At 33.8% G+C, this 115,343-nt stretch carries 84 protein-coding genes and 1 tRNA gene (2 of these 85 running past the window's edge); 22 read left to right on the top strand and 63 right to left on the bottom strand.

The features are described from left to right. The 13 genes from wecB to Q0910_RS04330 all read right to left on the bottom strand — a co-directional run. On the bottom strand, positions 1 to 1,041 hold the 5' portion of the coding sequence (gene wecB, locus Q0910_RS04390) for a UDP-N-acetylglucosamine 2-epimerase (non-hydrolyzing) (RefSeq protein WP_299212983.1). It extends 96 nt beyond the left edge of the window; 1,041 of the gene's 1,137 nt are visible here — the first part of the coding sequence; the start codon lies at positions 1,039 to 1,041; its stop codon lies beyond the left edge, outside the window. After that, positions 1,041 to 2,108 (bottom strand): iron-containing alcohol dehydrogenase, encoded by a 1,068-nt coding sequence (locus Q0910_RS04385; protein ID WP_299212981.1) that lies wholly within the window; start codon positions 2,106 to 2,108, stop codon positions 1,041 to 1,043. The genes wecB and Q0910_RS04385 overlap by 1 nt, the downstream gene beginning before the upstream one ends. Before the next feature lie 35 nt (positions 2,109 to 2,143). Further along, entirely contained in the window at positions 2,144 to 2,935 is a 792-nt protein-coding gene (locus tag Q0910_RS04380; protein WP_299212980.1) for an HAD-IIA family hydrolase, read from the bottom strand. Position 2,936: 1 nt separating this feature from the next. Next, positions 2,937 to 3,668: a phosphocholine cytidylyltransferase family protein gene (locus Q0910_RS04375; protein WP_299212978.1), complete on the bottom strand. Its 732-nt coding sequence runs from the start codon at positions 3,666 to 3,668 to the stop codon at positions 2,937 to 2,939. A gap of 1 nt (position 3,669) precedes the next feature. After that, the gene (rfbD, locus tag Q0910_RS04370) at positions 3,670 to 4,530 is read right to left on the bottom strand and encodes a dTDP-4-dehydrorhamnose reductase (RefSeq protein WP_299212976.1); all 861 of its coding nucleotides are present in this window, start codon (positions 4,528 to 4,530) and stop codon (positions 3,670 to 3,672) included. Next, positions 4,527 to 5,072: a dTDP-4-dehydrorhamnose 3,5-epimerase gene (gene rfbC, locus Q0910_RS04365; protein ID WP_299212974.1), complete on the bottom strand. Its 546-nt coding sequence runs from the start codon at positions 5,070 to 5,072 to the stop codon at positions 4,527 to 4,529. Before rfbC ends, rfbD begins: the two co-directional genes overlap by 4 nt. Before the next feature lie 5 nt (positions 5,073 to 5,077). After that, positions 5,078 to 5,941, bottom strand: a complete 864-nt coding sequence (gene rfbA, locus Q0910_RS04360; RefSeq protein WP_299212972.1) for a glucose-1-phosphate thymidylyltransferase RfbA — start codon at positions 5,939 to 5,941, stop codon at positions 5,078 to 5,080. Beyond that, positions 5,938 to 6,957, bottom strand: a complete 1,020-nt coding sequence (rfbB, locus tag Q0910_RS04355) for a dTDP-glucose 4,6-dehydratase (protein WP_299212970.1) — start codon at positions 6,955 to 6,957, stop codon at positions 5,938 to 5,940. The genes rfbA and rfbB overlap by 4 nt, the downstream gene beginning before the upstream one ends. A gap of 85 nt (positions 6,958 to 7,042) precedes the next feature. Continuing rightward, complete coding sequence (locus Q0910_RS04350) at positions 7,043 to 8,098, bottom strand: hypothetical protein (RefSeq protein WP_299212968.1); 1,056 nt, start codon at positions 8,096 to 8,098, stop codon at positions 7,043 to 7,045. 301 nt (positions 8,099 to 8,399) lie between these two features. Beyond that, positions 8,400 to 9,392, bottom strand: coding sequence for a hypothetical protein (locus Q0910_RS04345; RefSeq protein WP_299212965.1), 993 nt, complete (start codon positions 9,390 to 9,392; stop codon positions 8,400 to 8,402). 5 nt (positions 9,393 to 9,397) lie between these two features. Further along, positions 9,398 to 11,089, bottom strand: coding sequence for a hypothetical protein (locus tag Q0910_RS04340; RefSeq protein ID WP_299212963.1), 1,692 nt, complete (start codon positions 11,087 to 11,089; stop codon positions 9,398 to 9,400). A 26-nt stretch (positions 11,090 to 11,115) separates the two neighbouring features. Then, positions 11,116 to 12,615 carry a GH3 auxin-responsive promoter family protein gene (locus Q0910_RS04335; RefSeq protein WP_299212961.1) on the bottom strand — a complete coding sequence of 500 codons (1,500 nt, stop codon included), beginning with the start codon at positions 12,613 to 12,615 and terminating at the stop codon, positions 11,116 to 11,118. Between the two features lie 9 nt (positions 12,616 to 12,624). After that, the gene (locus Q0910_RS04330) at positions 12,625 to 13,494 is read right to left on the bottom strand and encodes a M23 family metallopeptidase (protein ID WP_118459712.1); all 870 of its coding nucleotides are present in this window, start codon (positions 13,492 to 13,494) and stop codon (positions 12,625 to 12,627) included. A 380-nt stretch (positions 13,495 to 13,874) separates the two neighbouring features. Here Q0910_RS04330 and tatA point away from each other — a divergent pair, with 380 nt between their 5' ends. Next, entirely contained in the window at positions 13,875 to 14,066 is a 192-nt protein-coding gene (tatA, locus tag Q0910_RS04325) for a twin-arginine translocase TatA/TatE family subunit (RefSeq protein WP_299212959.1), read from the top strand. Positions 14,067 to 14,143: 77 nt separating this feature from the next. Here tatA and Q0910_RS04320 read toward each other — a convergent pair whose 3' ends face one another. The 5 genes from Q0910_RS04320 to Q0910_RS04300 all read right to left on the bottom strand — a co-directional run bounded on the left by Q0910_RS04320 (position 14,144) and on the right by Q0910_RS04300 (position 21,794). Then, a complete protein-coding gene (locus tag Q0910_RS04320; RefSeq protein WP_299212957.1) occupies positions 14,144 to 15,214 on the bottom strand; it encodes a Fic family protein in 1,071 nt (356 codons plus the stop codon). A 144-nt stretch (positions 15,215 to 15,358) separates the two neighbouring features. Further along, positions 15,359 to 17,485 (bottom strand): Tex family protein, encoded by a 2,127-nt coding sequence (locus Q0910_RS04315; RefSeq protein ID WP_299212955.1) that lies wholly within the window; start codon positions 17,483 to 17,485, stop codon positions 15,359 to 15,361. Positions 17,486 to 17,575: 90 nt separating this feature from the next. Further along, complete coding sequence (locus tag Q0910_RS04310) at positions 17,576 to 18,559, bottom strand: DUF4837 family protein (protein ID WP_299212954.1); 984 nt, start codon at positions 18,557 to 18,559, stop codon at positions 17,576 to 17,578. A gap of 121 nt (positions 18,560 to 18,680) precedes the next feature. Continuing rightward, positions 18,681 to 20,315: a LysM peptidoglycan-binding domain-containing protein gene (locus tag Q0910_RS04305; protein ID WP_299212952.1), complete on the bottom strand. Its 1,635-nt coding sequence runs from the start codon at positions 20,313 to 20,315 to the stop codon at positions 18,681 to 18,683. A 291-nt stretch (positions 20,316 to 20,606) separates the two neighbouring features. Next, positions 20,607 to 21,794: a phosphoglycerate kinase gene (locus tag Q0910_RS04300; RefSeq protein ID WP_299212950.1), complete on the bottom strand. Its 1,188-nt coding sequence runs from the start codon at positions 21,792 to 21,794 to the stop codon at positions 20,607 to 20,609. 328 nt (positions 21,795 to 22,122) lie between these two features. Between Q0910_RS04300 and Q0910_RS04295 the strand changes: the two genes are divergently transcribed. Continuing rightward, the gene (locus tag Q0910_RS04295) at positions 22,123 to 23,277 is read left to right on the top strand and encodes a DNA polymerase III subunit (RefSeq protein WP_299212948.1); all 1,155 of its coding nucleotides are present in this window, start codon (positions 22,123 to 22,125) and stop codon (positions 23,275 to 23,277) included. Between the two features lie 81 nt (positions 23,278 to 23,358). Continuing rightward, positions 23,359 to 23,757, top strand: coding sequence for a DoxX family protein (locus tag Q0910_RS04290; RefSeq protein WP_299212946.1), 399 nt, complete (start codon positions 23,359 to 23,361; stop codon positions 23,755 to 23,757). 67 nt (positions 23,758 to 23,824) lie between these two features. Here the strand turns inward: Q0910_RS04290 and Q0910_RS04285 are convergent, their stop codons facing one another. The 11 genes from Q0910_RS04285 to Q0910_RS04235 form a co-directional block, all read right to left on the bottom strand. Then, the gene (locus tag Q0910_RS04285; protein WP_299212944.1) at positions 23,825 to 29,542 is read right to left on the bottom strand and encodes a PA domain-containing protein; all 5,718 of its coding nucleotides are present in this window, start codon (positions 29,540 to 29,542) and stop codon (positions 23,825 to 23,827) included. Between the two features lie 129 nt (positions 29,543 to 29,671). Beyond that, on the bottom strand, positions 29,672 to 30,649 hold the full coding sequence (locus tag Q0910_RS04280) for a type IX secretion system membrane protein PorP/SprF (RefSeq protein ID WP_299212942.1): 978 nt from the start codon (positions 30,647 to 30,649) through the stop codon (positions 29,672 to 29,674). A gap of 5 nt (positions 30,650 to 30,654) precedes the next feature. Beyond that, positions 30,655 to 45,609 carry a T9SS type B sorting domain-containing protein gene (locus tag Q0910_RS04275; RefSeq protein WP_299212940.1) on the bottom strand — a complete coding sequence of 4,985 codons (14,955 nt, stop codon included), beginning with the start codon at positions 45,607 to 45,609 and terminating at the stop codon, positions 30,655 to 30,657. Positions 45,610 to 45,663: 54 nt separating this feature from the next. Continuing rightward, positions 45,664 to 48,789, bottom strand: a complete 3,126-nt coding sequence (locus tag Q0910_RS04270; protein WP_299212938.1) for a PorP/SprF family type IX secretion system membrane protein — start codon at positions 48,787 to 48,789, stop codon at positions 45,664 to 45,666. Positions 48,790 to 48,792: 3 nt separating this feature from the next. Next, positions 48,793 to 50,838, bottom strand: coding sequence for a gliding motility-associated C-terminal domain-containing protein (locus Q0910_RS04265; RefSeq protein ID WP_299212936.1), 2,046 nt, complete (start codon positions 50,836 to 50,838; stop codon positions 48,793 to 48,795). Between the two features lie 700 nt (positions 50,839 to 51,538). After that, a complete protein-coding gene (locus Q0910_RS04260) occupies positions 51,539 to 52,066 on the bottom strand; it encodes an OmpH family outer membrane protein (RefSeq protein WP_299212934.1) in 528 nt (175 codons plus the stop codon). Positions 52,067 to 52,297: 231 nt separating this feature from the next. Then, positions 52,298 to 53,146, bottom strand: coding sequence for a class I SAM-dependent methyltransferase (locus tag Q0910_RS04255; RefSeq protein WP_299212932.1), 849 nt, complete (start codon positions 53,144 to 53,146; stop codon positions 52,298 to 52,300). 363 nt (positions 53,147 to 53,509) lie between these two features. Continuing rightward, entirely contained in the window at positions 53,510 to 53,989 is a 480-nt protein-coding gene (locus Q0910_RS04250) for a hypothetical protein (RefSeq protein ID WP_299212930.1), read from the bottom strand. Then, entirely contained in the window at positions 53,989 to 55,860 is a 1,872-nt protein-coding gene (gene mnmG, locus Q0910_RS04245) for a tRNA uridine-5-carboxymethylaminomethyl(34) synthesis enzyme MnmG (RefSeq protein WP_299212928.1), read from the bottom strand. Before mnmG ends, Q0910_RS04250 begins: the two co-directional genes overlap by 1 nt. 84 nt (positions 55,861 to 55,944) lie before the next feature. Continuing rightward, the gene (gene ybeY, locus Q0910_RS04240) at positions 55,945 to 56,367 is read right to left on the bottom strand and encodes an rRNA maturation RNase YbeY (protein ID WP_299212926.1); all 423 of its coding nucleotides are present in this window, start codon (positions 56,365 to 56,367) and stop codon (positions 55,945 to 55,947) included. Beyond that, on the bottom strand, positions 56,360 to 59,785 hold the full coding sequence (locus Q0910_RS04235) for a DUF4175 family protein (protein ID WP_299212925.1): 3,426 nt from the start codon (positions 59,783 to 59,785) through the stop codon (positions 56,360 to 56,362). Before Q0910_RS04235 ends, ybeY begins: the two co-directional genes overlap by 8 nt. 101 nt (positions 59,786 to 59,886) lie before the next feature. Between Q0910_RS04235 and Q0910_RS04230 the strand changes: the two genes are divergently transcribed. The 5 genes from Q0910_RS04230 to Q0910_RS04210 all read left to right on the top strand — a co-directional run bounded on the left by Q0910_RS04230 (position 59,887) and on the right by Q0910_RS04210 (position 64,664). Beyond that, on the top strand, positions 59,887 to 60,924 hold the full coding sequence (locus Q0910_RS04230) for an alkane 1-monooxygenase (protein ID WP_299212923.1): 1,038 nt from the start codon (positions 59,887 to 59,889) through the stop codon (positions 60,922 to 60,924). A 117-nt stretch (positions 60,925 to 61,041) separates the two neighbouring features. Beyond that, positions 61,042 to 62,553, top strand: a complete 1,512-nt coding sequence (gltX, locus tag Q0910_RS04225; RefSeq protein ID WP_299212921.1) for a glutamate--tRNA ligase — start codon at positions 61,042 to 61,044, stop codon at positions 62,551 to 62,553. A gap of 129 nt (positions 62,554 to 62,682) precedes the next feature. After that, positions 62,683 to 62,862 carry a DUF4177 domain-containing protein gene (locus Q0910_RS04220; RefSeq protein WP_299212919.1) on the top strand — a complete coding sequence of 60 codons (180 nt, stop codon included), beginning with the start codon at positions 62,683 to 62,685 and terminating at the stop codon, positions 62,860 to 62,862. A 63-nt stretch (positions 62,863 to 62,925) separates the two neighbouring features. Continuing rightward, positions 62,926 to 63,870, top strand: coding sequence for an SPFH domain-containing protein (locus Q0910_RS04215; protein ID WP_299212917.1), 945 nt, complete (start codon positions 62,926 to 62,928; stop codon positions 63,868 to 63,870). Positions 63,871 to 64,154: 284 nt separating this feature from the next. Beyond that, complete coding sequence (locus Q0910_RS04210) at positions 64,155 to 64,664, top strand: hypothetical protein (RefSeq protein ID WP_299212915.1); 510 nt, start codon at positions 64,155 to 64,157, stop codon at positions 64,662 to 64,664. A 31-nt stretch (positions 64,665 to 64,695) separates the two neighbouring features. Here Q0910_RS04210 and Q0910_RS04205 read toward each other — a convergent pair whose 3' ends face one another. From Q0910_RS04205 to Q0910_RS04195, 3 genes are read right to left on the bottom strand one after another with little or no spacing between them, the layout of a single operon-like run. Continuing rightward, complete coding sequence (locus tag Q0910_RS04205; RefSeq protein WP_299212913.1) at positions 64,696 to 66,186, bottom strand: phosphoethanolamine transferase; 1,491 nt, start codon at positions 66,184 to 66,186, stop codon at positions 64,696 to 64,698. Next, positions 66,164 to 67,147: an acyltransferase family protein gene (locus Q0910_RS04200; protein WP_299212911.1), complete on the bottom strand. Its 984-nt coding sequence runs from the start codon at positions 67,145 to 67,147 to the stop codon at positions 66,164 to 66,166. The genes Q0910_RS04205 and Q0910_RS04200 overlap by 23 nt, the downstream gene beginning before the upstream one ends. A gap of 36 nt (positions 67,148 to 67,183) precedes the next feature. Beyond that, entirely contained in the window at positions 67,184 to 69,229 is a 2,046-nt protein-coding gene (locus Q0910_RS04195) for a glutamine--tRNA ligase/YqeY domain fusion protein (RefSeq protein ID WP_299212909.1), read from the bottom strand. Positions 69,230 to 69,381: 152 nt separating this feature from the next. On the opposite strand from Q0910_RS04195, the gene folB reads away from it, so the two are divergent. Beyond that, positions 69,382 to 69,738, top strand: coding sequence for a dihydroneopterin aldolase (folB, locus tag Q0910_RS04190; RefSeq protein WP_299212907.1), 357 nt, complete (start codon positions 69,382 to 69,384; stop codon positions 69,736 to 69,738). Between the two features lie 53 nt (positions 69,739 to 69,791). Next, positions 69,792 to 69,862: transfer RNA gene (locus Q0910_RS04185), tRNA-Cys, on the top strand. 35 nt (positions 69,863 to 69,897) lie between these two features. Here Q0910_RS04185 and Q0910_RS04180 read toward each other — a convergent pair. The 3 genes from Q0910_RS04180 to rnr form a co-directional block, all read right to left on the bottom strand. Next, the gene (locus Q0910_RS04180) at positions 69,898 to 70,593 is read right to left on the bottom strand and encodes a LysE family transporter (protein WP_299212905.1); all 696 of its coding nucleotides are present in this window, start codon (positions 70,591 to 70,593) and stop codon (positions 69,898 to 69,900) included. A 40-nt stretch (positions 70,594 to 70,633) separates the two neighbouring features. Next, positions 70,634 to 71,308, bottom strand: coding sequence for a head GIN domain-containing protein (locus Q0910_RS04175; protein WP_299212903.1), 675 nt, complete (start codon positions 71,306 to 71,308; stop codon positions 70,634 to 70,636). 66 nt (positions 71,309 to 71,374) lie between these two features. Beyond that, complete coding sequence (rnr, locus tag Q0910_RS04170; protein WP_299212901.1) at positions 71,375 to 73,573, bottom strand: ribonuclease R; 2,199 nt, start codon at positions 73,571 to 73,573, stop codon at positions 71,375 to 71,377. 235 nt (positions 73,574 to 73,808) lie between these two features. Between rnr and Q0910_RS04165 the strand changes: the two genes are divergently transcribed. The 5 genes from Q0910_RS04165 (at position 73,809) to Q0910_RS04145 (ending at position 76,674) form a co-directional block, all read left to right on the top strand. Beyond that, positions 73,809 to 73,991, top strand: a complete 183-nt coding sequence (locus Q0910_RS04165) for a hypothetical protein (protein WP_118459738.1) — start codon at positions 73,809 to 73,811, stop codon at positions 73,989 to 73,991. Between the two features lie 54 nt (positions 73,992 to 74,045). After that, the gene (locus tag Q0910_RS04160; protein ID WP_299212898.1) at positions 74,046 to 74,285 is read left to right on the top strand and encodes a DUF2007 domain-containing protein; all 240 of its coding nucleotides are present in this window, start codon (positions 74,046 to 74,048) and stop codon (positions 74,283 to 74,285) included. Positions 74,286 to 74,857: 572 nt separating this feature from the next. Continuing rightward, a complete protein-coding gene (rpiB, locus tag Q0910_RS04155; RefSeq protein ID WP_299212897.1) occupies positions 74,858 to 75,289 on the top strand; it encodes a ribose 5-phosphate isomerase B in 432 nt (143 codons plus the stop codon). A 12-nt stretch (positions 75,290 to 75,301) separates the two neighbouring features. Beyond that, complete coding sequence (locus Q0910_RS04150; protein WP_299212895.1) at positions 75,302 to 76,222, top strand: cation diffusion facilitator family transporter; 921 nt, start codon at positions 75,302 to 75,304, stop codon at positions 76,220 to 76,222. A 5-nt stretch (positions 76,223 to 76,227) separates the two neighbouring features. Beyond that, the gene (locus tag Q0910_RS04145) at positions 76,228 to 76,674 is read left to right on the top strand and encodes a GNAT family N-acetyltransferase (protein ID WP_299212893.1); all 447 of its coding nucleotides are present in this window, start codon (positions 76,228 to 76,230) and stop codon (positions 76,672 to 76,674) included. A 56-nt stretch (positions 76,675 to 76,730) separates the two neighbouring features. Here the strand turns inward: Q0910_RS04145 and Q0910_RS04140 are convergent, their stop codons facing one another. From Q0910_RS04140 to Q0910_RS04110, 7 genes are all read right to left on the bottom strand, one after another. Further along, positions 76,731 to 78,353 carry a S41 family peptidase gene (locus tag Q0910_RS04140; RefSeq protein WP_299212891.1) on the bottom strand — a complete coding sequence of 541 codons (1,623 nt, stop codon included), beginning with the start codon at positions 78,351 to 78,353 and terminating at the stop codon, positions 76,731 to 76,733. A gap of 46 nt (positions 78,354 to 78,399) precedes the next feature. Next, positions 78,400 to 78,780, bottom strand: coding sequence for a ribonuclease P protein component (gene rnpA / locus Q0910_RS04135; protein WP_299212889.1), 381 nt, complete (start codon positions 78,778 to 78,780; stop codon positions 78,400 to 78,402). A 115-nt stretch (positions 78,781 to 78,895) separates the two neighbouring features. Next, on the bottom strand, positions 78,896 to 80,725 hold the full coding sequence (locus Q0910_RS04130) for a M1 family metallopeptidase (protein WP_299212887.1): 1,830 nt from the start codon (positions 80,723 to 80,725) through the stop codon (positions 78,896 to 78,898). Between the two features lie 15 nt (positions 80,726 to 80,740). Then, positions 80,741 to 82,444, bottom strand: a complete 1,704-nt coding sequence (locus Q0910_RS04125; protein ID WP_299212886.1) for a S8 family serine peptidase — start codon at positions 82,442 to 82,444, stop codon at positions 80,741 to 80,743. After that, a complete protein-coding gene (locus tag Q0910_RS04120) occupies positions 82,428 to 83,288 on the bottom strand; it encodes an MBL fold metallo-hydrolase (RefSeq protein WP_299212884.1) in 861 nt (286 codons plus the stop codon). The genes Q0910_RS04125 and Q0910_RS04120 overlap by 17 nt, the downstream gene beginning before the upstream one ends. 132 nt (positions 83,289 to 83,420) lie before the next feature. Then, a complete protein-coding gene (locus Q0910_RS04115; RefSeq protein ID WP_299212882.1) occupies positions 83,421 to 85,679 on the bottom strand; it encodes a SulP family inorganic anion transporter in 2,259 nt (752 codons plus the stop codon). Beyond that, positions 85,680 to 86,537 (bottom strand): universal stress protein, encoded by an 858-nt coding sequence (locus Q0910_RS04110; RefSeq protein WP_299212880.1) that lies wholly within the window; start codon positions 86,535 to 86,537, stop codon positions 85,680 to 85,682. A gap of 128 nt (positions 86,538 to 86,665) precedes the next feature. On the opposite strand from Q0910_RS04110, the gene Q0910_RS04105 reads away from it, so the two are divergent. Then, positions 86,666 to 88,501 carry a sodium:proton antiporter gene (locus tag Q0910_RS04105; RefSeq protein WP_299212878.1) on the top strand — a complete coding sequence of 612 codons (1,836 nt, stop codon included), beginning with the start codon at positions 86,666 to 86,668 and terminating at the stop codon, positions 88,499 to 88,501. Positions 88,502 to 88,620: 119 nt separating this feature from the next. Continuing rightward, complete coding sequence (locus Q0910_RS04100; RefSeq protein WP_299212876.1) at positions 88,621 to 89,049, top strand: hypothetical protein; 429 nt, start codon at positions 88,621 to 88,623, stop codon at positions 89,047 to 89,049. 93 nt (positions 89,050 to 89,142) lie between these two features. Here Q0910_RS04100 and Q0910_RS04095 read toward each other — a convergent pair whose 3' ends face one another. Continuing rightward, on the bottom strand, positions 89,143 to 90,198 hold the full coding sequence (locus Q0910_RS04095) for an endonuclease/exonuclease/phosphatase family protein (protein WP_299212874.1): 1,056 nt from the start codon (positions 90,196 to 90,198) through the stop codon (positions 89,143 to 89,145). A 125-nt stretch (positions 90,199 to 90,323) separates the two neighbouring features. Between Q0910_RS04095 and Q0910_RS04090 the strand changes: the two genes are divergently transcribed. Then, positions 90,324 to 93,332: a TonB-dependent receptor gene (locus Q0910_RS04090; protein ID WP_299212872.1), complete on the top strand. Its 3,009-nt coding sequence runs from the start codon at positions 90,324 to 90,326 to the stop codon at positions 93,330 to 93,332. A gap of 29 nt (positions 93,333 to 93,361) precedes the next feature. Beyond that, positions 93,362 to 94,840 (top strand): DUF5689 domain-containing protein, encoded by a 1,479-nt coding sequence (locus tag Q0910_RS04085; RefSeq protein WP_299212871.1) that lies wholly within the window; start codon positions 93,362 to 93,364, stop codon positions 94,838 to 94,840. 78 nt (positions 94,841 to 94,918) lie between these two features. Here the strand turns inward: Q0910_RS04085 and Q0910_RS04080 are convergent, their stop codons facing one another. From Q0910_RS04080 to Q0910_RS04070, 3 genes are all read right to left on the bottom strand, one after another. After that, positions 94,919 to 95,641, bottom strand: coding sequence for a hypothetical protein (locus Q0910_RS04080; protein WP_299212869.1), 723 nt, complete (start codon positions 95,639 to 95,641; stop codon positions 94,919 to 94,921). Positions 95,642 to 96,241: 600 nt separating this feature from the next. After that, on the bottom strand, positions 96,242 to 96,736 hold the full coding sequence (locus tag Q0910_RS04075) for a hypothetical protein (RefSeq protein WP_299212867.1): 495 nt from the start codon (positions 96,734 to 96,736) through the stop codon (positions 96,242 to 96,244). A gap of 522 nt (positions 96,737 to 97,258) precedes the next feature. After that, complete coding sequence (locus Q0910_RS04070) at positions 97,259 to 98,242, bottom strand: endonuclease (RefSeq protein ID WP_299212865.1); 984 nt, start codon at positions 98,240 to 98,242, stop codon at positions 97,259 to 97,261. 227 nt (positions 98,243 to 98,469) lie between these two features. Here Q0910_RS04070 and hflX point away from each other — a divergent pair, with 227 nt between their 5' ends. Beyond that, positions 98,470 to 99,678, top strand: a complete 1,209-nt coding sequence (gene hflX, locus Q0910_RS04065) for a GTPase HflX (protein WP_299212863.1) — start codon at positions 98,470 to 98,472, stop codon at positions 99,676 to 99,678. Between the two features lie 10 nt (positions 99,679 to 99,688). Here hflX and Q0910_RS04060 read toward each other — a convergent pair whose 3' ends face one another. After that, entirely contained in the window at positions 99,689 to 100,714 is a 1,026-nt protein-coding gene (locus Q0910_RS04060; RefSeq protein WP_299212861.1) for a DUF3078 domain-containing protein, read from the bottom strand. Positions 100,715 to 100,886: 172 nt separating this feature from the next. Between Q0910_RS04060 and Q0910_RS04055 the strand changes: the two genes are divergently transcribed. Next, complete coding sequence (locus Q0910_RS04055; RefSeq protein ID WP_299212859.1) at positions 100,887 to 101,327, top strand: GNAT family N-acetyltransferase; 441 nt, start codon at positions 100,887 to 100,889, stop codon at positions 101,325 to 101,327. 55 nt (positions 101,328 to 101,382) lie between these two features. Here the strand turns inward: Q0910_RS04055 and Q0910_RS04050 are convergent, their stop codons facing one another. The 6 genes from Q0910_RS04050 to Q0910_RS04025 form a co-directional block, all read right to left on the bottom strand. Beyond that, positions 101,383 to 102,330, bottom strand: coding sequence for a DUF3078 domain-containing protein (locus Q0910_RS04050; protein ID WP_299212857.1), 948 nt, complete (start codon positions 102,328 to 102,330; stop codon positions 101,383 to 101,385). A gap of 191 nt (positions 102,331 to 102,521) precedes the next feature. After that, the gene (locus tag Q0910_RS04045; protein ID WP_299212855.1) at positions 102,522 to 103,031 is read right to left on the bottom strand and encodes a DUF2480 family protein; all 510 of its coding nucleotides are present in this window, start codon (positions 103,029 to 103,031) and stop codon (positions 102,522 to 102,524) included. 4 nt (positions 103,032 to 103,035) lie between these two features. Then, complete coding sequence (locus tag Q0910_RS04040) at positions 103,036 to 103,476, bottom strand: PaaI family thioesterase (protein ID WP_299212853.1); 441 nt, start codon at positions 103,474 to 103,476, stop codon at positions 103,036 to 103,038. Between the two features lie 65 nt (positions 103,477 to 103,541). Then, positions 103,542 to 103,868, bottom strand: coding sequence for a DUF59 domain-containing protein (locus Q0910_RS04035; RefSeq protein WP_091406545.1), 327 nt, complete (start codon positions 103,866 to 103,868; stop codon positions 103,542 to 103,544). A 48-nt stretch (positions 103,869 to 103,916) separates the two neighbouring features. Next, positions 103,917 to 104,339 carry a SufE family protein gene (locus tag Q0910_RS04030; protein ID WP_118459758.1) on the bottom strand — a complete coding sequence of 141 codons (423 nt, stop codon included), beginning with the start codon at positions 104,337 to 104,339 and terminating at the stop codon, positions 103,917 to 103,919. A 95-nt stretch (positions 104,340 to 104,434) separates the two neighbouring features. Further along, positions 104,435 to 105,649: a cysteine desulfurase gene (locus tag Q0910_RS04025; protein ID WP_299213487.1), complete on the bottom strand. Its 1,215-nt coding sequence runs from the start codon at positions 105,647 to 105,649 to the stop codon at positions 104,435 to 104,437. Positions 105,650 to 105,727: 78 nt separating this feature from the next. Here Q0910_RS04025 and Q0910_RS04020 point away from each other — a divergent pair, with 78 nt between their 5' ends. Continuing rightward, complete coding sequence (locus tag Q0910_RS04020; protein ID WP_299212851.1) at positions 105,728 to 107,080, top strand: serine hydrolase; 1,353 nt, start codon at positions 105,728 to 105,730, stop codon at positions 107,078 to 107,080. 46 nt (positions 107,081 to 107,126) lie between these two features. Here Q0910_RS04020 and Q0910_RS04015 read toward each other — a convergent pair whose 3' ends face one another. The 10 genes from Q0910_RS04015 to Q0910_RS03970 form a co-directional block, all read right to left on the bottom strand. Further along, positions 107,127 to 108,023, bottom strand: a complete 897-nt coding sequence (locus Q0910_RS04015; RefSeq protein ID WP_299212849.1) for a YARHG domain-containing protein — start codon at positions 108,021 to 108,023, stop codon at positions 107,127 to 107,129. Continuing rightward, positions 108,020 to 108,646 (bottom strand): DUF2306 domain-containing protein, encoded by a 627-nt coding sequence (locus Q0910_RS04010; protein ID WP_298314975.1) that lies wholly within the window; start codon positions 108,644 to 108,646, stop codon positions 108,020 to 108,022. The genes Q0910_RS04015 and Q0910_RS04010 overlap by 4 nt, the downstream gene beginning before the upstream one ends. A 61-nt stretch (positions 108,647 to 108,707) precedes the next feature. Next, the gene (sufD, locus tag Q0910_RS04005; protein WP_299212846.1) at positions 108,708 to 110,021 is read right to left on the bottom strand and encodes a Fe-S cluster assembly protein SufD; all 1,314 of its coding nucleotides are present in this window, start codon (positions 110,019 to 110,021) and stop codon (positions 108,708 to 108,710) included. A 2-nt stretch (positions 110,022 to 110,023) separates the two neighbouring features. After that, positions 110,024 to 110,776 carry a Fe-S cluster assembly ATPase SufC gene (gene sufC / locus Q0910_RS04000; protein WP_118459762.1) on the bottom strand — a complete coding sequence of 251 codons (753 nt, stop codon included), beginning with the start codon at positions 110,774 to 110,776 and terminating at the stop codon, positions 110,024 to 110,026. A 31-nt stretch (positions 110,777 to 110,807) separates the two neighbouring features. Then, positions 110,808 to 111,227, bottom strand: coding sequence for a hypothetical protein (locus tag Q0910_RS03995; RefSeq protein ID WP_299212844.1), 420 nt, complete (start codon positions 111,225 to 111,227; stop codon positions 110,808 to 110,810). Between the two features lie 26 nt (positions 111,228 to 111,253). Next, positions 111,254 to 112,699, bottom strand: coding sequence for a Fe-S cluster assembly protein SufB (sufB, locus tag Q0910_RS03990; RefSeq protein WP_299212843.1), 1,446 nt, complete (start codon positions 112,697 to 112,699; stop codon positions 111,254 to 111,256). A gap of 44 nt (positions 112,700 to 112,743) precedes the next feature. After that, on the bottom strand, positions 112,744 to 113,073 hold the full coding sequence (locus Q0910_RS03985; RefSeq protein ID WP_118459764.1) for an iron-sulfur cluster assembly accessory protein: 330 nt from the start codon (positions 113,071 to 113,073) through the stop codon (positions 112,744 to 112,746). Between the two features lie 132 nt (positions 113,074 to 113,205). Beyond that, positions 113,206 to 114,258 carry a cytochrome c peroxidase gene (locus tag Q0910_RS03980; protein WP_299212841.1) on the bottom strand — a complete coding sequence of 351 codons (1,053 nt, stop codon included), beginning with the start codon at positions 114,256 to 114,258 and terminating at the stop codon, positions 113,206 to 113,208. After that, entirely contained in the window at positions 114,259 to 115,005 is a 747-nt protein-coding gene (locus Q0910_RS03975; RefSeq protein WP_299212839.1) for an MbnP family protein, read from the bottom strand. A 3-nt stretch (positions 115,006 to 115,008) separates the two neighbouring features. After that, positions 115,009 to 115,343: the 3' portion of a hypothetical protein gene (locus Q0910_RS03970; RefSeq protein WP_299212837.1), read on the bottom strand. 1,030 nt of this gene lie beyond the right edge of the window; only the last 335 of its 1,365 coding nucleotides appear in the window; its start codon lies off the right edge, out of view — the gene reads right to left on this strand; the stop codon is at positions 115,009 to 115,011.

The raw sequence follows: 115,343 nt of genomic DNA, 5'->3' as shown, positions 1-115,343 counted from the left end.
AGTAGTATTTTTAATTAATCTGTTTGTTTCGGAAACTATCTTTTCCCTATCTGTCCCCACCAATAAAACTGTTCCTACCTCTATGGCTTCTGGTCTTTCTGTCGTATCTCTCATAACTAATACAGGTTTCCCTAAACTCGGTGCTTCTTCCTGAACACCTCCGCTATCAGTAATGATTAAATAAGACATATCCATTAACCATACAAAAGCAGGGTATGACAACGGATTTATGAGTTTAATATTTTCAACATCATCTAGTAACTCATAAACAGGTTTTTGCACATTCGGATTTAAGTGAACAGGGTAAATAATCTGGGTCTCCGGGTTTTCTTCTGCTATTTGTTTTAAAGCACTACATATATTAAGAAATCCCTGGCCATGATTTTCTCTTCTATGTCCTGTAACTAAAATAATTTTTTTTGAAATATTTATTATATTTTCTAACTCCTTTATTTCTTTATCTTCATAAGTAATTGCTTTTACTTTTGAAACACTGAATTGTAGTGCATCAATAACTGTATTTCCAGTAACCAAAATATTTTTGTCTGGAATATTCTCATTTAATAAATTCTTTCTCGAGGTTGTTGTAGGTGAAAAATGATAATCAGCTATTCTCCCTGTCACGGATCTATTAATTTCTTCAGGGAAAGGAGATCTTTTATTAAACGTTCTTAGTCCTGCCTCTACATGACAAACTTTAGCTCCAGAATAAAAAGCAGCGATACTTGTTGCCATGGTTGTTGTTGTATCACCATGAACATAAACATAATCCGGCTTAAATTCCTCTAGTACAGGTTTTAATCCTAAAATAATGTCTGATGTTAAAGTATAAAGGTTTTGATTAGGTTTCATGATATTCATATCATAATCTGGTGAGATTTCAAAAAATGATAACACTTGATCTAACATCTCCCTATGCTGCGCAGTAATACAAACTTTTGTATCAAAAATATCACTATGCTTTTGAAACTCTATGACCAAAGGAGCCATTTTTATCGCTTCTGGTCGTGTTCCAAAAACTATTAAGTTCTTTATTTTCATTATTCTGTTTCTTTAAGAGTTTTTAATATCCCTTGATATTGATAAAATTTTTCAACAAAAACGTCTTCAGAAATAGTGTCCAAAACAGTGTATCTTCCGGGCCTCATTTCTTTTGATTTTTGGAAAATTCCCTTTATAATTTCATCATTACAAGAATCTAGTAATTCCGTGAATAATAAAGGAATTTTAGTAGCGGTTGCATAAGAGACATACTCTTTAAGTAGTTTGTCTTGTAGAAAAAGTATAAATAGACTAATTGAAGCAACCTGTATACCATGTAAAACATTTTTAGACAGATTCAAAAAGTCTATCGCATGACTTAATAGATGTTCACTTCCGCTACAAGGGCGACTACTCCCTGCAAGTGACATCGCAATTCCCGAATTTACTTGACCTTGTATTATTTGTCTTAAAAAAGGTTTAAAGTCAAGTTCTTTTTTTTCAAAATTCACTAATGAGTTTGCAGCACTTCTTGACAAATGAAACGCTATATCATTAATATGATCTCTTCCTTCATTATGGGCTAATACCCAATCATTTGTGGCCGCTAAATTAGATAATATATCTCCTGCAGCGGCTCTTATATAATTCAGTGGAGAGTTTTTGATTATTGTTAAATCGATAATAACTCCCATTGGCATCATGCCAGGAATACTTTCTGTTTTTCCAATTTGATTTTTAATCACAGCGATGGGAGATATTAATCCATCATTAGATATGATTGTAGGAAGAGAAAGGTGATTTATATTAATTAAATAACTTACCCTTTTTATAGAGTCAAGAATTTTTCCACCACCAACTGCAACAATAAGGTCATACCCTTTATTGATACATTTTTTTTTCAACTCTTCTATTTCTAAAAAGGTGTTATCATTTAGAATATAAGTATCCCAACCATACTGATTGGCAATTTTGGAAGCATAAGAGAATGAAACAGATCTACCCGATACAACTAAGATCTTATGGAATGAAAGTTTACTTCGTTGCAAAAAACCATTAACTTTTGTATAAATATCTTCATCTACCTGAAAGATAATTGGTAAGTTTGTTAATTGTGAAAATATCATTACATGTTCTCTTTTTATTGATGATAATTAGACTACTATAACGCGAATTCATTACCTTCCATGAAATCTGCTAATGTTTCCGAACAATGATCTACAAGAAAATGATGATTTTTGTGGTCATTAATGTCCTCAAAATTGCTTTCTCCTGTTAAAACCAACAATGTTTGAATACCTAGTTTATTTCCTAACGCTATATCAGTGTATAAACGATCTCCGACCATTAAAACTTTAGCTTTCGGGATATCAGAAATTAAACTAGCGATATGAGCTACCATCTCATTAGAAGGTTTTCCAAAATCAGTTCTTGGTTTTTTCTTTGTAACACTTTCTACCAGCAATGCAATAGCTCCACAATCTGGTATTGGTCCTTTTTCGGATGGACAAGCTAAATCTATATGGGTTATATAATAGGGAACTCCATTGTTAATAAGTTGGCAAGCAATTTTTAACTTTTCATAAGTAACTTCATTATCAAATGTGATTAAAACGAACTCTGGATCTTCACTGTCTTGCTCTATCTTGAAACTTTCCCTTAATTCCTTTATAAAGCTTTTAGTACCTACGGTATATCCTTTCTTGTATTTTTTATTTAAATAAGCTCCAGCTATTGTTATTGGCGTTACTACCTCACCATCGCTAACATTAAGTCCAAGTTTAGATAATTTATCATAATACACGGATCTACTAACAGTGGTATTATTAGACAAGTAAATAAGCTTATTACCTTCTTCTTTAAATTTATTCAATTTGGATACAATGTCTTTAATAGGTTTCCCATCAACATATACAGTACCATCCAAATCTAATATTAATGCCTTGTAATTCATTCTAATTAAATATCCTTTCTGCTTTTTTTAGGTCCTCATGATTATCGATTTCCATCCATCTCTTTGCTGTCATGTCGAGGTATTTTATGTTTGAATCTCTTTGTTTAGCTAACAAGTCTATTGCTACTTCTGTCCAACTATTCAATTCTCCACTATTAATGATATCTGAAGCAATTTGGAATATTTTTTTCTTGTTATTTTTATCAAAGGCGTAAATGTCTATTGAAACATATACATCACTGTTTTCTTCCAAAGCTTTTGACATACCAATAACTTTGCCTTCTCCATTTGTCCTTATTTTCATGGACTCTTCATTGTATATACCTTTATCTATAGCGATATAATTTCCTGAACAAGTAAGAATTCCTTCTACTATGTAATTGTCATAAAAGCAATCAGCATTAATAATAACAATATGATTGTCTTCTTTCAAAGCAGAGAGAGCTAAATGTAAAGAATACATATTGTTTGTGGTATCGTAATCGGGGTTTTCTATAAACTCTATATTTGTTTTTAATTTTAGCCCATCAACAAAACTCTTTAATATTTGACTTTTATATCCGGAAGCAATTTTAATATTAGCGTCTACACTATCGATTCCATCAATCTGTTTAAGGAGTCTTTCGATAATCGCTTCTCCATTTACTTCTACCATTGTTTTAGGAACGGTATCTGTCAAAGGTCTTAATCTAGAACCAACACCTGCAGCAAGAATTATTATATCTTTTTTCATTTTATATCTTATGAATTTTACTTAACGCTTTTCGTAAACTATCTCTCCAATAAGGAATTTCTATTTTAAATGTTTCTTTGATTTTCGTTTTATCCATTACACTATAACTAGGTCGCTTTGCTGGAGTAGGATACGCCTCGGTTTTTATTGGTAATACCTTAATCTTTATATCGCTTTCTTCAAAAATTGCCTTTGCAAAATCGTACCAGCTTGCTACACCTTCATTACTATAATGATAGGTGCCATACGAAGAAGAATCCTCAATAATTATTTTAGATATTATTTTCGCTAAATCTCCAGCATATGTTGGGGTTCCTATTTGATCACAAACTATACTAAGTTCTTCTCTTTCCTCTCCTAATCTTAGCATCGTTTTTAGAAAATTATTCCCGTATTCAGAATATAACCATGAAGTTCTAATTATAAAGTGTTTCTGAACAGAAGATATTGTTACATTTTCCCCATATAGTTTTGTGACACCATATACGCTAAGTGGAGTTGTTTTGTCTGTTTCAGTGTATGGAAATGATTGTTTTCCATCAAACACAAAATCCGTAGATATCTGAATGAAAACAGCATTATATTTTTCACAGGATTCCGCTAAAAATCTCGCCCCAGTTTCATTAACTTCTTTTGCAGTTTCTCCTTCTGATTCTGCATTATCTACGGCCGTATATGCCGCACAATTAATACAATATTCTATTTTTTCTTTTTCTAAAAAAAACTTTACTTCTTCTTCTTTAGTAATATCAAGCTCATCATAATCTGCGTAGATAAAATTAAAATCCGGTAAATTTTTCTCAACATCTTTAATACATAAAGCTAATTGTCCTTTACCACCTGTAACCAAAATATTTTTCATATCTCAGCATTTTCAAATGATGGTAAAACTTTATCCTTATCAGACACTTTAAGCTGGTCTTCGGGTAATTTCCAGTCGATATTAAGAGATGTATCATTAAAAATAATCCCTCCTTCAGCTTCTTTATTATAAAAGTTATCGCATTTATAAAAAAAAGTAGCTGTATCACTTAGAACCACGAAACCATGTCCAAATCCTCTAGGAATAAATAATTGTTTTTTATTTTCTTCGGATAATTCCACAGCAACATACTGTTTAAAGGTCGGCGAGTCCTTACGCAAATCAACGGCAACATCTAATACATTACCTTGTAAAACTCTTACTAATTTGGCTTGAGCATATTCTCCTAATTGATAGTGTAGTGCCCTAGTTACCCCTTTTGTAGAAAAAGACTGGTTATCCTGAACAAAATTTACATCTTGATTTATGAGTTCATTAAATTTACTTTGATTGTAACTTTCGAAAAAATAACCTCTTCCATCTTCAAAAACCGAAGGTTCCAGTATAAAGCAACCCTTTAGTTTAGTTTCCTTTGCTGTCATATTATTTAATCTTCTAAAATGCTAGTTAAATGTTTACCATAACCACTTTTGATCAATGGTTTTGCCAGTTCTCTTAATTCAGCTTTCGTAATGTAACCCATCTTATATGCTACCTCTTCTATTGCTCCTATTTTTAAGCCTTGACGTTCTTCAATTACCTGTACAAACTGAGATGCCTGCATTAAAGAATTAAAAGTACCTGTATCCAGCCATGCCGTTCCTTTATCTAAAATACTTACGCTCAATTTCTTTTTTTCCAGATATACTTTGTTTATATCGGTAATTTCCAGTTCTCCTCTATGACTAGGTTTTATGTTTTTTGCAATATCTACAACTTCATTATCGTAAAAATAAATTCCAGGAACCGCAAAGTTTGACTTAGGCTGTAAAGGTTTTTCTTCGATTGATATTGCTTTACCTTCTTCATCAAATTCAACTACTCCATATCTTTCCGGATCATGAACATGGTAGGCATATATAATTCCTCCTTGTGGATCATTATTAGCTTGCAAAAGTTTTGCTAAGCCTGTCCCATAGAAAATATTATCTCCCAAAATAAGTGCCACTTTATCATCACCGATAAAGTCTGCTCCAATTATGAATGCCTCTGCGAGACCATTTGGTTGTTCTTGAACCGCATATTCAAATCTACATCCAAAAGCTTTTCCATCTCCAAGTAATTTTTTGAATGAAGGTAAATCATGAGGCGTAGATATTATGAGAATCTCTCTTATCCCTGCCCACATTAAAGTTGATAAAGGATAATAAATCATAGGTTTATCATACACCGGCATTAACTGTTTACTAACAGCTAAAGTTAGAGGGTGTAATCTTGTTCCAGATCCTCCTGCAAGTATTATTCCTTTCATATAAAACTATATTTTTTCAGATACCAGGTGATGGTTTTTTCTATTCCTGTTTCAAAATTTTCATCTGCTTTCCAACCTAATTGATTTTCTATTTTAGATGCGTCAATAGCATATCGTAAATCGTGTCCAGGACGATCTTTTACATAAGTAATAAGTTCTGTATAAGATTTCCCTTCTTTTCGAGGAACTTTTTCATCTAATATTTGGCAAATTTTAGACGCTATATAATTGTTGTTTCTTTCGTTCAGTCCTCCGATATTGTATGTCTCACCGCTTATACCATTCTTAAAAGCAGTTTCTATTCCTTTGCAATGATCCAACACATATAACCAGTCCCTAACATTCTTACCATCTCCATATATTGGAATGTTTTCTTCTGAAGTAGCTTTTCTAATAATTGTTGGTATCAATTTTTCATCATGTTGTTTTGGTCCATAATTATTAGAACAATTAGTAGTTACAACATTTAATCCAAAAGTGTGATAATAACTTCTCACTATCATATCCGAAGACGCTTTAGACGCACTATACGGACTGTTAGGTGCATACGGAGTTGCCTCTGTAAAAAGACCTTCATCTCCCAAAGATCCATATACCTCATCTGTGGATATGTGTAAAAATCGAGACTTGTTTTTATCACTTTTAACACTAAATGGAGCATCCATCCAATACTTATAAGCAACATCCAATAATGTAAAAGTCCCTAGAACATTAGTCTTGATAAAAATGGCTGGATCCTTTATAGAGTTATCGACGTGTGATTCAGCAGCAAAATGAATAACACCTATTATTTTATTTTCCTTAAATATTTTTTCAATAAGACTTCTATCACAAATATCGCCTTCAACGAAACTATATCGCTCCTTTTCTTCCAATTCCTTTAAATTATCTAAATCTCCAGCATAAGTTAACTTGTCTACATTAATTATTTCAATATCCTTATTGCTTTCTAGAAAGTAAGGAACAAAATTAGAGCCTATAAAACCCGCTCCACCAGTAACTAATATTGTATCCATTTTTATTAAATCTGTGTTTTTGTTTTTCCTAATGATTTGATTTATAAATTAGTTTTAAACTTTATTCCCGTTAGAAGCTCTAATTTTACAAACCTTTTTTTTCGTATTTCTTTAAATATCTATTTACTGATATTAACATAAGAAAAAAGAACGTCAATAAAATCAAACTCAACGGTAACAATACTTTCTTTTGGAAAAAGAAATCATTTACCAACGCCCCCTTATCAGGAAAATCAGAAATCACATTAATAATATTCTCCGAATCTGCCTTTTGTTGATTTAATCTAATAATTTCAGTATTGAGTGTTTTAGCTTCATTTAGTAAAGCGATTTCAGAACGATCCAAATTTTGATTTTCTGAACTCAAATTAATGCTAGTTCCCCCTGAATTTTCTGGCTTTTTAATCTCTAGCAATTTCAACTTTTGATAAAATACTCTAAGGGAATCAACTTCGACTAATTGTTTTCTTGCTACAGAATCACTAATTTTTAAATTTAATTCATGTGTTTTTTTCTGAATATTAAAATAGTTATTATTTTCTATAGAACGGACTATCGCGTTTTGACACTTTTTTGCCACCTCAGGGTTCTTTGATTTTAACTCTATTTTGTGGAACCTGGAATTAATATTATTAAAATTTACTAAGTACGTTTCATAGCTCAAATTAACTCTAGAAATAGAGTCTAAAGTAGAAACAAAATCACTAAAGTACTTTAGTTTTTGATTATCATCAGTAAATGATTCGATCTCAATTTCGGTTATAGTTTCTGCTTCTTTATCCGAAATTTTTAAAGAAGATGCTAAGGTTTGGTACGCTTCTTCTTTTGCTAATTCATTATAAAATTCGATATTGTTATACAACTGCTGTGTACTATTAAAGTTAGGTTCAACAATCATTGAAGATCTATATAAATCTTCAGAAACATAATCCCAATACCAACCTATTCCTATACCAACAACCCCTGCAACTACGAATTTTAAAAAATGTTTCTGTATAAACTGAAGAAAAAGGATTAACAGATGAAAAAGACTTTTAAATATATTCCCTATGAATCTAAATAATTTATTAAACCCATCTCCTATCAACTTAAATAACTGTCCTAAATCTATTTCTTCTGAAGAGTTTTCTTGTGTACTCATGCTTTATTCAAGTAATGTATAGTTTTATTTACGTGTGCAAAGTTACTTTCTTTTAAAGAATTTATTGTATTTATTTGTATAAATCTTATTTGCGCTTTTTGGAGGAAATCTGTTACGACTATATTTATAAACACATCATACTCAAAAGATTGATGAAATCATTTCTTCTTCAAATGTTAGAAACTTCCATCTCAATTTAATACGATGTTTTTTGGGAAATCAAAAATTCAAATAATTTGAACCTATAAATCCAGCTCCTCCTGTTACTAATATGTTTTTAGACACAATAATAGAATTTAAACTAGTTGTTAATAAAATTCTCTAATTTTCCTGTAGAATTTTTAAATAAAAATATGATAGACACAAAAAAGCAAAGCAACACAGGTAATAATACAATTATTCGTTTATGAATTCCTACTGGATGCCGTACAACATTACCGTATTCTATTATATCAAACAGTTTAGTATCCAACTCTAAAAGTTTTTCCTGAAAACTAATTATTCTCATTAAAGACTCCTTCCTGTCTAAGAGAGAGGCTATTGTAGGTATCTCTGAATCACCTCCAACAACTATAATCTCCTTATTCTGATTAAAGGGTTTTTTGCTTAGCTTCTTCAAATATTCTTCAACGAAGACTAATGTCTCTTTATTCTTCTCTAAATTAGATTTTGTTTGTTTTAGCGTCAAAGAAAGTTCTTTATTGTAATATTCGTTAGAGCTTATAAAACCTAATAACTGTTTAGAAACTTTAGCATTATTTTCATTCCCTCCTTTAAATATTAATGTCAATTTATGGTTCTTGAAAAAGCTTTTATACTTCTCGCTATTTAAGGCTTCATCTTCATACCCATCCATAAATTGATTGAAAAAGTTTTGGCCTTTATAAGTCCTTTGTAATTCATCCAAAACATCTTTAGATTGGATAATAGGTTCTAAGGTAATCTTCTTTAGGTACTTTATATCTGTCGAATCTAGATCTATTTCTTTTAAAAATAACTTATCTTTAAATTTAATATTCAAGTTATCTACAAATTCATATATGTAAGATGTAGTATCATATTTAGGCTCTAAAATAATTTCTTGTTTATGTCTTTTATTTAGAGCAAAAGCTTTCTCCAAAAAATAACCACCAATAGCCCCAGCAACAAACAAAATCGAAAATAGAACCCACTTCTTCTTATAAAACAACAAAGCTTTAATTAAAAGTTTTAGCAAACTCTTGAAACCTTTTATAATAGATTTGAAAAATTGTCCTAAATCTATTTCTATGTTATTAGTTTTTTCTTCACTCATATTATCTAAGCTTCATTAAATATCTGTTCTAAAATCTTCTCAGTAATCAGGTATGTTGGTTTTACTCCTGTTGTTCCTAATCCTCCAGATGCTAACGTACTTCCTGTTTCTAATGGATTATCGGAAGCATAATATGCGTAGTTTACTTTTACGTCAGAACTAATACTACCTCGTAGTTTGGATGCAGATTGAATTGCTTTTTGATAGTGAGCACCTTCCATTTCCAATCCTATCACATTCCAGGTAGAATCGTGAAAAAACTTTAATATGTCCCTATTCTGTAAAGAAGTTCCTAATACAGTTATCATGGAACCATCATAAATATCAATTCCGTGTCCTTCTAAATCTTCTTTTTTCAATCCATTATCAAAAGGGTAGTTATCGGCTGTTCCTTCAAAAACGTGAGCAGAAGGTATCATAATATCTCCTTTTCCTCCTTCTAGAATACCTGCTTTTCCCATTAGAGAAACTGATTTAACATTAAGGTATTTTCTTTCTTCCGGTTTTACATATGGTTTAAGAAGTTCATCCATGGTCTCGTACGCTTGTTCTCCAAACGCATAATCCATTACAATAATCACTGGTTTATTTTCCTTTTTAACATCCGATATAAATGACGCGTATATCCCTTCTGAGTGTTTTGAAGTATCAAATATCTGAACATTAATATTTGTCCCACTTTGATCCTCTAAGTAGGTCATTCCTTTCTGCAGGGCTAGTTTTTCTACTTTAGCTCTTAGTTTATCGTTCTTGCTTTCACTAAGCAATTCATAAATATCAAAAGTAGTCTTATTCTTTAGTTCTGTTTTTAAAGCAATTGGGGCGTATAATGTATTCATCACACTATGCATGTTTGCACTTATGATATGTATCGGCCTTTCTAATAAATTGAGTTGTTCCAATTTATTTTTTATGCTATTTGCCCATCGTTCTCCGTGAATATGATGTCCTAGACGTTCTCTTAAAACCGGACTAAAAGTAACAATTCTCTTATTTCCATTAACAGATTCATCCATTGCCAACTTACCTAACCAGTAAATTATATGAAGAAATCTCTCTTTATTCTCGGGACAAGAAAAACTATCGTAGATAGAAGTAACTTCCTGAAAAGTTCTTCCTAATATATTAGCAGTATGTGTTAGCGCAACTTCTCGTTCTGCCTTTGTAAGTTCTTTTTTAGAGGATACTGCGTTTTCTAATTTATCCCAATCTCGTGTTACGTTTCCTTCTTCGTTAATTACCACTCGGTTCATAATCTTATGAGATTCGATAAACAAAAAGGTAAGGTGTGTAAGAATGTCATAGATCTCTGATCTTCCACGAGTAATCTCGATATTCATCTGTTCGTTATCAATCCTATAACAGTTTCTTCTTCTTTTTGGAGGAACAATTACTTTAAAATGTGAGTTTTTATATCCTTCTTCACTGGTAAGATTTATATAGCGACATTCTTCGATTCCGATTGGCAAACGATCGATTACATATAACAACCCATCTAGTTCTACTTTTTCTTCTGCTACCGAACCATAAATTTCTGGACGAAGTGTTAGTAATCCTTCTCTTAACGTATCTCCAGAAACTCCCATAGGTTTATAAAAACCTCTATTGAATAGGTGTCGCATAGTGATATACATACGTTCTATTGCACTCGAGCTTTCTTGAGATCTTGTTCTTCCTTGTAATTTCAAATTTGGCATAAAATTTTTCCTAACAAATATATAACTTATTTAACTATGCTGATTGTTAAGGAATCGGCAATCTTTCTATCATTAGAAAGCCTTGGTAATTTGTTTTGCCCTCCTAGTTTGCCAATAGATTTCATATAGGTGTTAAAGCCATCTTTAGGAACTGTTCTAACTTTGAGAGTTGTCAGCACATTTCCCACTATCAAATCATCGTAATATGTGTTTTGTTTTCGTAAAGAATTATCAATTTGCAAGGCAAATTCTTCTATGTCTTTTGGGTTTTCCTGAAACTCCACAAACCATTCGTGATACGGCAGCTCGGAGTCATCCGGATTAATTTGGGGTGCCACTGTAAATTCTTTGATCATTATTCCTGTTGCTTCTGCCGCTTCTTGTATAGCTTGTTCTACTTCTTTACCAATTACATGTTCTCCAAATGCAGAAATAAAATGCTTAATTCTACCAGAAACCACCAATCTGTAGGGTGAGGTACTCGTAAACATCACTGTATCCCCTATATTGTATGTCCATAATCCAGCATTAGAAGAAATAAGCATCACATAATTCACCCCAACCTCAACATCACCAATCGTTAATCTTTTAGGATTTTCTTCAAAAAACTCATCTGCTTTTACAAATTCATAAAACATTCCTGAATCCAGTTGCAATAACATTCCTTTTTCATTCTGCTTATCCTGAAAAGCAAAAAAACCTTCTGACGCAGGATATAATTCAATGCTGGCAACTTTTCTTCCTATTAACTTCTCGAAGGTAGCTTTATAAGGTTCATAGTTTACACCTCCGTAGATAAACAACTCGAAATTCTTGAACAGCTCTCCAATAGGTTTTCCTTTCTTCTGTTTAAGTTTTTCAAAATACATTTGCACCCAAGGTGGTATTCCACTGATGATTGTCATGTTTTCATCTACAGTTTCTTCGACTATGGCATCTACCTTTGTTTCCCAATCATCAATACAATTAGTTTCCCAGCTTGGTAATCTATTTTTCTGCAGATATTTTGGTACATAATGCGCTACAATTCCTGAAAGTCTTCCTAAATTTATTCCGTTCTTTTCTACGAGTTCCGGACTTCCTTGAAGAAATATCATTTTGCCATCTACAAAAGCAGTTTTTCCGCTTTCTGCTACATAACATAGAATGGCATTTCGCGCAGCTCTGATATGCGTTGGCATAGAATCCGAGGTTAATGGAATATATTTTACTCCACTCGTAGTTCCAGACGTTTTAGCAAAATAAACTGGTTTTCCAGGCCATAGTACATCACTTTCTCCTTTTACAACACGATCTACATATGTACGTAGCTCTTCGTAATCACGGATAGGTACTTTTTTCACAAAATCCTCGTGCGTTTTTATAGTATGGAACCCATGATCTTTACCAAAAGCTGTATTTCTAGCATTCAGTATTAACTTGTTAAAAACCTTTTCTTGGGTTTTTATAGGGTTCTTAGCCCACTTGTTTATCTTTTTACGGATATGTTTTGCAAAAATCTTTGCCCCTAATGATTTAATAGACATTATATGTTGTTATTCAAAATCAATAAATTTTGATGGATCTGTAGGGTATCCATCTCTCCACAATTCAAAATGTAAATGTGGGCCTGTAGAAAGTTCTCCTGTTGATCCAGCAGTTGCAATCACTTCTCCAGCCTTCACTAACTCTCCTTGTTGTTTTGTCAACGAAGCGTTATGCTTGTAAACTGTTAATAAACTATTTCCGTGTTCTAATATGATCACATGGCCCGTTTCTGATGTCCATTCTGCAAAAATTACAGTTCCGGCAGCGGCAGCTTTGATTGGCGTATCTTTTGGTACTGCGACATCAATTGCATAATGCTTTTCATTAACGTTATACTTGGATGTAATACTACCTTTTACTGGTGGAAATAGTGAAAAATCAGTACTTGACTTTTCGCTTTCGAACAAACTGTATTTATCTTCTCTAGAAACTTCTTCTCTAAGTTTCATGTCTTGTTCTGATGGGCTTAGGTCTACTTCTTCTGGGTTTAATTTTTGTGATTGTAGTGCAGAGTCAATATCAAACTCAACTGTCTTAACATCTCCTATCAAGACTTTCTTGATCGATTTATAATATTCCTGATTAACGGTTAATACAGTTTCCAAAGAATCTGCAGTAGAAACCAATCTAGTTGCTTTTTGATTCAGAGATGTTGAAGAATATCCGGGAATATATTCTCTTAATGGTGTAAAAGCAATTAGAATAGTTGTGCAAGAAACTAAAACGATCGAAGTAATCATAACTAATACAAAAACATTAAGTCTTGTTAGTTTAAATGATATTCGCTCCTCGAAGGTATCTTCGTTAAGAATTACTAATCGATACTTGTTTAGTAGTTTTTTGGTAATTCTTTTTTGTTCTTTTTTCTTTTTAGCCATAGATTAATCTACTATCAGGGCAATTGTTTTTGTTACGCAAATATACATATTCTGTTTAGGGATAAAAATGCTAAATTCTACAATATTACCATTTGCCATTTGCCATTTGAATTTACTGGAATAAAATGTTCTTTTTTCACCTCAGTTTCAGAATAAAAATAAACCGTAGCGCTGCTATGATTGATTTTTCTTACTCACTGAGATAAAAAAACCTTAATTTTCTTTTCAAGTAAATTCAAACAACAACTGGTATAAAACGTTATTTAGGTGTGAATAGTCTTATTTGAAGGTGTGAATATTATCACAAAAGGAGTTTTTAGCACTTCAAAAATGTCTTTTTTACCTAAATCTTGTTAACTTTGTAATCTAATTTTAAGATCATGATATCATTAAGTGTATTTTTAGGAATGTTAGGCCCTTGGCAAATCGCATTGATTGTTGCTGTGGTTTTACTTTTATTCGGAGGTAAAAAAATTCCGGAATTGATGAGAGGTTTAGGAAGCGGGATCAAAGAATTTAAAGATGCCTCTAAAGAAGAAGAAGATCCTAATAAAATAGAAGAGAAAAAATAATTTCAACTTTTATTATAATATATAAGAAACCATCCGCCTAAAACGGATGGTTTTCTGGTTTTAGGTTTAACTTGTAATTACTGTTTTTTAATCAACGTATTCATTAACAAAGGATTAATGTAATAATTACTCTTGCCTAATTTGTGTTTATGAATAATATTATCATCTGATAATTTATTTAAATAATTCGAAGCCGTTACACGGCTTATCTTTAGGTCATTTTTTAAAAATTCAATTTTAGTATAAGGCATTTTAAAAAGATGATTTAGTAACTCTTGGCTATAAAACTTATAGTTGTCTCTCAAGATATTTTTCATATACATCATATCTTGTTTTATATCTTTAATAAGATCAATGGTGTGTATAGCGGTTTCTTCCACTGCTTTTATCATAAACAAAATCCATGATTCCCAATTATTATTATCTCGTACATCTTGTAAAAATCGGTAGTAATCTCCTTTATGTTTAATAATGTATCTGCTTAAATATAGAATAGGAATATCTAGTAAATTCTGTAGTACTAAATAAAGAATATTAATAATTCTACCTGTACGCCCATTTCCGTCATAAAAAGGATGTATACTTTCAAACTGAAAATGAATAATTGCCATTTTTACAATAGGGTCATAATCTATGAGTTCATCGTTATTCATAAATTCCACCAGATTCTGCATTAACCGCTGTATCTCATCAGCACTTTGTGGAGGTTCATATACAACTTCTCCAGTTTGCTGATTTTTAAGATTTGTTCCTGGTAATTTTCTAAAACCTGAATTATTCTTTTCTAAAATTCTTTGAATTTCGATAATATTGTTGCCGCTTAATATCTTTCTTTGAGATACTATTGTAAAACCATGTTTGAGCGCCAAACTATAACTTTCAACCTCTTTTGCAGCAGGAGAAATAAACTCTTCGAAACCTAATGAACTTTTATATAATTCATCATGAGTTGTAATTATATTTTCCACCTCAGAACTATCTTTCGCTTCCTGAAATGTAAGTGTATTAATTAGTATTTCTTGTCTTGGAATTGATTGAGCAACACCTTTAAGTTCTGCAAGAGCTCGATGTGCCGTAGAAAGATTTTTTAGTACTTTTTTGGTTTCTGGATCTTCCTTGTACGGAAGATGTAAAGGTTTCCAACTCATATCAATGATTTCCGTATTTCTTTATACGTTACAGTTTTCATGTAAAGATAATCGTATTTTCTTTACATGTCATGGTTTTTATGTAAAGAAAATACGATTATCTTTATGCGTTTTCATAAAGGAAAAATAAATTCAGCCTTATTTCTAATCAATTAATGATAGTTGAATTCTCTTCCTAGGTAAATCTATACTCATTACAGTAACCATCAAGTGCTGGTTTAACTGAACTACCGCATTTACATCACTGATATATTCATTCGCTAGTTTTGAGATATGTATCAACCCGCTTTCCTTAATACCAATATCTACAAAACATCCAAAATTAGTAATGTTATTTACTATTCCGGGTAACTTCATTCCGGCTTTTAGATCATTAATTGTTTTTACATTTGGATCGAATTCAAAAACAGTTGCTTTCTTTCTAGGGTCAACACCTGGTTTTTCTAATTCCTTCACGATATCGTTCAGGGTTGGTAATCCTACATTGTCAGAAATATAATTTTGTAATTTGATGTTGGTAATTGCTGTTTTGTTTCCTATTAATTCTTTTAGCGGGACACCTACATCTTTTGCCATTTTGGATACCAATCTGTATCGTTCGGGATGCACTGCAGAATTATCTAGTGGATTGTTAGGGTCTGTAATTCTCAAAAAAGCCGCTGCTTGTTCATAGGCTTTACCTCCTAATCGCGGAACTTTTTTTAATTCTTCTCTAGATCGTAGTGCTCCATTTTCTGATCGATAGTTTACTATGTTTTCTGCTAGCTTATCTCCTATTCCGGATACATAACTTAATAAAGGTGCGCTGGCGGTATTTACATTAATTCCTACGCTATTTACACAACTCATCACCACTGTATCAAGTTCGTTTTTTAGTTTGGTTTGATCCACATCATGCTGATATTGGCCAACTCCAATTGCTTTGGGATCAATTTTAACTAATTCTGCCAACGGATCTGCCAATCGTCTGCCAATAGATACTGCTCCACGGACTGTTACATCATAATTAGGAAACTCTGCTCTTGCAATTTTAGAAGCTGAATATACAGATGCGCCACTTTCATTAACCATAAACACTTGAATAGGACCATCGAATGGGATTTTTTTGATAAACGCTTCGGTTTCTCTGGCTGCGGTTCCGTTACCTATGGCAATGGCTTCGATTTTATACGCATTTACTAAGGATTTGATCTTTTTTATCCCGTTAGTAGTTTCGCGTTGTGGTGGATGTGGATATATATTTTCATTATGCAATAAATCACCTTGTTTATCTAGGCAAACCACTTTACAACCAGATTTAAAACCAGGATCCAATGCCAGAATGCGTTTCTGTCCTAAAGGAGACGCTAGTAGCAATTGTTTTAGGTTTTGAGCAAAAACTGTGATTGCATTATCATCTGCTTTTTCTTTAGCTTGATTTAATACTTCGGTTGAAATTGCAGGTGTTAACAATCTTTTATACGCATCAGCAATTGCTAGAAACATTTGATCTGTACACGCTTCAATATTAGATTTGATCATAATATCATCTATGATATCTAGTGCATCATTTTCAGGGACCGAAATTTTTACTCTTACTATCTTTTCATTTTCAGCTCTAAGAATAGCCAATAATCTATGTGACGGGCATTTTTGTAATGGTTCTTCCCATTCAAAATATTGTTGATACTTCTGTGCCTCTTCTTCGTCTTTTTTTGTTTTTACTACTGCAGATGATATCGTCGCTCTGCGTTGATATAATCTACGCAGTCTATTTCTTATTTTTTCATCTTCGTTAATCCATTCTGCAATAATATCTCTTGCTCCTTGTAAAGCCAGGTCCTCATTGATAATTGTATCATTTAGGTATTTAGAGGCTACGAATAGAATTTCTTCTTCACGTTGTTGCATTATGATCTTAGCCAGAGGTTCTAACCCTTGTTCTTTTGCAACCGAAGCCTTAGTCTTACGCTTTTTCTTATAAGGTAGATATAGGTCTTCTACTTCAGATAAAGTCTGTGCAGCTTCTATACGTTTCTGTAGTTCTGGTGTTAGGGCTTCTTGTTCTTTGATACTTGCAAGAACGCTTTCTTTTCTTTTTTGTAGGGCTTCAAAAGCGGTTTTATACTTTACAATTTCGCCAATCTCTACCTCATCGAGATTGCCGGTCATTTCTTTACGATATCTAGAAATAAATGGAATTGTAGCTCCATCATCCAGTAATTCGATGGTTTTAGTGATTTGCTTTTCCGAAACAGGAACCTGTTTCGCTATAAAAGAAACAATATTCATTGGTTACATTTTTTGAACCGCTAAATATATTATAAACCTTGTCCAATATCAAAACTTATTGATATCCTCTTTACAATTTTAAAGCTAAGGTTAATCGAATTTAATGGTTTTAATAATCGCTTCTAACTCGAAGATATAATTTCTTTTTCTTACTGATGGTGCCAACACAAAACCTTCTATTACAAACTGCCTGTTGTTAGATACATCATCAATCACATAATTTACAAAAGGGCCTGCCATATATCTGTCTTTAATTTCCCAAGTACCTTTGGTTTCGAGCGTAAATTTGTTATCTAAAGAAGTTTCGAACAAATACGGTGCATACGCTTCTTCGGTAATAAACTTTCCAGAATTGGTAGGAATTTTTAATTGACCTATAGAGTCTCTCACTTCTATGATCTTGGCAATGGTATTAGAGTCTTTTGGTATTGCTCCTAAAGGAAGTTCATAAATCATAAGGTTCATGTCTCCGTTCTTGATGTCCTTACGCAACCAAAAGAATTTATCTTCTTCTTTAGCAATTCGATATGCAGAAGGTATTTTAAGAGTGATTCCCATCTTCTCTTGCAACTGAGGAATATATTCTACTGATTTTTTTATTCTATACTGTTTTTCTTTGGTTTCTACCTTTTTGTATTTAGCAATTATCCCTTCAGATCTTTCTCGAATCAAATGGATAATCTCATCTTCACTGGTGCCAGTAATCACGTAACCCAATTGGGGAGTAGCATATTTATTTTTTGCTACATATACTTTGGACTCTTCTCCTTTTTCTATTTTAAGAAACATTCTCCTTCTTCTGGCGATACCCGTGAAAGCTTCTGTAGGCAATTGTCTCATCGAAAATAATGGTTCTTCTTGTGGTAAACCAGGAACTTCTGCTCCGAAATATTTACGTATGGTATCACCTAAACTACCTGTCCATAACTCATTATCTATTACCACGGATAATTCGTTTATTTTACCCAAAGATTGGGCTAAGGAACCGTCTATTTTTTCTGAAGTGTCTTTTTTAGTTTCTGTACAGCTTACTATACATAATACACAGATGATGGCAAGAGCTAGTTTTTTCATAATACAAATATACTTGGGATGTGCTAATATCAAAATAATAATATCCATATAACGGATATAGTACTCTTTATGACATCATAAATCGTTCCAATTGTATTTTTTAATTAAAAAAAGAAAGTGTCTAGGACTTTGATAGCTTCAACTTCATACCGGGTTTGATTCCTGTACCACTGATATTATTCCAACTTCTAAGGTTTTCGATAGATACTCCTTTAAATTTCTGAGAAATACTCCATAAAGTGTCTCCAGATTTTACGGTATATACTTCAGAGCTTCCTGGGTTAGTGCTTGCAACAGCCGTTTTAGTAGTTGTTTTCTTTTTTGGCCTATCCATCACTGGTCGGCGCGGATATATAGTTAATCGCTGTCCGATTCTAAGATTATTACTACGTAGTCCATTCCATCTTTTTATTTGACTTACACGCACTCCATATCTTCTGGCTATTTTCCCTAAGAAATCGCCGCTTCGTACCCGATATCTGATTCTATCATTAGCTTCGATAAGCTTAGGAAGCGGTTTTTCTCGTTTATTAAATTCTGTCTGCGCCAGCGTGTATATTTGATCTTCGTTCGTTACAAACTTTCCTACTTGATCAAGCGGTAGACGTAGCACATAGTTTTCATCTTTAATATGTGGGATAATATCTAGTTTATATGAAGGGTTTAAAAACTGCAACTCTTCTATATTGATATTCATAACTTCGGAAACCTGATCTAAAGTAATCATCTGTTTTACTTTTATCGTATCCGTTTCGAAATATGCAAATTCTGGTCGTCTAGGCTTAAATCCGTGTTCTTCTGCATATTCAAAAATATACATAGTTGCCAAAAATGCTGGTAGATATCCTGCTGTCTCTCTTGGCAGATTATGCCGTATGTTCCAGTAATTCTTATATCCTCCACTTCGTCTTATTGCTTTAGTTACATTTCCTGGTCCAGAATTGTATGATGCTAATGCCAGATCCCAATCACCAAATACGCGATAAAGGCTGGCCAAGTATTTACAGGCTGCTTGAGTCGCCATAATAGGATCCATACGTTCGTCTACATATGAACTTACTTCTAACCCGAACATTTTTCCGGTTCCGAACATAAATTGCCATAAACCTGTTGCACCAACTCTAGATTTTGCTCTTGGTTTTAATGCGGATTCTACAATTGCCAAATACTTTATTTCTAAAGGGATATTCTGATTGTCTAGTTCTTGTTCGAATAATGGAAAATAAAATTCACTTAAGGCCATTAGTCTTTCTAAATGCTCGTGACGATTCTTAAGGTAATTCTTAATTACACTTTCTAATGAAGGGTTATACTCCACGTTAAATGGAGTACGCGCATTCAATTCTATCAATCTAGCTTTTAATGTATCTGTAGGAAGGTCCACATACTCTACTGGCTCATATTCCAATTCTGTGACTGATTTATAGATTGTATCAAATAAACTAGAATTGTATAATTCTTGTTTCCAAATAGAATCTAATTGTGCCATTTTCGGATGATCCTTCGCAGCATACATCACACTATCTGTAACACTTGTTTTTGTAAACGTTGTGGTTTTCAGTTCGCCTATTGAACTAATCACTTTGGTCGTATCAATTACCTGAACAGTATCTTTTTTTAGTGTAAGCTCTTTATCAAGTGCTAATGTTCTGGAAGCTTTCGTTTTTGTGTTTATGGATGATGGGATGGTATCCTGAGCCTGAAGTGCACCCAGGCAAAAAAGAAAACTAAGATATAACCAACAATTATTATTCATTTTCGGATATTGTTTACAATTACCCAAACTAACGGATATTTTAGGGTGATTAGTACGATCTTTCAACAAGTTATCAACAACACCGCTGCGAAAATCGCATTTTTTTTCTAAAATCCAAAAAATCAACAAGTTAAAAACATAAAAAAATCAGTCTAAATGACTGATTTTTAATAACTTTTAGGTTTATTAAGACTTTTCTTACAGAAATTTGTGTCTTTTGTTAAATAGTAAACAATCTCGAAGAATTAATTTATAGAATTAGATCCCGTTATTCAATGGAATAAGTTCAACTTAATTTCCAATTGCTGCGATACCAGGAAGTGTTTTTCCTTCCAGGCTTTCTAACATTGCTCCACCACCAGTAGAAACATAACTTACTTTATCTCCAAAACCAAACTGTTTTACCGCTGCGACAGAATCACCACCACCTACAAGAGAGAATGCTCCTTTTTCTGTTGCTTCTGCAATCGAATGTCCTAATGTTATTGTTCCATTTGCGAAGTTTTCCATCTCAAATACTCCCAATGGTCCGTTCCAAAGTATCGTTTTGGAATTTAATATCACCTGGTGGAAATTCTTTAATGTTTCCGGTCCTGCATCTAATCCTTGCCATCCATCCGGAATTGCATCTACACTCATAGCTCTAGTATTCGCATTATTATCGAAAGCATCGGCACCAATTACATCAACTGGCAAGTGTATTTGTACTCCCTTTTCTTTTGCTTTTTTCAAAATTTCCAGCGCTAATTCTTGCTTATCATCTTCACAGATAGAATCACCTATTTTTCCTCCTTGCGCTTTGATAAATGTATATGTCATTCCACCCCCTATAATAAGATGATCTACTTTATCTAAAATGTTTTCTATAATAGTAATTTTAGAAGAAACCTTAGATCCACCTAAAACTGCTGTAATCGGTTTTTCTCCACTCTTTAGTACCTTATTGATACTTTCTATTTCTTTTGCTAACAGACTTCCGAAGCATTTGTTTTCCGGAAAAAATTGCGCTACGATCGTTGTTGATGCATGCGCTCTGTGCGCAGTACCAAAAGCATCGTTTATATAAATATCTCCTAATTTTGATAATTGCTCAGCAAAACCAGTATCTCCAGCAGTTTCTTCTTTATGAAACCTTAGATTTTCCAGTAATAATACTTCACCAGGGTTTAATTGTGCTACTGCATCTTCTGCTTCTTGACCAACACAATTGGTTACAAATTTTACTTGTACACCTATTACTTGTGATACCTCATCTACAATGTGATTTAACGAAAACTCATCTTGAACTCCTTTCGGACGACCCAAATGAGACATTAAAACAGCGCTTCCACCATCTTCTAGTACTTTAATAATTGTTGGTTTAGCAGCTTCAATTCTGGTATTGTCAGTTACCTTAAAATTTTCATCTAGAGGAACATTAAAATCTACTCGAATTAATGCTTTTTTATTTTCAAAATTGAAATCGTTGATTGTCTTCATCGGATTGGATTGATTTTTCGCAAACGAAAATAATTCTATTTCCTTAAAAACACTGAAAACTAATAGAAAAAGTCGTCTATTTTTTTTACAAACTTCCACTTTTATCGATTTTTAGCAAAAAGATGCTTTTCAATGAAAAAATCACATTTTATTTATCTCTAATTATATCCAAACCGGTCTGTAGATATTGTATGCTATTATATTAAAAATGAAAATTAATTCCACGATTAGTTTTTATATCCCTCATTCATGTTTCTCCCCAAGGGAGAAATGATAAAAGGTTAGTGGAATTAATTTTTTTAACCTTTATATAAATTATATTTGCTCTATGCTTTTTTCAGAAATATTAGGACTTACACATATTAAGAGCTACCTAACTACTAGTGTAGAACGAGGTCGTATTCCGCATGCGCAACTTTTTGTTGGTCCTAATGGCAGTGGTACCTTACCCATGGCAATCGCCTATGCTCAATATATTTTATGTCAAAATAAGGATGGCGAAAACACTGGGGGTATCCAATCTTGTAATCTAAAATTTGATCATCTCGCACATCCTGATTTACATTTTGCATATCCTGTTGCCACCAATGATAAGGTAAAAAAACATCCTACTGCAAATCACTTTGCTGAAGAATGGCGAACCTTTATAAAAGAAAATCCATACGGAAGCATTTTTGACTGGTATCTTTTGCTGGGAATCGAAAAAAAACAGGGTCAAATTGGTGTAGACGAAGCATTAGAGGTAGTAAAAAAACTGTCTTTAAAAAGTTACGAGGGTGGTTATAAAGTAATGTTGATATGGATGGCGAATAAAATGAATATCGCCGCTTCTAACAAATTGCTAAAGTTAATCGAAGAACCACCGGAAAGAACAGTTTTTATTCTGATTGCTGAGGATGAAGAACAATTGATACAAACCATAAGATCCAGATGTCAGGTTTTACATTTCCCTCCTTTGGGTGAGCAAGTAATTAAAGACGCCGTAAAAGCATCCGAAGGTATCTCTGATGCAGAAGCATTAAAGGTTGCACATCAGGCTAATGGTGACTATAGTAAAGCATTACATTTATTGCATCACGATGGTGGTGATGAGCAGTTTGAGGATTGGTTTATACAATGGGTTCGAACAGCTTTTAGAGCAAAAGGCAATAAATCTGCTGTTAATGATTTGATTAATTGGAGTGAATCCATCGCGAGTTCTGGAAGAGAAACACAAAAGAAATTTCTAAATTATTGTCTAGATTTTTTCAGACAAGCATTGTTATTAAATTATGGAGCTGATGATCTTGTATTTTTAGAACCTCAAACCAGTGGTTTTAAGCTTCAGAATTTTGCTCCTTTTATTCATGGAGCTAACATTATGGATATCAGTAATGAGCTTCAGGATGCTATTTATCATATCGAGCGGAATGGTAATGCTAAAATTATTCTAACTGATTTATCCATTAAGTTAACACGGTTGCTTCATAAAAAAGCTGTATAAGGCTTTATTTAATATTTTTTATTCTTATTCTTTATTACGAATTTTAGAATTCGTTATTTTTTCAAAACTAAACTCGACTTCATGGATAATTTTATGACTCACATTGTTTCTATTACAATCTTATTATTCTTACTTATCACTTTTTTACAATCTGGTATTGACAAAATTACAGATTGGAAGGGAAACCTAAGCTGGTTAAAAGATCATTTCTCTGCTACTTTTTTAGGTACTATTGTTCCACTACTGTTGGGTACCATACTGATCATCGAAATGATTACCGCAATATTTTGCATTATGGGTATTTATTATTTGATTATCGATAATCATACTGGTTTTGCGATTGGAGCTATGTTTTCTGCATGTATAACACTGTTAATGCTTCTTTTTGGCCAACGCGTTGCTAAGGACTATCAAGGAGCCTTAACCATAACTTGTTACTTTATAGTGGCTGTTTTTGGACTATATCTGGTAAATTCTTAAAAGGTTTAAAAAAAAGAGCACTAAAAAAAGTGCTCTTTTGTTAATTCTACGTAATATTTTTCTTATTCTACTCTTTCAGTAGTTTAATAATTGTTCTAATTCCTGTCATAGTTTCAACTTCAGTAAAATAAACTCCCTTTTCGAGATGACTAATATCAAAAGTTTTTTGGGATGTTTCTAATACCGTCTTTCCAGATACATCAAAAACTCTAATACTTCTCACTTCGATGTTGATATTAACCATTGTATCTCCAGGGTTTGGATACAGGTTAACATTCGGATTTAAAATATCTTCTACGCCAAGAACACTAGCATTTGCTCTAAAGTAGTATACTTGTGTACTAACCCTAGATCTGGTATTGAATGTAATAACAACTCTATATTCTCCAGGTTCGGTAATTACACAGCCGGTGCCAGTTTCGAAATCAAACCAATCAGAACTACAACTATCATCGGTTGTTGGGCACGTTTCATCTAGAGGTCTATTACAAGAAATATCATCCAATTGTTGCCAAACAATTGATAATACATTTGTAAAAGGTACATCTAAAACTTCTCCGTTTTCGTCCTGAATTGTAATTACAGGATAGCTTTGCCCGGTAATTGTGCAGAAAAGAATTTCTTCTGCATAATCCAGAATTGGATTTTCTTCAGTAGTTTCTACTGTTACCGTTTGATAATAATAACATCCATTACTATCTATAACTCTAACCTTGTAATCTCCTGCTGTATTTACTAATAGTATATTACTGCTTTGAGCGGAAATAATCACAGAATTATCTATAGCATCTAACAACTCATAAGTATATCCTCCAATTCCACCAGATGCATTTACAACGATTACTCCATCATCATTTGTAGACACTGGTGTAACTTCTAATTGTATTTCCACAACCGATTGATTGATGGTAATATCGGAAACATTTAATGTACACCCATTTGCGTCCTGCACCTGTACAATATAGTTTCCAGATACCAAACCATCAAAAACATGCTGTCCAGCTACCCCATCTATATCATCCTGTAAAAAGATAAATAATGGGTTAGAATCACTATCATATAAAGAATAAATATATGGAGCAGTCCCACCATCAACAGTAACCGTTATAGAGCCATTTTCGATACCATTACAGGTTGTTACATCCTGAGATGTTAAAGATACTGAAAGCTCTGATGGTTCAGTTATAGTAATACTATTAGTGACCAGACTACAGAATGGAGCCTCTAACGATTCCACAAGAATCTCATAGATTCCTGTCGCAAGGTTATTAATCAATAATGGATCGTTTGTAGTATTCGCAAAACTTGATATTACAGCAGTATTGGTTACTGTATTAGTTACTGTATAGTTATAGGATCCTACATACCCTGTTACATTTAGATCAATTGTACCTGTACTCGTTCCATAACAAATAATATCTGATACTAAACTGGCACTAGCTTCTATGGTATCAAATGGTAAAACCACATACGGAGCGGAATCAATAGAACATCCCGTATCTAGATCAGTTATTCTAAAGGTGTAATCTCCCACTGATGATAAATTGAAATTTGCAGAAATCGCTCCCAATCCATCAGTTTCTGTGATTATCTGAATATCAGGGCCTCCTTCAGGCAATACATCGAATTCATATCCTGTATTGTTTTCTCCTATATTGTTAATTGATACTGACACGACCTCTGCAGAGTTGACACACGTAATCCTATCAATCAATGTAACTGCGGGATTGGTCAAAGCAGGTGGTGTTTCAATAAAAATATCCGTAGATGATGTACATCCTTCCATAGAACCTATTCCGCTATCAATGACGGATATATTATATATTATTCCAGCAGAAATACCAGTAAATACATTCCCATTTACACCATTTAAGGTTACAACACTTCCTGTGGCATCCGTTAATTCAAAAGTAAAATTATCTGGATTTATAGTAAAATCAGAACCTCCTGATACCGTAACTGTAATTACTCCATCAAAATTTTGACACGTAGGTTGAACCGTTACTTGGGCATCTACGATTAATTCTTCAAAAACAGTAATCGTTTCAATATTGGAAGAACAACCATTTTGGTCGTATACTGTAACTGTATAATTTCCAGGAGTTGTGACTATAAATTGATGTTCATTATTTGTTATATTACCAGGCACCTGAACCCCATCATTTAATTGATATGTTAACTGACCAATACCACTAGCAGTAGCAGTAAATGAATAATTACCATCAAATAAGCAAGGGTCATCAACAAATAAGGGTAATGGGTTTAATATAGGGGCTACATTTGTAGTAATCGTAACATCTAAAGGCCCAAAACCACACCCATTAGCATCTTGTACATAAATATCCCAATCCAAACCTATAGTAGGGTCCAACATTAGTATATTATTTTCTGCATAAATTGATGGTGCTGCTATACCATCTAAAACGAATGCATATTGATACGGAGCTGTTCCTCCTTGTCCATTTACAACTAGTTCTGACAAAGTATTACAATTGGCTGGTGTTTGGGATACAATTACTGCATGGAGAGGGTTAGGTTCTGTTACCACAACATTCTCTACAAAATTACAAGTACCATCAGAAGAAGTTACTTCAATTATATAATTACCTGCCGGTAAATTAGTAAAAACAAAATCATTATTATTGGTTTGCACTTGCTCGATTATGATTCCTGTAAATGCATCTGATAACCTATAAAAATATGGTTCTATTCCATCTACTACAGATATCTGTACTTGTCCTAAATCACCTTCACATAGTATATCAAAAGTACTTACTGTCACAACAGGATCAATAGCAGGAACATTAATTGTAGCTGTAAATTCACATCCCAGTGAAGTTGTGTCGATTGCATAAACTGTTACATCTCCAGCTGTAGAAATTGGAAAAATTCCCGTAGTATTGGTATACGGTCCTCCAGAAGTCAAACTAAATCCAAAATTAGTAGGGACATTTACCACGCTCACACTACCATCGCTACCACATCCGATAGGGTTCATGGTTAACTCTGGTTGATAATCATTCTTAGACACACTAAAATAAAATGGTACAATACATCCACCATCAAACTCCGCAAGAATTCTATAATCACCAGATTCTGAAACTGTGTAATTTGGAGTGTCTCCATCTGTAACTTCCACCCAATTGACATCTGTACAATTACCATCTAATAGTGAACAAGGGTCATTAGCATCTAGCACACAAGATCCTGAAGGGGTTAATCGTTGCCAAGAAACATTATCAAAATTAGTTTCTAACAGCATTGTTTGATCACCACATAGTAAGATTTGCGGAATGGAAACACCACTACAATCTTCTGACACTACCGTTGCACCGTTTACGTAATCTAAAATAGGATTCTGTATGTCTCTAATATCCTGAACAACAAATTCTTCAGTCAGTGTCATACACTGAGGATCTATTCCATCTACATCCTCTTTTATCACAGTATATAAACCGCCTTGAGGAATCGGAACCTGATAGAAATTTACAGTTGTTACTACAGGTGTAGCAATTCCGGGACCTGACCATGTATATTGATTATAACCAGTACCTGCTGTTAATAATAAATCATTATTACAAATACCAACATTTATTTCACACGCAGGAACATTTACTAAAACGTTAGCAATGTTGCCTCCCACATTCCCACAGGCTCCTGAAGGAACATTACCCGATGTGCTTACTTCTATACCCGAAATTGAACCAGTATATGACACATCTAAAGAATTTTGAATACTATTAGAACAGACATCTCTTAATTCTTCGCAACTTGACACTACTTGTACTCTAAATCGAATGAAAATAGGGGCATCCCCTTCTCCTACAGGATCGTCATTAGAGGTTTCAACTAAACTTGAAGGTATATTAAATTGTAATACTCCTGGTGATATCTCTACATATGTTACTCCTGATGGTAATGTAGCGTCGACAACTCCTAATAAATTTGTATTAGCCGGAAGCATATCAGTTATTATTAAGGATCCATCAACCAAATCCTCATTTCCAATATTTTCTATTTCTAAATCATAAAAAATCTCATCTCCTGGTTCCACATTTCCTCCTGTGATTTCGGTTATACCATCAGCGTCAAAAACTCGTTGTACCACGCTAAGTTCCGGCTCTATAATAGTAGTGGAAAAAGAATTTAAGAAAACGCTAAACCTATCTCTATCTGTTTTTAATTGAAATATTGCTGAAGTTTGGGCATTTCCAATAATTGAATTTCCCGGATTTGGAATATCAAAAATATCTACATCAAATCCTTGAGTATTTTGCGAATTAGGAGTTCTATCCGTGATATATGCTCCATCTGACGAGATCGAACTATTAAAAAAGTTTGTAGATGGATTTGCTGTGCCCAGTCCTTGTCCTAATGCGGTATAATTACCACTTGTATTCAATACGTTTAGTTGGTCTCCATTTAAACTAAAATCACCTTCCAAAGATGCTACCCCATAACGTACAGCCACTGGTTGATTTCCTTGTGGTGTAGTAAATCCACTATATGTAAACTCTACTGGTGCACCTCCACTAAATATCTGAGTAAATCCATCACTAACACTTATATATTTTGTCTCATCTTGCGGGTCTTCATATACAGCTACTAATACCCAACCTCCACAGGCTCCATCTCCACCACTGGTAAATCCTTGAGTAGCATTCATATCTGCCACGGTATATGTGCCAAAAAGATTATCCTGATCCAATAGTCCAGTAACATCAGCATAACACACATACGGTAATTCATCTATAGCAGTATCTCCCAAAGGATTTGTTGGTGTATTACTATACCCATCAAAAACAACGCTATTAGCTGTAACATCTACATAAGTGCCACCTGGAACCTTAAATTTTATATTTCTAAAATCTGCAGGACCTTGTTTTCTTGAATCGATTAGAGGTAAACCTGTTAAAAAATCATCTCCTTGATCTGTTGATAAAGTGGCTAAAACAACATTGGTCTCCGCTTCTAGAAGTGTTACTATATCCCCGCCAGTGAAATTGGCATTTGTTATATCATCATTTCCTATAGAAACGGATGGAATGTTTATTACAGGACCATTACCAGTTAGTCTTGGCAAAAAACCTCCGTCGTTAACAATAACAACTCCCACAGCTCCTGCGTTCTGGGCATTCACAACTTTTTCTCTTAAAAAACAACTGCCTCCATCTCTAATAACAGCGATATTGCCTGTTAATTCTGAGGCATTGGTGATATTACATCCATCAACCGGCTGTGCAACTACTAGATAAGAGGTTACAGGACTTAATTGTATATCGGAATTGTCATTATCAAACTCAGAGTTTCTTACTATATACTGTTGTGCTAAAGGGCCATTATTAATAATTAAGGCCGTATTAGTGTCAGCAAAACTTCCAATTTCGTCATCTATAAAATTATTTGGAGTACTCGCCCTAGCCATATAATAATTTGCTGACCAATACAACCCGGCATATACTAGTGTACTGCACTCTTCATTGGGAGCGGATAAACCTGCTTCACTAGAACTAAAAGTAGTAGGGTCATTGTCTACATCTATATATGCAGTCACAAAATTACCATTATTGTCTGTGTCATTGTAATTTCTATTAGGATCCATAAATCTGTTTCCATCATCGTCTTCAATAACTCCGACAATATCATTACCAGTCATAATCAAATCTCCTTTAACGCCTGAAATAGATTTTCTGATCTGAAAAGGAACTGTTTCTTGACTAAAAATTGATGTGCTTGACCATATCAAGCACATTAATAATACTCCACAATGTAATTTTTTCTTCATTCTTCGTCTTCTATTAATGTATTGTAAAATCTTTATTATTAAACTTTCACAAAAGTAATTATCCTTAAACTATAAATACCTATCCAAAAAGAATAGGTATTTACAAATATTTTTTTACTTAAATATATTCTAATAGGTACATCCACATTTACTTTGTCTACACCCGAAGTCTATTCCTAGGGTAATCATATGGGATCCTGCGGCATTACTTGCATCAAATACCTCATTTATATTGATTTGATATCCATAGGCTACATAAAAGTTGGACTTTTTGATACCGATCATTGGTGATACTGATAGCGGTTTAAAATCCTGATCCACTAATGATCTAAGACTCACTCCTGCCCAATAGTAATCTCCTCTATGTAACTTCCTTACCTTTAAGTTTAAATCTGCTGTGCTTCTGCCATCACCTGCAAAATTCTGATATAACACTGATGGTTCTATTTCTATATCACTAAATCGATCATAAAAGGTATACCCGGAATACACAAAATAATTTTGTATCGATGAAGGCTCAGTTGGAAAAAAATCATCAATCTCCTTACGTAATAAATTTACAGCATTAGCACTTAAGAAAAATCTCCCCAAACGATATAATACACCAATATCAAAATTAGAGTTATTCACCGATACGTTCTCTAAGGATTCACTAGGCGGTAAGTTAGGATCTCCATCATTAAACTGCGAAGTATCAATACCAAACTGTGTAAACTTATAGCTAATACCAAAAGATAAATACTGATTGGTATACTCGTTTAACGTTAAGTGATGTGCAAAGGACAATTGAACACCTTTCTGTGAGGTAGCTCCGTTTTTATCGTTAAACAAGATTGCACCCACCCCTGAACGATCAGAAATACGACCATCTATAGATATCGATTGAGTCCCCGGAGCATCTGCAATATCTACCCATTGTTCAAAACCGGAAGCACGGACCTGCCAGCAATCACCAACTCCTGCATAGGCACTGGAAATTAAATATGGGTTATCTGCGATATACTGGTTCTGAACCGGTGCAAAAAACTCCTGCGCATAACTTCTATTGCCTGCTATAGTTATTAATAAAACTATAGCTATTATCATATGTCTTGTGTACGTTCTCATACTTATTATCTGTATAAAGTAAAGTGACCTGTAAACTCTCTATTATCAATATCATTCAGGATAATTGTAAACCAATAATCTCCAGATGGCAATTCACTTCCTTGGTAAATTCCGTCCCAACCATTATTTGTGCCTTGATCTCCTACAAATTCTGCTAATAATCTACCATATCTGTCGAATACCTTAACCTCCATGTTTCCAAAGAAGAATGGGTCCCTAAAAGGATCCTGTCTTGGATACCACATATCATTAGTACCATCTCCATCAGGAGTAAAGTAATTAGGGATAACAATATTGATAAATGTTAACTCTTGTGACGCAGTTATTGGACAATCATTAAAACTATTATCGACTACTCTAAGAGCATAAAAACTAGTTTCATCAATCGAGAAAATATTTGTGTCCAATTCTCTGTAATCAGCATCTGTTAAGTCATTTATTGTTAAACCATTAGGTATAATAGCAACAAAATAAGTATAACTATTATTGTATGGTTCGGTTCCTCCTAATAGAATTTCATATTCATTTGGATCTTGAGGATCATTAGTCATAACCGCAACAGGCGGAAGTAAAGGAATATATGGTTCAATGGTTATTGTTCCAAGATCAAATACACATCCTGAAGGAACATATGTCATAGTACCTTGATATTCGCCTGGTTCCACCGTAAATGTTGGAGATAGACTATCACCCGGACTAACACCGCCGTCTAAAGAAACTAGATTGTATAAGATGTCTGTATCCACAGAATTATCACCTAATATAATGTCTATATAATACACAGGTAGTTGACTCACCGTACCATCGGCATTATAAATAGGACAATCTGCTCTTGGGCTCATTATCCCGTTAAGAATAACTCCCTCTGGAATATCCACAGGTAAGGTAATTGGACAATCATTAGAATCTCTAATAAAGATATTAGTAATACCTCCTGGAAGATCCATATACGTCAACATTCCTTCTACAAAATCACTGTCATTATTTGTAATACTTGTAAAATAAGGAGGTGTCCCACCTGTAATGTCTATAGTAACTGCTCCATCGTTAGCGTCAGCACACGTCTCTGCTGTTACTGAGCCCACAATATTAGCCATTAACTGATCTGGTTCTCCAATTGTTACATCGTATACTTGCCCACAACCATTAGAATCTTGTGCAAATACTTGATACACTCCAGGAACAAGGTTCGTAAATGTATGCTGATTAGGCACATTATCTGACTCATCATTAAAGAATTGACCTGGGTCAGTACTTATAGCGAATGAGTACAATCCTGTACCTCCAGTCGCGAATACAATAATGGATCCATTATCTTCTCCAAAACATACTACATCCGTAATCTCAGGAGGGATATTCTCAAATTCTGCAGGGTTTATAATATCAAAATCAACTTGAGAAACACAGTTTCTATCACTCCTTACTAAATATGTGTAGTTTCCTGGAGGTAGATTCGTGAATTCACTTTCGCTCTGTGGACCCCAAGTCTGAGCAGTTGTGTTATTTGTCAATTCAAAAATATAGTCTCCAATACCACCTGTTACCGAAGCATCTATAATTGCTGTTTCTTCATTGAAACAGTTAATATTTGCAGCGCTCAGATCTAAAGTAATTGCTATCTGATTAATTGGTATAACAGGAACTGGTGATGATAACTGAGATCTACATCCGTTTACATCTTCTACAAAGAACTGATACTCTCCTGCTCCAAGACCTGTGAAAACTCCAGATCCGCCGTTTGCTACTTGATTACCATTTTGATCTACATAATAGTATTCGGTTATAGCAACATCACTAGTACCACTAATTGTAACGTCTATGGTATTAATATCACACGTTACCTGTGTTACACTATCGATATTCACAGTAACCTCGCTTGGTTCGTTAATTACTGCTGTTGTGGTTGCTGTACAATTAAGATTATCAGAAACCGTAATTGTATACGTTCCAGCACCTAAATTATTAAATACGGCAATAGACTGAGGTCCACTTGTGGTTACACCATCAGGGAATGTTAATGTATACAGATATGTTCCAGGTCCTTGACCTCCACTAGCAACAACAGTAATACTGCCATCTGTATCCTCAAAACAAGTTACATTGCTGTCCGCAATTGGATCTACAATAATAGCATTTGGTGCTTGTATTGTAAATTGCTCATCGTCAGTACATCCCTGGCTATCTTCTGCAGTAACAGTATATAAACCAGCAGTTAAGTTTTCAAACAGTCCAGTAGTATTCGTAATCCCTCCTGGAGTTAATGTATATGTTACTGCTCCTTGAGCTCCGGTTACTGATGCCTGGAACGATCCATCAGCACCAGGTAAACATGACTCGACAGTATTTATTGGTGATATTGCAGTGACAATTGGAGCACCTGGTCCCATTACAGCTACAGCATTAGATCGTTCAGTACATAATGGATCAGCCGTTTCTACAATCTCTACAATATACACTCCTTGAGGTAATAATACAGGTAATATATACGGATTAGGATCCGTTGTTGTATCTCCTGTTCCAGAGAACGCTGTTGGATTTCCGTTTTCATCAAGGATCGTAAAGTTATACGGACCTGTATATCCTGTAATTGAAATGTTTATAGTACCATCTGCATCTCCTAAACAAGATTCAGGAGTTTCTTGTGCAGCAATCAATTCAACAAAATCAAACTCATCAATTTCGTGGGTAACAGTAATAGTACACATCGTAATTTGATCTGTTATTCTGAATGTATAGATACCTAAAGGTCTTGGTAATATAAAGTTAGCAGTAAAAGTTCCTGCAGGAGTATCCACCGGAACTGGTGGATTAATTACTGTTCCTGTATTATCAATTAGCTCGAATAAGAAATCACCCGATCCACCTTGTACAGATACTGTAACTTCTTCATCTACTGCACAGGTAATATCTGTAACTATGGCAACCGCTGGATTCGTCATAATTGGGAATGGTGCTACCGTCTCAGTTTCCGTAATAGGGTTCGTTGTACAACTATTACTATCAGTCACAGAAATTAAATAATCGCCTTCTTCATCTGCAGTAATTTCATAATCTATTTCAGGAGTACTTGTATTTGCATCAGCAATATTTAGCTCAGTAATAACTACCCCAGAAGGTGTTTCGTACGAAATACTATATGGTGCAGTTCCCGCAGTTATTGTAACAGTAATTATCGGGAACACCGAACTATTATCTGCAGCACAACTATATGGGCTTTGTGATATTGCCACAGCAACTTGCGTAGCATTAGCTACAGTAACCGGTACTTGACCAGAACAGCTTCTATCAGATGTAACAACTACAATGTAATCTCCAAATGGTAAATCCGTAAATACAGGATTGTCAACTTGATCAACTCCTACTTGAGCACCTGGTACACCTGCATTATCCACAAATATTTGATATGTATATGGACCATCCAAATCAGTACCTGCCTGCAAAGTAACTGTAACAGTTCCATCAGTTGCTCCTATACAACTAACAGCAGTCGAAGATGCTGAAGGTATTGGATCTAATGGAACAGTAAGTTCCGGTACATCAATTGTTATAGTACACGGTGTCGTAATAGTAGGAATATTTACATCTGAAACTTCTACTATATAATCTCCTGCGGCTACAGGAGTGAATATATTATTCCCAATCTGAGGTCCTAAAACAATTGCGTTCGTAGCTTCATCTCTTAGAGTAAAAGTGAAATTACCAGGATTAGTACTAAAGTCTGATCCTCCAGTAACTGTAACAGTTATTGTACCGTCAGTATCTCTACACGTAGGATCTGCTGTAAAATCTGCTGTCGCTGTTAATTCAGGTAAAATTGTTATCGTTTCTACATTCGATGGACATCCATTTTCATCATAAGCTGTCACCGAATATGTCCCTGGTGTAGAAACCGTAAATGTATGTGCTATAATTCCATTATTAGCATCTTCGATCACACCAGCATCTAATTGGAATCTTAACTCTCCTGAACCTGGTGGCGAAGCCACGTTACTAGTTCCTGAAGCAGATATCACATAGCTACCATCGTGGGTACATACATCATCCACAGTAAGTGGATTCAGTACAGGATTGTCTGTTCTATTTACTGTAACTATTATAGATATCGGATTAGAAGTACACGCATTGTCATCAACCACACTAATTGTATAATCTGTACTAGCTCCAATAACAGGTAAATCAAATATTCCAGTAGTGCTTGTAGTTGTAAATGTTCCTCCACTTGGCACATCTGTTGCCGTAAAAGTATAAGGAGCTGTTCCTCCAGAAGCAATTACAACAACCCTACCATCATCATTACAATTCGCGTTGATGTTTGAATCTAACGTCAATAGCAGCTCTGCTGGTTGTGTAATAGTAACAACATTCGATATATCATTACAAGTAGAAATAGGGTCTATTATAGAAACCTCAATGTTTCCAGCCTCCAGGCCAGTAATAGTAATAGGGTTTTGTACTGTAGTATCTGCCCCTATTGGTCCTGTTACAGTACCTGTAGTTGTATTTGTTACCGTATAATCATAAGGTCCTGTATGTCCTGTTACGGTAAGTTCAATATTTCCTGTAGCATCTCCGAAACATAAAATATCTGGAGTTACTACTGCTATATTAGCTTCTATAGTATCATATGGCCCTATTTCATAAGGCAGTGTTTCTATAGAACATTGGGTTCCTTGATCAAATACTCTAAATGTATAATTACCAACTCCTGGTAAGAAGAATGAACCACTTGTTGTGGTAGCACCTCCTGATGGAACTCCTAATTGAGATGGTACAGCTCCATTGATTTCAATAAAATCAAATGGTCCTGTTCCTCCGGTAACTGTTACGGTTACTTCCTCGGTATTGGTCGTACAGTTAATACCTGTAACCAGGTTTACAACTGCGTCTGTCATTACCGGGAATGCAGGAATGTTAAATGGTGCCAATGGATTTGGACAATTGTTTACATCAAACACAGTAAATGTATAATTTCCAGCTTCATTAGCTATAATCTGAATACCTGCTGTAACTGCATCTGTATCCAGAGTTGCTGGGTCTATTGGTCCAACTACATTCCCTGAAGGATCTGTATACGATATAGTATAAGGTGCATTACCTCCACTAAAGTTGTCAACCGTAATAACAGGAAGATTTATCACAGCTCCCGTACATCCATACGGTGTTTCTAATGCAACGGTTGCCGTAGGATCTGTAGGTTGGTCGATAATATAATCCTCTGTATCAATACAAATCACATTTAATGCGCCATTTGGTTTTGTAACTGTTACTTGTACTGTATACGTTCCAATTCCTAAACCTGAGAAAATAGGGCTTGTCTGTAAAGGTCTTGTCACCGGTCCGGCAATAATTTCATATTGATAGGTCACGGCTGGATCTGCATCTGTCGATACAGCTGTTAACGCGGCCGTTATTACACCATCTGTATCACCTATACAGGTTACCAGAGAAGTATCTGTTACTAAAATTGGCGGTGTTGGAGCATCTATACTTACCGGAGCAGAGAATGAACAGAATGGAGCCATAGCTCCACGTCCATCATCGGTAGCGACAACTATATAACTACCTGGTGCAACTCCAGTGTAAATTCCGGTAGCATCACCCGTTGTGTTAGTAGTTGGTGTTCCCATTCCATCTTGTAGTACGTATGTCAACCCACTACCTATCACGGCACCTGATGTAATTGTAGTAGTAATAACACCTGTTGCATTTTCACAATCAGGAGCTGTGGTAAACGCAGCGCTGATCACTAATTCATCATAAACAACTACCGGAAGCGTATCTACTGAACAACCCGTCTCATCGGTAATTGTAATAACATAAGATCCCGGAGTTGAGACAATAAACTGATGGTTATTATTATCAATACTACCCGTAACAGCAGTTCCTCCATCTAATTGATATAACAAAGTTCCTAGACCGGTTCCATCCACATCAATTACATTACTATTATCATACGCACAGTCATCGATGAAACTAGCTACAACAGTTGGTAGCGGATTTACCACGGTAGTTACCGTAACTGGCCCAAAACTACATCCCCTAGAATCAGCAACCCAGATGTCTTGTACTTGTCCATTAGTGTTTCCTAAATCGATCACATTACTGTTTAAAGGATACGTACCAGGATCTACGGATGGTGATGGTACTAATGCATACGTATATCCATCCGCAGTTGGAGGAATTGCAAAAGGCGTACCTCCTTCAGTATCCATAATTACTTGTGCATTCGTTCCACAGCTATTTGCTGGAGTCTGATTCGTATCTACGGATATCAACGGATCTGGAATATCAATCTCAAAATCCTGTCTATTAGGACATAACGTACCATTATCTTCCCTAACTACCAGATAATATCTTCCAGGAGGGAAGTTGGAAATTGTAACCGGCAGCGCTGCAGGACTAACAACGGGTGAAGACCCTGAATACACGGTTGGCGCAAATGTTACATCTAAAGACACATTAGTAAACTGATCAAATACCTCCCAAGATACTTGTGTTACTGAAGGGTCATATCCAGAAATTTCGAAACTAATTTGGCCATTATTCAAGGCAGGAGTTTCATTACAGGTTACATCTGTAGGCACAAAATTATCGATATTAGGAGCAGACGGTGGTGGCTCCGGAGCCACTAGCTCTTGGTATAAACAATTGGTTTCATTATCTCTTACCTCTACTATATATGTTCTATTAAAATCTAATCCTGTATATCTATGATCTCTTATCGGTGTATTGGCATCCACTGCAGTAGGCCCGGTCACAAGATCATTCAAAGGAACAAAATCTCCTAATCCAGGAGAAGGTTCTCCTACAATTCGGATATCAAACCCTGGTGGTGGATTTATCGGTGGATTTACACCTGAACCTCCAACAATCAGAACATCGAAAGTAACTCCACCTGGACAGGTTCCAGAAGGTGTTATCTGCGGATCCAAATCATTAATAGGAGAGAATATATTAAAAGGACCGATTGGGTCTGGATTCGACACACAACCATTAACATCCTCTACAAAAATAAAATATTGACCAAAGTTTAATCCTTCAAAACGAACTGTAGTAGAAGCTGTTGGTAAAGTAGGGTTTGGAACGGTAGTCGTATTCGGAGAAGGAACAAGTGGTCTTACAGATACATCACTTGCATCTACCAATGTATAGATGTATGGTCCAGTCCCACCTGCAATTTCTAAATCTATAGCACCTAACTCCGTAACAATAACGGATCCACCACAAGTAACGGGCTCTTCATCTCTAAAAGTCTCTACAATCTCATCGGGTGCAGCAATTTCTACAGTATCAGAATATAAACAACCTCTACTACTTCTTACAGTAAAGTTGTAGGTATTCTCAGCTAAATTAGGGAATGTTATTTGTGTTCCAGTAATAGTTACAAAACCAGCTCCATTAAAATCAATTTCATATGGAGTTTCTGTACCGGTAACGGTAATCACAGCAGTACCTGTATCTCCAAAACAATCTACATTAACCGTTGGTGCTGTAATCGTTGGAGCGACAGGATCTGTAACAGTAAATGTCGATGTAGTAAATGTACACCCTCTATCATCCGTTACTCTGAATTCATATGTTCCAGCTCCAGAGGTAGCAATATAATCCGTGAAAGGCGCTATTACATTAGTAACGTGATCTACAAACGCTCCGCTATTAAAAGATACTGCAATATCATATGGCGCATATCCTCCATTCACCACAAAAGAAAAGGAAGCATCTTGGGCAATACCTGCAGCATTACAGGCAATATCTACTTGAGTAACATCAAGGGTTACTGCTTCTTCTATAGTTTCGGTAAGTGCTACCGAACAACCATTACTATCTGTGATTGTTATGGTATAGATACCTGCCTGTGTTAATGCAGGAGTTGTTGTAAAAGTTGTAAGTGCACCTACATTGGTGTCTGGTATAACAATGGTTCCACCAAGAGCAACATTATAAATGTAATCTGGAGTACCCGTATTTGTTCCATCAATATTTATCGTAAAACTAACTACTCCATCATCTAAACAGAAATCTGAGCCTGCATCAATAGTTGCAGCTATTGGTGTTGGATCAACTACAATTGCCGTAGTACTAACATTACAACTTTCAGAATCAGTTACCGTAATTGTATACGTATCTGCTGTGCTCACAGTAAACACATTACTAGCTTGAGGTCCTGCTATAGAAGTTGGAGTACTATCGAATAATTCGTATTGATATCCTCCATTTCCGCCTGCTGCAGTTACTGTAATTGTTGCATCAGCAGTACAAGTCAATGTTGGGTTAACAACAGCGCTAGCGGTTAAAACCGCAGGGTCTGTCAATGTAATAGTTGTCGGAGCAGTACATAACGTCGTTTCATCTCTTACTTCTATCACATATACTCCAGCTCCCAGGCTACCAATATTGGTAGTAGCCACATTGGTTGGTGCAGAACGTGTTCCTCCGTTTACTGTATAAGTATACGTTGTCGCCGTTAAATCAATTCCTGAAACTGTAAACGAAAGTTCTCCATCAGTAAAACCATTACAAGAAGGCTCAGAAACAACCGTTCCGTTAACCGCTATAAAATCTATCGTAGGAACTGTAAAAGTTTCTGTATATACACAACCATCTGTATCAGTTCTTGCCAAGAACGTATAGGTAGTACCAGAAGTTAAACCTGTGAATACATTGGATGGTTGAGGACCTACCGTTATTGGGGCTATAATTTCATATTCGACAGTACTTGTTCCATCAAGAGTAGCTGTTACAGTAACATCTGCTGTAAGTGCCGGACACTGAACTTGTGTGGCAGCAAAAGAAAGGTCTGTTACCTGAACTAAAGGCTCAATAACTATTGTGTCTGCAATTACCGGACACGAAACGGTATTCGCACCTCTAACATATACTATATAAGTTCCATCCGCTAACCCGGTAAACACGTTAGATGCTTGCCAAGTCACACCGTCAATACTATATTCAAATGGTGCTACTGCATCTCCCGGATTGTTTATCGTCACCGTAATATCTGCTAATTGTGGTGTCGTACTCGAGCCTGAGGCATCACATCTATAATCCGAAGCAACTGCATCAGCATCAATCGCTACTGGGGCCGTTATTGTTGCATTTACATCTAATGTACACGCAGGGCTTGCACCAGTTCCATCTGTAATTGTTATGGTATGTGCACCAACGGAAACATTATTAAATATTATAGGGCCAGTTCCTGTTGGGCCTTGTGTAGTAGTTATATCACCATCTAACACATAAGTGAATGGTCCTTCTCCTGCGGTGACAGTTATTTCTATGCTTCCATTGTCTGTAGGACAATTTGGATTCGTAACTACCGGAGCACTTGTAGCAATTGCTTCGTATGCAGTAACCGTCACTGGATTGGAAAAAGCAGTACATCCCTGATCGTCAGTAACCTGAATTACATAATCACCAGGAGTATTTACCCCATGAGGAGATGTAATATTTGCTTGTACTAACGTAGGTGGTGTTCCTTGCGCATACAAATCAAACTGGGTATATACTGTACTTCCTCCAGCAGCAGCGAAGGTTATACTTGCATCTGCATTACAGTTAATATCATTCGCTAAAGTTGCATTGATCGTTAACTCTGGATTTATTGTAAAAGGTAACGCCGCTGTAGAGCAATTTGTAGCTGTATTGGTTACAACTACCGTATAACTACCAGGAGTTAAATTAGGTATCTCAAAGGTATTTGCCGGCGCTCCCAAAAATGTTACCGCTACCCCGGTTCCTCCGTTCAAGCTATACTCGAAAGGACCTAAGGGTGCCGGAATTCCAGGAGTAATCGTAATCCACTGACTAGCCTGATCAGTTCCATCATAACAAGGATCTCCACCTGCTGCCAAAGCAATCGTAGGTGAAGCAGATTGAACTATTGTCTCGGTATTATTGATTTCACAAGCAGTAGCAGAATTACCATCTCTAACAAAAATTGTATATGTATCTGCTGCTAATCCGGTAAATACATTATTGGTATTAGGATAGTCAACAATTACCGCTGCTCCACTATCTACCAATCTGTATTGATAGTTTCCTCTACCTCCAGCAGCAGTAACAGTAATAGTTCCTGTACTTGCTCCACAATTAGTTTCTGTGGCAGTAGTCGTAAAAGTAAGCGGTGTTGCAGGTTCTGTAACATCTACTGTAGTAGTATCAGAACAATTTAATGGCGATCCTGAACCGCCAGGATTCGTGTCCGTAACTGTTATCGTATAATTTCCTGCTGCTAATCCTGTAACATTTACAGGGCTTGTTGTAATACCATTTCCAGAATCAACAACTGCTCCACTAGATGTTAATCTAACAGTATAATCAAAAGACGTGCTATTAATAACATTAAAAGATAATGCTCCATTACTTTCTGCGACACATACTACCGGAGTAGTTTCCACAGCATTTGTGATATCTATTGGATCTATAACGTCTACTCTATAATCATCGCTAAATGTACATTGATCGTCACTTCTTCTTGCTGTAACGGTGTAAGTAATACCTTGAGCAATAGTATAACTATTAGTTGTTAAAAAACCAGTATTACCAGTTGCACCAGTTCCCGTTGCGGGATCAGGAGATACATCATACTCATAAACAACACCAGCGGCTATATCAGCTGCTGATAATGCAGGTTGTGCTTCAAAACTAACATCAGAACTTTGATTGGTACAATCTCCATCACCAGGAGTAAACGTAATCGCAGTGATTGGTATAAGCGCTGGAACATCTATAGAAAAAGGAGCAGCACAATCTCCGCTGCCTTGATTTCTAATATATACTGTATAAGATCCGTCCGTATTTACCAAAATATCAAACGGAGTAGTTGTTATATTTGTAAACGTAACATTATCTAAACTCCATTCATAAGAACCAGAACCTCCTGCTATATTATCTACTTGTATGATAGCATCTTCACTACCAACAATACAACTTAAAGGCCTATCTAAAGTAACATCAGCGGTAATTCCTGTTGGAGAGCTAATAGAAAATCCATATTGTGTAACTGGACATATTATTGGCTCTGGTACCGGAAAAGAACAGTCAGGATTTGTAATTGCAGGTGTAGTATTAGCGTGAGTTACTTGAACTACATATGAATTGCCGTCAGGAACTCCTGTAAAAGTAATCGTTTGACTTCCTGTAGAACTAATATCATTAACCAATGTCCATAAACTTGGGTCTTCATCGCTCGGATCTGCAGGATCGCTAATGCCATTACCACAATTTGGATCTGCTGCACAATCCCAAAGTTGATATGTGTATAATCTTCCTGCTACCGTTGGTGAAACATCTACTCGTATTTGTCCTGTGTCTCCAGGACAAGGAGGTTGAGTAACCGTAACATTGTCAATTACAATTGGCTCATACGGCGTTATATTATCAATACTTGCAGAAATAACACAAGCTGGTGAACCACTAGGAACACTATTATCACTTATTCTAAAGGTATATGTAGTAGCTGGGTTTGCAGGACTAGGAATCTCGAAAATATTACAAGCTACGAAATTACCATCCCCGTTATCATATAAGTAGTTTCCTGAACCATTTAAAACGTTTACTTGCACTAAAGCTCCACTATCACAAGTTTCAGGTGCTAATAATACCACCTCTGCATCAAAAGCAGGTGCAGGGTTGATAGTCACCGTTGCATCAAAAACACATTCTGGTGTAGGTCTATTAGAAATTACCTCTACCGTATACGTTCCTGCAGGTAAATTATTCTGTGTATAATTTCCGTTGTTAGCGCTACTATTAGGAACAATAATTGGATCTGCCGCTCCTAATGCAGGACTCGAAATTGTATATTGGTACTCAGGAATTCCTCCTGTTACACTAATATTAATTTGACCAAATCCTGTTCCGTTATCATCATTAATACAACTAGGATCAACACCTGTTACGCTAAAAGATGGATCAATAGAAGGTACATTAATTGTAGCTGTATATTCACATCCAGGAAAAGTTGTATCAATTGCGTAAACCGTTACATCTCCAGCTGTCGAAATAATAAATGTTCCATTATCTGGGTCTAAAGGATCAGAATATGGCCCTCCAGAAGTCAAACTAAAGCCAAAGTTAGTTGGCACATTTACTACAGTCACACTACCATCACTACCACATTCTATAGGGTTTGCATCTAGCATTGGTTGATAGTCATTTTTAAATACACTAAAATAAAACGGTATCTCACACCCTCCATCAAACTCAGCAAGAATTCTATAATCACCAGCTTCTGAAACTGTATAGTTTGGAGTATTTCCACCTGTAACTTCTACCCAATTGGCATCCGTACAATTACCGTCTAACAAAGAACACGGGTCATTGGGGTCCAAAACACAAGATCCTGAAGGAACTAATCGTTGCCAGGAAATATCATCCAAACTAGATGGATCAAAATTGGTTTCTAGCAATAAGGTTTGATTACCACATAACAGAATTTGTGGAATTGGAACTCCACTACAATCTTCTGTTACTATGGTTGTACCATTAACATAATCCAAAACAGGATTTGCAATATCTCTAAAATCTTCTACCGTAAACTCTTCTGTAAGCGACATACAGCTAGGCTCAACACCATCAGTATCTTCTTTAACAATAGTGTACGTTCCTGTTTGGGGATTAGGGACATCAAAAACATTAGCCCCTGGACCTGTTTGCACAATTGGAGTTGCTATACCAGGGCCTGTTAACGTATATTGATTATAACCAGTACCTGCTACTAACAATAAGTCATCATTACAAAAAGTAACATCTAATTGACACGCAGGAATATTAACTAGTATATTAGAAGCTTCATTTAACTGATCTCCACAAACTCCTAATTGCGAGCTACTTGTAGTACTTCCGGGAGTACCGGATTGTAATCCAGTATATGTAGCTGTAGCCGAGTTTGTAATTACATCAGAACAAGCATCTCTTAATTCCTCACAACTACTTACCAGCTGTGCTCTAAAACGTATAAAAATAGGCGCATCCCCTTCTCCAATTGGTTCGTCATTGGGAGTTTCTACGATACTTGCAGGAATATTAAACTGTAATACTCCTGGTGATATTTCGGTATAGGTAACTCCTGGTGGTAATGTAGCATCAACTACTCCTAATAAATTAGTGTTAGGAGGTAAAACATCTGTAATAATTACTGTACCATCAACAAAATCTTCATTACCGATGTTTTCAATTTCCAGGTCATAAAAAACTTCATCGCCTAACTCTACATTGCCACCTGTTATTTCTGTAGAACCATCTAAATCAAAAACTTTTTTAATAATCCTTAATTCAGGTTCTATGATGGTAACGGAAAAGGCGTTAAAAAATACACTATATCTATCACGATCTGTAAATAACTCGAAGGTAGCAGATGTTTGTCCATTACCAACTAAATCCTTTGTAACATTAGGAAGTTCAAAAATATCCATGTCAAACCCTTGTGTATTCTGAGAATTCGGGGTTCGATCATTAATATAAACACCATCAATAGATATAGATCCATTGAAAAAATTGGTTGTCGGGTTCGCAGTTGCATTACCCTGTCCTAATGCAGTAAGTCCACCCAATGTATTAACTATTCTTAATTCATCTCCCCCTAAACTAGTATCACCTTCTAAAGAAGCGGTACCATAACGTACATTAACGGGTTCATTTACTCCAGAAGGTGTTGTAAATCCACTATATGTAAACTGTAATGGATCCTGACCACTGAAAATTTGAACAAATCCATCACTTACACTAATAAATTTAGCAGACTCTTGTTGATCTTCATAAACGGTTACCAGAAACCATCCTCCACAGGCTCCGTCACTACCAGTGGTAAAACCTTGAGTGGCGTTCATATTGGCAACCGTATACGTACCAAAAGGATTAGCAGGATCTAATAAGCTGGTTACGTCTGCATAACAAACATAAGGTACCTCATCATTAGCATTGTCTCCCAGAGGATTTGTAGGTGTATTTCTATATCCATCAAAAACAACACTACTAGCAGTTACGTCTACATAGGTACCTCCTGGAACCTTAAATTTTATATCTCTAAAATCTGCAGGGCCTTGTTTTCTTGGATCTGTAAGAGGAAGACTAGACAACCAATCGTCACCAGTAGTTGATAAAGTTGCTAATACAACGTTGGTTTCTGCTTGGAGTAGTGGTATTAAATCTCCATTAGTGAAATTAGCATTACTAATATCATCATTTCCTACAGAAACAGAAGGAATATTTATCGTAGGTCCATCACCTGTCATTCTTGGTAAAAGACCTCCATCATTTACTATCACAACTCCAACTGCACCTGCATTCTGCGCGTTTACTACTTTTTCACGCAAAGAACAACTTCCACCATCCCTAATAACCGCAATATTACCATTTAGGTCTGTAGCATTTGTAATACCACAACCATTTACCGGTTGTGCCACTACCAAATATGACGTTACAGGACTAAATTCAACATCAGAGTTATCACTACTAAACTCAGAATTTCTTGCTGTATATTGTTGCGCTAAAGGACCATTATTAATAATTAAAGCGATATTTGTATCTGAATTAGTTGATATCTCATTATTGGTAAAATCAATAGGGCTATCTTGTCTGGCCATATAATAGTTAGCCGACCAATACAATCCCGCATATACCAGTCTACTACAGTCTTCTCTAGGCACAGTTAAACCGGCCTCACTAGAACTAAAAGTAGTAGGGTCATTATCTACATCGATAAAAGCAGTAGTATAATTACCATTATTATCATTACCATTATAGTTTCTATTGGGATTGGTAAAAGTAGTTCCATCATCATCTTCAATTACACCAACGATGTCATTACCTGTCATCACCATGTTTCCCCTAATATTACTGAATTGTGCCCCTGGTCTAGGAGTAATAGGAACTGATTCTTGAGCATTTATGTTGCTTATGGTACCGAAAACAATTAATATCATTAACAGTACAGCTTTTTTGGGTAATAGTGTTTTCATAAGCTGCTTATTTTGAGTTGTGTTGTTCATTCTAATATTTTTTTGGGGTACTCACTATTCTATTTTTAATATATAAAGATCGCCATCATATGTGTTATTCACATTAGAGAACAAGCTTCCCTTAGCCTGATCCAGACTATCAAATTTATCTAAATAGACATATATGTAATTATCCTTAGGGTTTCTGAAAAACTTAGGCTCTAATCCTTGAGATCTAAGTCTATCCATTCCTCTTTCAAAATAATTTTCTCTCTTAAAAATATTGGTGATCAAGTAGTAACCATTCTCAATATTATGACCTCCTATATATGATAAGCTCTCCGTCAATACAGTATCATCCTTCACTGTATCCTTAATCAATCGCGTTTCTTGTACTAATCTTTTTAGAGATTCTACTCTACTCTTAGCAATATGTAATATCCACATATCACCGAAATATTTATTTCCAATATTATTTAAATAATTTTCGGCAGCTTCAGTTTTATCAGCGTAATACTTAATAGATACATACTGATATTGATTTTCTGGATTTAGAATTATCTGAGCATCATTAAAGCCAAGATCGTTTAATTTACCAGTAAAACTATCTGCATATGTTCCACCTCTAAACACATTACCGATCAAATAATATCCTTCTGGATAACCAGGAATAAATTTAGTAGCATATTTAGCTTCAGGTCTTGTAGCCTCTGCAAACTTGATAAATCTGTTTTTAGAGGTAAGTCTCTTAGAGCTAGTAGCATCATTCGTATTCTTAACCTCTTCAGCTTCATCACTCATGTTTACCAGAGACTCTAAAAGCTTATTAAATTCTCTCTTATCAAGATTTGTAGTAGAGGTTAATAATGAATCTCTTGACGCAATCAATTTATCAGTAATTCTACTACTGTTATCTAGTTCTCTTTGTATAGCATCTAAGTCTTCACTTTTTTCTTCTGTACTTGCAGCTTCCGCTTCCTGACGTTGTCTCTCTTCTTCTGCTAATCTTGCAGCTTCCGCTTCCTGACGTTGTCTCTCTTCCTCCGCTAATCTTGCAGCTTCCGCTTCCTGACGTTGTCTCTCTTCCTCCGCTAATCTTGCAGCTTCTGCTTCCTGACGTTGTCTCTCTTCTTCAGCTAATCTTGCAGTTTCCGCTTCCTGACGTAATCTCTCTTCTTCTGCTAGTCTTGCAGCTTCTGCTTCCTGACGTAATCTCTCTTCTTCTGCTAGTCTTGCAGCTTCTGCTTCCTGACGTAATCTCTCTTCTTCAGCTAATCTTGCAGTTTCTGCTTCCTGACGTAATCTCTCTTCCTCCGCTAATCTTGCAGTTTCTGCTTCCTGACGTAATCTCTCTTCTTCTGCTAGTCTTGCAGCTTCTGCTTCCTGACGTTGTCTCTCTTCTTCAGCTAATCTTGCAGCTTCCGCTTCCTGACGTAATCTCTCTTCCTCCGCTAATCTTGCAGCTTCCGCTTCCTGACGTAATCTCTCTTCTTCTGCATCCTTCTGTATAGCTACTTCTCTTTCTAATGTTTTCTGAGATTCTTCTCTTCTTTTTTGCTCTGCCATCTCAAGCTCCAACTTCTTCTGAGCTGCCAATCTTTCTTCTTCAGCTTTTTGAGTAGCCATTTCTAATTCTAGTTTCTTCTGAGCAGCCAGTCTTTCTTCTTCTTGTTTAGCTGCTGCTTCCTCAGCTTCCTTCTTAGCCAACTCTGTAGCAGCTATTTGTTGTCTCTCCGTTTCAGCAGCTGCTTCCGCCAATCTAACAGCTTCTTCTGCTTGTCTTTTGGCTTGTTCTTCAGCTTCTGCAGCAGCTTCTTGTTGCTCAGCCTCTGCTTCTCTTGCAGCTTCCTCAGCTGCGATTCTAGCCTCTTCTTCTTGTCTTCCAGCCGCTTCTTCTGCTTTTTTCTGTTCCGCCATTTCTAGCTCAAGCTTTTTCCGAGCTGCTAATCGCTCTTCTTCTGCCTTTTGCTCAGTCATCTCAAGTTCTAACTTCTTCTGAGCAGCTAACTCTTCTGCCTGCTTATTAAGCAACTTAACCTCTTCTTCTCGTTGTAGTGCTAGTTCTCTTGCTTTTCTAGCTTCTTCTTCTTTAGCTTCCTGAATTGATCTTTCTAATCTATTCATGGATCTCTGTGCTTGAGATAAAGAATCGCTATTAGTACGTTGTAGTTCTCTTATTATCTTATTTTGATCTAAAATTTCTTTCTTTAGTCTTCTTATTTCAGAATCTCTTTGTAACGAGCTTTTTGATGAAATATTTCTTCTTTTTCTTCTCTTTTCTTCTTTTGCAAAATTAAAAGCTAAACCAAATTCATGAGTTGCTCCAAATTCAGCAACATTAGAATCTCCACCAATCCCAGGTTCCACTGTATACCCGATAGAAATCATTTTTGTAATATTTGCTCCAATACCAATAGAGCCACCATAAAAACTATTATAGCCTAATTGTGCCCACCCATATTTTGGAATTTCGAATAAGACGTTTCCTCCATATCGTAAATCTTGTTCTCCTGGTTTGGATGCATATACCATTCCACGTAGTTCATTGTCTATTCTCCTCCAATCAAGTTCCGTAGTATACATTACGTGACCAGAATATTCAAAGTTATCAGTTAACAATTCACTCGCTGTAAGATTATATGTCACTAAATTCCCTACGGAAACACCAACATCAAAATTTCCATAATTTAAATTTACTCCAGGACGAAGTAGAAAAACAGAACTGTTCTCATAATTATTAATGATGTCATCATTTACCTGAGCCTCATCCAGATTACTTTTCAAAGAACTCTGAGAATAACTTAAATTCATCCCAAAGGTGAAATTCATGTCTCTATTTAGTTCTATATTGTATGCGTAGTTCGCCGTAGCTCCAAAGAACCTGAATATACCAACGTTTTGCTGAAATAGTCCAACACCAATTCCTGTTTTTTCTTCGAATCTTGCTGAATAACTAAGAAAATATGTCTGTGAATTATCGCTAAAACTTGCTCTAGGATTCCTATTATATATATTTAGTGAGTTTTTGTTTTCCCTAACCAAAGAAAAAGTAGGGTTGAACAAAAATCGATTATATTTAAGGGAATTATGTAACGGAATATCTGATGGTAATATACCTGATGTATTAGATGATCCATCCTGTCCGCTCACGATATGTGAGCAAAAAACGAATACGGATATATAAAGTATTTTTTTAATCATAAATTATCTCATTACTGTAATTGTCCCCTTTTTTACAACTGTACTACTTCTAGAAATTATATAATAATAAATAAGTTCGTTTGCTTGCGATGCTGAATTAGTAGGCCAATCTGCATTGTAACCTCCATTTTTCTGGAAATCTACTTTTCCATTAGAAGAGTATATAATAACCTCCACATCTGTTTCTCTAAAGGAATTAGGTAAAACCCAATCATTATTGGCTGCGTTACCACCAGGGGTAATAACGTTTGGTATTAGTTCTGATAACGCCTGTGGGCCTCCTACAGAAGCAATTTGTGTACGTGTTGTACACAAAGAAGAGCTTATTATTGCAAAATAATCTCCTTCTTCTGTTACTGTTAAAGTATTGCTGGTTTCTCCCTCTATCAAAACTTCTTCTCCATTCTGAATCACGTACCATTCATACGTAAAATTAGCATTTAATGGCGCAGTTAACACTACTGATTCTCCTGCTTGTAATACTGGAGGTGTAATATCCAAAACTATATCGCTCGATAAGAAATCTATAGGTAAATTATTAGAAACCGTATTCGGCAATCCTCCTGGCCTAAAAATCGCTCTTAATTCGAAACTTCCACCGCTATCAGAACGACTTACATTTAACGACAAAGAAGTCTCACCTGTTGAGACTCCATCATTAAACCATTCAAAATCAAAAAAATCAAATTGTTCTGTGGTGAGCGGAACTCTTTCTCCACCTGAGGTTATACCAACCATTTCGGTCAATGCTATGGTTATTGGGTCTTGTTCACAATCGACGACTTCTTCTGGAGCTATGGTAATATCAAATCTTTCTGCAGCAAACACGCTTGTTTCGGAAAACAGCATCGAATTACAAGGATCATTCGCCTCAATTTCTATCCTATAATCCCCAACAAAAGGGGCCGAAAATGTTAGCGTTTCACTATCACTCACTGTTATCCCTTGAGTCTGAATACTTGTATCTACAATCCATCTGAATGTACTTCCTGCGGGAACATCTGTCTCAACAACTAAAGTTAATGTCTGGGTTGGTAGTAATATCAAACTTTCTGGCAGCGGAAGTGTAATACTAGAGCCTTCATTTGTTACAACAACCGGTTGCGTTTCCAAATCTTGGCAATCTTCACTAATATTTATCCGTAAAGTGTATTCTCCTCCAAAATTGTTATCAGGTAAAACTATAGTTGAAGCAATCTCTCCTTCTAGCGCCTCGCCGTCTTTAAACCATTGATACTCATACCTTCCATCTACTATGTTTGCACTTGCTGATAATATTTTATCCTCATCTGGACAAAAAGAAAAATCCGGAGCATCGGTAACAATAGAAATATCACCAACATTTATTATAGATGCATCCACTTTATTAGATTTATTAAATCTAAAAACATTATTGCATAACCCTACTTGAACTCTTGCCTGATATTCTCCTACTTCAGTTATCAATAAAGTAGGACTGTTTTCTCCAGGAATGATTACATCATCTTTTAACCACTCCCAATTAAAATTATTAGCATCAAATACGTTGTCATCTAGATCCGTAACTTCTACCGTTATTTCCTTGGCAAAAGATGCAACACGACAAAATATCACATCATCCCTGCCATTAAGGATGACTTCTAAATTATCATCATCAAAAAAATGAAACGGTATAGGTTCTGATATTGTATTTGTAACATTTCCTTCGGTAGCTGTTACTCTTAGTCTATAGTCATCGCTATTAGCATTTTGAGGAACTGCTACGTTTGTAAAATTAATATTAGAAGGTCCACCTGAAGCCTCATTGGGACCTGAAACGCTTAATAATTCTTCTCCTCCATTTGCAAAGCTTCCGGTAGGATCTGATAACTCTAAGATAAAAACATTACTTGCAGGCAGTGCAGTACCTGGAGATAACTCAGCCACAAAATCAAAACTGTTACTTAAAGTACCACAAGCTTGCGCTCCAGAAGTTAAAGAAGGAGCACCAATAATACGTTGAGCATTGGCCACATGGATACCCAGTGCCAAAAATATCACGATGATTGTAAGGTTAAGTCTTTTCTTCATAGTTATCACACCAGTTAATATTATGTGAAAATATGCACTATTAATCAACCGATTTGGGGCGCTTGTTAATAATGTTGTTAATATAATTATTGTAAAGTCATAAAATTATGAATTAAAAATTTATATCAAACCAATTTTTCGTTTTTTTTTGTAATAATATTCTTACTTGATTTAAACACAATAATTACATCTATAAACGTCATTTATATAAACAAATTGTGTGCTTTATAATTAACTGAAAATCAAAACTTTAAAATAAAAATAGGCTAAAAAAATGAATTTACTATCTCATACAGTTCTTTCATTTGCCAACAGAAAAAAAGCCAATTTATAAGCTATAAAAATAAAAAAAGATAGTAACTCCCTTTTTTCCTTAGGTTAAAAAACACGTAAAAATGACAACTTTTACCGATTAAGTGTATTAGTTTTTCTTAAAATTTCGTTTGTTTTTTTAAGCAAATAAGAATTTGCTGACTGGTAATTACTATTTTTTGAAGGATCGGTTTTCGGGTAATATTAATGGAATATTATCTCTAAGAAAAACCTTTCCAACGTATTATAATATGTTCATTTTATTTGCGGTGCTTATATTACAAATTAACATAAAATACATTGCGGAATATTCCCCAAGAAAGTGATAAAAAAACCTCAAAAACAAGATTGTTTTTGAGGTGCTTCTTTCTCATAATGACTACTCCGTTTACTTCTCCTCTGTAGAAGCTTTTTCACCATTTAATTCCGTAATAATTTTATCTGTTAAATCTAACTCTTCCTTAGCGTAAAAGATATTTTTTACCTCTGTTTCTCCATAGATATATGTATATCCATTATTTTTACCATATTCCTTAATAAAATTCTCAACCTTCGCGATAATAGAATCAATTTCTGTCTGGCTACCTTGCTGAATCTCTTGCATTCTACTTTGTTGTTCTCTTTGCAAACCTTGTTGCTTTGCCATCAATTCTTGTTCCTTCTTTTCTCTATTAGTTTTGGACATGGATTTCATTATATTCTGATATCCCTGAACTTCAATCTGAAACTGTTTTGCTTTTTCTTCTAATTCCGCTCTAACTTCATTATTCTTTTTTGTCCACTTTTCCTTAGCTGTTTTCATTTCACTAAAATCCGATACTACTTTAGTGTTATTTACATAGCCCGTTTTTTCAATTTGTTGATTGCATGAAGTCATTCCTATTAATGCAACGGCAACCCATATAAAATTTCTCATTATTCTAAAAATTTAGTTCTGCGCAAAAATATCAAAGTTCATCTGATGTTATACTCATAACTTCATCAAATTAAGAAGGTATAAGAAAAAACAATGATTCAAAGGTAAGTCATTGTAAAAAACAATAGAAATTGATTAAAAATGGGCGTTTTTAGGCGTTTTTCAAAAAAAACTCAAGCATTCTATTACAAAGGAATTAGAAAAACGCTTAAAAGCTCTTAAAAACAAAATTTACGCACTTTTCAATATATATATGTGTGAAGAATATTCTTTTGAGTGTTTTCCTTTAATATTTGATAGCAAGCCAATCCAAAATGCTTTTACAAAATTCATTTTACCATTTTTATATTTCTCTGACAAAAGAGAAACGTAAAACGAATCGAACAATAATGGCTTAGTTTTCTCTAGTGTCATTCTTTCTTTCTCAAAAAGTGTTTTCATTGAATTTTTAGAGAAATGCCAAAGATGCCTTGGCACGTCATAAGCTGCCCAAAAAGATTTATAATAGTGAGCATCGTACGATTTAAAATTAGGAACCGCTATAATCAAATGCCCTCCTGGTTTTAAAAGACGTTTTAATTCTTTTATCTGAACTGGCAAATCAGGAACGTGTTCTAGTACATGCCACATGGTGATTACATCAAAACAATCAGACAATAAGTTAGCTGTATTCGGTTGTAGAATAATTCCTTTTTCCTCTGCGAGTACCCTAGCTTGTTTGTTAGGTTCGACTCCAACTACTTGCCAGTTTTTTTTGTTTGCCTCGATTAAAAAATCTCCTGTTCCTGCTCCAATATCCAAAAGAGTACCTGTTCCTTTATGCAACTTCGATATAAGCTTCACTTTTTTATTAAGTGAATATTTCTTTACAAGGTGGTATGTTTTTTCGAAAACCGTTCGCTTAGCATCTGTATGAGAAATATAATCTTCGCTTTCATAATACTTACCTAAACTATTTTCATCTGGTTTAGGAGTAGTAACTAACATATCATGATCTCTATCCTTATAAAGTTTAAACCTTTCACCAGACACGGTATGATCTAGACACTCTATATATATATCTAACTTTTCTTTATTCATTGTTAATTAAAAGAAACTATTACTGTAATCTTGTTCTTTGATGTTGTTAGTATTCTCTAAAAGAATAATTTTATTAGTAAACAAAGGTTTTCTATAAGGGTTGCATTCTAAATCATCTATCTCCTTTTTCTATCATCTTTATTTAGTATTGTTAGCACAAAATCTATCTTCCTATTTCTAATCTTCAAAAAACTTGGTATCAAAACTAATGATTTTTTCGTCTCTGGGAATATTAAGTTGTTTTACTGCTTTATGGAGATATCTGTTGTAAAAAAATCAACACTCAAGACGACTTTCAATAAAAACTTCATTTACTTAACACTTCTGTTCATACTATCATTACAAAAAATGTTCCACGTGGAACTATTGCTTAGTTACATCATGAATTTCGAGATCTAGTAATTCACTAAGTTCTTTTGCTTTATCTAGTGCCTTTTGATGATTATCTGTTTTATATAATGTTACTTTTCTGTTATCGGTAAAAAAACGGACCACCAACTTTTCGTGTATTTCTTTAGTTCCGATCGCACTAACAGCACCCCATTCATTATCCAAACTAAAAGACCCAGAAAAAACAGAAATATAATCAGGAAACTCCATCTTCAATTTTGATCTAAACAAAACTAGACCAAAAACAGAAAACAACTTTTGGTTGTCAAAGTCTTTATTAATTTTATACGATGTAGCAAATCCGAAAACAAATAAAGAACCTATAAAAAAAAGGATTCTTGTATAAAACGGTTCCGGCCCTAAAAACAACATCACTGCTGAAAAAATTAAAACAATGGTAATTAAAATTCTGCCTTTTATAGCTCTATCTTGTTTACAAATTACATAATCCATTATCGACCCATATAAACCAATAGCACGGAAATATCGCTTGGTGAAACTCCACTTATTCTAGATGCTTGAGAAATAGTAGCTGGTTTTATTTTTGTCATTTTTTCACAAGCTTCATAAGAAAGAGATTTAAGCTTCGTATAATCAAAATTCTTAGGAATTTTTATATTCTCTAAACGGTTTAATTTATCCGCATTATTCTTTTCCTTTTCAATATAACCAGAATATTTCACCTGTATTTCTGTTTGTTCTAAAACCTCCTTATCTAACTCGTTTTCCTCAATATATGTAGAAACTTTATCAAAATGCCTAATGTCATCTAGTGTAATCTGAGGACGAGCAAATAATTTAAACATCTTACCGCTTTGATTAATTGGAGAAGATTTCTTTTCTTCTAAAACAGGATTTGCTTCTTGAGGTGTTACACTGGTTTCTTTAAAAAATTGCACAAAAGCGCTTGCCTTTTTTTCCTTCTCCTCCATCCTTTTCATTCGATCATCAGATGCTAATCCAATTTTATGAGACATTGGAGTTAATCTAAAATCGGCATTATCCTGTCTCAATAACGTTCTATATTCCGCTCTTGATGTAAACATACGATACGGCTCTTCTGTTCCTTTTGTGATTAAATCATCTATTAAAACACCTATATACGCTTCACTTCTTTTAAGAATAAACGCTTCTTCTTCCTTTACTTGTAACGCTGCATTTATACCAGCCATTAATCCTTGAGATGCCGCCTCTTCATATCCCGTTGTTCCGTTTATCTGTCCAGCAAAAAACAATCCGGAAACCAACTTTGTTTCTAGTGTATGCGTCAATTGAGTTGGAGGAAAATAATCATACTCTATTGCATAACCCGGTCTAAAAAACTTCACTCCTTCAAAACCAACAACAGATCGCAACGCCTTAAACTGTACATCCTCTGGTAACGATGTAGAAAACCCATTTACATATACCTCAACCGTATTCCATCCTTCTGGTTCTATAAACATCTGGTGTCTATCCTTATCAGCAAATCTATTTATCTTATCCTCTATAGACGGGCAATATCTCGGTCCTATACTTTTAATTCTTCCATTAAACATTGGAGAGCGATCAAAACCTTCTCTTAACAAATCATGAACTTCCGAAGAAGTATAAGTCATATAACACGATCTCTGATTTGTTAGCGGTTTAGATAAATCAGTATAGCTAAATTTTTCCGGAACTTCATCTCCTGGTTGTTCTACCATCTTAGAATAATCCAATGATCTTCCATCGACTCTAGGCGGTGTTCCTGTCTTCATTCTTCCTGAATCAAAACCTAAATCCACTAATTGCTCAGTAATTCCAGTAGCAGCTCTTTCGCCTGCTCTACCACCTCCAAATTGCTTTTCGCCAATATGTATTAAACCATTAAGAAAAGTTCCGTTTGTAAGAACAACAGTCTTTGCTCTTACCTCTATCCCGAGAGAAGTTCGCACTCCTTTTATCTTTCCACTCTCTACAATAAGACCGCTTACCATCTCCTGATAAAAATCTAGATTCGGTGTTTGCTCTAACAACAATCTCCACTCCTCCGCAAAACGCATTCGATCACTTTGAACTCTAGGGCTCCACATTGCAGGTCCCTTGGACTTATTCAGCATCTTAAACTGTATCGCTGTTCTATCACTCACAATACCACTATATCCTCCAAGCGCATCGATCTCTCTTACAATTTGTCCTTTTGCAATTCCACCCATGGCAGGATTGCAGCTCATCTGAGCTATGTTTTGTAAATTCATTGTAATTAGCAACGTACTGCAACCTAAATTTGCGGCTGACGCCGCAGCTTCACTTCCAGCGTGCCCGCCACCCACAACTATAACATCATACTCCTTATCAAACATAATACATCATCATTTGTTCCACGTGGAACAGTAAATATTATACACAAAATTTGTTCCACGTGGAACAAATTCTTTCTATTAAAACTAGCTATGTTCCACGTGGAACATAGCTAGTTTTTCGTTTTCCTTTTGTCTCATAATAACACTTTCCTCTTCTGTCTTATCCTTAAACCCACAAAAATGTAATACTCCATGAACTATAACTCGTCTTAATTCTTCCTCAACAGACACAGCGTACGTAACAGAATTCTCAACCACCCTTTCGTGAGAAATAAAAACATCTCCATGTAATTCATTCCCTAACGAATTATCAAAGCTTATAATATCCGTATATGTATCGTGATCCAAAAAGTCTTGATTTATTTTTAATAAATAATCATCATTACAGAAGATAAAGCTTATTTCACCTTCTTTCTTCTTCTCAGACATTATTACATTACGTATCCAAGAAGAAACACGCTCCTCGTCTATATCTATATCAACTGACTCATAAAAAAAATTAATCATTTCCTTTCTTAAAATACTCCTGAACTTTACGTTTATAATTTTGCCGCAAAGGTAATACTTGTCTGTTTAATATTTCAGTGGTATTAAAATATTGTTTTGCCCTAAGAATTTGTTGATTGGTGTCATTGTCGAATTGCTTATTACTACTCTTACTTTCTCTTCGCTCTTCTTCTCCTTGCTCAAAAGTAGCATCATCAAGTTTTAATAACTCATGCTTCAACTCTAACATTTTACTTAATGTTTGATCATTAAAACCTTTTTCTAATAGTTCACTTTCTACCTGTTCCATTCTTCTCAATAGATCACTACCCTTGCGATTACCAATTCCTTGTTTTTTTAATTTGTCTTGCAAAGCATTCCTAAGCTGTTGCTGTTGTTTATAAATCTCATATAGTTCTCCATTCATGTCTTCCCTCTGCATCTCAGATTCGCCTTCCTTGTTCTTTCCGTTTCTTCCATTTTTATTACCATTCTTCCCATCACCATCTTCTCCTTGTCCGTCTTCACCTTTTCCATTCTTTCCTTTTCCATTCTTTCCTTCTTTACCATTTTCTCCTTTCTCTCCCGATCCTTCTCCTCCAGATTCTCCTTCCTTTTCCCTCTTCTTACCTTTTCCTTTCTCCGTTCCCTCCTTCATTTTTTCATTCAACTCTTCTTGTTTTTTAATGATGTCCGGTAATTGAAAACCTCTAGATTCTCCGCCACTTTTACCTTTACCAGAAGCCGACATACTATTTTGCATCTGATCCAAAGCCATACTTAAAAAATACGCTAAATCATTAGAAGCTGTAATAGCATACTGCTGATTCGCTGTTCCCTGAATAGACTGATTCTCTGCCAAGCGTTCCAAAGATTTATCTATATTAAATTCTATATCGGTCAATTTTCCGGTAACCTCATCTGATATCGTTGGTGTACGTAATGCTAATGCGTATAGACTATCATCTATATGAATAAAATTTTCTCTAAGTATACTTTGCTTTTTTAACTTAGTTGAATATGTTGGGTTCTCATTATTAATTCCTTTAAACCCCTTCATGAGTTCTTCCTGTTCCATTGAAAAGTCTACCAGGTTATCCAAAATTTGCCTCAACATTTCCATGTCTTCCTGTTGTTGTTCTCCTCCTCCCATCTGCATTTGCATCTGCATACCTTTGCTCATTTCTTTCATCTTTTGGGCAGCACTCTTTTGACTTTTCTTAGCATCAGACTTTTGGTTCTTATCTAAATTATCACTTGCTTTTTGTTGTTCCTCTTTAATATCTTCCTCGTCTTTCTTATCCTGATCCAGATTCATTGGCTTTTTTAGACCCTTATTATCCTGTCTAAGTTCCTCCATTTCCTTTTGGAATTTCTCAAACTCTTCATTCAATTTATCTTGCTTTTCTTTTGTATTTTCCTCTTCATTCCTCTCCGACAATTCCTCTTGTTTCTCTGATAAATTATCCAATCTTTCTGCAAGCTTTTCATGCTTTTCGATTACATAGTATCTTTTTGTCAACTCCAATAATTGCTCTAAGTTTTTCTTCAGATTCTTGTTTTCTTTTGCCAGCTCCTCTAACTTTTCTGTTAGCTCTTCCTTTTGAATCTTTTCTGCTAACTTATTTATTTCTTCTAAAAGCTTCTCATTCTTTTTTAATTTCTCCTCATTTCTTTCCAGCATTTCTTTTAATGCATCCTTGAAAGGTTCTTCCTCTTTTTTATTATCCAACTGTTCCAAATTATCCTTAAGCTTTTTAGAGAAGTTCTGCATCATCTTTTCCTGCTCCTTTTGGCGTTTCAAATAATCTTCTAACTTTTTCTTATCATTATAATCTAACTGCTTTTTCTCTTTTTGTAACTTACTCAGGCTTTTCAAATCCTGTTCCTGTTCCTTAAACTTCTTCAACGATTTGTTTAACCCAGATATAGCTTCATTTTGTTCCTTTAGTTTCTTATCCTCTTCTTCTTCATTCGTTAACTTTCTAAAACTAAAAACCTGACTCTTTGTGCTTTTATAATTATGAATGACATCGTTGTCAAAAACCTCAAAATAAAACTCATAATTAATACCATCCCTCAACACAAGACTACCAGGAAAAGCATAAACAAATTCATCAAACTCAGTAGAATTTACCTGTAAATCATATGTATTCTTATCTCCTTCGTCATCGCTATCATAATATATCAAACGCAACTTACTCAGTCCATAATCATCGCTGACTCTTCCATAGAAATACATCGTAGTATTATCAACCGAATCCCTTTCTGAACTTAAATTAATCTCAGGATATTGATCTTTTATAACCCTAATATTAAAAGACAAATTATCATAATCCTGTATATTTCGATTAGAAGTTGTAATCTGATAATCCCAATCAGAATACAAACTGTTTTCATAATAAAAGGTGGAATCTTTTCTATCAAACAACTCAATAGAATCATTTGATACCATATTTACCTTATCAGTATTTCTGGTATTTACTTTCCAAGTAACCTTCGTTCCTTCAGGTACAGTAGCATTACCAGAACTTTCTAAAGATTCATCCCTCTTTTGTGTGTAACTCGGGTAATCCAACTCCATTTTAAAATCTAATAAAATTGGAACAGGTACTACATCCAACTTGTATTGTTTTGAACTAACATCATTAGAAGATAGTACAAATTCAATAGATTCTTTAGGCTGTATAAACGTATGCTGAAACTCTCCTACGGCTGTTCTTTTTAGAAAATAAACCTCATCATTATAATTGATACTCACATTTTCGGGGATAACTTCCCCAGTAGTCTTTACTTCCAAAACAAAATCTTTGCTTTCTAAGGCATCAAGACTATTATTCACAACAAAAAATTGAAAAGGCGCAGGAGGTTCATATGCAGTTTCATAATTTACAACACGCTCATAACTTTCTGAAAACCAGCTATTTTCATTAAACAAACTTACTAGTAAAAAAACAGCAATTGGAACAAGTGCATATTTAATATATTTAGTGTTTTTCTTAAAGTCTATTGCTAACTTAAAAGGTATTGGCTTTAGTTGTAATGACTTTTGCTCTATACTAGCCAAAAGTAATGAAGACGACCTGTCATCTTTGCTAAGTTGTAAAAGGTTCAATAACCTATCGTTTACGTCAGGGAAATGATTCCCTATTATTCTAGATGCGCTCACATAGTCAATACCACTAGCTAGTCTGAACAATTTTGCAACTGGTAGTACTATAAATTTTATAAATAAAGATAGTTCTACAACCACAAACAGCCAAAACAATACAGTTCTCCACGTACTGTTCAACCATAAAAAGTATTCTACTAATAGTGTGATTAAAAAATATAAAACACCAGTTGCGAAAAAAAGTATCACTCCTTTTATCAACTCATTTATATAATATTTCTTAATAAATTGTTCTAATTTATCCTTTATGAATTCAAAATTATCCATTTTTAAAGCCTTTCTTTTTCAGTAATTTATAAAACTACAACTTTATTTCTTATAGATTTGTTATATTTATTATAATTCAAATTACTAGTATCTAAGCCCTTATGAAAGATTTAAAATATATTTCAGCCTATTCAATTCCAATAGTTGCTTTACTAAGTATATGGTTACAAGGTGTATATACATACCTAACTCCCATATATGTATTCGGTTTGATTCCTATTATTGAGCTCTTTACTCCTTCTTCAGAAGAAAATCTTGATGAAGACACACGTTTATCCAAATCCAAAAAGAAATTGTTTGATTGGCTTCTTTATATAAACCTTCCCATCATATATACCATACTATTTTACGCATTATACACAATATCATCATTTGCTTTAGCAACTTATGAAATCGTTGGAATAATAATATCTACTGGTATTGTTCTTGGAGCCAATGGAATTAATGTAGGTCATGAATTGGGTCATCGTTTTTCTAAAGAAAGGTTTATTGCTAAAGCACTACTTCTACCTTCCTTATATATGCATTTTTACGTGGAACATAATTTTGGACATCATCTAAAAGCTGCTACCAATGAAGATCCTGCTACGGCACGTTATAATCAACCACTTTATTTTTTCTGGTTCAGCTCAGTTATTGGACAATACATAAGTGCCTGGAAAATTCAAATCAACCTATTGAAGCAAAATAATCAATCCTTTCTATCGGTAAAAAATGACATGTTCTGGTATCTTGTTATTACTTCAGTCTACCTAGGGATTATCTTTTCCTTTTTTGGTCTTGTAGGAATACTAATCGCTATATCATGTGGAGTTGTTGGTTTCTTATTATTAGAAACGATCAATTATATTGAGCATTATGGATTGTTAAGAAAGAAAAACAAATCCGGTAGATATGAACGCGTTCGTGAAATCCATTCTTGGAATTCTAACCATTTATTAGGTCGTATTCTACTTTTTGAGCTTACAAGACATAGTGATCATCATTATAGAGCTTCTAAAAAATATCAGATTCTCGATCATCATCAAGAAAGCCCGCAACTTCCATTTGGCTATCCCACCTCTATGGTACTATCTATGTTTCCACCTCTATGGTTTATGTTAATGAATAAAAGGGTTCCAAAAGAAATGAAACCTTAATTTAGATGTATGATTATTTATAGATTTAATGAAACAAATCTTTTTATATCACTTATTTAAGATTGTATCTTTGTCATCGCTTTTGTAACCTTTAGTAAGGTTTAAAAAAACAAGATCATGACAAAAAATATCAGGGTACGATTTGCCCCAAGTCCAACCGGACCTTTACACATAGGTGGTGTAAGAACTGCTTTATTTAATTACTTATTTACAAAAAAGAATAAAGGAACTTTTGTTCTTAGGATTGAAGACACTGACCAAAACAGATACGTTCCGGGAGCTGAAGATTATATTATAGAAGCATTGAATTGGTGTAATATTCCATTTGATGAAGGACCTGGAAAAGATGGTGGTTTTGGACCTTATCGTCAGAGTGAACGAAAACATTTATATAAACAATACGCTGATCAATTAATAGAAAATGGTCACGCCTACTATGCTTTTGACACCTCTGAAGAACTTGATTCTCATAGAAAAAATCACGAAGTTCAAGGAAAAACATTCATTTATAATTGGCATAACAGAACAAAATTAAATAACTCATTATCTATTTCTGATGATGAAGTACAACAAAAAATTAATTCTGGCGACCCTTATGTAATTCGTTTTAAGTGCCCACAAGATGAAACTTTACATCTCACTGATGAAGTAAGAGGTGATATGAAAATAGACACTAATGTATTAGATGATAAAATCTTATTTAAAAGCGATGGCATGCCAACATATCACCTGGCCAATATCGTAGATGATCATTTAATGGAAATTACCCACGTAATCCGTGGAGAAGAATGGTTGCCTTCGTTAGCGCTGCATGTTTTACTCTATAGATCATTAGGATGGACAGCACCTAGCTTCTCCCATTTACCATTAATTTTAAAACCCACTGGAAAGGGTAAATTAGGGAAAAGAGATGGTATTACTGGAGGGTTTCCTGTATTCCCATTACAATGGAAAGATCCAAAAACTAACGAAACTGCATCAGGATACCGCGAAGATGGTTACCTTCCAGAAGCGGTTATTAATATGCTTGCTTTTCTAGGTTGGAATCCTGGAACCGAGCAGGAACTATTCTCATTAAAAGAATTGATTAACGAATTTGATCTAGCAAGAGTTAATAAAGCTGGTGCCAAGTTTGATCCCGAGAAAACCAAATGGTTTCAGCAACAACATTTTCAGCAGGCAGATGTTAACGTACACGTGGAACAATTAAAACAAATACTTTCTGATAAGAATATTTCTACATCATTTGATCTTACTGAGGTTGTTAATTTAGTTAAAGAAAGAGCTATTTTTTCTAAGGATCTTTGGGATCTTAGTATGTTCCTATTTATAGCTCCCACTGAATATGATGAAAAAGCAACTAAGAAAGCCTGGAAAGAAGACACTCCTACTCTTATGGAAGAATTAACCAAAATTATTGGTGATATAACAGAGTTTACTTCTGAAAATGTTTCTAGTATTGTAAAGGATTGGATTAAATCAAAAGAAATTGGATTCGGAAAAATTATGATGCCTCTTCGTATCGCATTAGTAGGATCACTCCAGGGTCCTGATATTTTTGAAATTAGCGAAATTATTGGGAAAGAACAAACTATTAATAGAATTGAATCCATCATAGAAAAACTATAATATTATAGTTTTTAATATCTAATAAATAACCCATTATCTGATTTAAGATAATGGGTTATACTTTTTAAGACCTGTAACATTTTGATATAAATGTATACGTATATAGTAACCTTTCTAAATTTGTCAACTATGGGAAAACAATATAAAGTTCTTAAAAGATCTAACTTATGGTCTACTGAAAAATTAAGAAAAGAAGTAGAAGATACTTTGAATAAAGCTTCAAAAGATGGATGGGAAATAGTCTCTGTGGCTTTTGGTACTTCAAGCAGTTCTGGAATGTCAACTGCAATGATAACTATAGCAAAATAAAATACAATGATTTATAATTAATTAGTAAATTCATTTCATCTAATAACCTTTAATCTAAAAACAATGGGACTATATTTTATACCGATTATAATACTAGGATTTATAATTCTAATATCCGGAATATTTACTGTGAAACAACAAACTTCTGCGATCGTGGAACGTTTTGGTAAATTCTTAAGTATCAGAACTTCTGGATTACATTTTAAGATACCCATCTTTGATCGTATCGCAGGTCGTATCAATCTTAAAATACAACAATTAGATGTCCTTGTGGAGACAAAAACCAAAGATGATGTTTTTGTACGTCTAAAAATCTCTGTACAATTTCAGGTAATTAGAGAAAAAGTATACGATGCATTTTATAAATTAGAAAACCCACATGATCAGATTACATCATACGTATTTGATGTAGTTCGTGCGGAGGTTCCTAAAATGAAATTAGATGATGTTTTTGAGCGTAAAGACGATGTTGCTATCGCTGTAAAAAGTGAACTAAACGAAGCCATGGTTAATTATGGGTATGATATTATAAAAACATTAGTAACTGATATTGATCCTGATCTTCAGGTAAAAGAAGCTATGAATAGGATTAATGCAGCAGAGCGTGAAAAAGTTGCAGCAGAATATGAAGCAGAAGCAGAACGTATTAAAATTGTAGCTAAAGCTCGCGCAGAAGCAGAAAGTAAAAGATTACAGGGTCAAGGTATTGCAGATCAAAGAAGAGAAATCGCCAGAGGTCTGGAAGAAAGTGTTGATGTATTAAATAACGTAGGTATTAATTCTCAAGAAGCTTCTGCCCTTATCGTAGTGACCCAACATTATGACACATTACAATCCATTGGTGAGGAGACCAACAGTAATTTAATATTATTACCTAATTCTCCACAAGCTGGTAGTGATATGTTAAATAATATGATTGCTTCATTTACTGCTTCAAATCAAATAGGAGAAGAAATGAAAAAACAAAATGCTAAAAAAGGTCTTGGTGGAAAGAAACCTGATGCATAGAATTACTCTATGAAAAAACGGAACCCGATCATATTTTCTGATCGGGTTTTATTTTTTATCAATTTTCGGAATATCTATGTCCACAAATTATTAATTTTACCAAAAAATTAAAATAACACGATTTAAGAGCTTTTTTGTAGTTGAGTCATAAAATCATATTGTGCAACTTTTATTTTCTCTTAGAGTCTTTAATATAAACTTGTTTTTAATAGGTAAAAACAATATTAAATTTTAACTAATAAATATTCTTTATTACAAAAAGAGTTCCTTACAAAACCCTCAAAATGAAAAATTACCTAATTATATTTCTACTTGTCTCAGGAAGTGTTTTTTCTCAAAATATTAATAAATTAAAAAAACAGGCAATAAGAGATGCAAAAACAGTTTCTGAAGCTTCCGTAAAAAAAGATGTTAATACACTTTTGGAATACACACACCCTAAAATTTTCAAAAAATATGGTGAAGAGCAATTAAAAAATGATATCGACCAGGTTTTTAAAACAATGACCGCTCAAAAAATAAAAATTATAAGTTCAAAAATTGACGAATTAGCAGATATTAAAAAAGAAAAAAATGAGTATCGTTGTCTTGTAAAAAATACAATAAAAATGGATTTTAATGGTAGGGTTATTATCCTTAAAAGTTCATTGTTTGGATTCTATGATAAGAAAAAAGAAAAATGGTATTTCATCGAATCTAACAAATTATTAGATGACCCAGAAACTCAGAAAATCTTTAGGAATTTCAAAACAGAAATTGAAATCCCACAAGATGAGCAAATAGCTGATAATTAGAATTTTATATATTTTTAAAGTTAAAACTACACTAATATTCTTTTATTTCAAACAAATCCAATATTAAAGGATAGATTAGATCGGTTGTATTATTTTCCAAATACAAACTGTCTAAATATTCAGTCTTATGTGGATACTTTTCTTTAAATTTTTCAGATACCCATACTATCATAGCAGGATTGGTTAACGATTCGTCATTATGGGCATGAAGCCATTTGCCATTTTCACCCAAACTTTCGCCATGATCAGAAATATATAACATCATTATTGGTGATGTTTCCTCTTGTAATATTCCAATTACTTCGCTTAAAAAACTGTCTAAATATAAAATAGTATTATCGTAAGAATTAATCATTTGATCATTTGTCATTGAAGGAATATATTTACTATCCACTACTGGCGTAAATTTTCTGAATTCATCTGTATATTTATCTTCATACCACCAATGGCTACCAATCATATGAAGTGAAATAAGACTCTTTTCTGACTTTAATTGTAAATCCCTTTTTAAAAAGGGTAGTAATTCATTATCTTTTAACTTATGAAAACTATATACAGACTTTAATTCATCAATAATTGTAACTTTTTCATTGGACTCGATGATTGGTTTATAATCAAATTCCAATAGTTGATTGCCAACCCAACTTGTATAAACATCCGCATTCTTTAAAACACTATATATACTGCTTACTTCATCCACATTCTTATCTTCATAAATACTCATATTAGTAAGTATTTGAGAAAGGCTTACCGCTGTATAAGTTTTATTAGTGTAAATACTTTTTACACTTAAGATACTATCTTTTTTTTTAGCTAATTGAGGAGTCGTATTTCTATGATATCCATTTATACCCAGATGATCCGCCCTAACAGATTCTCCTATTACTAAAACCACTTTTAAACTATCTACTTCTGATCTAAAATGCCTCTTACTTACATCTAATAATTCCAAAATAGGCTTGGAATTGTATTCCTTAATACTATAATATAGCTTATACGGTAGCTTAGATTTAAATGTGTTATATCTTTTATTTTCTACTATAAAAAAAACAGATACCAAACTAATACTTAGAATACTTAAAAACCTATAGCCTTTAGTTGTTTCAATGGTTCTATAATACCTAAATATTATATATAAGCTTATTAACTGAAAAAATAAAAAAATAAAAAACTGAAATGTTATAAGATCCTTTATTATATACAATTTACTTTGCAACGTGGCATCAATTAAGGATGATGAAACAGAAATATCCAAAGTATATACCCAAAATGCAATTATACCGTATATCATATAAAAAACAGGGAAAACAATTTTAAAAATTACCTTATTTAAACTGAAAAAATATAATATTCCGGCAACAGTAAGCTGTAATAAAAGCAGATGAATTAAGTATATAATGCTATCTTTTAATCCATTTAATGGGGTATGATAGTAAGATGATCCTGTAATAAAAACAATGAAAAAAACATTCATAATTAAATGAAAGAAGAATAATTTTCTATAACTTTTTCTTTTTTCCATCTAATATTGGTAAATATTTATTTATGAGATATGCTACAGGTAATAATAATAAAACCTGAATTACAGATATACCTAATTTTTCTAGTTCTGTGAATTTAAACACTGTAATACCCAGGAATACCATCATAAACAATTTAATAACAGTAAGCATTCTCATTTGTAGTGCTAAAAATACTATGGTATGTTTTCCGATGTATGCTAACAATTTTAGTTTGGGAAGTTTTTTAAAAAGCTGTAAATAAAAAAAACACGCGGTTACTGCATTAATATAAAAAAGAAAAATATTGTTTCCATAATTAGATCGATACATATCCACTTTACCGTTATAAAAATGTAACAAAATATGTATCAAACCAAAAAGAATAAGTAATACATATGATATATCTAATTTTTTAAAATAGTTTCCTAAAGCATAAAAGACAATCCCTACTAAAGCCACATCGATACTCCATATGTACCATTCAAAAAAATAACTCATATAATAACCTAAAGGAGCGCAAATAGCTATAAGAATTACTTCTAAAATTTTATTATTTATTATTTTAATTAAACCATAAATAACAAACATTGAAAATACACAGGGAAGAAACCAAATAGGTATTCCCCAATCCATAAAAGACTGTCCACCTTGACCAGTCCATATTCCAATAAAATTATTTAATACTGATAAATTCATTCTCTCAGACTCTCCATAATGTCTACCAATCAAAAACCAAAAAACATATAATAAAATTGCCCAAAGAAAATAAGGAATCATTATGCTAATAAATCTCTTCTTAATAAAATTTAGAGTGTTAGTTTTATCATTGTTGGGATGGAAAATTCCCGAAACAAAAAAAAATAAAGGTACATGAAAGCTATAAAAATAATTATTCATCATCGGATAATTATGACTGTAAATAACTAGAAACATCGCGAAACCCTTAACACTATCTATCCAATGTATTCTATTCCCACTCATAAAAATATCAATTAATGATCATTAAGCAATTTTTGTCTATTCCATATATTTAGAAGCTATATCCGATGCTTCCTTGCTTAACAACTCATTATTATCTTCTTTTCCTTTTATAATGAAATCCTTAGCTAATTGATCCGGTTTTATTCCTTTTGTTTCTAAAACAACTCCTAATGCTAAGGTAACCACTATTCGTGTTCCTATCTTTTTGGCAGCGGTACCATATAACGGTACTAGCTCATCTATGTCTACTTTTTTGGCTGCTTCTAAAATCTTTGTTTTAAGAGCCTCTCGTTTCTCTTCTGGTAAATTTGTATACTTCTTCCCTGCTCTTTTGATTTCATCGATTGCAGGTACTTCTCTTTGCTTATTCTCTTGTGGTTCACTATTATTAGATTGAATATTCTTAGTAGGTTTAACTTTGGCCCAAGTATCGCGTAAACCAACTGTTTTATTAAATACCAATGCATCAGATGTACTATCAGGATCCACATTAAAATACCCTAATCTTTGAAATTGAAACTGTTCCAGTAGTTTTGGATCTTTAAGACTAGGTTCTACATATCCTGTAATTACTTTTAGCGAGTCAGGATTTAGGAATTCCATAAAATCTTTATCCTTATGGCTGTCCGGAGCTTCATCATTAAATAACCGATCATACAATCTTATTTCCGAAGGAATTGCATGTTTTATAGATACCCAATGTAGCGTTCCTTTTACATTACGCTTGGATTCCTCAGTACCACTACCCGACCTACTTTTAGGATCATATGTACAATGGATTTCTATAATATTACCATCGTTATCTTTTACAATACTTTCCCCTTTAATAATATATGCGTTTTTAAGACGAACTTCTTTACCAAGTGTTAATCTAAAATACTTACGCCCTGCATCTTCTTTAAAATCTTCTCTTTCAATGTATAATTCTTTAGAAAAAGGAATTTGTCTGGATCCAGCAGTATCATCTTCCGGGTTATTTTCTGCTTCTAACCACTCCTCTTTTTCATCAGGATAATTAGTAATTACTAATTTTACCGGATCTAACACAGCCATTACTCTATGTGTTATTTTATTAAGATCCTCACGAACACAAAACTCTAGTAATGAAACATCAATAACATTTTCTCTTTTGGCAACACCTACGGTTTCTACAAATTTTCTTATAGATCCAGGCGTATAACCTCTTCTTCTTAAACCTGAAATAGTTGGCATTCTAGGATCGTCCCAACCTTTTACGATACCTTCATTAACCAATCTAAGTAATTTACGCTTGCTCATAATCGTATAACTCAGATTAAGACGCGCAAATTCTCTTTGTTTTGGTCTTATGTTATCACTATAAATTTGATCCAAAAACCAATCATATAGCTTTCTATGTGGTTTAAATTCTAATGAACATAAAGAATGTGAAATATTTTCTATATAGTCACTTTCTCCATGAGTCCAATCGTACATAGGATATATACACCACTTGTCACCTGTTCTATGATGTGATTTTTTTAATATTCTGTACATCAATGGATCACGCATCAACATATTAGGATCGGCCATATCAATCTTGGCTCTAACCACATGCGCACCTTCATTAAACTCACCTGCCTTCATTCTCTGAAATAAATCCAGGTTTTCTTCTACAGATCTATCTCTATACGGACTATTAATTCCAGGTTCAGTAGTGGTTCCTTTTTGTTCGGCAATTTCTTCAGAAGATTGGCTATCTACATACGCTTTTCCTTCTTTAATTAATGCTACAGTCCAATCATATAATTGCTGGAAATAATCAGAAGAGTAACATTCTTTATCCCATTGATATCCTAACCAAGAGATATCATCCTTAATAGCATCTACGTATTCCTGTTCTTCTTTTGCTGGATTTGTATCATCAAAACGTAGGTTTACAGGTGCTTTATAGGTAAGTCCTAATCCAAAACTAATACCTATCGCTTTGGTATGACCAATATGTAAATATCCGTTAGGCTCTGGAGGAAAACGAAAACGTAAATCCTCTGGATTCATTCCATTTGCCAAATCTTCTTCTACAATATGCTCTAAAAAGTTGAGTGATTTTTTTTCTTCTGTCATTGGTAAAAAATAAAATACAAAACTACCTAATATTTCTAATGATACACAACAATTATATAATATCTGTTTGATAACTATACCACTTGTATAGAAAAGGGTTCTTTTCCTGTAAATTCTTACTAAAGATTCCATTACCTTTGTAAAAAAATTCTGTGGGATTAATTACGCTTAAAAACATCAAGATATATGCATATCATGGATGTCTGGTAGAAGAGAAAAAAATTGGTTCTGATTATAGAGTTGACTTAAAGATTAAAGCAAATCTTAATACGTCCGCTAACTCTGATCATCTTGCTGACACTGTTGATTATGTGCATCTTAATCATATTGTTAAAGAAGAAATGGCAATTCGTTCTAAATTGCTAGAACATGCTGCAGAACGAATTTTAACTCGTATATTAGATGAGTTACCTTTAGTAGATAAAGCAACGGTTGATGTTTCTAAAATTAACCCCCCAATTGGAGGAAATGTACAGATGGTTACAATTACTAGGAGTAAAAAAAGATAAATAAATCTGAAGTAATCATAAATTTTTTTACATTTGCCCTCGAAGACAAAAAGGGTGTCGTGGCCGAGTGGCTAGGCAGTGGTCTGCAACACCATCTACAGCGGTTCGAATCCGCTCGACACCTCAAAAAAAAGTCCTGTAATTGATACAGGACTTTTTTTATTTAAAACTGGAATCTGGTCTAATTTTTTCAATCTTATCCTGAATTTTCTTTTCCATAGTATCAGGAAGAACACCTTTCAGAATCAGAAAAACTCCAAAAACTACCATAACCATACTAATTGCTCTTTTGATAATATAAGTACGTTTAGGAGTTAGTTTTCTTCTAAGACGCTTAGCTAAAAGCATTTTAAGTACATCAATAAATAAATATGTACAAAGAACCATTACAAAAAATAGAACAATTCTATTGGTATCCATATCCATTTGAGGACCTGCAACTACAATAATTCCTATCCAAAAAGCTAAAACGCCAATATTTATAAAATTTAATAAAAATCCTTTAAAAAAAAGCATAAAGTAATTATGCTTATTTATAATTTCTACAGAAGTATCTCTTAGTTTGTTATAGTTTTTTCTTTCTTTAATAAAAGAAATAGAACCATACGTAGCTAATAACATCCCACCAAAAATAAACAAGGCGGGATCATCTTTTATTTTTTCTAAAATTTGATTTGTACTGAAATACGCAATTAGGATAAACACTATATCCGCAAATATAACTCCTAGGTCCACGGCTAATGCTGCTCTAAATCCTTTTATAGCCGCAGTTTCTAGCAAAACAAAAAATACTGGCCCAATCAAAAAGGCCAATATAAATCCTAAAAATATTGCTGCTTGAGCGTCTTGAAACATAGAATGTAAGCGTGTTTCTTACAAATTTAGAAAATAGAACTTAGTTTACCTCTATAATTTTACCACCAAATACTTTTTTTCCATCCACTTCTTTTGGGTTTCCATAAATTCTTATAGTACCACCTGCGGCTGTATTAGCTTTTACATAATCACTAGCATGTACATTTGCTCTACCACCAGCACTAATTTTTACTTGAGTTCTTACAGTTTTTAGGTCTTCTGACATAAATTGTCCTCCAGCTTTAACGGTTACTTCTTGTTCTTCAGCATTTCCTTCTAAATGTAATCCTCCGCCACTAACAGCTCGTGCTAATAATTTATCAGTTTTTATTTCTGCATATATATCACCACCTTCTTGTGCTCTTAGATCCAATTCTGAAGCCGTTATTACACCTTTCACCATTATCTTAGCTCCTTCGTTTACATCTAGTTTTGAAATATCTGTATAATACACCGTAACATTAGTATCATTATTATCCCAAGTATTACTTAAAGACATTTTGATTTTTAGAACATTATCTTTAATAACTACATCTACTTCTTTTCTACTAATACCGGATATTTCTACCTTATTTTCTGACCCTTTGATAAGTTTAACTTCTATTTTATCAAAAACTTTAAGTTCATTAAAATCTCCTACATTTTTTGTTATAACCTTTTGAGCATTTAACATGGATACAACAAATACTAACGAAAGAAATACTACTTTTTTCATTTCCTAAATAAATTTAAAATTGATAAATGTGTGATTTATATTTTGAATAACGATTACTATTCTTCTTTATTCTACTTCTAGTCTACTACCAAGTAAAGTAAAGTCTAAATGTCTTTTAATAAGATCAGCATTCTTCACTTTTACATATACTTCATCTCCTAACTGGTATACCTTTTTAGAGTTTTGACCAATTACCGCATATTCATCTTGATCAAACACATAATGATCATCACTAATATCTTTTAGACGTATCATTCCTTCACATTTATTACTGATAATCTCTACATAAATACCCCATTCGGTTACACCAGAAATCACTCCTAGAAATTCTTCATCTCCATGATCTTTCATGAACTTGATCTGCATATACTTTATAGAATCTCTTTCTGCACTTGCGGCGAGATTTTCCATAGAACTGCTATGATTGCATCGTTCTTCATATTCCTCTTCTGAAGCAGATTTTCCACTATCCAGATAATGTTGTAGCAAACGATGTGCCATAACATCTGGATATCTTCTTATAGGAGAAGTAAAGTGAGAATAATAATCAAAAGCTAATCCGTAATGTCCGATATTATGAGTAGTGTATTCTGCTTTACTCATACTTCTAATTGCTAATGTATCTACAAGATTTTGTTCTTTTTTTCCCTGAACATCTTTTAGTAGACCATTTAGCGAGTTTGTTGTTGTTTTACGGTCTCTAAGATCAAGTTTATAACCAAAACGACCAATCACATTTTGCAAAGCTGCAAGTTTTTCATCATTTGGTTCATCGTGAACTCTGTATATAAATGTTTTCTTTGGATTTTGCTTTCCAATGAACTCTGCTACCTTTTTATTAGCAAGTAGCATAAACTCTTCAATAAGCTTGTTTGCATCCTTAGAAGTCTTAAAAAACACTCCTACCGGATTGTTTTCTTCATTCAGATTAAATTTTACTTCTACCTTATCAAAAGAAATAGCTCCATCTCCCATTCGTTTTATACGCATGATCTTGGCTAATTCATCCATTTTTAACACAGCATCAGCAATTTTTTGATCTGCTTTATATTCTTTTCCAGTTAGAGAAATATCTTCAGGAATTATGTTTTCTTCAGTTTCTATAATATGCTGAGCTTCTTCATATGCAAAACGTGCATCAGAATACGTGACGGTTCTACCAAACCATTGATTTTTTATTTCTGATTTTTTATTTAGTTCAAAAACAGCAGAAAATGTATACTTTTCTTCATGTGGTCTTAAAGAACAAGCATTATTTGATAAAACTTCCGGAAGCATAGGTACTACTCTATCCACTAGATACACAGAAGTTGCTCTTTCATAAGCTTCTTCATCTAAAACTGTTCCTGGTTTTACATAATGCGATACATCTGCAATATGTATTCCTATTTCGTAATTTCCATTCTCTAAAACCTCGAAAGATAATGCGTCATCAAAGTCTTTAGCATCCTTTGGATCAATCGTAAAGGTTAGCGTTTTACGCATATCTCTTCGTTTTTTGATCTCCGATTCCTGAATAGAAGTATCTAGTTCATCTGCATACGCTTCTACTTCTAATGGAAATTCATAAGGTAAGCCATACTGTGCTAATATCGAATGAATTTCTGTATTATGCTCTCCTGGTTTACCAAGTACTTTTATCACTTTTCCGAATGGCGAATCTGCTTTTTCCGGCCAATCTTCTAGTTTTACCAATACCTTATCACCGTCTTCTGCATCTTTTATTTTATTCTTTGGAACAAAAATATCGGTATACATCTTACCGTCTTGCATATTAACAAATGCATAATTCTTTTGTATTTCGATTACTCCCACAAATTCGTCTTTCTTTCTAGAAATAATTCTCGTAATCTCTCCTTCACTCTTACCTCTGCGCTTGCGCTTGTATACATATACCTCAACTTCATCTCCATTTAGGGCTTTATTAAGGTTATTATTTGGTATAAAAATATCATCTTCCAGATCAGCTACTATTACATATCCAGAACCTTTAGATGTAATATCCAGTCTTCCAGAATATGTATTAATATTTGGTACAATTTTAAACTTACCTCTATCTACTTCCTCAATCTCTTTTTTTGCTGCAAGTTGCGATAGTTTCTTTATTATTTGATTTCGGCTACTAGCATCGTCTACTCCAAACTTAGCAGCTATTTGTTTATAATTAAATGTTTGATTAGGATCTGATTTAAGTATTTTGAGTATTCCTTGGGTAATATTTTCTATTTTCGGAGACTTTTTTCCTCTTCTTCTTTTTCTTTTCATTAATGTCTTTTAAATAATCTAATATAAAATTACAGCTTATCTTTTAACATAAGTTGTTTTCTATATAAACTTTTATTAAATATTAAATTTTATTATTGTTTATAGTTAAAAAAATATGTTATCTGTAAATCAGTAGATTACAAACAACTATTATCAACAAATCTTCTTTTTTTTCTTAAAATTTACTTAATTTTAAAATACCAAGATTGTTATTTGTTCGTTTGGTACTAAGTATATGATACCTAAAATCAAAAAAATTCATAAAATTATATTTCTATTTACGCTAATATTTTTATTAGGTATATATTATTCTACGCTTTATATTGGAAATACAATGGATCAGAAAACAGATACCAATGAGAAATCAGAAATAAATGGTGCTATACACTCTGATAAGGAAGCTACACAAATTAATTAACTCTTTTTTTATATAATTTGTATATTTAGATAATCTATTATCTGGATTATTTCTATGAAAGATTTTATTACAATTGCAACCTTTACGTATCCAAACGATTATGCAATATTACGACTTCTTTTGGAAAGAGAAGGTATTTCTTATTTTTTTGAGAACGAAACGATGATTGGAGTCTTTCCGTTTTACTCAAACGCCATAGGCGGAATAAATCTAAAAATCCATCAAAAGGATAAAATTAAAGTACAACAAATCATAGATGATCTTAACACGAATTCACACCTTAGAATTATATAATCTATTAATCATGTTTTTATAGTTTTCAACATATATTATATATATACTTTTCTTTCTTTTAAAATTAAAAAATAAAAATGATGATTATCATGTAGTGTTCATAGCGGTATAACTTTATTAAATTTTATTTGTTTATTGAGTTAGTTTGATTTTTCAAATATATATCAACAACATATGAATAGGGTAATCAGTTGAAAATCTTATAAAAATGAATTTTAATTAACAACTGTTCATATTTTATAAACACATGTTTTTATTAATATTTTTACGGTAAAACCATCGTTAATAAAGATGGTTTATTGTTTAAAAACTTAACTAGAAAAAGGTGGTAATAAATTTTGATATATGACTAGTAAGCATGTATTCTAATAATATTTAAAACCACCAAAAAAAGTTTCTCAATTTTAGGAACTATTTATCCACATGTAATGTTAACAGGAGGTAAGGGGTTATTAACATTAAGGTAATATTGGGTTAATTTATTGATTTTTTGAACTTTACTTTTTTTGTTTAAAGTATCTTTGCTTTCAACAAAAATCTTAATCTTCTAAATAATTTAAAACTTAAAAGTTGTGAAAATAGCTATTGGAAATGATCACGCAGGAACGGAATATAAATTTGGAATAATTACTTATTTAAAAACTCAAGGGATAGAGGTTGTAAATTATGGTACTGATGAGAATAGCAGTGTAGATTATCCGGATTTTGTTCATCCTGTAGCAAAAGATGTAGATACTAATAATGTAGATTTTGGAATACTTATTTGCGGTAGTGGAAATGGCGTTTCAATGACAGCAAATAAATACAAAAATGTACGGGCAGGTTTATGTTGGACTAAAGAAATAACTGAACTTACAAGATTACATAATAATGCAAATATTATAAGTATCCCAGCAAGGTTTACATCCTTACCACAAGCTATTGAAATGGTTAAAACTTTTTTAGAAACAGAATTTGAAGGAGGAAGACATCAGAATAGAGTAAATAAGATCTCTATGTGTTAATTAAAAGGATATATGGTAAAAACTCACGCTCATAACCACCATACACATTCGCATCCGAAATTAAGAGGGCGTAATTTATTAGTTTCTATTTTATTAAATATTGTAATTACAGTTGCGCAGGTTATAGGTGGCTTAGTTTCAGGAAGTCTTTCTTTATTATCTGATGCTCTTCATAACTTTAGTGATGTACTTTCTCTGATTGTTAGTTATTTTGCCAATAGATTAGCAAAAAAAGAAGCATCTATTCAAAGAACTTTTGGATTTAAAAGAGCAGAGATAATGGCTGCTTTTATAAATGCTTCCACACTTATTGTAGTAGCTATTTTTTTGGTTGTAGAAGCAATAGAGCGACTACAAAAACCACAAGAAATTACAACTCAGACAGTCATTATATTGTCTTCTGTAGCTATTCTAGGTAATGGTATAAGTGTTTTGTTATTAAAAAAAGATAGCAAGGTAAATATGAATATGAGATCTGCATATTTACATCTTATTACTGATATGATGGCGTCAGTTGCAGTTTTACTGGGAGGATTATTAATGAAGTTTTATCAAATATTTTGGATAGACAGTGTCCTTACTTTTATTATTGCTATTTATTTGATTGTTGTTGGATATGATTTACTAAAATCATCTTTTAAAATATTAATGTTATTTACTCCAGAAAATATTGCTGTAAAGGAGATTGTAGCTGTTATAAATGATTTACCAGAAGTTAAAAGTATTCATCATGTACATGTATGGCAGCTTAATGAAGAGGAAACACATCTGGAGGCACATATAGATTTTGATAATGATATTCATGTGTCTAGATTCGGAGAAATACTTCATATTGTTGAAAATGTATTACAGGATAGATTTGGTATTAACCATGTTACTTTGCAACCAGAGTATAATAAAAATGATAGTAAAGATATTATAGTGCAAGACTAATACATATGGATATTGAATTTAGAATTAAGCGTTTTAATGAATTAGAGCTTATAGAACTGTATAAAATTTTGCGCTTACGCGCCGAAGTTTTTGTAGTAGAACAAGATTGTGTTTATCAAGACATTGATAATAAAGATCAAAAAGCCCTTCATGTGATAGGATACAAAAACGAAGAAGTTGTAGCTTATACAAGAATATTTAACGCTGGGGATTATTTCGAAAAAGCAAGTATAGGTAGAGTAGTAGTATCTGAAAATGAAAGAAAATATGGATACGGACATGATCTGATAAAGAAAAGTATTGAAGGGATACAAGAGGAATTCCACACTGATCAGATCAAAATATCAGCACAATGTTATCTCAAGAACTTTTATGAAAAGCATGGGTTTAAACAAATAGGAGAAGAATATCTAGAAGATGGTATTCCACACATAGCAATGATAAGATCTTAATAACAAAAAAACCATCCGCCGCGGATGGTTTTTTCTTATAATATATAGAACCTTAATTATTTTAAGATCTTATCATATTTAGCTTTATTTCCTAAGAGCTCTTTACTCTTTTCAATTTCTGGATTGTGTGTTATATAATAATTATAAAGACCTTCTCTGTAAGAATAGCGCTTTACAATCTCATCCGTAAGTAAATTTGCAATTTCAGCTTTGTATGTATCTAACCCTTTTTCTTTAGAAGTTTTAATAGATGCTAATAAAGCATTATAGCTTTCAGAAATATCTTTATCAAGCTTATCTTTTTTAGCTACTTCTAAGGATTTTTTAAGAGATTTTTCTGTCGCAGTTTCATAGTTGAAACCGCTTTGTTTTACAAAATTTTTAAAATCCTCATAGTCCTTATCAGTAAACTTGAAATTGGTGATATCGTCGTTTTGATGAGAATAATAATATCTTGTTCCGTAATCAAATATAGCATCTGATTGAAGTAGAGAAGTGGTTATATTACTAAATTTTGAAGTTTCCATTTCGATATCCGGTTGAATTCCTCCACCATCATATACGGTTCTTCCTTTTTTTGTTTTGAAGGCTTTAAAGTCTTTTTCACTTATGCGAACCGCTTTATTATTTTCATCACGATTCCAATAATCCAACGCTTGTATACATCTTCCACTAGGTGTGTAATAACGAGATATTGTTATTTTTAGCTGTGTACCATAGGTAAGTTTTTTAGGGCGTTGCACGAGCCCTTTACCAAAACTTCTAGCGCCAATCACAACACCTCTATCTAAATCCTGAATACTTCCAGCAACAATCTCACTAGCAGAAGCGCTTCTACCATTTACCAACACAACCAACGGAATCTCCGTATCAACGGGAGTCTTTTTCGTGAAATATTCTTTATTATATTTTTTTACAACTGATTTGGTTGTGGTAATAAGTTCTCCTTTAGGGACAAATATGTTGGTAACATTAATAGCTTCGCTAAGCAAACCTCCAGGATTTCCCCTAAGATCCAGAATAATTTTATCCGCACCTTTAGCTTTTAGATCTTTTAGAGCAGCAACGGTTTCTGAAGATGCTTTATTATTAAATTTAGATAATACAATATATCCTGTATTATCATCTAATAACGCAGAAAACGGAACGGCTTTCACTTCTATTTCTTCTCTGGTTAGGATTGTAGTTTTTGTTTGATCTTGTCTTTTGTAAGTAATTTCTACTTTGGTACCACTAGCTCCTTTAAGAAGTTCTCCTGCATCTTCTTCAAAATCTGAGACAGTTACATCACCAATTTTAATAATTTCATCTCCGGCTTTAAGACCAGCCTTGTCTGCAGGATAATCTTTATAGGGCTCTACAATGATTATTTTATCCTTAACGGTTTTAACTGAAGCACCAATACCTGTATATTCTCCAGCATTTCTAATTTTGGATGCCTCTACATCTTGTTCGTTCCAATATTTAGTGTATGGATCTAAATCATCTAGCATAGCCTTAATAGCGGTGTCCATAAGTTCTGCAGGATTCGTCTCATCCACATAATTCATGTTTAACTCTTTAAACATGGTAGTAAAAATTTCAATCTGTTTGGCGATTTCAAAAAAATCTGATTTAAAACTTACTGTAGATAATAGAATAATAACTGCAACTGCAGGATAAAGGATTCTCTTTTTCATACGTTTCATCTTTTTCATTTTTTATCAGGCAACAAGATGCTTAAAACTATGGTGTTTCAATTTCTTTCGCAATGAACTTTTGTATTATTTGTTTTATTTTAGATTCGATCATTATATAATCAGGCATTTCTTTACCAGTATATAAGAACATAAAAGCAAATTGATGAGTAGTGTTGTTGCCTACAATATACTTATTTTTTCTATAACTTTCGCGCAATAAACGTTTTATACGATTGCGATCCACAGCCTTTTTAAAATTACGTTTACTAACCGAAACTCCTGCTTGAATCTGAACTTCTTTTTCTAGGGTAGTTTTTCTGTAAATAAGACGTATAGGATATTTGGCAATAGATTTCCCTTCCGAAAAAAGAAGCTCTATTTCCTTTTTACTTTTCAGTCTTTCATTTGTGCCAAAAGTTGCTTTCATGTTTGGGTAAAAATACAGATAAGATTTGGTATACGATATTCTTAAAAAGAAAAACCAGAACTGAAACACTTCAATTCTGGTTTTTCTGAATTATTTTAAAAATCAATACTATTTACTATTGAGAGAAATTATTATTGGCACTGTTTACATCTGCCATCTGTTTAGTAATATCAATGGAAATTGATTTTATAGTAGATTTAGGCTTAGAAATATCTAGTGAATAAGTTGGGTTAGTCCAAGCCCAATCAGATAAAAGTGTGCGTTTCATCTTCGGAAATGGATTGTCCTTTTCTTTTCTCATCATTCTTAGAGGAATGTAAAAAGATTCTTTAGTTCCATCCATATATTCTACATATACATCTAGAGGCATTGGCATGAGTCCGATACGTTCTAATGTGATGGAAGTTTTGTTTTCTTTTTCTGAAACATCTTTTATCCCATAATCAACAATATTCGTGGTTTGAGTCCAGTCTGTTAGATACCAGTCTAATTGCATGCCGGAAACCTTTTCTGCTACACGTTTAAAGTCATTAGGTGTAGGATGTTTAAATTTCCATTCATCATAGTATCGTCTGATTGTTTTTGATAGATTTTCTTCTCCTATAATATAACCAAGTTGCGCCATAAAAACAGCACCTTTTGCGTATGCAGAAGCTCCATAGGCGCCATTTCTTGTATAACGATCTGCATGTGTAGATTGTGGTTGTTCTATTCCAGAAGTTGCTAATTGAAGGTAACCCTGAAACATTCCTTCCATAGGATTAGGTTTATTCTGTTTCATTATTTCGTTCATTGCTAATGTTGAAATGTAACTCGTAAAACCTTCGTCCATCCATTCGTGTTTAGCTTCATTTGTTGCTAAAATATGTTGAAACCAAGCGTGCGCCATTTCGTGAGCGGTTACTCCAATTAAACTCCCTAGATTTCTTCCTCCGGTAATTAAAGTACACATAGCATATTCCATTCCTCCATCTCCTCCTTGGATAATAGAGTACTGGTCATATGGGTATTTTCCGATTGTTGAACTGAAATATTTCATTAATTCTACAGATTTAGGCTGTAGTTTCTTCCAGTTTTCTAAATATTCTTCTTTGTTTTTATATAAAAAATGAAGTACTGGCCCATCAGGAACCTGAACCACATCGTGTATATATTCCGGATCTGCAGCCCAAGTAAAATCGTGGACATTAGGTGCTACAAAATGCCAAGACAGCTTTTTTCCTTTTCGCTTCACTTTTGTTCCCGGTTTTTCATACCCATATCCTATTTCCTGTGGATTCTGTAAATAACCTGATCCACCTAAAATATAATTTTTGTCAATGTTTATGGTTACATCAAAGTTTCCCCAAACACCATGAAATTCTCGAGCAATATATGGGTCGGCGTGCCAACCTTCGAAATCATATTCAGCCATTTTAGGATACCATTGCGTCATTGACAATGCTACATTCTCACTGCTATTGCGTCCAGAACGACGTATCTGATTGGGAACCTGTCCATCAAAATCCATAGAAAAAGTCACTTTTTCTCCTGGAGCAATAGGTTTGTTTAATTGTACTTCTAACACAGTACCAGCGACTTCATACTTTACTTTTGTTCCATTTTGTGTTAAGCTAGAAACTTTTAAGTATCCTATTTCTTCTGGAGTAAGTTTACTTATTTTGTCCATTACTCTTGGATCTGGATCTGCAATGTTTCTAGAACGCACATCCATTTCGCTTCCCGGCTGGAATGCATTAAAATATAAGTGATAAAAAACTTGATACAAGGAATCAGGAGAATTGTTAGTGTAAACTAGTTCTTGCTTTCCTGTGTATTTAAAATTTTCCACGTTCATGTCTACATTCATTTTGTAATCAACGTGTTGCTGCCAGTAGTCTGTATTATTCTGTGCCGAAACACCTAAAACAGATAGTAAAAATCCAATTGAGATTATTTTAAACATAACTTGTTTTGTTTTTTATTTAGATGTTTTTTCTGCTAAAATAAGAGCATTATATAGATTTACCATCTTACCAGATTTAGATAATTCTGTGAATTTATCAGAATTGGTGGCATCTCCACCAACTACTACGGTAGCAGTAGTGCTTAGGCCACTGTTCATTAATATTTGTTTTACTTGAGAAGCTTTTAATTTTGGATAATAAGATCGAATAATTGCTGCAACGCCTGAAACTGCAGGAGCAGCCATAGAAGTCCCCTGAAGATACTCATATGTATTAGATGGGGTAGTAGCCCATATTTTTACACCAGGAGCAAAAACATCTACATTGCTTTTTCCGTAATTAGAAAAGTTAGCTACAAGGTTAGAGCCATACTCATAATTTAATGCTCCTATGGTAATAAAATTATCAGAAACTTCAGAAGAATTATCTGTTTGATCATTAGGATATACAGGTTTTTGATCTAAATCTATTCCTTCGTTTCCAGCTGCATTAACAATCAAGACATCTTTTTCTGCAGCATATTTTATAGCTTCTCTCACCCATTCAGGATGAGTTGAGTAGTATTTTCCGAAACTTGTATTAATAACTTTAGCGCCATTATCCGTAGCATATCGAATTGCTAATGCAATATCTTTATCATATTCATCGCCATTAGGAACAGCTCTGATCGCCATTATTTTTACATTTTTTGCAACTCCGTTGACTCCTTTTCCATTATTTCGTTCGGCTGCGATAATTCCCGCAACATGAGTTCCGTGCTTTATGCCCTCTTTTTCAGGATTAGGACCCATTACGTTATTGTTTCCGTAATTAGTATTACTTAAATCATCTACATTGTCTCCTACTTTTGTTCTTCCATCAAATTCAAGATTAAGGTTATAGTTTAGTTGATCTGCGAAATGCTCAATACCGTCGTTTAAATTTTTTATTAAGTCTGGAATCGTTTCACCTTCTTCTAAAAACCCAAACATTTGAGAAAGTATCGCAACATATTGCTGCATTTCCGGAGTCTCAGCCTTTGCAGAAAGCAGTTCTTGTTGAGAATAGTCTTCTTTTCCTAATACTTCAGTAAGCTTTCCGTGTGAGATTTTGACTTGCTGCAATATCTGTTCGTATCGATTTTTATTACCAAGGGCTTCTTGATATTCCTTTTCATATTCTGCTTTAGCCTCAATATAAGTTTGGTATTCATCTTTATCCGACGGATCGATGGAAGCTAAATTTTTTCCGTCATATTTTGGCTTAAGCTTTTTTACGATTCTTGTGTATTCAAGATTTTCGTTTTCAGAATCTCCTAGAAAATTCCATCCATGAATATCATCGATATATCCATTTTTATCGTCATCTTTTCCGTTATTCTTAATTTCTTTAGCATTGGTCCAAATAACACCGTCAAGATCCTCATGTTCAATGTCAACACCGCTATCGATTACAGCGACAATAACAGTCTGGCCTTTTTTGTTTTTGATTAACTCAGCATATGCCCGATTAACACTCATTCCAGGAATAGTATCAATCGTTAAATCAGCAGAATTCCAGTTTTTTAGCTGAGCTTCGGTTAATACAACATTTTTTAATGGAATTGTGTCAATATTCTCTATTGGCGTAGAAATTATCGAAGGTGCTCCGCAACTACTCAATAACATTGCTGAGGCAACAGAGGCTATTATTATTTTATTAGACTTGGGAATCATAGCATTATTAATTAAATATTTCATTACAAGTAAAAGTTTCTTTGTATCGTACACCTTTTTCGGTTTGTTGTACGGTTATAATCTCATTATGTGCATCGTGTTCCATAAACAAGTACCAATTATTTGTGGCCGCATTTTCCAAAAATAATTTTTTTTCAGGTAATGTTAATAATGGTCTGGTATCATATCCCATTACATATGGTAATGGAACATGACCGGCTGTAGGCAAAAGGTCTGCCATAAACACGATTGTTTTTTCTTTATATTTTATATGAGGGATCATTTGTTTTTCTGTATGACCATCTACAAATAGTACGCCAAATCCCAATTCAGTATTTTTCTGGAATGTTTCTCCTGTTCTGGAAATGAAGTTAAGGTGTCCGCTTTCCTGAATAGGAAGAATGTTTTCTTTTAAGAAAGATGCTTTTTCTCTGGCATTAGGTTCTGTGGCCCATTTCCAATGATTTTCGTTACTCCAGATTTTAGCATTTTTAAAGGCTAGCTCATATCCTGTTTTGTTGTTATTCCATTGCACGACACCACCACAATGATCAAAATGCAAATGGGTAACAAAAACATCTGTAACATCATCTCTATGAAACCCTTTCTCTTTTAGAGATGTATCTAAATTATCATCACCCCAAAGAGAATAATAACCAAAAAATTTGTCTGATTGCTTATTTCCCATTCCTGTGTCAATCAAAATTAAACGTTCTCCATCTTCTATCAATAGGCATCTGGCAGCAATATCAATCAGGTTATTGGCATCGGCTGGATTCGTTTTATTCCATAAAACTTTAGGAACGACACCGAACATAGCTCCGCCATCAAGTTTAAAGTTTCCTGCCTTTACTGCGTGTAATTTCATGTGTTAATACTATTGTTTTAGATGTCGCATGAAACGCTCCAAGTAATTCTTTTCGATGAAAATCAAAAGTTTTCTATTGGTTCGTTTCATAATTGAATAAAAATCTTTGCAAAATAGAAAAAATGTAAAGGATCAGGATTTAATTTGTAGACTTTTTAACAATATTTCATCAAAATCGATCTGTGATATAACTTTCTCTAATCGAATTCCATAATCTAATAGGGCCTTAATTTCCTTAACACTAGCAACACGTTCTTTTCGCATTAATAACAGCGTATTACCATTAGACTCGATATGATAGTAAGGATTACTCTCAAAAAACAGCACTAATTCGTCGGTAAAGAACAGTTTAATTTTTTCAGTATGTTCTCCTAAAAGAAAAAAGCGTTTGGAAAAATCTGGGTGATCTTCTATCAAAATATCCTTAAATCCTGCAATTTTATAGACAAATTCTATAAAACCTTCTCGATCCAAAGTAAACACTGGAATTTCTTTTTTGAGGTGAATGGTCAAAATAGTTGTTCTACTATTTTTTCTGGCAATAAATTCACCTTCAGAAAACTCAACGTCTGAAATTTCTACCGAAGAATCATTATTAAATATGTTGTTGTAAATGTATTTTACTTTTTTTACTTTGAAAAACAGAAAATTATTTAGAGCAGTAGTATCTTCTTGTTTTTTTGGACTGTAATTCCAGGAGAAATCGTCAGCAATTTTTTGTAAATCTTCTTGTCTTTTGGTGAGATTTGTACCAATTTTAAACTTTCTGGAAATAGAGACCAGGCTTCTTACGGCAAGCGGATGTTCTGAGGCAGTGCCATGTTTATCAAGGCCAGTAACTTCAAAAGAACCTCCTTTTCTTAGAAAGGTTTCTTGATAGCCAAAAAGACTTTCCTGTACGGTATAATCGACAAAATCGCAATATGAAAAATCTACTACAACATCACTATCTTCTGGAATTGAATCTAAGGTTCCTTTTAATCTATAATAATTAAGAAAACTCGAAAAGTTCTTTACACCTACGAAATAAGTTCCGTTCACCTCTTCTTTAAACATAAGAACATTAGGTTTAAATAGATTTCTAGCAAAAAGCATAACGCTTTTATTTAGTATAAAATGGATTAGTAAAGTGGTAAAAATTCCAATAAAAATACCGCTGATTAAGTTTGTAGTGATTGTACCAATGATGGTAGCAGAAAAAATAATGAATTGTTCTTTACCAATTTTTGCTGCATCTTTTAGGTTTCTTGGTGCAGCTAGTTTATATCCAGTATACACTAAAATTGCAGCTAATGCAGTAAGTGGAATTCTACTTAACTGATCCTGAAACAATACAACAAATAATAGTAAGAATACTGAGTGGAAAAAATTAGCAGATCGATTACTACCTCCATTGTTTACATTTACAGAACTTCTGGCAATAACGGTTACTACATTTAATCCTCCAATAAAACCACTGGCAATTGAGGCTATTCCTAATGCTGTAAGGTCTTTATTCGTATTAGACCTTCTTTTCTCTGGGTCAAGCTTGTCAACAGCCTTAATACTTAATAAAGATTCTATACTAGAAATTAATGTAATTGCTACTACAACCCCAATAAACTTAAGCTGAAATACTGATGAAAAATCAGGAGAAGGAAAACTAGAAAACACTTTATTAGGAATCTGAACAAGAAGTGAATCGTTTATTGGATACGTTTCGGATGAAAAAAACTCGTAGTAATAACTTAGACCAATTACTAACAAAACAATCCACATAGGCGCTGGAACCAACTGAAAGTATTTGTTTCGAATTTTACCATAAAAAATCATAATCAATAAACTAATGATTCCAACAGCTGCGGCAATTACAAGATGATAAAATTCTGGAGAAAATAAGGAGACGATACTATTAGGAATATCCATAAGAAGAGAAATAGTATCCCCTTTTGCGCCTGTATTAGCTAACATTACATGAAATTGTTTTGCAAAAATACTAATACCGATAGCCGCTAACATACCCTGAATTGCCGAAGAAGGAAAGAAATCGCCCAATATTCCTAAACGCAATAATCCAATAAGAATCATTAAAACACCAGAACAGATAATTGCAGCAAGTGTAAAAAGATATCCTTGATATAAATCTCCATCAGCCAAAGTAGTGATTGCGCCTAACAAAACAACTACCAATCCATTTCCGGGACCAGCTATTGTTACATTAGAACCGCCAAAAACTGATACTATGATTCCTCCAACAATAGCAGCGATTATTCCTGATATTGGAGGAGCTTCTGATGCTAAGGCCAATCCTAGTCCAAGAGGTAAGGCAATTAAAGAAACCACAAAACCGGAAAAAATATTTTTTGGCAAGCTGGATAAAAACCCAGATGCATTAGTTTTAATGCTTTTCATTTATCTAATAATTAACACATCGGTTGGTAGCTCGGCTAAAATATGCTCAAGGTCATGAGGAAAAATACGATCCCAGAATGTTGTTTTTCCTGGAGCATTCATTATCAGCAAATCCGCACCTTTAACACGGGCATAGTGACCTATAGAATATCCTCTTTTTCCAAATATAGGCTGAGTTTTGATGTGTATGCCGGACTTGAATTCTTCAGGAACTTCATTCAGAATATCCTGAACCCTAAGATGTTCTTTTTTTGTTATTTGCTCTTTTCTTTTTATAGCTTTTAACAGTGATTTATCGTCTTGAACTACTACTTGTACTTCTTGCTGAGATATTTCTTCTACAACGGTTAATTGTTGTGCCCCAAGGTTTTGGGAAACCTCAAAAGCTGCAAGAATTGTTTGTTTCGTTTTATGATCTTTTAATCCATTAACAACTACATGATGGCAAGGTCTAAGATCCTCAGAAGGTTTTATAAGTAATAACACAGAGCAATTTGCATTTCGGGTTATTTTTCTGGCAATAGATCCAATATAAAATTTTAGAAAGTCCTCTCTTGGCGTCGCTCCAAGCATTATAAGGTCCGCTTTGTTCTCATTGGCAGTTTTTATAATAACATCTACAGGATCCCCTTCACGCCAAATGATTTTTACTTTTTCTGTATCGTCAGAAAAGCCTGAAATTAGCTCTTTAATAGCAACTTCTTTTTCCTTTGTCTTTGATCCTACATGAACAAGTATCAGTTTAGAATCAAAAAAATCTACCATTCTCATGGCTTCGTATACATTGTTCTTAAGGTTTGGAGAGAACGCCAGTCCTATAAGTATGGTTTTAAATTTATGATCTGATAATTCGCTCAATATTGTATGATCTAAAAATTAAGGCCAGAATATAGTGTTATTTTTCGGAAGTATAAAATCAATAAAGAGGCACGTATTTCTAAAAAAATTCCGATATTTTGCTGCTCTTAGATAATTAAGTTAAGAATATGGTAGAATTAGCCGGTATTATAATTTTAGGAATTTTAGCTCAATGGGTCGCCTGGAAGTTTAAGATTCCAGCAATTTTGCCTCTTATATTGATCGGACTCTTAGTAGGACCGATAGCTACATTATATACAGGAGATGGAACTAAACTAATACAACCTATTTACAATGGAGAAGAAGGTCTGTTTCCTGGTGAGAGTTTATTCTATTTTGTTTCTTTAGCGATTGGTATTATTCTGTTTGAAGGTGGATTAACACTAAGAAGGAATGAAATTCTTAATGTTGGACCAGTAATTCTTAAGCTAATTACAGTTGCTGTTTTGGTGACATTTTTTGGAGCTGGATTCGCCGCACATTTTATTTTCGACCTTAGCTGGCCAATTTCATTTTTATTCTCTTCTCTTATTATTGTAACAGGTCCTACAGTGATTACGCCTATTTTGAGAAACATACCTTTAAAAAAGGACATTTCTGCAGTATTAAAATGGGAAGGAATTCTTATAGATCCAATAGGAGCTTTGGTTGCTGTTTTAGTTTTTGAGTTTATAAGTGTTGGAGAAGAACAGGCTTTTACTAAAACAGCGCTTATTGAATTCGGAAAAATAGTGTTATTTGGTTTTACATTTGGTTTCGCTTTTGCCCATGCATTAGCTCTAGGAATTAAGAAACAAGTAATACCACATTATTTGCTTAATGTTTTCACATTGGCTACCGTTCTAGGTGTTTTCGTTTTATCGGATGTTTTTGCCCATGAATCTGGCTTACTTTCTGTAGTAGTAATGGGTATGGTATTAGGTAATACTAAGTTACCAAATATCGAAGAACTATTATATTTTAAAGAATCTTTAAGCGTTTTATTAATTTCTATTTTATTCATTCTTCTGGCGGCAAATATTAATATTGAAGACTTAAAATTAATTTATAACTGGAATGCTCTTTTACTTTTTGCATCTGTTGTTTTCTTTATTAGACCTTTAGGGGTTTTTCTAAGTTCCATTAATTCAGGACTTAAATTATCAGAAAAACTTTTTATAAGCTGGGTAGGTCCAAGGGGTATTGTAGCTGCGGGGATTGCTTCTTTATTTGGATTAAAGCTTGCCAAGAATGGAGAACCTGGAGCAGAATATATTACTCCATTAGTTTTTATGATAGTTTTAGGTACAGTACTTCTAAACGCAACAACAGCAAGAATGTTTGCTAAAATGGTAGGAGTGTTCCTAACAAAATCCGAAGGGATTCTTATAATTGGAGCTTCAAAGGTTTCTAGGTTAATAGCTTCATATTTAAAAAACAATCAACGGCATGTGGTATTGGTTGATAGTAATCGTGACAATATTAAGAAAGCGAAAGCTTTAGGCTTAGAAGCTTTAGAAGGAAGTATATATAGTGATCAATTAACAAATAACATAGAACTAAACGATATTGGTTTTTTAATGGCACTGACTGGTAATACCGATATAAATAAGTTTTCGATTAATAAATTTAAAGATCAGTTTGGAGAAAACGGTTCTTTTAGGTTGGTGAGTTCGGAAGAGATGAACGATCCAGAAAATAATCCAAACGAAGGTTTGTTTTCTCATACGGATGATTATAGCAATTTAATGAATTTGGCAGAAAAATATCCGGGTATACAAGAGATTAGAATTAAGGATGCAGATCATTATAACTCTCTAATTAAGATTACGAAACAGGATAAAGACATCATTCCTTTATTTATTAAAGATCCGGATGGAAATATTAGAATTATTTCTGCTTATAGCGAAAAAATGGAACAAATTAACAAGGATAGTTTTTTAGTATATATTGGTAAGCCAATAGATGTGGAAGAGGTTAGCTAAAAAACGACAAAAGGCAGGATTTTTCCGTCAAAAAACACACAATTAACAAAATTTTTTGTTAATTGGAAATTAATCTTCTATATTCGCCATCTGAAAATTTAAATTTTAAAACCCAAATTATGAAAAAACTTATGATTGTAGCCATTTTCAGTATGGCTTTAGGATTCACTTCTTGTGGAGAAGATGATGTAGTAGATTTTGTCTGTGATGCTGTAGAAGAAGAGCTTAGAGTAGATGTTGATGCTGCGTTTGCTGATTGGCAAGCAGAAGATACTCCTGCTACTTGTTCGGCATTAAAAGATGCAATTGACGCTTTCAGAGCAAGTGACTGTGGATCAGCGGATGCTTATGCTGCACAAAGAGATGCTTTACCAGAGGATTGTTCTGCAAATGTTTCAGGTACTTGTGTAACATGTACTGCCCAAGGAGTTGGTATTGAAATATGTGAAGGATCTAACGGAAATGCTTTTGTTGCTGGAATTGATACTGAAATAGGTTATTCAGCTTATGTATCTGCATTACAGGCTTCAGGGTCGACGTGTAATTAATATAATGAGAAAATCTGGATCAATAGAAATGCTATTGAATCCAGAGAAATAAAAAAAGGAGGCTATTTTGCCTCCTTTTTTATGCTCTATAATTTATTTATTTTCCTTAATTAAATATATATATACCGGAAAGTGGTCACTATATCCTCCTGTATAAGCACCATTAGCAAAACTTCTATAAGGATACCCTTTATATCTACCACGAGGATTAGTTAAGTAATTTTTGTTATAAACCCCAGCTTTATAATATTTATAGGTGCTATAATCTTTATCAAGTAAACCTTTAGAAACAATAATCTGGTCAAAAAGGTTCCAGCTATCTCTCCAGGCAAGAGAACCAATTCCTTTTTTAGACATATTATACATTGGATTGTATAATCCTTTTAACTTTACATCTTCCTTTTCTGATTTAGCTGCAAGTACTTTTTTCACACTATTATTATCAGGATCATCATTTAGGTCTCCCATCGTAATTACTTTTGCATAAGGATCAATATCAAAAAGCGAATCAATAATCTTTTTATTCAACGCTGCTGCTTTTTCTCTTTTATAACGACTACGAGCTTCGCCACCACTTCTTGATGGCCAGTGATTTACAATTACATGTATTAAATCTCCATCAAGATATCCACTGACCAATAATTGATCTCTAGTATAGACACGTTTTTTTTCATCACCGTTGTTATAAATTAATAGTTCATGAACACTAGTGTTTACGGGTCTAAATAAGGATTTTTGATATAACAAGGCAACATCAATACCTCTTCTGTCCGGAGAATCGAATTGTACAATCCCATAATCTTTTGGTAAAAGAACGGGTTCATTGGCTAGATCTTCTAATACTTTTCTGTTCTCTATTTCTGCAACCCCAAGAAGTGCAGGAGTGTTTTTTGTTACATCAGCACCGATTTCAGAAATAACCTTTGCCATGTTTTTAAGCTTATCTTTATATATCTCTTCTGTCCAATGATCCTTACCGTTTGGTGTTCGATCGTCATCATAAGTAATTGGATCATCTTCAGTGTCAAAAAGGTTTTCAACATTATAAAAAGCAATTGTATTAACTTTATAAGTTTTCTTTTCTTGAGAAAACACAGAGAAAATAGGGCTTAGTAATAAGACTATGGCAAGCAAATATTTTGAGTTCATTATATAATTGATTATTAACTTATTGTAAATTGTATTCCAAACTTTGGGCCAAAATTAGCTTTTCTATTTAAAAAATGTACTTTTGCGCCGCAGAAATGTTAAATATTTAACTAAAACAACAATTAATGAAAGTGTCACAACTCAAAAAGAATCTATTCTTTTTAATGATTTTTTTAAGTTCTGTTGCTACATCTTACGCTCAGCAAACAGGATTAAAGGGTAAAATTGTTGACGCATCTTCAAATGAAAATCTTACACAAGTATTAATTACTATCGAAGGAACAATGGTTTCTGCGACGACAAATGCTTTGGGAGAATTTGATTTTGGAGGCGTACAGCTACCTTTAGGAGAACAAATAGCAGTAATGTCCAAAGATGGATATATTACAAAACGTTTTCCGATTATTATTAATGAAGGAAGTGTTTTAGATCTAAAAACTATAGATCTTAACTATGACGTAAATCAGGAACAAATTCAGATAGGTACTATTAGCCTTTCTGATAATGAATTAGATGAAGGTGATGATGATGCTTCTTCTAATGTTTCGGGGTTACTACAGGCATCAAGAGATGTATTTCTTAGTGCAGCTGCATTTGACTTTAGTGCTACCTTTTTTCGTCCAAGAGGTCTTGGTAACGAAAATTCAAAAGTACTGATCAATGGTATCGAAATGAACAAACTTAATGATGGGAGACCTCAGTGGAGTAATTGGGGAGGATTGAACGATGTACAACGTAACCAAGAGTTCTCAATGGGGATTTCTGCAAATGATTACACATTTGGAGATTTATCAGGAGCTACTAATATCATTATGAGAGCTTCTCAATACCGTCAGGGTGGAAGAATATCCTATGCTGCGTCTAACAGAAGTTATACAGGTAGAGCAATGGCTAGTTATAGTTCTGGTTTAATGAGTAATGGTTGGGCTTATACAATTTCATTAGCACGTAGATTCGGAGAAGAAGGCTATATCGATGGAACTTTATATGACGCTAATTCGATTTTTGCTTCGGTTGAAAAAAAGATTAATGATAAACATAGTATAAATGTAACTAGTTTTTATACCCCAAACAGAAGAGGAAGATCTACTGCGATAACCGAAGAAGCTTTTAACTTAAAGGGAAGACAATATAATCCTAATTGGGGTTATTTTGACGGAGAAAAGAAAAACTCCAGAGTTCGTGAGGTTGAAGAACCTGTTTTTATGTTAAACCATTACTGGAATATTACAGATAAAACTACTTTAAATACAAATGTAGGGTATCAAACAGGGAAAATAGGAAACAGCCGTATAGATAATGGCGGAACTGAATTGGTGAATTTTAATGGACAGGAATCGTATAGAGGTGGTGGAGCTAGTAGAGATACAAATCCAATACATCCAAGCTTTTTACCTAGTTCTTTCTTGGATGATCCTAATCCTACACCTCTTGATTATCAAAACGCATTTTTAGCACAACAAGCGTTTATAAGAGACGGACAATTAAACTGGAATCAATTAATACAAACGAATCAATTAAATGCTCAAAATGGTATCAATTCTACTTATATTTTATATGAAGATAGAATTGATGATACGCAATGGAGTTTTAATTCAATCTTGAACAGTCAGGTATCAGATAATATTACCGTAAATGGAGCCATAAACTATAGAACCTTAAAAAGCGAAAACTTTGCAGAGGTAACAGATCTATTAGGTGGAAGAGGATTTTTAGATGTAGACCTATTTGGTTCACAACAAGATAATGATGTAGAAGAAGAGGACAGATTGACTGCAGAAGAACTGGCGGATAGAGCTCAAAGTGATTTAAGAAACCGTAACAGAGTTGTAGGAGTTGGTGATCGTTATGATTATAATTACGATATTGATTCAGATGTAATAAGCGGATTTGCTCAGGCTCAGTTTAAATACAGTCGAGTAGATTTCTTTGTAGGAGCGAATGTTTCTCAAACTACCTATCAAAGAACAGGTTTGTTCGAAAACGGATATTTTCCTGGAGAAGGAAATCTAGGATCATTCGGTAAAAGTGATAAATTAGAATTTACTAATTATGGAGCTAAAGGAGGATTTACCTATAAAATTAATGGGCGTAACTTAATAGATGTTCACGGAACGTATTTTACGAAGGCTCCAACAATTCGTAATTCTTTTGCGAATGCCAGACAAAATAATAGAACAATCGATCAGCTTATTAGAGCAGAAAGAGCTTTTGAAGAATCTGAAGTATTAGCAGGCAATCTAGATAACGTAAGAATTGGATCTTCAGAACAAGAAAGCGAAAAAGTTCAATCTGTAGATGCCAGTTATATTCTAAGAACTCCAAAACTAAAAGCCAGATTAACCGGATATTATACCAAAATAGAAGATGCTACGGAATTATCTTTCTTCTTTACACAGGCAATTTCGGGATCCGATGTTGGATTTGTTCAGGAAATTCTTACAGGAGTTGACAAACAACATATAGGAGCAGAACTAGGTATTGAGTATCAAATAACTCCTACAATAAAAATAAAAGGTGCGGCAGCTATCGGTCAGTTTACGTACGCTAATGATCCTGATTTATTTATTGCAAGTACAAGTAGTGACTTTTTAGGAGATGGATTAGGTGAAAACAACGATTTCAGAGGCACAAGGTATTTAGGTAAATCAACGTTAAAAGATTATCGTATAGCAGGAGGTCCACAGAATGCTGCACAATTAGGTTTCGAATATAGAGATCCTAACTTCTGGTGGTTTGGTACTACGGCCAATTATTTCTCTAATGCTTACATTGATGTAAGTCCCTTTGCAAGATCCTCAAACTTTAATCAGGATACAGATGGGTTACCATTTAATGATTACGATGAAAATATTGCCAGAGAATTATTAAGACAAGAGCAGTTTGATGATTATGTATTAGTAAATGTAGTAGGTGGTAAATCCTGGAGAGTAAAAGATTATTACATTGGCTTTTTTGCAACAATCAACAATGTTTTTGATAAGCAATATAGAACTGGTGGATTTGAACAAGCTAGAAATGCTAATTATAGACTAGCTCTAGAAGAATCACAGAGAGAAACTCCTGTTTTTGGCCCAAGGTATTTCTATGGATTTGGTACTTCGTACTACCTTAATGTATATGTAAGATTTTAATGATGAACACAACAAAAAAATATTATAAAATGAATTCAATTAATTTAAAGAAACTGATAAGCGTTTTGGTTTTGGCGGTTACGTTTACTGCATGTGTACAAGACGATGATTTTAAAACTCCTGCATTGGTTATCGAGGAGCCAGATCTAAATGGGAGCACGCCAATTACATTGTTAAGTGCTTACAATCAGTGGTTTCAAGAGTTTGTAGATGCAGTAGATGATGCCGGTTTGGATTTTGACAGTGACTTTGATGTAGAGGCAATCGAAGCGGTGAGATTACAAACTAAGTTTACGTTTGAGAATGAGGATATTGACAACCCAATGTTTATGTCGGGTTATGTAATTTCTACAGATAAAGCAGGTAACTTTTTTGAAGAATTAATATTACAAGATAAACCAGAAAATCCTACTAGAGGTTTACGATTACCAATTGATGTGAACCCATTATTTACAAGTTATGAGTTTGGTCGCAAGGTATTTATTAAACTAGATGGTTTGTCAATGGGAATAGAAAATGGTGTTCTTACTTTAGGAGTACTTTCTGGCGATGAAGTAGATCAAATACCTTCTTTTTCTCAGGAGGAGATCATCATAAGATCAGCAGAGGTTGCAGACATTACTCCTTTAGAAATTACAATTGAGGATTTTTCTGATGATCTAACTAATTTATATGTTAAGATTAATAACCTACAATTTAATAGAAACGATGTTTTAGGAGAAAACCCTCTTACTTTTGCCGGGGAACGCGAAGATGAGTTTGATGGAGAAAGAAACTTAGAAAGTTGTGATAGTGGTGCTATTGCTGTATTAAGTACGAGTACGTTTGCCGATTTTAAATCACTACCCTTACCTGCTCAACAAGGAAGTTTTGAAGGAGTTTTAGCTAAAAACTTTTTTGGAGACACTTTTAACTTAGTACTAAATGATGTTACCGGGTTGATATTTGATAATGAGAATCGTTGTGACCCTAGTGTATTAGAATGTGATGGAACTAGTGGAGGATCGAATGTAATTTTTGAAGAAGATTTTACAGGATTAAGCATTAGTGATCTGGAAAACTCTGGATGGTTAAATGTTAATACCACAGGAGGAAGCCTTGATTATTTTGTTGGAAGTTTCAGTGGTAATCAATACGCTCAGATTTCTGGATTTAACTCAGGAGAAAGTCCATTCGAGGTTTGGTTAGTAACACCAGAAATTGATTTAACAGCTTCTTCAGAAGAAGAATTATCTTTTGATATTCAAGCTAACTTTGATAATGGTAATATTCTAACTGCTTTTATCACTAATAATTTTACCGGTGATGTAACGACGACAGAGTGGAGTCAGTTAGATGCAAGTATTCCTAATGGAAATCCAAGTGGATTTGGAAGTTTTGAGCCAGTTGGGCCAGTAAATATTTCTTGTATTGATGGCGCTGTAAGAATAGCATTCCGTTATGCAGGAGCAGATCCAGGACCAACTACAAGATATCATATAGATAATATTTCGATTTCAGGAAATTAAGAGTTTCTGAGATATTAAACAGAATAGTAAAACTCCCTGAAGAATTTTCTTTAGGGAGTTTTTTATGAATAGCCTCTATTAGTTACTGAAATTCACAGTATATGCTGAGCTTCTTTTTGATTTTACTCTAAAACGGAATTGGTAGTTGGTATTTGCCGTAAGAGAATAGCTATTTCCATTTGCTAGAAACCTCCATTCAGAAACATGAATTGCCCATCCGCTTGTACTGTAAGCTTTACGCTTTAATCCAAAATACACTCTTCTTAAAGCAGAATGTCTATCTATAGTAGCTATCGTTTGACCAATTCCACTGTAATGTGTCCAGTATGACCAGCTTTTTGCAATATTTTCTGGGTGATAAAAACTTACACTATAATTTGCATTAGGATTTCTTTTAGTAACCGACACCATTTTAAAAGCGATACCTGCTCCGGCATTCTCTTTAGTATCAAACTCAGTCATTTCTTTTTCTTCTTGTTCTAAAGAAACATCACTGTCATCTTTGATATTTTGACGAATTAAGCCTTCGCTTAAGGTTTCATTTTTAAAAGTTTCTACGAGTTTAAAGTGCTCACTAGTATAGCTAGCTACTGCAGCTTCAGAGTTCGAATAAACACGCATAATAGCTTCACTTCCTCCATCAGAGGTTATCATAATGTCTTTATGAAAATCATATAAATCTTTTTCTAAATCTATTGATTCTACAATAGCTTCTTCTGCTATCTCATTAGATTCATCCTTATCACAGGAAGTAAAAAATAATAAACCGAGAATTGGTAATACATAAAATGACTTTTTCATTTGTTTGGTTTTTAAGAATAATTAAATTGATATGTTTAGTTTTCGGACACTAATGTATCCTGATTTTCACGGTGTAGTATAGTTAGATTATACATGAAGAAACTACTTTTGGCGCCAGTTTTGTTTCTAATCCAATAGATGGTTGATCTTTATAATCAATCTTATCATACGAGTGAAATTAGAACTATAAGAGTATCCTTATAAATTCTGAATCAAAAGTAGGATAGGGGTTACAGTCTGCAAAAGAGGAAAATAATTTTGCGGAATTTTCCGCAAAATAAAAACCTGACAAACAGAGTGTTAATGTTTTCTTAAGGGTTTGTTATCAAAGTAAAAAGGGTTGTATACCCCACGTTTCTATAGTGGAACCCCTTTATAGAAAAAAGCTATTTATTGGATTTTTTCTATGGTAAGCGCGTATTTGTGTAAAAAGTGAGGGACTTAATTGTTTTTTAGATAGACATATACCGGAAAGTGGTCGCTATATCCTCCTTTATATTTTCTTCAGGTATAAGTGCTAAACGGCTTTCTTTAGACGCTAACTTAGGTTGGTATAATAAAAAGGAGACCGCCAATTAAGACGGCCTCTTTTTATCTAATTTATCCTGGAATAACAAAATTCACATTCACTACTTTTAGTCTAGAGTAGCTAGTAAATGTATTTTTATTATATATTTCGTAACGAATTCTCCATCTAGTTGTACTAGCATTGTATTTCGTAGGAAATTTTACGGTTACTGAATTCGAAGTAATGTCAAAACTTGCTTCGTGTTGCCAAGCAGTGCCAGCTATGAATGGATTGTCCACTTCAAAATGGATTCGATACCCTCTCAATGAAGCTGGTATAGCATTCAACTGTGTCTGAGTTGGGTGATACGTATATTTCACATTTGTTAGTGGTGCTGTATTGATAGGTCCATACAACCCAGGAGGAATCGCCCAAACAAGATTTTTACCTTCGGTGATTTCTGTTATTTCGATTTGGCTTTCATCTAATTCTTGATACTCATCAATAATTTCATCAGATTCATCTTGATTACAGGATGCGAATAGTAAGAGTCCAATAATCGGTAGTACATAAAATAATCTTTTCATTTTAATTTAGTTTTAAGAATAATTAATCCTATTCATTTTTATACAGACCATAGGTAATAATCTGTTTTTTTAGATACCTATATACACTTATAATCAATCAACATAGAAACTTGTATTGTTGGCGCCGTTTTGTTTCTAGTCTAAGAGATGATCTTGTCGTATTGATTTTTTACATGCATTGTGAGGTTCTAAATTTTTACAGTACAAAACTAGATTGAGAAAGGAAAAGCAATGTCCGAAAAGTTTGAATTTCAACATTTCTGGACAATATTTGGGTGATTTACCCTTATGTGTTGAGTTAAATACCTGTGTTTAGAATAGAAAATAGTTATTATAGAGTTCCTATAATAGGGTTAGGTTGAGTTTTTGTGTGGACTGCATTCATTTTTTGGCAAGGTGTATGGGAGTTTCATCGAAGACCCATCAAGCCTTTGTTTTCAACGACACTTCGGTCTCCGCGTGATATAGAAGATGTATTTTTTCTTAATGTAACGATATTCACCCTCTTGGGGAACAAAATATCTAAGCTTTTTGCACATCACATTTTAGTAGTACATACACAGGAAAATGATCGCTATATCCTCCTATATATTTTCTTCCTGCGTAGGTTCTAAAAGGATTTCCTTTGTATCTACCTTTGTAGATTTTTAAAAAACTATCATCAAAAATATTAGCCTCAGAAAAACTATGAGAACCTTCCTGATATTTATGAAAATTGTTGCTAAAAATAATCTGGTCGAATAAATTCCATTGACTTTTATAGTTAAGTGTTCCTCGATAACGAGTGTGTAGTCTTTCCATAGGATTATAAAAATCGTGTAGTACCAGATGTTTTTGTACACTTTCACTAGCAGGATCATCATTAAAATCACCCATTACAATGATTTTTGCTTCGGGATCTTTTCCCATAATCTGATCTATGACTTCTCGATTTTTATCAGCTGCTGCAATACGTTTATACGAAGTTGACTCTGCTCCGTCTCTACGAGAAGGCCAGTGATTAACTAAAATGTGAATCTCTTCATTGTGTAATTTTCCAGTTACCCATAGAATGTCACGAGTAAAATCTCTTTCACCATATTCGTTATCAACTAGCACCTGAACACTTTCTGAATTTATAACAGTGAAGTTTTCTTTTTGATATAAAAGCCCTACATCAATTCCTCGTTCATCTGGAGACTCGTGGTGGACAACTCCATAGTTTTTGTTTACCAAGTGCTTCGTTTTGATAAGATCTTCTAAAACAGCCTTATTTTCTACTTCAGCTACGCCCAAAATAACAGGAGCTTTACCCGTTTTAGCAAATCCAATATTAGAAATGACAGTTCCCAGCTTAAATAGTTTCTTTTCATACCTTTTTTTGTTCCATCGTTTTTCTGAATCAGGTAAAAAATCATCATCCAGGGTGTTGGGATCATCTTTGGTATCAAAAAGGTTTTCTAAGTTGTAAAAACCAACCGTATGCAGATTTGTATGTTTCTTTCTAAAATAAAGCTTTGAAGACATTCAATAAAAATTTGTTGTAAACATCTAATGTACAAATTCAAATGCATACAATATTGTACCTTTGTGGATTAATTAAACGAGACTATATTTTAAAAGGCCAAAATATAAAGTACATTTAAAATATGTAGTAGCGTTTATCTCGTTATAGAACGGAATTCGATTTTCATTTGGATTATACGAGTGAAAGTTGAATGATATATAATATAAGTTTGAAGAAGGAATAGATAATGATAGAAAAGGAAGAAACAGTATACGAAAAAGCAGTTTTAATAGGAATTATTACCAAAAATCAGGATCAAGATAAGCTAACTGAATTTTTGGATGAATTAGAATTCCTTACGTATACGGCTGGTGGAGAAGTGGTAAAACGGTTTACCCAAAAGATGGATGTCCCTAATCCTAAAACCTTTATTGGATCTGGTAAAATGGAAGAGGTGCTGGCATATGTAGAGCAGCATGATATCGGAACGGTGGTTTTTGATGATGAATTAACGCCTGGACAGCAACGTAATATTGAGCGTATCCTAAAAGCTAAGATCATTGATAGAACCAATCTGATTCTAGATATTTTTGCACAGCGCGCTCAAACAAGTTATGCCAGAACTCAGGTTGAGTTGGCGCAATGTCAATATTATTTACCAAGACTAACAGGGTTATGGACACACTTAGAGCGTCAACGAGGTGGTATTGGTATGCGTGGTCCTGGTGAAACAGAGATAGAAACCGACCGTCGTATTGTAAGAGATCGTATTTCTTTATTAAAGAAAAAACTGTTAACGATTGATAAACAGATGGCGACCCAACGAGGCAATCGAGGAAAATTGGTGCGAGTAGCGCTGGTTGGGTATACTAATGTTGGTAAGTCTACTTTAATGAATGTCATTGCTAAAAGTGATGTGTTTGCAGAGAATAAACTTTTTGCGACGCTTGATACTACGGTAAGAAAGGTAGTCATTGGTAACCTTCCTTTTTTGCTAAGTGATACAGTAGGATTTATAAGAAAGTTGCCTACACAATTAGTAGAAAGTTTTAAAAGTACATTAGATGAGGTAAGGGAGGCCGATTTATTGCTACATGTAGTTGATATATCCCATCCTCAGTTTGAAGACCACATCGATTCTGTAAGTAGGATTTTGGAGGAAATAGATAGTGTTGATAAACCGGTCATTATGGTTTTTAATAAAATCGATGCGTATGAACATGAAACCATTGATGAAGACGATCTAACAACAGAAAGAACGAAGGTACATTATACGCTGGATGAATGGAAGCAAACCTGGATGAGTAAGATAGGAGATAATGCCTTATTTATATCCGCAATTAATAAAGAAAATATTGACACATTTAGGAAAAGAGTATACAAAGAAGTAAGGGATATACACGTAACGCGTTTTCCTTATAACAACTTTTTATATCCGGAGTTTGTGGAGGAGTAGTGGTTAGGTTTTAAAACTCATAATTAAGTCCCAGACCAAGAACTTCTCGGATTTGGAAGCCACTGGTGGCATTGTCGTCATAGATTGCCTGAAAGATAAAACTTCCGGAAATATACTTGTTCACGACCAGATTTAAGTTTAAGGTATAATCAATATCTACGTTATAAGGATCTTCTATATAATTAGAGTATAGATTAAGAATGTTTTCCATGGTGATATTTTTTATTACCTGAAACTTGACATATGCGGATATGGATCCACCAAATTCAAATCGAGAACTCCTGCCTTCATCTACTCCAAAATAGTCACCATCCTCATAATCAGGAATGCTTGTAAACTGATCATCTACAAAAATCATACGAGAAGTAACCGGAGCAATATTGACGTTAAAATCATCACTTTTTTTCCATAAAATACCAGGACCAATTTGTATAAAAGCAGGAGAAAAGAAATGAGTTTCTTCTGTCCGTATTGTTTCATCAGTATCCGGGTCTTTACTGAAGCTATATCCTTTGGCAAACTGAGACCTAAAATTAACAAATAACGAATAGTTCCAGAAACCTTCACCAATTCGCTGTCCCAATCGAGAATTTAATTCTATCCTGTCATTGGTTTTGCGGGCAAAGTTCTCTCCTTTTAAAAACGTAAGACCATAATCTGCTAAAACTTTATTATCCCAAGTTAGGCTATTTTTCTTGTAGTTAAATTCATAATTAAGGGCTGTATTACCTGCAATATTAGAGGTTCCTCCACCTTGCCAATCATAATTAAAAGCAGATTGATTAAAGAAAAAGGAAAACTTTCCGAAAGATTTCCACCCTATATGTGGTTTTTTAACAGGTTTAGGACTTAATTTTTTTAAAAGATCTTTTAATACAATGACGTTAAGCTCCTTTGGAGTATCTTTTAGTAAACTATCTAAAGACCTTGCTAAGCGAACCTGAATGGAGTCCAGTTGTTTTATTTCCTCTTTTTCTTGACCAATTAATTCGGTCATAGAAATGAACAAAAAAATAAACACAACAATCTTTCGCATGGTATAAATAATAGATTTGTGTACAAATATACTTTATGTGCACAGCTTTTTCAAATATGGCTAAATTGAGCCGAAATAGTTATTTAATGAAGAGTGATTGTTGTATTTAAAAGAACTTTAATTTTAAAAAAATAGTATATACTATTAATAAAATTATATCAAGAAAAAGAAGATGAATATAGAATTGATCAAGGCAAAAGATACAGATACGGTATTTTTAGTAAAGCTAAGAAAGTTAACGATGGTGGAATATCTAGAAAAAGCAGGGCTGTATGTATCGGATGATCAGCACGTATCTAGAGTAAAAATCCATTTTAATGCAGCATATATAATAAAACAATTGGACGAAAGAGTTGGCTTATTAAAATATATTGAAACTAAAGATGCCATAGAAATACTTCAGTTTCAGATACTACCGAAATATCAGGGAAAAGGGATTGGCAACTATCTCCTTAATCATATAATACAACTATCTGAGTCTCTCCATAAAAATATACTACTGAAAGTTCTAAAGGAAAACCCAGCGAGATATTTATATGAAAGAAATGGCTTTTGCATTATTGGAGAAGATCAATATGAGTTTCATATGGAGTTTAAGAAATTACGGAAGTAAAAAAAGAGGCATCTAGATATCTAAATGCCTCTTTTTACAATAAAATATTTTCTACTTAGAAAGAGTAGCTCAATCCAAGGTTCCAAAAAGATTGTAATTCGTTATCAGTGTTTTCTAATGTAGGAGTTACAGCTGGAGGAGGAACAGCTATAGCTGCTTGTCCTAAAGCATAATTAAATGCTTCTTGTTTGTTTCCTCTAAGACCAAAATCAAATCCAACACCAATTGCTTTCCATAAAGTATAAGAAAAAGAATTAGTCCAAGTCCAGTTAGAATAATCACCATCTTCATAGCTTAAGAAAGCAGAAAGATTGGTTTTAAAGTTTATGGCTCCGATTTTACGCGTATAATCTGCAACGATTTTTGCTCCTAAAGAAGACTCATATTGTGCTGCACCTTCGCTAAATACAAAATTGTAGTTAAGAGGATGTACAACCACTACTAAGTTATTAATAGGAGTCCAAGTAATACCCACACCAAGATCTAAGTACCCAGGGTCGTTGAAATTACTTAATACAGAAGTTCTATATTCTGCTAATGTTGAAACAGCTAGTGTTTTAGTAAGTTTGTAACCGAATAATGAAGTAATATTAAATACATCTGTCGATTCTCTGAAGCTATCATCATCTGTTGGATCATCTTTATCATCCAGTTTTACCCAAGCAAGGTTAACGTTAGCACTATTTCTCCAAAAGTATTTTTCTTGTAATAAATTTGCATATGCATTCACGGTAACACCAATTGTTCCTGCATCATTATTTGGAATACCTTGAGAGAACCAGTTATTAAACCCAGAAATGCTTCCTCCAATTGTACCAAAAGCACCAATTTTCCATCCTGGCAATGCATCTATTTGTGATTGTATTGCATTAGCTCTTCCTTGTATTGCTGCAATAGAATCTTTCTTTGCAGATAATTTTGTTTTCAATTCTTCTTCTGTTTGTGCAAATCCTGTATGGATACCAGCCAATAGAAGAATAAGTGAGAATACGATTTTTTTCATAATTAATAGTTTTAAGTAGTTTGTTTTTACATCTAAAAAGTCTTTTCTAAGAAAACTTTTGTACAAACAAGTTCAAGATTTATGTAAAATTTTGCGTTGGTAAATATACTTGAAGTAACGTTTTTCAATGTAAAACAGCGTAATTGTTAAAACAATTTTCGATAAAAAACAGCTTTATAGGATGAAATGAGCTATTTTCTCTTAAATAGAGGAACAGAGGAACAGGCTTCCCCGTACATGATACTTTTAGCTACAGGTTGTAGTTTTTGGATAAGCTCTATATAAGCGTTTTCAGGAACAGGTTTATTAGAACACCCTTTTATAATCAGAAGTTTGTCTTGATATTCTGAAACATCAAGCGCATTGATAATACCGGTATAGAGAATGATTTCTAGGTTTTCTAATGATCCAACAGCTACCTTTTTAGCAAAAGGCATTAATGAGCTTGTCAATAATAGATATGCCCAAGCAGGAATAATAGCATCTGTCGAGCAACTTAGAGCAACATATTTATTCTGATACTGACTCCAATCATGATCAGAAACGTATTTTCTGAAATCTTTTTCGCGAAGCATAAAACCCTCAAAAAGCCAGTCTTTTATATCAAATAAAACACGCTCTCCATTAGGATAATATTCTTCCAGATCAAAAGTGATTAGATTTTTGTTATTAGCGACCCTATTGATAATTTCTTCTGCCATTGTTTTAGATTTTATATCCTATTTTTTCGGTTAGTGCAATGTTGCTTTTGGCAAAATTACCAGTTCCGAAACCTATTTCTTTACCATCTTCATTATATAAAACTGATTCTGCAACATAAAGATTTCTGGATTTGAATTTTACTTTCCCAACAGCCTTAATAATACCTCTATCTACAGGACGTACTAAATTAATATTAAAGGATGTGGTAAGCACGAAAACATCTTCGACTAAAGAATTCACAGCAAAGAATGCAGCATCATCCAACAATTTAAAATATACAGAACCGTGTATTGCTCCTAAGGCATGAAAATACTTTTCTGATATGGTCAAACCAATCTCTGATATTCCTTCAGAAATTTTGACCGTAGTAGTGTCATAGATTTTGGTATTGATATTTGCCTGCAAATACATCTTTTCTAATTTATGATAATGTTCCAGGTTCATTACTGTAATCTATCGGTTTATAAAAGGTGCATTTAAGATTATAAGCAAAAATAGCAGATAGAAACTTATAACATCCCCAATTCTAATTTCGCTTCTTCGCTCATTAGATCTTGCGTCCAGGTTGGCTCAAAGGTAAGCTCCAGCTCTACATCATTTACAGCATCTAGAGACTTTACTTTTTCCTTAACCTCTTCTGGTAATGATTCTGCAACTGGACAATTAGGAGATGTAAGCGTCATAAGAATTTTCACATCATAGTCCTCATTTACAAAAACGTCATATATCAATCCTAGTTCATATATATCAACCGGAATTTCTGGATCATAAATTGTTTTCAGGACTCTTACAATTTTTTCGCCAAGTTCTGTCGTGTCTATGTTAGTCTCACTCATAGTATATTTTTCGCCGTCTATTTAATTCTTAAAAAGATTAAAGACGAATTAATTTAGTTGTGTTTGGTATGCGATCGCATACATTTTTAATTGTTTGATCATACTCACCAATCCGTTTGCTCTGGTTGGCGATAAATGCTCTTTTAAACCAATTTCATCAATAAAAGCAGTATCTGCGTCCATAATATCTTTCGGATGTTGACCAGAAAATACTCTGATAAGAATGGCAATAATACCTTTGGTTATTATAGCATCGCTATCCGCAGTAAATTCGATTTTGTCATCTTTCATTTCTGCGTGAACCCAAACTTTGCTTTGACAACCTTTTATGATATTTTCATCAATTTTATATTTCTCTTCAATTAGAGGAAGTGATTTACCAAGATCTATCATGTATTCATAGCGCTGCATCCAATCATCAAACATGCTAAACTCATCAACAATCTCTTCCTGAAGTTCTTGTATAGACATATACTTACAATTTTTGACAAAAATACAACATGAATCTTTGCTATTCAATACTTTCTGTCAATGATAAGATAGTATTAACTAATGGCTTGATTTTTTTAACTCAACATCATTTTTGCCTTTTTTATGGCTTCTACCAGAATGTCAATTTCTTCTTTGGTATTATAAAAAGAAAAAGAAGCGCGAATGGTTCCCGGAATTTTATAAAAATCCATAATAGGTTGCGCACAATGATGACCGGTACGAACGGCAACACCTAGTTTGTCAACAATAGAACCTATATCATACGGATGGATATTGTCTATATTAAAGGAGATAACAGAGGTTTTGTTTTTAGAAGTCCCGTAGATTTTTAATCCTTCGATTTCCAATAGCTTTTTAGTTCCGTAGTCTAATAGTTCATTTTCATACTCAGCAATATTATCAAAACCAATACTGTTCATATAATCCAGAGCAACTCCAAAAGCAATTCCACCACAAATATTAGGTGTTCCTGCTTCAAACTTGTGTGGAAGACCGGCGTAGGTTGTTTTTTCGAAAGTAACTTGATCAATCATTTCGCCACCACCTTGGTATGGAGGTAATTTATTAAGCCATTCCTCTTTTCCGTATAATAAACCAACACCTGTAGGTCCACAAAGTTTATGCGCAGAAGCGACATAAAAATCTACGTCTAAGTCCTGAACATCAGGTTTGATATGAGGACAAGATTGTGCTCCATCTATTAAGACTGCAGCTCCAACGTTATGAGCTTTTTGTATAATCTCTTCGATAGGATTAATAGTTCCTAAAGCATTAGAAATATGATTGGTAAAAACCAATTTTGTTTTATCAGAAAGTAATTGATCATACGCATTCATTAACAGCTCTCCTTCTTCATTCATAGGGATGACTTTAAGAATAGCTCCTGTTCTTTCACAAAGCATTTGCCAAGGAACAATATTAGAATGATGCTCTAAAGCCGAAACGATAATCTCATCACCTTTAGCAAGTAAATTAGTGAAACCTGTAGCAACAATATTGATGCTATGCGTCGTTCCAGAGGTTAAGATGATTTCGTATGGGTGTTTTGCATTAAAATGCTGTTGCACCTTTTTACGTGCAATTTCATAAGCATCTGTAGCTTCTTGTGATAGTGTATGCACACCACGATGAATATTAGCGTTGTAATTGCTGTAATAATCCACTATCGCATCAATCACTACTTGTGGAGTTTGTGATGTGGCAGCATTATCAAAATATACCAAAGGTTTTCCGTTTACTTCTCTTTTCAGAATTGGAAAATCTTCTCGTATTTTCTGTACATCTAGCATATCAATTTCTTTCTGCAAAAATAGGAACTATTTCTAAGTGATATTGTTTATTTTTAAAAGGATTTAACACCTTATACAATGAAGCGATTTAAAAAGATTTTAGGATATGGATTCATAGGAATTGTAGGATTCATAGTTGTCTCAGCTTTTTGGAACTATCCTAAACTCACGATACTTTCTGGGTATTCTGCCAAAAATATGGCTTCATCCGTTTTTATCGGGAATCGTACTGTAGAATTTACGGATATTAATGACAATAATTTTGCTCCAGTTCATCTAGCAGATGATGAGGTAAATAAGAACGAAAAATTCGCAATTGCCTCTGTTTTTGGACTAAAAGAAAGGAAAGCAATTTATAGAGAAGGACTAGGGAGTGTATTGATTAATGATGATTTTGATGAAAAAGCTCCTTATTTAACACCTACGCGAAGTAAATCAAAAACCAATCTACCATTTCCTTATGGAGATTTGCCTCAAAAAGATACGGTGTTTACTTCTGTTGATTATAATAAAATAAATGATGTTGTCAACTCGATTTTTGATAAAGAAGGAGCGCGTATTAAAAAGACAAGAGCTGTTTTGGTCATTCATAAAGATCAGATAATAGCAGAAAAATACGCAGATGGATTAGACCAAAACTCTATTCTACTAGGTTGGTCCATGACTAAAAGTGTATTGGCTACCAACTACGGAGTATTGCAAAAACAGGGTAAGATTAATATTAATGAAAAAGCTCCTATAAAAGAATGGCAAAGTGATGAAAGAAAGGAGATAACGATTAACAATTTACTACAAATGAACTGCGGCTTAGCGTGGGATGAAGACTATGGATCTATTTCTGATGCAACTACGATGTTATATATAGATGAAGATATGACGAAGCCTCAAATTTATAAAGAAGCGATTCATAAGCCTAATGAATATTGGTATTATTCATCTGGTGTTACCAATTTATTATCAGGGATTCTAAGAAAACAATTTGATAGTTATCAGGAGTATCTTGATTTTCCGTATCGAGAGTTTATTGATAAAATAGGAATGCGTTCTATGCTTATTGAGACGGATATGGCGGGTAATTATGTGGGTTCTTCATATGCATGGGCAACGGTTAGAGATTGGGCAAAATTCGGTTTATTATATCTGCATAAAGGCAATTGGAATGGAGAACAAATTTTTAATACGGATTGGGTGGATTATATAACCACTCCAAGTCCAACATCAGAAGGTGACTATGGAGGTCACTTTTGGTTAAATGCTGGAGGTTTTTATCCTGATGCTCCCAGAGACATGTATTCTGCAAATGGATTTCAGGGACAACGAGTATTTATTATTCCTTCTAAAGATTTAGTAATTGTACGTTTTGGATTGATTGGTGACGCTGGTGTGGATTTTAATAGATTCTTGAAGGAGATCGTTAGCTCGATACAATAGGATAGACCTCACAGGTTTTTAAAACCTGTGAGGTCTGGAAGTTCAATTATCTTCCGAAATAATCATAGTATCGCTCTGCGTGTTGCTCATACCGCTTAATAAGATCAATGTTTTTCTTTTCGAGGTCTGTTAATTGACTTCTAACATCTGTAGAGACCGGAATATACCAATCAATTTGACTATCAAAAAAGTAACGCATCTTACGATTTTTAAAGGAGTATCCGTGTCTGGCATAAATTAAATTTCTCAGGACTTCTAACTCTCCTTTATTAAAGTTTTCAATATCTTGATTGGTTAATTCTTGAGTAGAAGCATTAAGTTTTCCAATAATTTGTGCACTTATCGCCTCCAATTCTCCATTTTCATCTTCTTGAGAATCATACAAAGCTAAATTGTAATCATAGTCAACATCGAAATCTAAATTTAATTTGGAATCGTATTTAAATTTTCTTTTGGTAAGATTGTACTTTCTTTTTGTTACAGATAAGTTTTTGTTATTTGCTATCCAGATTCCTTTGATTTCGTTTTGTCCTGGTAAAAATTTAATTTCAAAAATACCATCATATTTGTCATCGCCAGGTTCTGAAGTTCTAGCGGAAAAAGAAGTTTTATCAAAGGTTCCCTTGAATGGTCTTTCGTTTCCAGCAACGACAGAATGACCATAAATAGAGTCAGTTTTAATTTGGTCAATAGAGATGTTTATTTTATTGGAATATGATGGAGTGATGTTTGTATCAGTAAATTCTGATGCTTCAAAGTAACCTACATAATAACCTAACAAATATGTATGATCTGATTTAGAAACTTTTTCAACCGCTGGATCATTTTCTTTTTTAACAATTTCATTTTCCAAAACTGGAGTAGTTTCGACCTTTTCTTTCGGGGCTTCTTTTTTACAAGATATAATGATAAGAGCGAATACTAAGAAGATTGTGTTTTTCATTTTTTAATATATTTTATGATGATAATTTCGGCAATAATTAGATTTAATACCCAACCTAACCAGGCTACAATTTGATATACATCCATGGGTCTTGGCTGAAAAACCAAAACAATCAAGTATTTCCATAAGCGTAAAGTTATAGCAGATAATGTTAGCGCAAAACTTCTGATCATAAAAATTTGATGTTTTTGATAATCTTGTTGTTTAAGAGCCCAAAAAGCTTTTAAAGTAAACCAAAACCAACCAATGGCTAGTAAGCAGAAGGCGAGTTGAGACCAGAACCCACCGTTAGCATAGTATCCAATAATCAGTCCCGATGGAGCCGCAAGAAGTAATACAGAAACCAAATATATCCAGCCAACAACTTTATGAACTTTAGTGTACTCTGTTCTTATTTTTTTAGAAAATTGAGTAAAGCCTGCAAATAAGGAAAAAACAGAGAATGTAACGTGAATATAAAATGCAATTTTATAATGTGCGAAATGAATATACTGCTGCTTGATTCTTAAAAACGCCACATCAAAGTCAATAGGAAAATATTGAAGCGTAATCTGAAACATCAATACACAAAAGAAGGTATAAAGTATAAGTAGAACTATTTGATATACGGTAGCTTTCTGCATAAAATAAAAAAACCTCAACAAATATATGAAGAGGTTTAGTATATATTACGATTATTCTTTTCTACAAATCGAATCCAATATCAACACCAAGCTTGTTGGCAATCAATTTATTAATTCGTTGTTTTAGCTGAGGTATTTTTACGCTTTCTAATACGTTATTGGCAAAAGCATACATTAATAAGGCTCTTGCTTCTTTTTCTCCAATTCCTCTGGATCTCATATAGAACAATGCTTGTTCATCTAACTGACCAATGGTACAGCCGTGAGAACACTTTACATCGTCTGCAAAAATCTCTAACTGTGGTTTAGAATTAATGGTAGCCTTATCACTTAGTAAAATATTGTTGTTGGACTGAAAAGCATTAGTTTTCTGAGCCTCTTTATTCACAATAATTTTACCATTAAATACACCTGTTGCTCTTTCGTCAAAAATACCTTTATAGTCCTGATGGCTCTCGCAATTAGGTTCTGTGTGATGCACTAAGGTATTATGATCCACATGTTGTTTACCTTCGATAATAGTAACTCCATTAAGTATAGAGTCAATTCCTTCGCCTTTCTGATAGAAATTTAGATTATTTCTAGTCACATTACCTCCAAATGCAAATGTATGTACTGAGGCTACACTTTGTGCTTGTTGTTGGATATGTGTATTATCTATCAACGAAGCATTCTCACTATCATTCTGAATTTTATAATAGTCTACAAATGCTCTTTTATCAGCAAAAATTTCTGTAACCGAATTCGTTAAAACAGGGTTTTCCGTTAAGCTTTGATGGCGCTCAATAATCTGCACGTGTGAATTTTCTTCGACTACGATAAGGTTACGAGGCTGTAAAAGCTGTGTTGATTCTTTTCCTGTAGAAAAATGAATGATTTGTATTGGCTTATCCGCCTGCTTATTCTTTGATATATAAATATACGCTCCTTCTTTAGAGAAAGCTGTATTTAAAGAAGTAAGACCGTCTTCTGGAGCAATTTTATTAAAATAATTATCAATAATAGGCTTATACTTTTCATGACTTAAAGCCGAAGACATTAAACAAACATCAATCTTATCATGAGTAGTTTCAGATAAATGAGAAGAATATTTACCGTCAATAAATACAATTTTATAAGTGTCTAGATCGTGAAGAAAGTACTTTTTTACATCTTTAAACTCTAGCGCGTTCTCTTCTTTTGGAAAAATACTATAGTCATGCTTCAAAATAGCATTTAATGAAGTATACTTCCAGGCTTCTTCTTTTTTAGTAGGAAACCCCTTTTCTTCAAAGACTTTTATAGCTTGACTTCTGATATCATGAACAGGAGCATCTACATCTACTGTATTTTCAAAAGCAAGAAAAGAAGATATTAATTTTTCTTTCAGCTCCATAACTATGCGTTTATCTCTTCTTTAATCCAATCGTATCCTTTTTCTTCTAATTCTAAAGCTAATTCTTTAGTTCCAGACTTTACTATTTTACCGTCATATAAAACATGTACAAAATCGGGTACAATATGATCTAATAAACGCTGATAGTGAGTAATTACAATAATAGCATTGTCTTCACTCTTCAGTTTATTTACACCATTAGCTACAATACGTAATGCATCAATATCTAATCCGGAATCAGTTTCATCTAAAATAGCCAGTTTAGGTTCCATCATCGCCATCTGGAATATTTCATTTCGTTTTTTCTCACCACCAGAAAACCCTTGGTTAAGAGAACGAGATAAAAATTTACGATCAATATCTAGTAATTCAGATTTTTCTCGAATTTTCTTTAGCATATCCTTGGCTGGCATTTCTTCAAGACCTTGCGCTTTTCTAGTTTCATTAATCGCAGTTTTCATGAAATTAGTAACTGTAACACCAGGAATTTCTACCGGATATTGAAACGAAAGAAAAACACCTTTATGAGCACGTTCTTCTGCCGCTAACTCTTCGATATCTTCACCATTCAACAGGATATTACCTTCTGTCACTTCATATTCTTCTTTTCCTGCCACGATACTAGCTAATGTACTTTTACCGGCACCGTTAGGACCCATTATCGCATGAACTTCTCCTGCTTTTACATGTAGGTTAAGACCTTTTAAGATCTCTTTATCTTCAACGCTAGCGTGCAAATCCTTAATTTCTAACATCTTCTGTTTTTATATCTTTTTAAATAAATTTTTAGTGATTATGACCTTCGTGTCCTGTTTCACTTGACTCTTGTAATGAATCTGAGGATTTTATCTTTGTTGGCAATTCTTCTGTTGGCTCACTCACACCAACAATCTCTTTTATCTCTACAACTTGTGGCCAACCATCTTCTGTGTTAGGTTTTATAATACCCTTAATTACTACAGGTACCATATCATATTCTTCTCTTTGTAATGGCTTTACCTTTTTAGCCAATTCATATGCCATGTCATCGATAATTACTCCATAAATAAAATCTTTACCTTTTAGAACACCCGCGTTATCAATTAATATATATTCTCCGCGAATCAGGCTTGATTCAATATCAGAATCCGATGATGAAGTGGATTTTTCGTTTTTACAAGAAAAAATTAATAGGGTTACAATGATGAGTAGAAATGGTTTTTTCATTTATGTGAATTTGTTAGTTAAACACTTTATCCTACAGAACCTTCTAGAGAAATTTCTAAAAGTTTTTGGGCTTCTACTGCAAATTCCATTGGGAGTTTGTTTAACACCTCTTTACTAAAACCGTTAACGATCAATGCAATTGCTTTTTCTGTATCAATACCTCTTTGGTTACAGTAAAAGATTTGATCTTCTCCAATTTTACTGGTAGTAGCCTCATGTTCTATTTGAGCAGTTTTATTCTTTGCTTCAATATAGGGAAACGTATGAGCACCACATTCATTGCCCATAAGTAAAGAATCACATTGAGAAAAATTACGGGCATTAGTTGCTCTGCTATTAATTTGTACCAATCCTCGATAGCTATTTTGAGACTTTCCTGCAGAAATTCCTTTGGAGATAATGGTACTTTTAGTATTCTTACCTAAATGAATCATTTTAGTTCCCGTATCGGCTTGCTGATAATTATTAGTTACTGCTATGGAGTAAAATTCTCCTACAGAATTATCTCCTTTAAGGATGCAAGAAGGATATTTCCAGGTTACTGCTGATCCTGTTTCTACTTGTGTCCAAGATATTTTAGCATTTTTTTCGCAAATACCACGTTTTGTTACAAAATTAAAAACACCACCTTTTCCTTCGGCGTTACCAGGATACCAGTTTTGTACAGTAGAATATTTAATTTCTGCATCATCCAGCGCTATAAGTTCTACCACTGCTGCGTGCAATTGATTCTCATCCCGTGACGGAGCTGTACAACCTTCGAGATAACTTACGTAGCTGCCTTCATCAGCAATTACCAATGTACGCTCGAATTGACCTGTACCTGCCTGATTGATTCTGAAATAGGTTGATAATTCCATCGGACATCTCACGCCTTTAGGAATATAACAAAAGGAACCATCACTAAACACAGCGGAGTTTAAAGCTGCATAAAAATTATCTTTTTGTGGAACAACAGAACCGATATATTTTTTAACAAGCTCAGGGTGTTCTTGTATTGCTTCAGAAATTGGACAAAAAATAATACCTTTTTCACCAAGTGTTTCTTTAAAGGTGGTAGCTACAGATACCGAATCCATCACAATATCTACTGCAACTCCTGCTAATTTTTTTTGTTCATCCAGAGATATACCTAATCTTTTGAAAGTATCCAATAATTCTGGATCTACTTCATCAAGACTGTCATATTTTGGTTTACTACTAGGAGCAGAATAATAGGCGATGTCCTGAAAATTAGGTTTTTCATAATTTACATTTGCCCATTCTGGCTCTTCCATCTGTTCCCAAATACGAAAGGCCTCGAGTCTCCAGTCTGTCATCCATTCTGGCTCCTCTTTTTTCTTGGAAATCGCACGAACAATATCTTCATTTAGACCAACAGGAAATGTGTCGGATTCTATATCAGTATAAAATCCATACTCGTATTCTTTGGTTTCTAATTCTTTTTTTAAATCGTCTTCGGTATATGCCATCTTAGTAAATCCTATGTTTTATTTTAGGATCTTTTTTTAAATTTTTAAAGGGAAAAACTTTCTCCGCAACCGCAGGTTCTATTAGCGTTGGGGTTGTTAAAAACGAAACCGGTTCCATTAAGTCCGCCGGAATATTCTAAGGTAGTACCAATTAAGTATAAAAAACTCTTTTTATCTACAATTATTTTTACACCATTGTCTTCAAAAACCTTATCTCCGTCTTCCTGAGTTTTATCAAATTTTAAGTCATATGACAAACCTGAACAACCCCCACTTTTAACTCCTACACGTACGTAGTCTAAAGTAGCGTCATAACCGTCATCACTCATCAATTCTACGACTTTCTTTTTAGCTGTGTCTGATACTTTAATCATACTATAATAAAATAGATTAATTCTAAATTGAATGCAAATATACTACATATGTAGGTTTTATTTACAGAACCTAACATTTATCTAACATATATTAGGATAGGCATAATCTATGGTGAATTTAATGAAAGAATGTTAGAATTCAGAAAAACGATTGTCATTCACAAAATTATCATCCGTAAGCGTTTTTAAAAAGGATATAATTTGTTGCTTTTCTTCTTCGGTCAAAGGGATTCCTTTAATTGTTCCGTCGGGATTTTTGAATTCAGGATCTAACGTTTCAGAATCAATCATGCCGTCACTATAATGATCTAACACGTCTTTTAGTGTTTTTAATCTTCCATCATGCATATACGGAAAGGTTAGTTCTATATTTCTAAGAGTAGGTACTTTGAATTTGTACAGATCAGAAACCAAACCAGTAACTCTATTTCGACCTATATCGTTATATTCAGGATCAATAGGTAACCCATTATTTCGATAGGACTGATCTGTAAACAATGTTCCTTCGTGACAAGAAGCACATTTAGAGGTGAATAATTCAAAACCAGCGGCTTCATTATCCGTAAAAACAGAACCTTCGCTTCTCTCTATTTTGTCATATTTAGAATTAGATGAAATCATCATAATCATAAATTGTGATAAAGCTTTGAGTAAATTTTCAGAGTTAATTTTTTGATCTTCAAATGCTTCTCCAAATAGTGTTACATATTCTGGTTGTTCTTCAAGTTTTTTAATAATACCTGTAAAAGATTCGTTCATTTCTACTTCTGCGGTGATCGGTATAATTGGTTGTAGGTCCAAATGTATTGCAGCACCATCCCAGGTAAACTCATTCATAAAGGCTAAGTTATGTAAGGGTTGCGCATTTCGTGTACCCAATGCTCCGTTTACACCGTGACTTACGATATGCGTATGATGGGTAAAAGCAAAATCCTGAATATGACAGAACCCACAAGAAATAACACCATCAGAAGACAAGCGGCCATCATAGAATAGTTTTTTACCTAATTCGAATCCTTTTTCCGTTGGGGGATTAAGAGTAACGTTATAACTAGGTTCAGGAAAATTAGATGGAATGGTAAATTCTAATTTTGGGTTTTTGTCAATAGGCACGTATTCATCTTTCTCAGAACTACAGGCTGCTCCAAGAAGAATGAATACTATGTAACCTATATTCTTTATCATTTAGTTTGCTGTTAATATAGTAAACATGGTTTGTACGTTGTTTGCAATCTTTTCAGAATCAGGATCAACTTGTATATCACTTTTTTCTTCTAAAGAATGTGTAAAAGTACTATCAAAAATTTTAGAGATGTCTGCTTGTATCGATAAATTAGATGTAGTTCCATCTCCTATTGTAATTGTATTAGATATATCTAATGTAATTTCTTTATAATTATCTAAGGCTGTTCCATGACTTCCTACATGTAGAAGAAAATCACCAGCGGTTCCTCCCTGAGGAATAAAAGAACCTTCGAATTTAAGAAATTTATACCCTGCAGACCAAGACCATAACATCCCGTTTTCTTCTGCAGTAGGAATAAAATTAGCAACTTCATTAAGAGGATAATTAGATTGATCAACTCCTACACCAAATCTAATCTTAGTATAAGCACCAGCATTGATATTGCTAAGTGAAATTTGCTTACTAGATGAAATTTCTTCATTTACCACAAAATAACTATCAGCAATTGGATAAATGAATTCATCTCCATTTTCTTTTATCAAAACGATATTACTAATAATGTACTTTAATTCAGAAACTGTATAGGTTTCATTACTTAAGTTGGTATATGAGATTGTGTTTAAATTAATAGCGTCGTTGTTTATGTTGTTTTTAAACTCGAGGTTTACAATACCTACATTAACATCATCATCTTTACAAGATATTAAAGTTATTAAAGCGAGTATTATTAGTGTGAACTTTTTCATTTTCTATTTATATTTTATTATTATAACGTCTTTGCTTCCTTGATTATGAGGGATGTCTATATCATTGCTTTCAGAACTGCCAGCAATAATGATTTTTTTATCTTGAGTTTCCATACATCCTTCTGCAAATTCTGAAAGGCTTCCACCTAAAGTAGATTCCCAGATGACATCTCCATTATTGTCAATCAGAATATTCCAGATATCACTTTGACCTTGATTTTCATTAACATCTCCATTGTTACTTCTAGAATTACCGGTAATAATAAAACCACCATCTTGCGTAGTGTGAATTCCTCTCGCTGTGTCAAACTCTGTTCCTCCTAAGGATTTTTCCCAGA

This window comes from uncultured Aquimarina sp. (assembly GCF_947495315.1).
Classification (GTDB): domain Bacteria; phylum Bacteroidota; class Bacteroidia; order Flavobacteriales; family Flavobacteriaceae; genus Aquimarina.
The sequence above is the reverse complement of the archived record's forward strand: the minus strand, read 5'-3'. Positions and strand labels throughout refer to the sequence as shown.

Excerpts from the sequence above, each read along its gene's own strand:
- Q0910_RS04385 (WP_299212981.1), bottom strand. The coding sequence starts at position 2,108 with ATGATATTTTCACAATTAACAAACTTACCAATTATCTTTCAGGTAGAT.
- Q0910_RS04380 (WP_299212980.1), bottom strand. The coding sequence starts at position 2,935 with ATGAATTACAAGGCATTAATATTAGATTTGGATGGTACTGTATATGTT.
- Q0910_RS04375 (WP_299212978.1), bottom strand. The coding sequence starts at position 3,668 with ATGAAAAAAGATATAATAATTCTTGCTGCAGGTGTTGGTTCTAGATTA.
- rfbD (WP_299212976.1), bottom strand. The coding sequence starts at position 4,530 with ATGAAAAATATTTTGGTTACAGGTGGTAAAGGACAATTAGCTTTATGT.
- rfbC (WP_299212974.1), bottom strand. The coding sequence starts at position 5,072 with ATGACAGCAAAGGAAACTAAACTAAAGGGTTGCTTTATACTGGAACCT.
- rfbA (WP_299212972.1), bottom strand. The coding sequence starts at position 5,941 with ATGAAAGGAATAATACTTGCAGGAGGATCTGGAACAAGATTACACCCT.
- rfbB (WP_299212970.1), bottom strand. The coding sequence starts at position 6,957 with ATGGATACAATATTAGTTACTGGTGGAGCGGGTTTTATAGGCTCTAAT.
- Q0910_RS04350 (WP_299212968.1), bottom strand. The coding sequence starts at position 8,098 with ATGAGTACACAAGAAAACTCTTCAGAAGAAATAGATTTAGGACAGTTA.
- Q0910_RS04345 (WP_299212965.1), bottom strand. The coding sequence starts at position 9,392 with ATGAGTGAAGAAAAAACTAATAACATAGAAATAGATTTAGGACAATTT.
- Q0910_RS04340 (WP_299212963.1), bottom strand. The coding sequence starts at position 11,089 with ATGCCAAATTTGAAATTACAAGGAAGAACAAGATCTCAAGAAAGCTCG.
- Q0910_RS04335 (WP_299212961.1), bottom strand. The coding sequence starts at position 12,615 with ATGTCTATTAAATCATTAGGGGCAAAGATTTTTGCAAAACATATCCGT.
- Q0910_RS04330 (WP_118459712.1), bottom strand. The coding sequence starts at position 13,494 with ATGGCTAAAAAGAAAAAAGAACAAAAAAGAATTACCAAAAAACTACTA.
- tatA (WP_299212959.1), top strand. The coding sequence starts at position 13,875 with ATGATATCATTAAGTGTATTTTTAGGAATGTTAGGCCCTTGGCAAATC.
- Q0910_RS04320 (WP_299212957.1), bottom strand. The coding sequence starts at position 15,214 with ATGAGTTGGAAACCTTTACATCTTCCGTACAAGGAAGATCCAGAAACC.
- Q0910_RS04315 (WP_299212955.1), bottom strand. The coding sequence starts at position 17,485 with ATGAATATTGTTTCTTTTATAGCGAAACAGGTTCCTGTTTCGGAAAAG.
- Q0910_RS04310 (WP_299212954.1), bottom strand. The coding sequence starts at position 18,559 with ATGAAAAAACTAGCTCTTGCCATCATCTGTGTATTATGTATAGTAAGC.
- Q0910_RS04305 (WP_299212952.1), bottom strand. The coding sequence starts at position 20,315 with ATGAATAATAATTGTTGGTTATATCTTAGTTTTCTTTTTTGCCTGGGT.
- Q0910_RS04300 (WP_299212950.1), bottom strand. The coding sequence starts at position 21,794 with ATGAAGACAATCAACGATTTCAATTTTGAAAATAAAAAAGCATTAATT.
- Q0910_RS04295 (WP_299212948.1), top strand. The coding sequence starts at position 22,123 with ATGCTTTTTTCAGAAATATTAGGACTTACACATATTAAGAGCTACCTA.
- Q0910_RS04290 (WP_299212946.1), top strand. The coding sequence starts at position 23,359 with ATGGATAATTTTATGACTCACATTGTTTCTATTACAATCTTATTATTC.
- Q0910_RS04285 (WP_299212944.1), bottom strand. The coding sequence starts at position 29,542 with ATGAAGAAAAAATTACATTGTGGAGTATTATTAATGTGCTTGATATGG.
- Q0910_RS04280 (WP_299212942.1), bottom strand. The coding sequence starts at position 30,649 with ATGAGAACGTACACAAGACATATGATAATAGCTATAGTTTTATTAATA.
- Q0910_RS04275 (WP_299212940.1), bottom strand. The coding sequence starts at position 45,609 with ATGAAAACACTATTACCCAAAAAAGCTGTACTGTTAATGATATTAATT.
- Q0910_RS04270 (WP_299212938.1), bottom strand. The coding sequence starts at position 48,789 with ATGATTAAAAAAATACTTTATATATCCGTATTCGTTTTTTGCTCACAT.
- Q0910_RS04265 (WP_299212936.1), bottom strand. The coding sequence starts at position 50,838 with ATGAAGAAAAGACTTAACCTTACAATCATCGTGATATTTTTGGCACTG.
- Q0910_RS04260 (WP_299212934.1), bottom strand. The coding sequence starts at position 52,066 with ATGAGAAATTTTATATGGGTTGCCGTTGCATTAATAGGAATGACTTCA.
- Q0910_RS04255 (WP_299212932.1), bottom strand. The coding sequence starts at position 53,146 with ATGAATAAAGAAAAGTTAGATATATATATAGAGTGTCTAGATCATACC.
- Q0910_RS04250 (WP_299212930.1), bottom strand. The coding sequence starts at position 53,989 with ATGGATTATGTAATTTGTAAACAAGATAGAGCTATAAAAGGCAGAATT.
- mnmG (WP_299212928.1), bottom strand. The coding sequence starts at position 55,860 with ATGTTTGATAAGGAGTATGATGTTATAGTTGTGGGTGGCGGGCACGCT.
- ybeY (WP_299212926.1), bottom strand. The coding sequence starts at position 56,367 with ATGATTAATTTTTTTTATGAGTCAGTTGATATAGATATAGACGAGGAG.
- Q0910_RS04235 (WP_299212925.1), bottom strand. The coding sequence starts at position 59,785 with ATGGATAATTTTGAATTCATAAAGGATAAATTAGAACAATTTATTAAG.
- Q0910_RS04230 (WP_299212923.1), top strand. The coding sequence starts at position 59,887 with ATGAAAGATTTAAAATATATTTCAGCCTATTCAATTCCAATAGTTGCT.
- gltX (WP_299212921.1), top strand. The coding sequence starts at position 61,042 with ATGACAAAAAATATCAGGGTACGATTTGCCCCAAGTCCAACCGGACCT.
- Q0910_RS04220 (WP_299212919.1), top strand. The coding sequence starts at position 62,683 with ATGGGAAAACAATATAAAGTTCTTAAAAGATCTAACTTATGGTCTACT.
- Q0910_RS04215 (WP_299212917.1), top strand. The coding sequence starts at position 62,926 with ATGGGACTATATTTTATACCGATTATAATACTAGGATTTATAATTCTA.
- Q0910_RS04210 (WP_299212915.1), top strand. The coding sequence starts at position 64,155 with ATGAAAAATTACCTAATTATATTTCTACTTGTCTCAGGAAGTGTTTTT.
- Q0910_RS04205 (WP_299212913.1), bottom strand. The coding sequence starts at position 66,186 with ATGGAAAAAAGAAAAAGTTATAGAAAATTATTCTTCTTTCATTTAATT.
- Q0910_RS04200 (WP_299212911.1), bottom strand. The coding sequence starts at position 67,147 with ATGAGTGGGAATAGAATACATTGGATAGATAGTGTTAAGGGTTTCGCG.
- Q0910_RS04195 (WP_299212909.1), bottom strand. The coding sequence starts at position 69,229 with ATGACAGAAGAAAAAAAATCACTCAACTTTTTAGAGCATATTGTAGAA.
- Q0910_RS04180 (WP_299212905.1), bottom strand. The coding sequence starts at position 70,593 with ATGTTTCAAGACGCTCAAGCAGCAATATTTTTAGGATTTATATTGGCC.
- Q0910_RS04175 (WP_299212903.1), bottom strand. The coding sequence starts at position 71,308 with ATGAAAAAAGTAGTATTTCTTTCGTTAGTATTTGTTGTATCCATGTTA.
- rnr (WP_299212901.1), bottom strand. The coding sequence starts at position 73,573 with ATGAAAAGAAAAAGAAGAAGAGGAAAAAAGTCTCCGAAAATAGAAAAT.
- Q0910_RS04165 (WP_118459738.1), top strand. The coding sequence starts at position 73,809 with ATGATACCTAAAATCAAAAAAATTCATAAAATTATATTTCTATTTACG.
- Q0910_RS04160 (WP_299212898.1), top strand. The coding sequence starts at position 74,046 with ATGAAAGATTTTATTACAATTGCAACCTTTACGTATCCAAACGATTAT.
- Q0910_RS04150 (WP_299212895.1), top strand. The coding sequence starts at position 75,302 with ATGGTAAAAACTCACGCTCATAACCACCATACACATTCGCATCCGAAA.
- Q0910_RS04145 (WP_299212893.1), top strand. The coding sequence starts at position 76,228 with ATGGATATTGAATTTAGAATTAAGCGTTTTAATGAATTAGAGCTTATA.
- Q0910_RS04140 (WP_299212891.1), bottom strand. The coding sequence starts at position 78,353 with ATGAAAAAGAGAATCCTTTATCCTGCAGTTGCAGTTATTATTCTATTA.
- rnpA (WP_299212889.1), bottom strand. The coding sequence starts at position 78,780 with ATGAAAGCAACTTTTGGCACAAATGAAAGACTGAAAAGTAAAAAGGAA.
- Q0910_RS04130 (WP_299212887.1), bottom strand. The coding sequence starts at position 80,725 with ATGTTTAAAATAATCTCAATTGGATTTTTACTATCTGTTTTAGGTGTT.
- Q0910_RS04125 (WP_299212886.1), bottom strand. The coding sequence starts at position 82,444 with ATGAAATATTTAATTAATAATGCTATGATTCCCAAGTCTAATAAAATA.
- Q0910_RS04120 (WP_299212884.1), bottom strand. The coding sequence starts at position 83,288 with ATGAAATTACACGCAGTAAAGGCAGGAAACTTTAAACTTGATGGCGGA.
- Q0910_RS04115 (WP_299212882.1), bottom strand. The coding sequence starts at position 85,679 with ATGAAAAGCATTAAAACTAATGCATCTGGGTTTTTATCCAGCTTGCCA.
- Q0910_RS04105 (WP_299212878.1), top strand. The coding sequence starts at position 86,666 with ATGGTAGAATTAGCCGGTATTATAATTTTAGGAATTTTAGCTCAATGG.
- Q0910_RS04100 (WP_299212876.1), top strand. The coding sequence starts at position 88,621 with ATGAAAAAACTTATGATTGTAGCCATTTTCAGTATGGCTTTAGGATTC.
- Q0910_RS04095 (WP_299212874.1), bottom strand. The coding sequence starts at position 90,198 with ATGAACTCAAAATATTTGCTTGCCATAGTCTTATTACTAAGCCCTATT.
- Q0910_RS04090 (WP_299212872.1), top strand. The coding sequence starts at position 90,324 with ATGAAAGTGTCACAACTCAAAAAGAATCTATTCTTTTTAATGATTTTT.
- Q0910_RS04085 (WP_299212871.1), top strand. The coding sequence starts at position 93,362 with ATGAATTCAATTAATTTAAAGAAACTGATAAGCGTTTTGGTTTTGGCG.
- Q0910_RS04080 (WP_299212869.1), bottom strand. The coding sequence starts at position 95,641 with ATGAAAAAGTCATTTTATGTATTACCAATTCTCGGTTTATTATTTTTT.
- Q0910_RS04075 (WP_299212867.1), bottom strand. The coding sequence starts at position 96,736 with ATGAAAAGATTATTTTATGTACTACCGATTATTGGACTCTTACTATTC.
- Q0910_RS04070 (WP_299212865.1), bottom strand. The coding sequence starts at position 98,242 with ATGTCTTCAAAGCTTTATTTTAGAAAGAAACATACAAATCTGCATACG.
- hflX (WP_299212863.1), top strand. The coding sequence starts at position 98,470 with ATGATAGAAAAGGAAGAAACAGTATACGAAAAAGCAGTTTTAATAGGA.
- Q0910_RS04060 (WP_299212861.1), bottom strand. The coding sequence starts at position 100,714 with ATGCGAAAGATTGTTGTGTTTATTTTTTTGTTCATTTCTATGACCGAA.
- Q0910_RS04055 (WP_299212859.1), top strand. The coding sequence starts at position 100,887 with ATGAATATAGAATTGATCAAGGCAAAAGATACAGATACGGTATTTTTA.
- Q0910_RS04050 (WP_299212857.1), bottom strand. The coding sequence starts at position 102,330 with ATGAAAAAAATCGTATTCTCACTTATTCTTCTATTGGCTGGTATCCAT.
- Q0910_RS04045 (WP_299212855.1), bottom strand. The coding sequence starts at position 103,031 with ATGGCAGAAGAAATTATCAATAGGGTCGCTAATAACAAAAATCTAATC.
- Q0910_RS04040 (WP_299212853.1), bottom strand. The coding sequence starts at position 103,476 with ATGAACCTGGAACATTATCATAAATTAGAAAAGATGTATTTGCAGGCA.
- Q0910_RS04035 (WP_091406545.1), bottom strand. The coding sequence starts at position 103,868 with ATGAGTGAGACTAACATAGACACGACAGAACTTGGCGAAAAAATTGTA.
- Q0910_RS04030 (WP_118459758.1), bottom strand. The coding sequence starts at position 104,339 with ATGTCTATACAAGAACTTCAGGAAGAGATTGTTGATGAGTTTAGCATG.
- Q0910_RS04025 (WP_299213487.1), bottom strand. The coding sequence starts at position 105,649 with ATGCTAGATGTACAGAAAATACGAGAAGATTTTCCAATTCTGAAAAGA.
- Q0910_RS04020 (WP_299212851.1), top strand. The coding sequence starts at position 105,728 with ATGAAGCGATTTAAAAAGATTTTAGGATATGGATTCATAGGAATTGTA.
- Q0910_RS04015 (WP_299212849.1), bottom strand. The coding sequence starts at position 108,023 with ATGAAAAACACAATCTTCTTAGTATTCGCTCTTATCATTATATCTTGT.
- Q0910_RS04010 (WP_298314975.1), bottom strand. The coding sequence starts at position 108,646 with ATGCAGAAAGCTACCGTATATCAAATAGTTCTACTTATACTTTATACC.
- sufD (WP_299212846.1), bottom strand. The coding sequence starts at position 110,021 with ATGGAGCTGAAAGAAAAATTAATATCTTCTTTTCTTGCTTTTGAAAAT.
- sufC (WP_118459762.1), bottom strand. The coding sequence starts at position 110,776 with ATGTTAGAAATTAAGGATTTGCACGCTAGCGTTGAAGATAAAGAGATC.
- Q0910_RS03995 (WP_299212844.1), bottom strand. The coding sequence starts at position 111,227 with ATGAAAAAACCATTTCTACTCATCATTGTAACCCTATTAATTTTTTCT.
- sufB (WP_299212843.1), bottom strand. The coding sequence starts at position 112,699 with ATGGCATATACCGAAGACGATTTAAAAAAAGAATTAGAAACCAAAGAA.
- Q0910_RS03985 (WP_118459764.1), bottom strand. The coding sequence starts at position 113,073 with ATGATTAAAGTATCAGACACAGCTAAAAAGAAAGTCGTAGAATTGATG.
- Q0910_RS03980 (WP_299212841.1), bottom strand. The coding sequence starts at position 114,258 with ATGATAAAGAATATAGGTTACATAGTATTCATTCTTCTTGGAGCAGCC.
- Q0910_RS03975 (WP_299212839.1), bottom strand. The coding sequence starts at position 115,005 with ATGAAAAAGTTCACACTAATAATACTCGCTTTAATAACTTTAATATCT.